Below are 115,343 nucleotides of genomic sequence, written 5' to 3' on the forward strand. Positions count from 1 at the left end.
AAGCGGCGGTTAATATCCTGCGTGTGCGCGCGCTGGTGGGCGTCCTGCCACTCTTCTTCAACCAGTGGATGCCCATGGTCGTGATGATCATGATGGTGGTCATGGTCATGGTCATGGTCATGGTCGTGATGATCATGATGATGGTCATGGTCATGATGATGGTCATGGTGATCGTGATGATCGTGTGGCCGACTCTCCTTCCAGGTTCGCCAGGCCATCCACAGGGCGATCAGCACGATCAGTATCCCCGAGACCAGCTGGAACCAGGGCTCAGACGTATGCGCATCCCAGCCCCGGCCAAACCATAATCCTGCCATGGCAATGATCCAGACCACCGCCGTATGGGAAAGCGTTGCCGCCAGACCAAGCAACACCGCCTGTTTCAGCGTACCGCGAATAGCCACAATAAACGCGGCCATCATCGTTTTGGAGTGGCCCGGCTCCAGGCCATGCAGCGCGCCGAGGAGGATAGCGCTGGGTACAAATAGCCAGGCATTGCCCTGCTGCAGGAGTGAAGCAAAATCGTTCATGGAAAATTCCGGAGTGGAAAGCGTGTTCAGATACTACTCCCCCCCAGTAGTCTAATACTACCCCCCAGTAGAAAAATACTCAGGGGGAGTAGAGCATGATATGCTTTAAAAGCCATACGATAAGGGAGACAGAGATGTCACACACGGTTCGCGACAAGAAGATGTTATTGACTCGCCTGAAGAAAATTCAGGGGCAAAGCGCTGCCCTGGAAAAAATGCTCAATAGCGACCACGAATGCGCCGACGTGTTACAACAGCTGGCGGCGATCCGCGGCGCGGTAAACGGCATGATGATGCAGGTGATCGAAGGTCATCTCACCGATCATGTGGTGAAAGAGCCTGAAGAAGCTCAGCGCGAAGCCGATCTTGGCGTCGTGTTACAGGTGATCAAATCCTATCTTAAGTAGGATGTGTTTTGAGGTTATCTTCCGCCCAAAGAATAAAGTCCGCTTTCGGCAACGCCTTGCTGTAGTACCAACCCTGCCCATACTGCACGCCGTGACGACGTAGCCAGGCGAGTTGCCCTTCGGTCTCCACGCCTTCCGCAACCATCGCCAGCTTCAGCGATTTCGCCATTTCAATAATGTGTGGCGTCACGTTTTTATATTCCAGTGCATCCACAAACGCTTTATCAATTTTTAGCGTGTCGACATCCAGATCCTGCAGGTAGCTCAGGCTGGAATAGCCCGTACCGAAATCATCAATATAGACTGCGTGGCCTGAATGACGAAAGGCGGCGATGGCCGGTGCGCTGATTTTAGGATCGGCAAAGCCGCGCTCGGTTAACTCAAGGGCGATCTGTTGCGGATGGACTTTCCACTTATTCATTAAGTGACTCAACAGTGGCGGAAGTTTTCCCGAGGTCAAATCGGCCGGCGCGAGGTTAATGGAAATATGCTGCCCGGCATGAAGGTGCAGCCAGTAGCCCATATCCTCAAACACCTTTTCAATGACCAAATGCGTCAGCTGCGAGATGAGCCCCGTTTGCTCAGCAAGCGGCACAAAAATATCCGGTGAAAGGCTGCTCCCGTCAGGCTGGGGCCAGCGGGTTAGCGCCTCTGCGCCCACAATCTTCCCGCTAGAGAGTTCAATAATGGGCTGGTAATGCACCACAAATTCCCGGTTGTTAATGGCGTCAAGCAGGCGGTTGCGTGGCGACTGGATGCGACGCAGCAGTCGTAAAACAAAGAGTGCGGCAAGCAGGCTTATCAGTATGCCGAACGGCAGCCAGATGAGAAGTTGCTTGTGCCAGGTTTCAGCCAGCGGTTTTAACGCCGCCCAGGCGACCACCGTAAACCCCAGTTCAGGAACAGGCTTCATAATGTATATCGAGCCGTTGTACTGAATGCGGGTGACGCCCTGAACCTTAACCAGATTGCGGATATGCGGATCGAGCTTGCTGCTGCTGGCAAAAATGAGATGTGATTTGCTGCCCACCAGGGCGGCATCTGTGGCGATCTCACCGAAAGGGATCACATCGACAAGCGAGGCAGGATCGACCAGCACCAGATAGTGGCCCCGACCCAGGACCGCCATGTAGCGGCTAAAACCGAGATCGTTTTGCGTGGTGAGCCATGTGCCATAACCATCTTCCGTGATTCGCATGGGCGGCGGGAAAGGGGCCGACTGACTGGTTTGTTCCAGGGACGAGCAAAGGGGTTCAAGATTGTTGATATAAATAACTTCCTGAACATAACGCCATGAAAAAGCGACCCGCCGCATCTCCCTTAAATGCATAACGCTACAGGGGAGCCCTTTAAAGGTCTGCAGGTTATTGAGCGCTTCCTTTGCATCATCCACCACCCTGGCGGTACGTATCAGCACGCGTGAGGCATAGCTATCCAGCGCATCGACAAACTTATCTTCCGCCTGGCGATGTGCCAGCCAGATGCTCAGGCTAATCGGAACCAGTACCGCAATGATAAGTACGCCGGTCACCAGACTGACCAGATGTCGGGTTTTCATGGTGCTGTTTCCTTCCTCTTATGCCCGCTCCTGGGCGCTGAAAAACCTGCCAGAGGAGAAAGATTTTACCGCTAAATGATAAAGTTATAGCACGCGCAGGTCATGATTTACGGCACAACAGAAAATATCGTCGGGGCAGAGGGGTTGTTTTTTCAGCAGGGGTTAGATATCATTTTGTTATGTTATAACAAAACATAAAGAGTTTACGATGAAACCAGATATCCACCCAGCCTATCGCACCGTGGTGTTCCACGACACCAGTGCTAATGAATACTTTAAAGTCGGCTCAACCATTAAGACCGACCGCGAAATTGAACTCGACGGTGAAACATATCCGTATATCACCATCGAGGTCTCTTCAAAATCGCACCCGTTCTACACCGGCAAGCAGAAAACGTTCTCGACGGATGGCAGTGCGGCGCGCTTCCGTAAGCGTTTCGGCGGCTTTCTTAATGCGAAGCGGGGATAACCATGCAGGTACTTAACTCATTGCGCAGTGCAAAACAGCGTCACCCGGATTGCCAGATAGTCAAACGCAAGGGACGCTTATACGTGATTTGCAAATCCAATCCGCGCTTTAAGGCGGTTCAGGGACGTAAGAAAAGACGCTAGACGCGTGCTTCGCGCCAGCTTTCCAGGGATCTTTTTTGGTTGCCATCGGCAGTAAAATTGCCGGTGGCAAGCCAGCCTTCAAAGGCACTCGCCAGCGCCGGCCACTCTTTGTCGAGAATCGAAAACCAGTCGGTATCCCGGTTATGACCTTTCGTGACCAGTGCCTGACGAAAACGCCCCTCAAACTGAAAGCCAAGACGCAGTGCCGCCTTGCGCGAAGGCGCGTTCAGGCTGTTGCACTTCCACTCGTATCGACGATACCCAAGGGTGTCGAACACGTATCGCATCAGCAGATATTGCGCTTCCGTCGACATCGGCGTGCGGCTGAGCAGCGGGGAGAAATGAACATGTCCCACCTCCACAACGCCGTTGGTTGGATCGATCCGCATCAGAGCCAGCGTGCCGACCGGAGACTGGGTCTGGTTGTCGATAACGCTAAAGTGAATCGGATCGGATAAGTCACGCACGCTCTCTACCCACCCTGCAAACGCCTCTGCGCTGGCATCCGGCTCACGCAACAGCCACGTCCAGCTGCGGGTATCTTCGGCCAGAGAATACGCGCTGAACAACGCCTCAGCGTGCTTCACCCGCAGCGGCTCAAGGCGACAATAGTGGCCCTGAAGCACCACACGTGAAGGGTGCTGGCGGGGTTGCCAGTCGATAAGCGCCTCGCCTACTGGCTGTCCAAACTCGTTGAATGTTTTCATTTTACTGTCCGTGACGTTGATAAGAACGCCAGACTAGTGAATTACTGGTTCCTTAAAAAGTGCCACTCAGCTATGTTTTGGTGGTACCACGGGAGGCGAGATGAACATACCGGGCGATGAATTTTATACTTTGCTGAATGCCGCGTTGAAAGCGCGGGGGGAAGAGACGCTGCAGCGCGCGCTGTATCATGCACTGCGTGAGGCGATACTGTGCGGCAAGCTACACGCCGGGAGCCGGCTTCCCGGTTCGCGAATGCTGGCTCAGCAGCTCTCGCTTTCACGGAATACCGTCAATGCGGCGCTGGAACAGCTGACGCTTGAAGGGTATCTGCTGCGTAACCGCCTGGGGACGCGGGTAGCGCAGCTGGCGCAGCGTACGCTCGTTCAGGCATTGCCGGACTCTGCCATCACGCTCGGCACCCGGGTCGCCTCGCTGCCTGCGCCGGTGCCGCGTGATACCCCGGTTCCGGCATTTACGCCGGGAACACCGGCCATCAACTACTTTCCCCTGCCGCTGTGGCGGCGCTTGTACGACCGGGTTCTGCGTGAAGAGGGCAGCGCGCTCTTAGGGTATGGCGATCCTGCCGGGGAGCCGTCGCTGCGGGCGGCCATTGCCCGCCACCTTGCCCTTTCGCGCGGCATTGACTGCGATGCCAGTCAGATAGTGATGACCGAAGGCGCGCTTGAGGGGGTAAACCTTTGCACGATGCTGCTGAGCGAACCCGGCAGCGTCGCGTGGGTGGAAGATCCTGGCTATGGTGGGGCTAAAAGCGCCTTTGCCAAAGCGGGCTTAGTCATGACGGGGATGCCGGTTGATGACGAAGGCATGTTCTGGGAAGGGCTGGATACGCCGTCCCCTGCGCTTATTTTCACCTCACCTTCGCACCAGTTTCCGTACGGAAGCGTGCTCAGTGCGCGGCGACGCCTGGCGCTGCTGGATCTGGCCCGGCAGCATAACGCCTGGATTATTGAAGATGATTACGACAGCGAGTTTCGTTATTCCGGTGAGCCCGTGCCCGCAATGCTGGGAATGGTCAACAATGCGCCGGTTGTCTATCTTGGTACCTTCAGCAAAACCCTCTTTCCGTCGCTGAGAATGGGGTTCATGGTGTTACCCCCGGCGCTGGCAAAAGCGGCCCGTCCGGCCATTGGCGCGCTGCTGCGTGGCGGGCATCGCGCCGAACAGCGAACCCTGGCGCTGTTTATTGAGGAAGGACATTATGCCCGCCACCTTGCCGCCATGCGCCGGCTCTACCGTAAGCGCTACCGACAGCTGCGTGAGGCGCTGAGTGCTGAGCTTCATACCCCGCATCGCATTCTGGCGGGCGAAGGGGGGATGCATCTGACGCTGGCAATAGACGGCATCGACGACCAAAAAGTGGTCGAGCAGGCGAGGGCGTTTCAGCTGGCACCCGCTGCACTGAGCGGGTATTACCTGGAGCCGAAGCAGGGGCAAACCGGTCTGGTGTTAGGTTACGGCAATACCTCTGCTTCTCAGTTTGTGTCGGGTATCCGACGCATACAGGCTGTAATCACACAGCAGCAGGACGGGAAAGGGTAAAGACATCATAAAAAGAGAGCTGACCTTTGGTGGATACCATCTTCTGCAGCTTCTCTTTTTGCACTGTTTCAACCGCGGGGGAGTGCATGATGCTTTCGATCAGCTCCGGCGGCACGTAACGCGTGTTATACCATTCACCGTTATAGCAAACCCGGAAATCAAGGACGTCGATATCTTCGTAGCGGTAGCGGGGATTAACGTCAAAAAAGAAAAAGGCGTTAAACACCACAAACAGAATGACAAGCAGCCAGACGGAGTCCACCAGAGTTTCGGACTTCAGCATCACAATCAGTGTCGCCAGCCAGGCGGCATACATTGCGACAAACAGTCCAGGATGTTTGCGAATAAAGCTGATGCTAAAGCGCGGGCGATTGTCGCGCTTTTCGCGGTGATTAAGATCGTCGATGGTGGCAGTAAGCAGGCGCTGTATCTCGGTCATTTTTTGCCTTTATGAGAATTGACAATACAGGATGTCTGCCAATTTTAGGGGAGCCATTTGGCTGAAAAAAGTAACAGTCAGGCGCTAAAAGACCATAACAGTTGACTCCCCGTCACTTTACAGCCGTTTAATGATTGTTGCCGGATTGCCGCCGACGACGACATTCGCCGGGACGTCTTTCGTTACGATAGCGCCAGAGGCCACCACCACATTATCACCCAACGTAACGCCCGGGTTAATAACCGCACGTCCGCCAATCCAGACGTTGTTGCCGATGGTCACCGGCTTGCCAAACTCCACGCCGCTATTACGCGCGTCGGCGTCCAGCGGATGGGTTGCCGTGTAAATATGCACCCCTGGCGCGAGCATGCAGTTGTCGCCAATATGTATCGGGCAGACATCCAGCATCACGCAATCGAAATTGGCGTAAAATTCTTTGCCCAGATAAATGTTATATCCATAGTCACAGCGGAAGCTCGGCTCAATATAGGCCCCTTCGCTTTGCCCGAGGAGTTCCGCCAGAATGTTCTGGCGTTCGAGTTTCTCATCAGGTGCAGTGTGGTTATAACGGTGAACCAGGTGTCGGGCGCGTAATCGGTCGGCCCGTAATGTTTCATCACCAGGGCGGTAATGTTCACCTGCAATCATCTTCTGCTTTTCTATGCTCATTGGGAACCTTACTGGTCGTCTTTACCGTAGGGTAATCGGAACAGGATAACAGGGGAACGTTCCCGGAAAACCACTGTGACTATAATCACAATAATATTGCGGATGAGCACGTTTTACACGGAGACCTGCACTGGGGCAGGAGGGTATAGCCAGAAAGTTGAATACAGCTGAGAAAGTGGCGTAGAACCTCTACAGACACACTTCAAAGATTAACGGACAAATCTCCACACGGACGTTGGGATTTTGTCATACAGCTTATTCATGGTCAGTTCAGCAAGACGGTGGTCAGCCGCTGAATAAAATACCGCCAGTTCATTATCAGAAAGCTCGTATTTATTCTTTTCAATTACACGTTCAAGCGTGTCTATTGACTGACAGCGTCGCAAACGCATCAAATAATCGATTTTTGTGAGTGGTTTTTCAGACATAAATTTACCTTACTAATTGTAATAATTTTAACAGGAAAGACTAACGGGGTTAGCTCTGCTCACGTTGATGAAGCAACGAAATAGTCGGTTGCCCGATTTACGCCATTTCTGCAAATCTTGCGCATTAATGCCGTAGCTGCTGAACAACATAAAGGTGTCATCCAGGTATTCATCAATTTGCTCAATCAGCTTATTATCTTCATTGTACTTAATTTTATAATTAAGTGCGAAGGTTGCAATATGCTCGATCAACTCGTTTAACTGTAAATTGATGGCAGACGTTGGGTCGTTTACCCAGCCATGGTTACTTTCATCAAGATTGGCAAGGCAGTCATGGTACAAGGATTCGCAGAGAAATTTCAACTGCGCGATATCATGCCTTTTTGGCGAGTACTCGTCCATAGCGCATCCCCTTCTGAGTGATTTCTTACTCACCGAACATCATGTCGGGATGGATACAACATACTTAGCCGCACGGGTGCTGTGTTCCTGATAACTCTAACTATAATCCACTCTGATCAAGATTTCACCGCGCTATTACGAAAAATTACAAATAAAAGCACTGACTGCGAGCCTTTACGCAAATGTGCCTTCAGAACTAAACATTTTTATCCAGATTAACGCGGAACTTTTTTCGCTCCCTTACGTTTCATTGGCTTAGCGTAAACAATCCTAAGATGTCCAAATCCGGAGTTCTCTTTGTCTGAAGATATAGTTAGGAATATTCCTAATCACTTAAGCAGGGAAATGAAATTAAAAAAATCCTGAATTCAGCGATTACGTTATCACTTAATTATGATATGTCATTGTAGGCGGCAGGAAATAAATAGAAGCACAATAAGCCTATTTTATGATTTTTTTCTGAAAAAGAAAAAGGCCGCAAATGCGGCCTTTTATCATGTGAAACCGGTATCAGTGCGGTTCTACCGAATGACTGTGCTCAATATCTTCATTCTTGCGGCTAAAGCGGCGGCGAACCACCACGAAGAATACCGGAACGAAGAAGATAGCAAGTACGGTTGCGGTAACCATACCCCCCATAACGCCTGTACCGACGGCGTTCTGTGCACCGGAACCCGCACCGGTACTGATAACCAGCGGCATTACCCCGAGGATAAATGCCAGTGATGTCATCAGGATTGGGCGCAGACGCATACGCACCGCGTCAAGGGTCGCCTCAATCAGGCCTTTACCTTCTTTCTCCATCAGATCTTTGGCGAATTCAACGATAAGTATCGCGTTCTTCGCCGACAAGCCAATGGTTGTCAGCAGGCCCACCTGGAAGTACACGTCGTTGGTTAATCCACGGAACGTTGCCGCAAGCAGCGCACCGATAACCCCCAGTGGCACCACCAGCATAACGGAGAACGGAATCGACCAGCTCTCATACAGTGCCGCCAGACACAGGAAGACTACAATGAGTGAAATGGCGTACAGGGCAGGGGCCTGGTTACCGGACAGACGTTCCTGGTAGGACATACCGGTCCAGTCATAGCCGATACCCGCAGGCAGTTTACCTGCCAGCTCTTCCATCAGGTTCATGGCTTCACCGGTGCTTCGGCCTGGTGCGGCCTGACCCAGGATCTCCATGGATGGCAGCCCGTTATAACGTTCCAGACGCGGCGAACCGTATTCCCAATGCGACGTAGAGAAGGATGAGAATGGCACCATCTGACCGTTGTTGCCGCGAACGTACCAGTTGTTGATATCGTTCGGTAACATACGGTATTGCGCTTCTGACATCACGTACACTTTCTTCACACGACCACGGTCGATGAAGTCGTTGACGTAGCTACCGCCCCAGGCCGCGCCCAGCGTGGTATTGATGTCACTGATGGAAACGCCCAGTGCCTGCGCTTTCTCCTGATCGATGTCGATTTTGTACTGAGGCGTATCTTCCAGACCGTTAGGACGCACGCCGACCAGAAGGTCAGGGTGTTTCGCCACTTCACCGAACAGCTGGTTACGTGCCTGTGTCAGTTTTTCATGACCCAGACCACCCTGGTCAATCAGCTGGAAGTCGAAACCTGTCGCTGTCCCCAGTTCAACAATCGCTGGCAGGTTAAAGGCGAAGACCATCGCATCTTTAATCTGTGAGAACGTGCCCATTGCACGGCCAGTAATCGCCTCAACTTTGTTCTCTTCGCCCGGACGTTCTGACCAGTCTTTCAGAGAAACGAAGGCAATACCGGTGTTCTGACCACGACCCGCAAAGCCAAAGCCGTTAACCGCAAACACGGATTCAACGTTAGCTTTCTCTTTGGTGAGGTAGTAATCCGTTACTTCATCCAGCACCTTCTGGGTACGTTCTTGCGAGGCACCCGCCGGCAGCTGTGCCATCGTCAGGAACACGCCCTGGTCTTCATCTGGCAGGAACGAGCTTGGCAGACGAACGAACAGATAGGCCATACCCACCACGATGATGATATAGAGCAGCAGGTAACGACCGGTGCTGCGCAGGATGTTACCCACGCTGTCGGTGTAGTGATGCGTGCTCTTATCAAACATGCGGTTAAACCAGCCGAAGAACCCTTTATGCTCGCCGTGACCGCCTTTCTGAACAGGTTTCAGCATGGTGGCACACAGTGCAGGCGTCAGGATCAATGCAACCAGTACCGACAGCGCCATCGCCGAGACAATGGTGATGGAGAACTGACGATAAATTGCACCGGTTGAGCCGCCGAAGAAGGCCATCGGGATAAATACCGCAGACAGTACCATCGCGATACCGACCAGCGCGCCCTGGATCTGGCCCATGGATTTACGGGTTGCTTCCTTCGGCGGTAGACCTTCTTCCGCCATGACACGCTCGACGTTTTCTACCACCACGATGGCGTCATCCACAAGCAAGCCGATGGCGAGCACCATCCCGAACATTGTCAGGGTGTTTATCGAGTAGCCAAAGATGGCCAGTATGGCGAAGGTGCCGAGCAATACGACCGGTACGGCGATGGTTGGGATCAGCGTCGCGCGGAAGTTTTGCAGGAACAGATACATGACCAGGAATACCAGGATGATCGCTTCTGCCAGGGTTTTAACCACTTCGTGAATCGAGATTTTGACGAACGGCGTGGTGTCATACGGATAAACGATCTTCAGGCCGGACGGGAAGAACGGTTCCATCTTCTTCAGTTCCGCACGGATAGCCGTCGCGGTGTCCAGGGCGTTAGCACCTGTCGCCAGTTTGATCCCGAGACCGGAAGCCGGCTTGCCGTTAAACTTCGCAATGATGTCGTAGTTTTCGCCACCCAGTTCCACTTTCGCCACGTCGCGCAGACGAACCTGCGAACCGTCCTGATTCACCTTCAGCAGAATTTTGCTGAACTCATCGGCGGAGGTCAGACGGGTCTGTGCGATGATCGAGGCGTTAAGCTGCTGGCCTTTCACCGGCGGGGTACCGCCTAACTGACCGGCGGCAACCTGGGCGTTCTGCGCTTTGATGGCGTTGATCACGTCCACCGGCGTCAGCTGGAAGTTGTTCAGTTTGTTCGGATCCATCCAGATACGCATCGCGTACTGAGAACCGAACAGCTGAACGTCACCCACACCAGACGTACGGCTGATGGCGTCCTTCATGTTGGCGCCCACGTAGTCGGAAATATCCTCCTGCGTCATGGTGCCGTTGGTGTTGATCACGCCAACAACCATCAGGAAGCTACTGGACGATTTCTCGACGCTCACACCCTGCTGTTGTACTTCCTGTGGCAGCAACGGCATGGCGAGCTGCAGTTTGTTCTGGACCTGAACCTGCGCGATGTCAGCATCAGTACCTGACTGGAAGGTCAGGGTGATCTGTACCGTACCGGTTGAGTCACTGTTTGAGGACATGTACATCAGGTTATCGATACCGTTCATGTTCTGTTCGATAACCTGTGTCACGGTGTCCTGCACCGTTTTTGCATCAGCCCCGGGGTAGGTTGCGGAAATTGTTACCGCCGGTGGCGCAATCGTTGGATATTGCGCGACAGGCAGCTTCAGGATCGCAAGTCCCCCAGCCAGCATGATGATTATGGCGATCACCCATGCAAATATGGGGCGATCGATAAAGAAATTAGGCATGTCTTAACGGCTCCTGTTTAAGTTAAGACTTGGTTTGTTCTGACTGGCCAGCGGCCGAAGCTTGTTGTTTATCGTCAGATTTCACTTCCTGTGCTTTGACCTGCGCGCCAGGACGAACTTTTTGCAAACCAGTAATAATCACGCGATCGCCATCTTTCAGACCTTCCGTCACCAGCCATTTATCGCCAATCGCCTGCGTGGCAGTGATGTTGCGCGTTTCGACTTTGTCATCAGCCCCGACAACCAGTGCACTCGCGTCGCCACGTGGCGTACGGGTGACACCCTGCTGAGGCACCAGAAGTGCGGTTGGGTTGGTGCCTTCTTCCAGACGCGCGCGAACGAACATACCAGGTAAGAGTGTCTTATCCGGGTTCGGGAAAATCGCACGTAAGGTGATGGAACCGGTGGTTTGGTCGACCGTCACATCGGAGAATTCCAGTGTGCCTGCCTGCGGGAACTTGATACCGTCATTGGTCACGAGCTCCACTTTGGCTTTACCGTTTTCCTGCTTCAGCGTGCCATTTGCCAGCTCTTGTTTCAGGCGCAGGAAATCGTTGCTGGACTGGGTCACGTCAACGTAAATCGGATCAAGCTGCTGCACGGTAGCCAACGCGTTGGTCTGACCGTTCTGCACCAGCGCCCCTTCCGTGACGGAAGATTTACCAATGCGACCGCTGATTGGGGAGGTCACTTTGGTATAGGCGAGGTTGATACGCGCTGTTTCCACTGCAGCTTTCGCGGCAATCACGGCGGCGTTGGTCTGCTGTGCATCAGACAGGGCAGTGTCATAATCCTGTTGACTGATGTACTTGGTACCGAGCAGTTTTTTATAACGGTTCAGCGTCAGTTGGGAGATTTTGGCTGCAGCTTCTGCTTTCGCCAGATCGCCTTTCGCGCTCTCATAGGAGGCCTGGTAGGTTGCCGGATCAATCTGATACAGAGACTCGCCAGCTTTCACTTCACCACCCTCGGTGAAGTTACGTTTCAGGATGATACCACTCACCTGAGGACGCACTTCTGCGATGCGGTATGCGCTGGTACGGCCCGGTAATTCTGTCGTTATCTGGAGAGGTTCGGACTTGAGCGTCACCACGCCAACTTCTGGCACCTGCTGAGCTCCTTGTTGAGCCTGTTTGTCGTCACATCCTGTTAGCGCTAAGCTGCCTGAGAGCATCAGAACGACCGCCAGAGGCGTTAACCCTCTGTTTTTGTTCATATGTAAACCTCGAGTGTCCGATTTCAAATTGATCAATGGTCCTGAGTCCAAAAACCCATTGCTGCGTTTATATTATCGTCATGCTATGGTACATACATTCACAAATGTATGTAAATCTGACTCCTGTAAATTCACTAACGTATGGCACGAAAAACCAAACAACAAGCGCTTGAAACCCGACAACACATTCTGGATGTGGCTATGCGTTTGTTTTCTCAGCAGGGTGTTTCGTCAACCTCGCTGGCGCAGATTGCTCAGGCCGCGGGCGTCACGCGGGGAGCGATTTACTGGCATTTTAAAGACAAGACAGATCTGTTCAGTGAAATCTGGCAACTCTCAGAGTCCAGCATTAGCGATCTTGAGACTGAGTATCGGGCAAAATTCCCCGAGGATCCACTCTCAGTATTAAGAGAAATATTAGTATATATCCTTGAAGCAACGGTAGTTGAAGAACGTCGCAGGTTAATGATGGAAATCATCTACCATAAATGCGAGTTGGTCGGAGAGATGGCGGTCGTCCAGCAGGCGCAGCGCAGCCTGTGTCTGGAAAGCTACGATCGCATTGAACAGGTCCTCACCCAGTGCATGCAGGCGAACCAGCTGCCGGCGACGTTAATGACCCGACGGGCGGCTGTCCTGATGCGCAGTTATATTTCCGGCCTGATGGAAAACTGGCTTTTCGCCCCGGACTCCTTTGACCTGAAGAACGAAGCCCGCAGCTATGTCGCTATTTTCCTGGAGATGTGCCAGCTCTCCCCGACGCTGCATGGCAAGTCAGGCTCGCTAACAGCCTGACGCGATTCCAGGATTTCTCTTAGAGGCTCACGTTCGCGCTATTCTGCTTCAGGCGAGCGTGATATCCTGCACGCCGGACTATTTTCGGTCATCTTCTGACATCATTCACAACTATGCTGCACACCAATCGCTCGCAACATCCTGTTCTTGTATTTTTATTGGCGACGCTGTTTTTCTTCGCAACGGCACCGCTTTCCTGGGCCCGCGCCGATAACAACAATGACATCCCTTCACGCAGTGATGTTCAGTCGCAACTCGACACCCTGAATAAACAAAAAGATCTCTCTGCTCTGGATAAGCTCGTTCAGCAGGATCTGACGGAGACGCTGGAAACGCTTGATAAAATTGAGCGTGTTAAAGCGGAAACCACACAGCTTCGGCAGAAAGTGGCGCAGGCGCCTGAAAACATGCGTAAGGCCACGGAATCGCTGAATGCCCTGAGCGATGTGGATAATGACGACGAAACCCGTAAAACGCTCGCGACCCTGTCATTGCGTCAGCTGGAATCGCGCGTCGCACAGCTGCTCGACGATCTGCAAACGGCGCAGTCCGATCTCGGTACGTACAACAGCCAGCTTGTCTCCCTGCAAACCCAGCCCGAGCGCGTGCAAAATGCGATGTACGCCGCCTCTCAGCAGCTGCAGCAGATCCGCAACCGTCTGAACGGTACGTCGGTTGGCGAAGGCACCCTGCGCCCAACGCAGCAAACGCTGCTGCTGGTGCAGCAGGCCTTACTGAATGCACAAATCGAACAGCAGCGTAAAAGCCTGGAAGGGAATACGGTGCTGCAGGATACGCTCCAGAAGCAGCGCGACTACGTAACGGCGAACATTAATCGTCTGGAACATCAGCTTCAGCTGTTGCAGGAGGCGGTTAACAGTAAGCGCCTTACGCTGACGGAGAAAACGGCTCAGGAAGCCGTCTCACCGGACGAAACTGCCCGCATTCAGGCGAACCCGCTGGTGAAACAGGAGCTCGAGGCTAACCATCAGCTGAGCCAGCGCCTGATACTGGCAACAGAAAGCGGTAACTCGCTGGTTCAGCAAAATATCAGAGTGAAAAACTGGCTGGACCGCGCGCTGCAGGCTGAACGCAACATTAAAGAGCAGATTGCGGTTCTGAAAGGCAGCCTGCTGCTGTCGCGTATTCTCTACCAGCAACAGCAGACGCTGCCGTCCGCCGATGAGCTCGAGGACATGACCAACCGCATTGCGGATTTGCGTCTGGAACAATTCGATGTGAACCAGCAGCGCGACGCCCTTTTCCAGAGCGATACGTTTGTCGCCAAATTGGAAGAAGGCCATTCCAGTGAAGTGAACCCGGAAGTTCACGACGCTCTGCTGCAGGTTGTGGATATGCGCCGCGAGCTGCTCGACCAGCTCAACAAACAGCTCGGCAACCAGCTGATGATGGCGATTAACCTGCAGATCAACCAGCAACAGCTGGTGAGCGTGTCGAAAAGTCTGCAGGAGATCCTGACCCAGCAGATTTTCTGGGTTAACAGCAATAAGCCGATGGACTGGGACTGGATTAAATCCTTCCCTGAAACGCTGAAGGCGCAGATTAAGAGCATGAAAATCACCGTAAACTGGGAGAAAGCCTGGCCTGCGGTGATGATTGCCTTCCTGGCGGGGCTCCCGCTGCTGCTGATTGCTGGCCTGATCCGCTGGCGTCTGGGCTGGCTGAAGAAATACCAGGATAAGCTGGCGTCTGAAGTGGGGCAACTGCGTAACGACAGCCAGCTGCACACGCCAAAAGCGATTCTGATCGATCTGATCCGCGCGCTGCCGGTCTGCCTGATTATTCTGGCGGTGGGGCTTATCCTGCTGACGATGCAGCTCAACATCAGCGACCTGCTGTGGGCGTTCAGTAAAAAACTGGCCCTGTTCTGGCTGGTGTTTGGCGTGTGCTGGAAAGTGCTGGAAAAAGACGGCGTTGCGGTGCGTCATTTCAACATGCCTGCGCAACTGACCAGCCACTGGCGTCGTCAGATTGTACGCGTCAGCCTGGCGCTGTTGCCGCTGCACTTCTGGTCCGTCGTCGCTGAGCTGTCTCCGCTGCACCTGATGGACGATGTCATGGGCCAGCTGGTTATTTTGCTGAACCTGCTGCTCATTGCCATCCTGATGTGGCCGATGTGCCGCGACAGCTGGCGGGATAAAGAGTCTCACAACATTCGTCTGGCCACCGTGACGGTACTGGCGATTATTCCACTGGCACTGATGGTGCTCACGGCGACGGGGTACTTCTATACCACGTTGCGCCTGTCCGGACGCTGGATTGAAACCGTCTATCTGGTGATCGTCTGGAACCTGCTCTATCAGACCGTACTGCGTGGCCTGAGCGTGGCGGCTCGCCGCATCGCTTATCGTCGTGCCATCGCGCGTCGCCAGCATCAGGTGAAGGAGGGGGCCGAAGGCGCGGAGCCACAGGAAGAGCCAACCATCGCGCTGGAGCAGGTTAACCAGCAGACACTGCGTATCACCATGCTGGTGATGATCGCGCTGTTTGCGGTGATGTTCTGGGCGATCTGGTCTGATTTAATCACCGTCTTTGCCTACCTCGACAGTATCACCCTCTGGCAATACAACGGCACCGAAGCGGGCGCCGCGGTAATGAAAAGCGTGACCATGGGCAGCTTGCTCTTTGCTCTGGTGTCGTCAGTGGTAGCCTGGGCGTTGATTCGAAACCTGCCAGGCCTGCTTGAAGTGCTGGTGCTGTCGCGTCTGAACCTGCGTCAGGGGGCGTCGTATGCCATCACCACCATCCTCAACTACGTCATTATTATTGTCGGGGCGATGACGGTCTTTGGATCGCTTGGCGTCTCGTGGGATAAACTGCAGTGGCTGGCGGCCGCGCTCTCTGTCGGTCTCGGTTTTGGCTTGCAGGAGATCTTCGGTAACTTTGTTTCCGGTCTGATCATCCTGTTCGAACGTCCGGTGCGTATCGGTGATACCGTCACCATCGGCACCTTCTCGGGAACGGTCAGCAAGATCCGTATTCGTGCCACCACCATCACCGACTTCGATCGCAAAGAGGTGATCATCCCGAACAAAGCGTTCGTCACCGAGCGACTGATCAACTGGTCGCTCTCTGACACCACAACGCGCGTCGTCATTCGACTGGGTGTTGCCTACGGCTCCGATCTGGATAAAGTGAAAGAGGTGTTGTTAAAAGCCGCGAAATCGCATCCTAAGGTGATGCACGAGCCCGCCCCAGATGTGTTCTTCACCACCTTCGGGCCGAGCACGCTGGATCACGAGCTGCGGTTATACGTGCGTGAGCTGCGCGATCGCAGCTACACCGTGGATGAGCTGAACCGCACTATCGATCGTCTGTGCCGTGAAAATAACATTAACATCGCCTTCAACCAGCTTGAAGTTCACCTGCGTAACGAGAAAGGTGATGAGCATACGGAAGTGAAGCGCGAGATTCAGGGTGACGATCCTACCCCGGCGTAATTCAGGTTCCCTCTCCCGGTGGGAGAGGGGCAGGGTGAAGGCGACTGGCCTTCACCTTGCCTTCAAAATCCGTCTTCACTATCTCAAGTGCTTTCAGCACCGTCTGGGCGGGGATGTCATGATTCTCCAGCAGCATAATCAAATCGACGGCCAGCTTGACCTCATCGGGTGCATTTTCCAGTGACATTTACGGATCCTGTTAACGGGTCAGACGTTCAATGACGCGTTCAATTTCATCCAGTGCCTGACGGCAACGAACGATGCGGCCCTCGAGGGCGCTAATCTCTCGCATTAATAACTGCTGCTCTTCCAGCGTCTCGCTTGCGTTCAGGCGCGTTTCCCGCTCCTGCTTCATCTCAAACAGACGGCGTGCAAACTCCTGGTTCTCCAGCCGCTTGCGTTGCCATTTACCGAGACCCGGCGACGCGCTGTCCCAGACGCGTAGCGGCCAGGCGGTCATTTCACGGTGCAGGGCGGTGATCTGCTCGGTGAGATGTTCCGCAAGCCAGGCGACCTGTTGCTGTTGGTTGTTCTCAACCGCATGGCGCAACTCATCAAGATTTGTCTGCGCCTCAGCAACATAATCCTGGATGCGCGTGCTGCGGGTACGAAAAAGCTGCCGGTCAAAGCGCGGCTTCAGCGTAGCATGCCCCATTAACGGCGTAGCCTGCGCGCGCAGGGTGGACAGCTGATTTTGCAGCGTCTCCAGAAGCTGGGCTGTTTTCAATACGCTCTCCAGTGGTAAAGTAGCCGTTCAGTTTGATAACGATTCGCATTATGCAGCGTACTATTTTAATCATCATTGGCTGGCTCGCGGTAGTGTTAGGCACGCTGGGCGTGGTTTTGCCCTTATTGCCCACCACGCCTTTTATCCTGCTGGCAGCCTGGTGCTTCGCCCGTTCATCGCCGCGCTTTCACCACTGGCTGCTGTACCGCTCCTGGTTTGGCGGCTATTTGCGCCACTGGCAAAAACATCGGGCAATGCCGCCCGGTGCGAAGCCGCGTGCAATCGCGGTGATCCTGATTACCTTTGCCATTTCATTATGGCTGGTGAAAATGATGTGGGTGCGCATTCTGTTGCTGACGATCCTCGCCTGTCTGCTTTTCTTTATGTGGCGGATCCCCGTGGTTGATGAAAAGCAACAAAAGCACTGAAGCCTTATAATGGCTGTTGCAATTATTGCGCGCAGCCAGTAAATTCGACCGTTTTCGAGCACAGCTGCGCCTGGTCAAAGGTTAAACAATTGTTACCCTGGCCGACTCGTTGCGCGCTGTGAGTAACACTGTTTCATTTAGGCACAAACCGATGACCGCAACTGCACAGCAGCTTGAATATCTGAAAAACAGCATCAAAAGTATCCAGGACTATCCAAAGCCTGGCATTCTTTTCCGTGATGTCACCAGCTTGCTGGAAGACCCGAAAGCGTACGCGCTCAGCATTGAACTGCTGGTCGAGCGTTATAAAAACGCCGGGATCACCAAAGTAGTGGGTACCGAAGCCCGTGGATTCCTGTTTGGCGCGCCGGTCGCGCTGGCAATGGGTGTTGGCTTTGTGCCGGTGCGTAAACCGCGCAAACTGCCGCGTGAAACCATCGCAGAGAGCTACGAACTGGAGTACGGCACCGATCAGCTGGAAATCCACGTTGATGCGATCAAGCCTGGCGATAAAGTGCTGGTGGTTGACGATCTGCTGGCGACCGGCGGCACGATTGAAGCGACCGTGAAGCTGATCCGTCGTCTGGGTGGTGAAGTGACCGATGCGGCATTCATTATTAACCTGTTTGACCTGGGTGGCGAACAGCGCCTGGAAAAACAGGGCATTACCAGCTACAGCCTGGTGCCTTTCCCGGGTCATTAATCCCGGTTTTCACAACCTCGCTCAATGGGTGAGGTTGTGATAGCATTCCCCTCCATAAATTCACCTTCCAGCGTTGCAGAGCCTGCCCATGAGTTATCAGGTGTTAGCCCGTAAATGGCGACCACAAACCTTTGCTGACGTTGTCGGTCAGGAGCATGTGCTGACGGCCCTGGCGAACGGCTTGTCGCTAGGTCGCATCCATCACGCTTATCTTTTCTCCGGCACCCGCGGCGTCGGTAAGACCTCTATTGCCCGTTTGCTGGCAAAAGGTCTGAACTGCGAAACCGGGATCACCGCCACGCCGTGCGGCGTGTGTGACAACTGCCGTGAAATTGAGCAGGGGCGCTTTGTCGATCTGATTGAGATCGACGCCGCCTCGCGCACGAAAGTGGAAGATACCCGCGATCTGCTCGACAACGTGCAGTACGCGCCGGCGCGTGGCCGCTTCAAGGTCTATCTGATCGATGAAGTGCACATGCTGTCACGCCACAGTTTCAACGCCCTGCTGAAAACGCTGGAAGAGCCGCCCGCGCATGTGAAATTCCTGCTGGCGACCACCGATCCGCAAAAGCTGCCGGTCACTATTTTGTCGCGCTGCCTGCAGTTCCATCTGAAGGCGCTGGACGTCGAGCAGATCCGCGCTCAGCTTGAACATATTCTTGATGAAGAGAAGATTGTCCACGAACCGCGCGCCCTGCAGCTGCTGGCCCGCGCGGCAGACGGCAGCCTTCGTGATGCCTTAAGTCTCACCGACCAGGCGATTGCCAGCGGTGACGGTAAACTCTCGACCGATGCGGTCAGCACCATGCTCGGCACGCTGGATGACGATCAGGCGCTTTCTCTCATCGAAGCGATGATTGCCGCCAACGGTGAACGCGTCATGTCGCTGGTGAACGCCGCGGCTGCCCGGGGCATTGAATGGGAAGCGCTGCTGGTTGAGATGCTGAGTCTGCTGCACCGCGTGGCGATGCTGCAGCTTTCTCCGTCAGCCATCGGTGCCGATATGGCGGTTATTGAACACCGGATGCGTGAACTTGCGCGCACCGTCCCACCGGCTGACGTGCAGCTTTATTACCAGACGCTGCTGATTGGCCGCAAAGAGCTGCCGTTTGCGCCGGATCCCCGGATGGGCGTTGAAATGACCCTGCTGCGTGCGCTGGCGTTCCATCCGCGCATGCCTCTGCCGGAGCCGGAAGTGCCCCGACAGTCTTTTGCTCCGGTCGCCCCCACTGCGGTGATGTCGCCTCAGCAGGTGCCACCGCAGCCGACGGCTCCCCCGCAGCAGAACGTACCGCTGCCGGAGGCCACCAGTTCGGTGCTTGCCGCACGAAGCCAGTTGCAACGTGCTCAGGGAGCAACCAAACCAAAAAAGAGTGAACCGGCAGCGCCAGGAAGAGCGCGGCCGGTGAACAACGCCGCGCTTGAACGACTGGCTTCGGTTACGGAGCGCGTTCAGTCGCGCCCTGCACCGTCCGCGCTCGAGCAAAAAGCCCCGGTGAAAGAAGAGGCTTACCGCTGGAAGGCAACAACCCTCGTTGAAGAGGTGAAAGAAGAAGTTGCCACACCGAAAGCGCTAAAAAAGGCGCTGGAGCATGAAAAAACACCTGAGCTTTCCGCGAAACTTGCCGAAGAGTCTATTGAGCGTGACGCGTGGGCCGCAGAGGTCAGTAAACTGCAGTTGCCGAAGCTGGTTGAGCAGGTCGCGCTGAATGCCTGGAAAGAGCAGGACGGTCATCAGGTACGTTTACACCTGCGACCGGGTCAGCGGCATCTGAATTCCCCTGGCGCGCAAAAAGCGCTGGCCGAGGCGCTCACCGCATTACACGGTGCTCCGGTTGAATTGACTATCATTGAAGATGATAATCCGGCGGTGCGAACGCCACTGGAATGGCGTCAGGCGATTTATGAAGAGAAGCTCGCGCAAGCGCGCGAGTCGATTATCGCGGATAACAATATCCAGACTCTGCGCCGGTTCTTCGACGCCGATCTGGATGAAGAGAGTATTCGCCCCATTTGATCGTGAGTCTGACTTACGGTTGTAATCCTTAAACGTGAAAGAAGAGAGAAGCCTATGTTTGGTGGAAAAGGCGGTCTGGGTGGCCTGATGAAGCAGGCTCAGCAGATGCAGGAAAAAATGCAGAAGATGCAGGAAGAGATCGCTCAGCTGGAAGTCACGGGTGAATCCGGTGCCGGTCTGGTCAAGGTGACCATCAACGGTGCGCATAACTGCCGTCGCGTTGAAATCGACCCAAGCCTGCTCGAAGACGACAAAGACATGCTGGAAGATCTGGTTGCAGCCGCGTTTAACGATGCTGCGCGCCGTATCGATGAAACTCAGAAAGAGAAAATGGCCTCTGTTTCCAGCGGTATGCAACTGCCGCCTGGCTTCAAGATGCCATTCTGATGCAAACCAGTCCGCTGCTCACGCAGTTAATGGAAGCACTGCGCTGTCTGCCGGGTGTCGGCCCGAAGTCGGCGCAGCGCATGGCGTTTACGCTATTGCAGCGCGACCGCAGCGGCGGGATGCGCCTGGCGCAGGCTTTGACCCGTGCCATGTCAGAAATTGGTCACTGTGCGGATTGCCGTACCTTTACCGAGCAGGACGTGTGTAACATCTGCACTAATCCGCGTCGTCAGGAAAACGGTCAGATTTGCGTGGTGGAGAGTCCGGCGGACATCTATGCCATCGAACAGACCGGGCAGTTTTCTGGCCGCTATTTTGTGCTGATGGGGCATCTCTCCCCGCTGGACGGTATTGGCCCGGACGATATCGGTCTCGATCGCCTTGAACAGCGTCTTGAGTCCGAAACGATCAAAGAGGTGATCCTCGCCACCAACCCAACGGTGGAAGGGGAAGCTACGGCCAACTACATCGCCGAATTGTGCGCACAGTATGGCGTTGACGCCAGCCGCATCGCTCACGGCGTGCCAGTGGGCGGTGAGCTGGAGATGGTGGACGGCACCACGCTGTCCCACTCTCTGGCTGGACGTCACAAGATTATTTTCTGACCAAACGGAGGCTGCAATCGCGGCCTCCGCTTGAAATTCTCCCCTCGTATCCCCATCTCTCCCTCAACGTTTTAAAACCCCATTAAATGGCATTGTTGAGGTCGACATAGATGAAAGGACAAGAAACCCGTGGTTTCCAGTCAGAAGTAAAACAGCTTCTGCACCTGATGATCCATTCCCTGTATTCCAACAAAGAAATCTTCCTGCGTGAGCTGATTTCCAACGCCTCCGATGCGGCGGACAAGCTGCGCTTCCGCGCCCTGTCTAACCCGGATCTGTACGAAGGCGACGGAGAGCTGCGCGTGCGCGTCTCTTTCGATAAAGAGAACCGTACCCTGACTATCGCCGATAACGGTATTGGTATGAACCGCGACGAGGTCATCGACCATCTCGGGACCATTGCTAAATCCGGTACCAAAGCGTTCCTCGAATCAATGGGCTCCGATCAGGCGAAAGACAGCCAGCTGATCGGCCAGTTCGGTGTGGGCTTCTACTCGGCGTTCATCGTTGCGGACAAAGTCACCGTACGTACCCGCGCAGCAGGCGACAGTGCGGATCACGGCGTCTTCTGGGAATCTAAAGGCGAAGGCGAATACACCGTTGATGACATCACCAAAGCGGACCGCGGTACCGAAATCACCCTTCACCTGCGTGAAGGCGAAGATGATTTCCTGAATGACTGGCGCGTGCGCTCCATCATCAGCAAATACTCCGACCATATTGCCCTGCCGGTTGAGATTGAAAAACAGGAAGAGAAAGACGGTGAAACCGTGGTGTCCTGGGAGAAAATCAACAAGGCGCAGGCGCTGTGGACGCGCAATAAGTCTGAAATTAAAGACGACGAATACAACGAATTCTACAAACACATCGCCCACGACTTTACCGATCCGCTCACCTGGAGCCACAACCGTGTGGAAGGTAAGCAGGAGTACACCAGCCTGCTGTATATCCCGTCTCAGGCGCCGTGGGATATGTGGAACCGCGATCACAAGCACGGTCTGAAGCTGTACGTCCAGCGCGTGTTTATCATGGATGACGCCGAGCAGTTCATGCCGAACTACCTGCGCTTTGTGCGTGGCCTGATTGACTCCAACGATCTGCCGCTGAACGTCTCCCGTGAAATTCTGCAGGACAGCACCGTCACCCGTAACCTGCGTAATGCACTGACCAAACGTGCGCTGCAGATGCTGGAAAAACTGGCGAAAGACGATGCAGAAAAATACCAGACCTTCTGGAAACAGTTCGGTCTGGTGCTGAAAGAGGGCCCTGCGGAAGATACATCCAACGTAGAAGCCATTGCTAAACTGCTGCGTTTCGCTTCCACTCACACCGATTCCTCTGCGCAGACCGTGTCGCTGGAAGAGTACGTCTCCCGCATGAAAGAAGGGCAGGAGAAGATCTACTACATCACCGCCGACAGCTACGCCGCGGCGAAGAGCAGCCCACATCTCGAGCTGCTGCGTAAGAAAGGCATCGAAGTACTGCTGCTGTCTGACCGCATCGACGAGTGGATGATGAACTACCTGACCGAGTTCGACGGTAAGGCGTTCCAGTCCGTCGCCAAAGCCGATGAGTCGATCGATAAGCTGGCCGATGAAGTGGACGAAAGCGCGAAAGAAGCGGAGAAGGCGCTGGAGCCTTTCGTTGAGCGCGTGAAAACGCTGCTGGGCGATCGCGTGAAAGAGGTGCGTTTCACTCACCGTCTGACCGATACCCCGGCCATTGTCACCACGGATGCGGATGAAATGAGCACCCAGATGGCGAAACTGTTCGCCGCGGCGGGCCAGGCGATGCCAGAAGTGAAATATATCTTCGAGCTGAACCCGGATCATCCGCTGGTGAAACGCGCGGCGGATACGCAGGACGAAGCACGCTTTGCCGAGTGGGTTGAGCTTCTGCTGGATCAGTCTCTGCTGGCCGAGCGTGGCACGCTGGAAGATCCTAACCTGTTCATTAAACGTGTGAATGCGCTGCTGCTGGCGTAATTGACCCGCCTCCCCCTGGTCTTCTCCCTCTCCTGTGGGAGAGGGCCGGGGGAGGGCACCAGACCACTCCTTCCCGTTAATCTCCCTTCATTAACCGTTTCAGCCCGCCTGCCTTCCTTGAGCCATATCCGTTCTGGTGGTATTGTTTAGCGCTTTTGAAAAATTGAATCGACTTTTGAGGGGATTTTCGCAATGCGTATTATTCTGCTTGGCGCTCCGGGCGCGGGTAAAGGAACTCAGGCTCAGTTCATCATGGAGAAATACGGTATTCCGCAAATCTCCACCGGTGATATGCTGCGCGCCGCTGTTAAATCTGGCTCCGAGCTGGGTAAACAAGCGAAAGACATCATGGACGCAGGCAAGCTGGTGACCGACGAGCTGGTTATCGCTCTGGTCAAAGAGCGCATTGCTCAGGAAGACTGCCGTAACGGTTTCCTGTTGGACGGCTTCCCACGCACCATTCCTCAGGCTGATGCCATGAAAGAAGCGGGCATCAACGTGGACTACGTGCTCGAGTTCGACGTGCCGGACGAGCTGATCGTTGACCGTATTGTTGGTCGTCGCGTACACGCTGCCTCTGGCCGCGTTTACCACATCAAATTCAACCCGCCTAAGGTTGAAGGTAAAGATGACGTTACCGGTGAAGAGTTGACCACCCGTAAAGACGATCAGGAAGAGACCGTGCGTAAACGTCTGGTGGAATACCATCAGATGACCGCTCCGCTGATCGGTTATTACACCAAAGAAGCGCAGGCGGGTAACACCAAATACGCGAAAGTTGATGGCACCAAAGCCGTTGCTGACGTTCGTGCAGAGCTGGAAAAAATCCTCGGCTAATTGCACCTCTCTCACCCGGGCTCTCCGGGTGAGAAAAATTCTCATCTTACCTATTGCAGCAATGGGTTTCGTTTAAACGCTTTTCCGCTACAATTGAAAACCATTCAAATGGTTAAGAGGCGTGAATGAGTCAGGCGAAAACCGGCATCCTGCTTGCCAATCTGGGTACACCAGATGCACCGACATCAGAAGCGGTAAAACGCTACCTGCGACAATTTTTAAGCGACACGCGCGTCGTGGATACCCCAAGACTGTTGTGGTGGCCGCTGCTGCGTGGCGTCATTCTGCCGATTCGTGCCCCACGTGTAGCAAAGCTTTATCAGTCCGTCTGGATGGAAGAGGGCTCACCGCTGATGGTGTATAGCCGTCGGCAGGAAAAAGCGCTGGCCGCCCGCCTGCCGGATATGCCCGTCGCGCTGGGCATGAGCTACGGTAAACCGTCACTGGAAAGCGCGGTCGACTCGCTGCTGGCGCAGGGCGTCGACCACATTGTGGTGCTCGCCCTTTATCCGCAATACTCCTGCTCGACGGTTGCCGCCGTCTGGGATGAGCTGGCTCGTATTCTGGCGACCCGCCGCCGTATTCCTGGCGTGACCTTTATTCGTGATTACGCCGATAACGATCGCTATATTAAAGCGCTTGCCAGTAGCGCGCGCGCGTCGTTTGAAAAACATGGCGAGCCGGATCTGCTGTTGCTTTCCTATCACGGGATCCCGCAGCGCTTCGCCAATGAAGGGGATGATTACCCGCAGCGCTGCCGCGACACCACCCGTGAGCTGGTCTCAGCCCTCGGCCTGCCGCCAGAGAAAGTGATGATGACCTTCCAGTCGCGTTTTGGTCGCGAGCCGTGGTTAACGCCTTACACCGACGAAACCCTCAAAATGCTCGGTGAGAAGGGCGTGAAACATATTCAGGTGATGTCACCCGGTTTCTCCGCCGACTGTCTGGAAACGCTGGAAGAGATTGCCGTGCAGAATAGAGAGTTCTTCCTCGAGGCGGGCGGGACGAAATACGAATACATTCCGGCCCTTAACGACTCGCCTGAGCATATCGAGATGATGGTGTCGCTGGTGACAAACAGCCGCTGATCGCACTATGGGCCGGGTTTGTGCTACCATTCCCGGCCCATAATCCTTGCACAGTTCAGACCCATGAAATTTCCCGGTAAACGCAAATCTAAACACTACTTTCCCGTTGATGCCCGCGATCCGCTCCTGCAGCAAATCCAGCCGGAAAATGAAACCAGCGCCGCATGGGTCGTCGGTATCGATCAGACGCTGGTGGACATTGAAGCTAAAGTGGATGATGCGTTTGTCGCTCGTTACGGTCTGAGCGCCGGTCACTCGCTGGTGATTGAGGACGATGTTGCCGAAGCCCTGTATCAGGAGCTGACGCGCGAAAACCTGATCACCCATCAGTTTGCTGGTGGCACTATCGGCAACACCATGCACAACTACTCGGTGCTTGCCGACGACCGCTCTGTGTTATTGGGCGTCATGTGCAGCAACATCGAAATTGGTGGCTACGCCTACCGTTATTTGTGCAATACCTCCAGCCGCACCGATCTGAACTATCTTCAGGGCGTTGACGGGCCGATTGGCCGCTGCTTCACGCTGATCAGCGATTCCGGCGAACGTACCTTTGCCATCAGCCCCGGCCACATGAATAAGCTGCGTGCAGAGAGCATTCCGGAAGCGGTGATAGCGGGTGCGTCTGCACTGGTGCTGACGTCGTATCTGGTGCGCTGTAAACCCGGCGAGCCGATGCCGGAAGCTACCATGAAAGCGATTGAGTACGCGAAGAAATACAATGTGCCGGTCGTTCTGACGCTGGGTACCAAATTCGTGATAGCCGACAACCCCGAGTGGTGGCAGGCCTTCCTGAAGGAACACGTCTCGATTCTGGCGATGAACGAAGAAGAGGCTGAAGCGTTGACCGGCGAGAGCGATCCGCTGCTGGCCTCCGATAAAGCGCTCGACTGGGTCGATCTGGTGCTCTGCACTGCCGGACCGGTAGGGCTGTATATGGCAGGCTTCACGGAAGAAGAGAGCAAACGCAAAACGCAGCATCCACTGCTGCCAGGCGCCATTGCCGAGTTTAACCAGTACGAGTTCAGCCGTGCGATTCGCCATAAAGATTGCGAAAACCCGCTGCGTATTTACTCCCACATCGCACCGTATATGGGCGGGCCAGAAAAGATCATGAACACCAATGGCGCGGGAGATGGCGCACTGGCGGCGCTGCTGCATGACATCACTGCGAATGCCTACCATAAAACCAACGTCCCGAATTCCAGCAAGCACAAATTCAACTGGCTGACCTATTCGTCGCTGGCGCAGGTGTGTAAGTACGCGAACCGCGTGAGTTATCAGGTGCTGAACCAGCACTCGCCGCGCTTAACCCGCGGTCTGCCGGAAAGGGAAGATAGCCTCGAAGAAGCCTACTGGGACCGATAAAGGCAAAACGGCAACCTTGCGGTTGCCGTATTCGTGTTTGTACCCTCTCCCCGTGGGAGAGGGATATGGAAAATCAAAAAAATTAACCTATTAAATTAAAATGTTACATTGGTTTTGTTAAGGTCAATTTTTTTAAAGTTCAACTTTGGTTCAACTAACAAATGACCCCAAAATCACCTCATCCCGTTTATGCATTGATTATGCATAAGCGTACTAAGGAAGTGTAACAGCAAAGAGGCTAATGTTGGGAGGGTACATCCCTGTACTCAATGTTCCTTTTTCCTGGACACTCCCCCCTTATAAGGTGCGTGGGATTCATCTTTCTTTTTAACCCATTCTTTAAAATCATTCTCCAGCCAGCCTAAGAAAGTTCCACCACTTTTACGTGGAGCAGGTCAACATACGGCTGGATTGTTAAACAGATATACGGGCCTTTGAAGTAAAATAAAAAAGGGACTCATTAGAGTCCCTTTTTTTATGCTACCGCTCTTTCATTCCAGGTATCTTTAAAAATTATGTTCCCATCACAATATTTCCATTCGATAGATTCATAGCGGATTTCAACTTCCTCCATATGTTTACTTGCAACGCCTAGAGGGAATAAAACTGGAGAGATTCTTGTTATTTTCACATTTTGCAATGTTATATTAAAATATTCTATCTCTATTCCTGCTTCATTAATTCTATACATTTTTATTAAAGCTTCTTTAAATATTCTACCAGTACATACACCTCTGAATAAAAATGGGGTGATGCGATCAATTTCTTTTTCAAATGTGATAGGAACATGTAGGCGCGTTCCTGTTAGCTTTCCTGTATTATAATCTGCAGGAATCCATACAGAATGATTGAAAGATTTAAGCTCAGTTGAACCCAATCGTGTTGGCATTACACATTCACCCATTAGAGGTGAATTATTATCATCGGTAAGCCAAATATGTGCTGGTATTGTCATTTTTTTAATCCTTTGTCTTTGAAACGGAAAGCAATTACGAATGTGATTATAAGGATGCCAAGGATTATTTTCCCTGCTATTTTTAAATCATCTATATTGGATGCTACTATGCCAGCAAAGAAAGCAGCAAATATAAATACGCCGTACCAATAAATATCATTCAAACAATCCTGTTTAAAACTATTGAAGAATTGTTTTAAAAATCTCTTGATTGGTTCTAACATAATCACATCATTCTCTTTAAAGCATTAGTAATTTCATTATCAGTCGCCGTGCTTATATTTAAATACCCAGCCTTCATAATGATTGGCTCAATAAAGAAATACATCATTTCAAGTGTTTCTACATAAAGTGCATGATAAAATTGTGGCATAAAACTTTTTAATCTATTTGCACTTTCAGAAGATTTGTAAACAATCCCATATAAATTTAATGCTGTAATGGGAATGCCAACCCGTCCACCTAATTTCTTCACAAAAGCAGCCTCTACTGATACGCTCATTTTATTCCCATAACAGATGTAAGATACAACAGAATAAATTAAGGCGCTTTTTGAGGTGTTTTTTATGGCAAGGTTTTTTGTTACTGGAACTAATTTTTCAAGAAGTGTTTTTTTCTGTGTTTCATTTTTGTTTTTGAGGATGGTTTCTATATAAAGCGTCATCATCCTGAAAATCAAGTCCCGGTGCTTTATTAGTTGGCCTAAACCCAAAACAAATCTAACATCTTCATCCCTTAATCTTAAGCATACATCATGATAATTTTCAGTTAAACATGATGAGTAATATAAAAGGCGAGTGGCTGCATCACCAAGATTATCCACATAATCAACAAAGCCATCTTTGACACCAGCCATGGCCTTATCTAATCTCACGGCTAATTCTTTGTCGGTTCCTAGTTCTTTAATAATATTTTCACTGTAATACATAATATGTCCCTGTGATTTGATTCGTTGATCATCTTATACGTTTCGCTTTGTTCAAAGTGATCATGCTCTCAATTCTTGTAAATAGTAAAAAAAAAGCCACCTTCATATTATCTAGATAGATGGGTGGCTTTAAATAATTAAGCTAGTGAATGCAATGTGTAATTAATTGTTGTTCATTATTTCTTTCAGCTTACTTTCCCATGTCAAAAGGGCTTCCAGCTTTTCATCTTTGTAATCATATCTGTCATAAAGTATGCTCGAAACATCGTTCATTGCATGATTCTGGATTCTGTCACGAATATCTTTGCTGATCTTCAATTGTCCAGCAAGGGTCTTAAATGTTCTTCTGAAGTCACGGGCGGAGAAGCTCTCAATACAATAGTTTTCGCAAAAGCGTTCAATATTACATGCAAGTGTCTTGGCATTCATAAATGCAGTTAGCGCTTTCGGGAGTTTACCAGTTGATTTTGTTTTTGTTTTTTTCTCCCCACTTTCTTAACTTCGTTTCATAATCCTGATTTGGAAAAGGATATTCGTTATCGGCATAACGTGAAATCATCAAATCAATCAAATGGACCGCGCTATCGCAAAGAGGCAGATAATACCGTTTTTTAGTTTTTGAAATTGAGGGTGGAATCGAAAGAGTTCGGCTTTTCTTATCAAAGTTATTTTTTGCTAAAGACATTATCTCATAAGGTCGCTGGCCCCCGCAGAAAAATACTAACTGAATGAGAACTGCAACATCGGGATTAAAAAATTCCTTTTCTGTTGTTTTAAGGAGCAAAGCAATTTTATCAAAATCAAGAAATCTTTCCCCAACATATCCCTCATGCTCTAAAGCAGGAATAGGAGTAACCGGGTTAAAAGGCACGTCGAACATGATTTCGGGCTTATCAAGAAGAAGGGATTTGTCACACTTAACTGCCCATGAAAAGTGGTTATGCAAGCGTTTACGGATCTCATTAACCCAACCACGCTTTGAGTACGCTGATATACTTTGTTAAGAACTGCTCGGATATCGTTAGTAGTGATTTTTTTACGATGGTACTTTCAGGAAGCAAGCCAGTTTCTAACAGTGTTGAGCTGAGGGCTATGTAATGAAGATATGCACGCTTACCGGATGCGATGAAATCAGCTTTATGTGTTTCAAACAGATCAGCAAGTGTACCGCTTTTCCTGGCTACCTTTATCACATCCGGGCAAGCAGCTAATGACTCAAATTTCTCCAGAGCGCTGCTGATAGTCATATCAGGATAGACACCCAACTTCTCGAATTTTGCGCTTTTTCCTACAAAGTGACGATACATAAAGGTTTTGCGTCCAGATGGATAAACGCGAATTCCCACACGTCCAGTGCCTCGTTCACCGCTGGCATGATACGCTATGTAGGACTTATCTTTTGGAGCAAGATTTTCGATTGCCTTGTTAGTAAAGTTGATTTGCATTATTCATTTCCTTTGCATAATGAGTGTATTTTTATCCACGGTTCAAGTTCAATAACTGGTTCAAAAAAATGTTTCTTGAACTAGAGCCTCGTGGCGAAAACTTACTCAGGCAATGCAATGAAACTCAATTAAATCAACGTGTTTTAACTTAGATTACTCCGTTGTTTGTTCAATTATTTTGAAATCTCCCCCACTCAGAGTGGGCGAGGGTCAGTCAGGGGCTGCAGGAGGCACACTTACCCCATCACCACCTCGTCAACCGGCGGTTTCGTTAACAGCGTCAGCATCGCTTTTGCAATTTCGCGTTCACCCATCACCACCTGATCCGCACCCCGTTCGGTAATGTACTCCACCTCATCGTCATAATGGGCGCGGGCAATGATCTCAATATTCGGGCACTTCTCACGTGCGGACGCTACAATTTCACCCGCTTCATAGCCGTTTGGAATGGTCAGCAGCAACCAGCGCGCGCAGTCCAGATGCGCGAGATTCATGATCTCTTCGTTTGCCGCATTGCCCAACACCGCGCGAACGCCGCGCTCGCGCAGCTCGTCGACGCGGGTACGTGATGTTTCAATCACTACCAGCGGGATCCCCTGCGCCATCAGCTTCTCACCGAGCAGGCTTCCTACGCGGCCAAAGCCGACCAGCAGGGCATGATTGCAAATATCCACCGGGATCTGCTTCTCTTCTTCGATAGCTTCTTCCAGCGTCTGCTCTTCCAGCGTTTCGGTTTTATCGAGGTATTTTTCCAGCAATGCAAACAGGACCGGGTTCAGCATGATGGAGAGGATCGCTCCGGCGAGGACCAGGTTTTGCCCGGTCTGCGGCAGCAGATTCAGCGCCATACCCAGGCCCGCCAGAATAAAGGCGAACTCACCAATCTGCGCCAGGCTGGCGGCGATGGTAAGAGCGGTACGCGGCGAGTGGCCAAACATCCGTACCAGGAAGAAGGCGGCAACCGACTTACCAAAGATAATAATTGCCAGGGTGCCCATCACGGCCAGCGGTTGCTGAACCAGAACCATCGGATCAAACAGCATCCCGACGGAGACAAAGAACAGGACGGCGAAGGCGTCGCGCAGCGGCAGCGTATCGTGCGCCGCACGGTGGCTCAGCTCGGATTCGTTCAGCACCATCCCGGCGAAGAACGCGCCCAGTGCAAAGGAGACGTCGAACAGTTCAACGGCACCAAAGGCAATCCCCAGCGCCAGGGCAAGGACAGACAGGGTAAACAACTCACGGGAGCCGGTGGCCGCGCTGCGGGACAGGATCCACGGCACCAGACGGCGGCCCACCAGCATCATAATGGTGATAAACGCCACCACTTTCCCGATGGTGATGCTCATGTCCAGCGCCAGCGTCGCAAAGCCGACGCTCTCTTTTTCCATCATACCGGCGACGGCAGGCAGCAACACCAGCGTCAGCACCATCACCAGGTCTTCCACAATCAGCCAGCCTATCGCGATTTGTCCGCGCTGGCTGTCGATAAGCTGCCTCTCCTCAAGCGCGCGCAGCAGTACGACGGTACTGGCGGTTGAAAGACACAGCCCAAAGACGATACCGGTCATCAGCGACCAGCCAAGCACTGTCGAAAGCGCCATTCCCAGCAGCGTCGCTACGGCTATCTGTGCGATCGCTCCCGGTATGGCGATCGACTTTACCGCCATCAGATCCTTGAGTGAGAAATGCAGACCCACGCCAAACATCAGCAGAATCACGCCTAATTCCGCCAGTTCGGGCGCCAGTTTGGTATCCGCCACGAAACCTGGCGTAAAGGGACCCGCCAGCACACCCGCTAACAAATAGCCCACCAGAGGCGAAATACGCAGTTTATTGGCAATCATGCCGAGGATAAAAGCGAGCACAAGTCCACCAACAATGGTGGTGATAAGCGGTGTGGCGTGATGCATTCCGTCTCCTTTCGTTGTGGGTGTTCCATTTGGTTAAAAAACCAAAAACCGAGTAATAGTTTATGACAATTTTTGCCGTTATGTTTATGAATAATTGTTGAAGTTTGAATAAAACAGCAATATGCGTGTAAAAAAAGCGCATTTTGATAAATTAGGCGGGGGATGCAGAAGAAACCCTTATGGCATCAGGGGGTCAGGTCGCCAAAGTAAAACTTTAGCGACCGTTATATTACGCTTTATGGCGGTTATCAGGCAGGAATATGGTCAACATCCCCAGAAGTGGCAGGAAAGCACAGATTTTATAGACCAGGAAGATACTGGTGTGGTCGGCAATCATGCCCAGCACTGCCGCACCAAGGCCGCCCATGCCGAAAGCAAAACCGAAAAAGAGCCCAGAAACCATACCGATACGGCCTGGCAACAGCTCCTGCGCGTAAACAAGGATGGCGGAAAACGCCGAGGCGAGGATAAACCCAATAATCACGGTCAAAATCCCCGTCCACTCCAGGCTTGCATACGGCAAAATAAGGGTAAACGGGGCCACGCCGAGGATAGAGCCCCAAATGACGTATTTGCGCCCGATTTTATCGCCCACAGGCCCGCCGATAACCGTCCCTGCAGCCACCGCAAACAGGAAGGCAAACAGGTGAAGCTGGGCGTTTTGGACCGATAATCCGAATTTTTGCATCAGGTAAAAGGTGTAATAGCTGCTGATGCTCGCCATATAGAAGTATTTCGAGAAAATCAGCACGAGAAGCACGGAGACGGCCAGAATGACCTTATCGCGAGGAAGGGGATTGATAACCTTCGCTTTAGGTTTACCTTTGTTCACGCGATGCTGCGCGGCATACCAGCGGCTGATCTGAATCAGTACGATAATCGCCAGCAAGGCTGCCAGCACAAACCACGCCACGTTACCCTTGCCGTACGGAGCGATGATCACCGCTGCCAGCAGTGGGCCGAGGGAGCTGCCAAAGTTACCGCCCACCTGAAACAGCGATTGCGCCAGCCCGTGACGGCCCCCGGAGGCCATGCGCGCCACGCGTGAGGACTCCGGGTGAAAGACCGACGACCCCGTGCCCACCAGCGCGGCGGCAATCAGCACTGCTTCAAAGCTGCCTGCCATTGCCAGCAGCACCAGCCCGCTCAAGGTAAAACACATGCCAATCGGTAGCGACCACGGCATGGGATATTTATCTGTCCAGTAGCCCACGACCGGTTGCAGAAGCGAGGAGGCCAGCTGGAAGGTCAGAGTGATCATCCCGATCTGCACGAACGTTAACGAAAACTCGGACTGCAGTAGCGGGTAGATCGCGAGAATCAACGACTGGATCATGTCGTTGAGCAGATGTGAAAGACTGATTGCGCCTAACACTTTAAACGAGGTGCGCGACGCCGGAGCGCCAGACACGGGCTGGGTTGATTCACTGATTGCCATAGAGATGAATACCACGTCTTTTGTTATTAGAAATGCAGGGTGTAATTATTATCCAACTAACATACCCGGCAGTGACATTTGAATAAAGTCGCAATTCTGAAAACTTATTTGTCTATTCTTATTAGTCACTGTAATTTTTGCCTTTGTCTATTGGTCAGGGAGAGAGAAGATGAAGTTAATGAAGCGGAGCGTCGCGCTGGCGCTGATCGCCGCCTGGGGTCTGGTTAGCCTGCCCGTGCAGGCCTATGAAAAAGATAAAACCTATAAAATCACCATTCTGCATACCAACGATCACCACGGCCATTTCTGGCGCAGTGAATACGGCGAATACGGTCTGTCGGCACAAAAAACGCTGGTGGATGGCATTCGTAAAGAGGTGGCAGCCCAGGGGGGCAGCGTACTGCTGCTCTCGGGGGGCGATATCAATACCGGTGTGCCGGAATCTGATTTACAGGATGCGGAGCCTGATTTCCGCGGCATGAATCTTATTGGCTACGATGCGATGGCCGTCGGTAACCATGAATTCGATAACCCGCTGACGGTGCTGCGCCAGCAGGAAAAATGGGCCAAATTCCCGTTCCTCTCTGCCAACATCTACCAGAAAAGCACCGGTGAGCGACTGTTCAAACCCTGGGCGCTGTTTAAGCGTCAGGATCTGAAAATTGCGGTCATCGGGTTAACCACCGACGATACGGCGAAAATCGGCAACCCTGAGTTCTTTACCGATATCGAATTCCGTAAACCGGCAGACGAAGCGAAGCTGGTCATCCAGGAATTGCAGCAGAACGAAAAGCCGGATGTCATTATTGCCACCACCCATATGGGCCACTATGACAACGGTGAGCACGGCTCGAATGCGCCGGGTGACGTGGAGATGGCTCGCAGCCTGCCTGCGGGCTCGCTGGCGATGATTGTGGGCGGTCATTCACAAGACCCGGTCTGCATGGCGTCAGAGAATAAAAAGCAGGTCGACTACGTGCCAGGCACGCCGTGTGCTCCGGACCGTCAGAACGGTATCTGGATTGTGCAGGCGCACGAGTGGGGTAAATACGTGGGGCGTGCGGACTTTGAGTTCCGTAACGGCGAGATGAAGCTGGTGCACTATCAGCTCATTCCGGTCAACCTGAAGAAGAAAGTGACTTACCCTGACGGGAAAAGTGAGCGCGTACTCTACACCCCAGAAATTGCTGAGAACGCGCAGATGCTCTCCCTACTGACGCCCTTCCAGAATAAAGGCAAGGCGCAGCTGGACGTGAAGATTGGTACGCTGAATGGTCGTCTGGAAGGGGACCGCAGCAAAGTTCGCTTTGTGCAGACCAATATGGGGCATCTGGTGCTGGCGGCACAAATGGCGCGCACAAATGCCGATTTTGGTGTGATGAGCGGCGGCGGCATCCGTGACTCCATCGAAGGCGGAAACATCACCTATAAAGATGTGCTGAAGGTTCAGCCGTTCGGTAACATCGTGGTGTATGTCGACATGAGCGGTAAAGAGGTGATTGACTATCTCACCGCCGTGGCGCAGATGAAGCCGGACTCCGGCGCTTATCCGCAGTTTGCTAACGTCAGCTTTGTGGCAAAGGGCGGCAAGCTCAACGACCTCAAAATCAAAGGCGAGCCGGTCGACCCTGCCAAAACCTACCGCATGGCAACATTAAGCTTTAACGCCACCGGTGGTGACGGTTACCCGCATATCGACAATAAACCGGGCTATGTGAATACCGGGTTTATCGATGCGGAAGTGCTGAAGCAGTTCATCGAGCAGAATTCACCGATCGACGTGAATACCTATGAGCCGAAAGGCGAGGTGAGCTGGCAGTAGTGCGGTTTTGTGCCGGGGGGCGGCTACGCCTGACCCGGCCTGTATGAGAATCGTCGGCCCGGTAAGCACAGTGCCTCCGGGCCACTTCCTCAATCCCGTCGCGCAATATCCGCAAATGTCGCGTCCAGTATTTTCGCCAGATCGCCTGCGGACAGTTCAATATCCAGCCCGCGTTTGCCGCCGGAAATATAAATGGTGTCGAAGGTCTGCGAAGGGGCATCAATCAGCGTCGGCAGGCGTTTTTTCTGCCCGAGCGGGCTGATACCGCCGACAAGGTAGCCGGTAGTGCGTTGCGCAACCATCGGATCGGCCATATCCACCTTCTTTGCCCCCAGCGCTTTGGCCACTTTCTTGAGATCCAGCTGCCCGGCAACGGGCGTTACCGCAACGGCGAGGTGTTTCATATCACCGTTCACCGCCACCAGCAGCGTCTTATAAACCCGATCGGCGTTCAGCCCCAGTTTGCGCACCACTTCATCACCAAAATTCGTTTCGCTGGGATCGTGATCGTAGGTGTGGATCCGAAAGGGAATGTTGTTTTTTTCGAGTAATTTAACGGCGGGAGTCATAGCTATCCTTCTTACGACAGACAATTCATGCTGACAGCATACGCCTGACGTTTGTCTAAAAAATAGCACCATCTTGCGCAATAGTATTGGCAGTGATGGTCACTTTGAGCGACAATCGGCTCAACCGAAGGTCTCCTTCGGCATAATAAAAACGATGAAATTCCTCTTTGACGGGCCAATAGAAATATTGGCCATTTTTTTATTTCAGCAGTGACGGCAAATTCCCTTCTCCGTACAAATGTAACGCCCCGACAGCGACCACGTAACGTCCCGCAGGTAACGCAAGCAGCGTCTGCTGCCAGGCTTTGTTGCGCTCGTTCATCAGCACATCATACAACGATTCACTGAACGTCGACGGCAGCGCCAGTTTACCGTCCGTGGGCGGCGCATTCAGCCACCAGCCGATCATCGTTTGCAACAGACGCGCGTTGGTGTGCCAGTGGGTTAGAGTATCATCCAGCAGCATCAGCCCATCATCAGGAAGCTGGCGCAGCAGGGCTATCTGGCTGTCCGTGCCTTCGAGCTCAATGACTGACAAATGGCGTGCTCTCGCGGCATTCAACAGCTGGTAATCAATACCGTAATCCCCGCGTAGCCCCAGACGCTGCGCCTGGGTCGCCTGCAGGACCATCGCGATTTGCCACAGCGGCAGTGTGTCCAGCATGGAGAGCGACACGCCCGTCTCATCTGCGACGCGCGTCAGTTCAGCGAACTGCGTGTCGTTCAGACGTTCAGCCAGGGGGAGATCGCTTTCGAGGCCGGCAAACGGCGACGTCTGGCCCGAAATATCCGCTTCAACGACCAGCGCATCTGCGCTCTTCAGCAGTTTCATCAGACCGGTTGGCAGTGGGGACATATCCTGCGTGCCCATATGGATGCTGCCCACCAGGTGAAGGTGCTGCCCGCCGGGAAGCGAGATATCCATGCCGGGCCAGGCATAACGGCGGGGGAAGAGGGCGCGAAACGATGTTTTTATACGATTAAACAGACTCATACGCGCTCCATAAACGGAAAGGTTCATGCTAGCGCGTAGGAGAAGAAGGTTCAATCTTTCGGTTTAAACCGCAACAACCGGTTTGCGTTGCTCACCACGGTAATGGACGAGAGTGCCATCGCCGCACCCGCGACAACCGGGTTCAGCAGCGTGCCGGTCAGCGGCCACAAAATACCGGCGGCAATCGGGATACCGAGCGAGTTGTAGACGAAGGCACCCAGCAGGTTCTGCTTCATGTTGCGCAAGGTGGCTTTTGAAATCGCCAGCGCGTCCGCAACGCCCATCAGGCTGTGACGCATCAGGGTGATGGCGGCCGTCTCAATGGCGACATCGCTACCGCCCCCCATCGCAATACCCACTTCTGCCTGTGCCAGCGCCGGCGCATCGTTAATCCCGTCACCGACCATCGCCACCTGGCGACCCTGGCTTTGCAGCGTCTTGATGGCATCTGCTTTGCCGTCAGGTAACACCCCGGCAATGACCTCGTCAATCCCTGCTTCCCGGGCGATGGCGTTCGCCGTCACAGGATTATCCCCGGTCAACATCACCAGGCGATAGCCCGCGCGGTGCAGGCGTTGCAACGCCTGCACGCTGTCCTGGCGTAGCGGATCGCGAATTGCCAGCAGCGCCGCGGCCTTGCCATCAACGGCAAGCAGAACCGGGGTTGCGCCCTGAGAGGCCTGAGCTTTCAGGTCTTGTTCCAGGGCAGTGGTCTCAACGCCATGCTCCTTCAGCAGTGCCTGATTCCCCAGCAGCAGCGTGTGCCCTTCGGCGGTACCGCTGACGCCTAAACCGCGCAGGGTGCGGAAATTGCTCACCTGCGGCAGGCCGGCATTCCCGGCTTTCTCAATAATGGCGTGGGCCAGCGGGTGGCTGGAGCCTTGTTCAAGCGCCGCGGCGAGACGCAGTGCGTCATCCTGCGTGATGCCTGCGGTTATCACGGCCACTACCTGCGGTTTCCCTTCCGTCAGCGTGCCGGTTTTATCAAACACCAGCGTGTCCAGCGTGCTCGCCCGCTGCAGCGCATCGGCATCCCGTACCAGCACACCAAATTCAGCGGCACGGCCTACGCCTGAGATGATCGACATTGGCGTGGCAAGACCGAGCGCGCAAGGACAGGCAATGATCAGCACCGTGGTGGCAATCACCAGGGTATAAACAATTTGCGGTGCCGGGCCGAAGACATACCAGATAGCCGCGCTCAGCAGCGCGATACCGACCACGACCGGCACAAAAATGGCGGAGATTTTATCGGCCAGCTGACCAATTTCCGGCTTACTGCTCTGTGCCTGACGCACCATGCGAATGATGCGTGACAGCGTGGTATGGCTGCCGACCGCACTGGCGGTGAAAAGCACGCTACCGTCCTGCACCACCGTACCGGCATGAATGGCATCGCCCTGGGCTTTCTGTTGCGGGACGGGTTCTCCGGTCAGCATCGCTTCGTCAAACCAGGCTTCGCCCTGAGTGATTTCACCGTCGACGGGAACGCGGTCGCCGGTGGTCAGGCGCAGCGTCATGCCGGGTTGAACTTCAGCCAATGGGACATTTTTTTCACCCGCATCCGTCACGACGCGCGCGGTCGGTGGGGTTAAATCCAGCAGGCGCTCCAGCGCTTTGGAGGAGCGCTGACGGGCGCGCGCTTCAAGCATATGGCCGAGGTTAATCAGGCCGATAATCATCGCGCTCGCTTCATAATAGAGATGACGCGCTTCCATCGGGAACCACTGGGGCCAGACGTTGACGCTCATGGAGTACAGCCACGCCGCACCCGTGCCGAGTGCGACAAGGGTGTCCATCGTCGCGGTGCGATTTTTCAGGCTTTTCCAGGCGCTGGAGTAGAAGTGACCGCCTGCGAAGACCATCACGGCAAGCGTAATCAACCCAATGACCAGCCACAGCGTGCGGTTATCGTCGGTGACCATCATATTGTCACCGATCATACCCCACACCATGACCGGCACCCCAACCAGCAGCGCGACGATGGCCTGCCAGCGGAAGCGTTTCATGGTGGCGACGGCCGTTTCCTGCTGGCGTTCACGACGTTTGAGGTCATCTTCGATGGCCTCTGCGCCGTAGCCCGCTTTTTCAACGGCCTGCACTAAATCTGCGGCGGAGGCACTGCCCATCACCAGCGCGGTACGCTCCGCAAGATTGACCCGTGCCTGCGCGACACCCGGTACAGCCTGCAAGGCATTTTGTACCCGGGAGACGCAGCTGGCGCAGCTCATGCCGTTGATCAGCAGCTGTTGGCTGTCATCAATATCATCAGCTACCGGAAGCTCAGGAGTGGCCGCTGTCAGTGCTTCCGACGGGGATGATGACTCTGCCAGCGGTTTAGCCTTTGGGTGGCTCAGCTCCGCCCCATAACCAGCCTGTTTGATCGTATCAATCAGCGCATCCGCACTGGCGCTACCGGTGACGGCGGCGTGATCAAGGGTCACTTCAGCGCTGTCTACATCAGGACGCTGTTCCAGACTTTCTTTAACGCGTTTGACACAGTGGCCGCAGGAGAGGCCGTCCAGTGTCAGGTCAATAGTGTGAGACATAACAAAACTCCCGTATAATGATCTGGTCAGATGTTGACCGGCATAACGCTTTTCGCTAACTGTTATGAAGGTTAAACCTTCCATCAAGGGGAAGGTCAAGGGGGAAATGTGAATATCAGTGATGTTGCGAAAAAAACCGGATTGACCAGCAAAGCGATCCGTTTTTATGAAGAGAAGGGGCTGGTGACACCGCCGCTGCGCAGTGAAAATGGCTACCGCAGTTATACGCAACTGCATCTTGATGAACTGACGCTGCTGCGCCAGGCGCGGCAGGTGGGATTTAACCTTGAAGAGTGCGGCGAGCTGGTCACCTTATTCAACGATCCGGCACGCCATAGCGCAGACGTGAAAAAACGTACGCTGGAGAAAGTGGCTGAGATTGAACGCCACATTACCGAGTTACAGGCGATGCGTCAGCAGCTTCTGGCGCTGGCGGAATCCTGTCCGGGGGATGACAGCGCCGACTGCCCGATTATCGATAATCTGTCCGGCTGCTGTCATCGTAAGGCTCATGCCTGACAGGCTTTAACCCGCAGGGTTATCCCTTCCACCGCAATGACCTCAACCTGCGTGCCGGCGCTGAGGTCATCGTCGGCCACCACGGGCCATGAACTGTCGCCTACGCGCATATGTCCGCGCCCGTTAACCAGCGCCGTGTCAAGCGTAAAACGTTTGCCGACAATCTGCTGCCCGCGCTGATTGAGGTGGGCGTCGAGCGGTTTCTGCTCTGTCACCTGGCGGTTAAGCCAGCGCCACCACAGCCAGGCGGCCAACAGCGTCAGCACGGCAAATAATGCCCCCTGCCACGCCCAGTCCAGGGGCAGTAGCCAGACCACTAACCCGGTAATGACAGCGGCAACACCGCTCCAGAGCAGGTAACCGTTGCCGCCAAGCATCTCCGCGGCCAGCAATAAGCCACCGAGGCTTAGCCAGAATGCATGAGGATGTGCGACGATTAGCTCAATCATTTTTTGCGCTCGTTTCCGCTGTCTTTGATAAGTTCTGTGATCCCGGCGATGGAGCCCATCAGGCTGCTGGCATCCAGCGGCATCATCACCACTTTGCTGTTGTTCGCGGAGCCAATCTCTTTCAGCGCGTCAGTGTATTTTTGCGCAACGAAGTAGTTCACCGCCTGGATATCACCTGCCGCAATTGCTTCAGAGACCATCTGGGTGGCGCGGGCTTCCGCTTCTGCAGAACGTTCACGGGCTTCCGCCTGTAAGAAGGCAGACTGGCGTTCACCTTCCGCTTTCAGGATCTGCGACTGTTTTTCCCCTTCGGCTTTCAGGATCTCTGCCTGACGCACCCCTTCAGCTTCCAGAATGTAGGCGCGTTTGGTCCGTTCAGCTTTCATCTGCGCGTTCATGGAGGCGATCAGCTCTGCCGGCGGGCGCACGTCACGGATCTCAATACGGGTGACTTTGATCCCCCACGGGTTGGTGGCCTCGTCGACAATGTGCAGCAAGCGGGTGTTAATGCTGTCGCGCTGAGAGAGCATCTCGTCCAGCTCCATTGAACCGAGCACGGTACGAATGTTGGTCATCGTCAGATTTACGATAGCCAGCTCCAGATTGCTGACTTCATAGGCCGCTTTTGGGGCATCAATAACCTGAATAAAACAGACCGCATCAATGGTGACGTTGGCGTTATCCTTGGAGATCACTTCCTGGGAAGGAATATCCAGCACCTGTTCCATCATATTGATTTTACGTCCAATCCTGTCCATGAAAGGGACAATCAGGCTTAAACCCGGCTGGAGCGTATTGGTGTAGCGGCCAAAGCGTTCAACGGTCCACTGATACCCCTGTGGGACAATTTTGACGCCAGCGCCGACAATAACCAGCGCAACGAAAATAAGGACAGGTATAACGATAAGCAAAAAAACCTCCTGTTTTGCATGCTGTGACGAAGGGAACTGCGTGTGTGTTATGAGTCAGTATATCGGCTATCGGGCTGAAATTCGCCCCTGTAAAGAAGGGGGCGCGACGAATACCGGTAAAACCTTTACTCCAGCCATCGACACACCCTATTCGCGCTGCGTTCGTGAAAGGATTATTCTACGCGTGGTTGCAATAAAGGTGGTTACAGGATGCATGATGAACAATAAAAATACGCTCTTGCAGGTCAGGGATGTCGGTTTTCGTGTGGCAAATACCACGATCCTTCAGCATGTCGATTTTTGTCTTTCCCCGGGTGAGTTCAAACTGATAACAGGGCCGTCAGGCTGTGGTAAAAGCACGTTATTAAAGATTGTCGCTTCACTGCTCAGCCCTACTGAGGGCGCTATTCTGTTTGAAGGGCAGGATATCGCGACACTGTCGCCAGAAAGCTATCGCCAGCAGGTCTCTTACTGCGTGCAAACCCCTTCGCTGTTTGGGGAAACGGTTTATGACAACCTGGTCTTTCCGTGGCAAATCCGTCATAAAACGCCGGAGCCAGAAAAATTTATCGCCGATCTGGCCCGCTTTGGCCTGTCGAAAGAGACGCTGACTAAATCCATCAATGAATTATCGGGCGGCGAAAAGCAGCGCGTTTCGCTGATTCGCAATCTGCAGTTTTTGCCGAAGATATTGTTACTGGACGAGATCACCAGCGCGCTGGATGAGGTGAACAAACGCAACGTTAACGAGATTATTCATCGTTACGCAAGCGAGCAGAATATTGCCGTGCTGTGGGTTACGCACGATTCAAACGAAATTACCCATGCGGATGACGTCATTACGCTAGAGCCGCAGGGCGGGAAAATGCAGGAGGCAAACCGTGGGTGAGCATAATATTACGAATACGTCGCTGGCGTTTTCGATGGTACTGGTACTGATCGCTATTGTGGTGAGCTACCGGGAAAAGCTGGGTCTGGAGAAAGATATTATCTGGAGTATCTGCCGCGCGGTTATCCAGCTCATTATTGTCGGCTATGTGCTGAAGTATATTTTTAACGTCAACCACGCGGTGCTGACGCTCCTGATGGTGTTGTTTATCTGCTTTAACGCGGCGTGGAACGCGCAGAAACGCAGTAAGTATATCGATAAGGCGTTTGTCTCATCGTTTATCGCCATTACAACCGGGACGGCGCTGACGCTGGCGGTGCTGGTGGTGTCCGGCTCAATCGAGTTTACGCCGATGCAGGTTATCCCTATTTCCGGGATGATTGCGGGGAACGCGATGGTGGCTGTAGGACTGTGTTACAACAACCTCGGCCAGCGATTTAGCAGTGAACAACAGAAGCTGCAGGAGAAATTAAGCCTGGGGGCGACACCGAAAATGGCCTCGGCGGTACTGATCCGCGACAGCATCCGCTCGTCGCTGATCCCAACGGTGGATTCCGCAAAAACGGTTGGGCTGGTTAGCCTGCCGGGAATGATGTCGGGGCTGATTTTTGCCGGTATCGATCCGGTCAAAGCCATTAAATATCAGATCATGGTGACCTTTATGCTGCTCTCTACGGCCAGCCTGTCGACCATCATTGCCTGCTATTTAACCTATCGGAAGTTCTACAACGCGCGCCATCAGCTGGTGGTGACGCAGTTGAAAAAGGCGGGGTGACCGCCTCTTGTGCAGGCCCGGTGAGCGCTAGCAGCACCGGGCCAGTTTATCAGTAGAGCAGGGCGTACAGCTGACGGCGGTACGTTGACGCCAGCGCATCGCCGGTGCCCAGCGCGGCCAGGATCTCCTGGAACATTTTCCGCGCCTGACCGTCGGCGGCACCCAGATCGTTTTGCAGATGGCTGAACAGCAGTGCCAGCGCTTCTTCGTTACGTCCCACCTGATGCAGCTGCAGCGCCAGCTGGCTTGCCAGCGCGGCATCGGTCGGGTTATCGGCAACCTGCTGTTGAAGCTGCTGGATCTCCGGCGTATCCGCCGCCTGTTTCAGCAGATCGATCTGCGCGACCAGACCCTGATAACGGGTATCCTGATCCTGCAGTGGAATGGTCTTCAGCACAGCTTCTGCATCGTCGGAACGGTGCAGGGCAATCTGCGTTTCCGCAAGGAGCAGGCCAATCTGGCTGTCCTGTTTCGACAGCTGCCACGCCTCTTTGAGCAGCGGCAGCGCTTCGTCGTATTTGCCTTCCTGCATCAGTCTCATGGCTTCCTGCGCCTTCAGCTCTTCCTCGCGCGGCAGGACTTTATCCAGCAGGGCGCGGATCGCTTCTTCAGGCTGTGGCCCCTGGAAGCCATCAACAGGTTGCCCATTCTGGAACAGATAGACGGTTGGAATCGCGCGCAGGCCAAACTGAGACGCCACCATAGGCTCAGCGTCACAATCCAGTTTGGCGAGAATGAACTGGCCATTGTATTGCGCGGCAAGGCTTTCGAGTACCGGCGTCAGCTGCAGACAGTGTTGACTACGCTCAGACCAGAAGTAGAACAGCACCGGTTTGGTCATGGACTGTTCGAGGGTCTGTTGCAGGTTTGCTTCAGTAATATTGACGATATTCTGTACGGACATGCGGCCTTCTCTTTTATCGGTTTGTTATTTACATGGGGGTTAGCGACGACGCTTCAACTCAACCGTGTAAAATTTTGTCCATCATCCGGCCCGGCAGCAGGCGTTTTAACCAGCCTACCGCATGGGTTACCAGCGTCACCGGATAGCGCATTTTTGGGTTTTCGCTCTCAAAAGCATGGCGCACTTTAGCGACGACTGCTTCCGGTCCGAGCGTAAAGCGTGCGGCGATACCGGGATTTTCGACCGGTTTATCCGCCTGGGTCTGGTTAACGTTTTCCGTAAAGCGGGTGCGGATAGGGCCCGGCTCGATCAGGCTGACCTTAATGCCGCTGTGACGCAACTCCATGCGCAGGGCATCGGACCAGGCCTCCAGCGCATATTTGCTGGCGGCATAGGCCCCGCGGCCCGGCGTTGAAATCAGCCCCATCACGGAGGAGGTCATCACAATGCGTCCTTCACCGTGCGGCAGCATGGCGGGGAGCAGGCGCATGGTGAGCTGATGGACGCCAAAGAAATTGGTGGAAAACTGTTTTTCCAGCTGCTCGCGGGTGAGCGTGTCCAGGGGACCATACACGCCGTAACCGGCATTGTTAAAAAGGCCGTACAGACGGTTGTCGGTCAGGGCCAGCACCTCATCGGCTGCGCGTTCCACGCTTTCCGGTGAGTCTAAATCCAGTAACACACCGGTAAAGCCCAGCCCGTTCATGCGTTCGACGTCGTCGGGTTTACGGCAGGCCGCCAGTACCCAATATCCCTGACGCTTCAATTCGAGTGCACTTTCAAGACCGATTCCGCTGGAACATCCTGTAATTAAGACCGATTTTTGCATAACTTTACCTGTCAGGATCTCCGCTGAATTAGGAGTCATGTTTAACTAAAGGGGCCAGCCGTGTTGCCATCCAGTCGGCAATAAACGGCTGCGCATCGCGATTGGGGTGGATCCCATCGTCTTGCATCCACTGGGGTTTGAGATAGACCTCTTCCATAAAAAATGGCAGCAGCGGAATATCAAACTCGTTGGCAAGCTTTGGGTAGATCGCGCTAAAGGCTTCATTATACCGACGTCCATAGTTGGCGGGCAGGCGAATTTGCATCAGCAGCGGTTGCGCATTCGCGGCCTTAATATCCTTAAGGATCGTGCGCAGGGTCTGTTCCGTTTGCTGAGGCTGGAAACCACGCAAGCCATCATTACCGCCCAGCTCAACCAGCACCCATCGCGGTTGATGCTGTTTGAGTAAGGCTGGCAGGCGCGACAAGCCTTGCTGCGAGGTATCACCGCTGATGCTGCCATTAATAACCGTTGTCTTACTCTGCCATTTGTCATTGAGCAGAGCTGGCCAGGCCGCGTTGGCCGCCATGCGATAGCCTGCACTCAGGCTGTCACCGAGAACCAGTAACGTGTCCGCTGCCGCCGCGCGGAAGGTCATCAGGATTAAAAACAGGAAGGGCAAATGCCAGCGGAAAACATTGTTGAAGTTCATCGTCTTAAGAAGTCCGTCGGTCAGGGGGAACACGAGCTTTCCATCCTCACCGGAGTTGAACTCGTTGTCAAACGCGCCGAAACCATTGCGCTGATTGGCGAGTCCGGCTCCGGGAAGTCCACGCTCCTGGCCATTTTAGCCGGTCTGGACGACGGCAGCAGTGGAGAGGTCAACCTGGTCGGGCAACCGCTGCATCAGCTTGATGAAGAGGCGCGTGCCGCGCTCCGTGCACGTCATATCGGGTTTGTCTTTCAGTCCTTCATGCTGATCCCGACGCTCAATGCGCTGGAAAACGTTGAACTGCCGGCACTGCTGCGCGGCGGTAACAGCCGTGAAAGCCGCGCCCACGCCAAGGCATTGCTGGAGCAACTAGGGCTTGGCAAACGCCTCGACCATCTTCCGGCACAGCTTTCCGGCGGGGAGCAACAGCGTGTGGCCCTGGCCCGGGCGTTTAACGGCCGCCCGGACGTGCTGTTTGCGGATGAGCCTACCGGAAACCTCGACCGAAAGACCGGGGATAAAATTGCCGACCTGCTTTTTTCGCTCAACCGCGAACACGGGACCACGCTGATTCTGGTGACCCACGATCCGCAACTGGCTGCCCGCTGCGACCGTCGCCTGCGGCTGGTTAACGGTGAACTGCAGGAGGAAGCATGATTGCCCGCTGGTTCTGGCGCGAATGGCGCTCGCCCACGCTGTTGATTGTCTGGATGGCGTTAAGCCTGGCGGTAGCCTGCGTGCTGGCGCTGGGCAGCGTCAGCGATCGCATGGAGAAAGGATTAAGCCAGCAAAGCCGCGAGTTTATGGCCGGAGACAGGGCGCTGCAAAGCTCGCGTCCCGTCCCGCCGGGCTGGCTTGACGAGGCGCGTAAGCGTGGGCTGAAGGTGGGGGAACAGCTGAGCTTTCAGACCATGACCTTTGCCGGCGATACGCCGCAGCTGGCGAGCGTCAAAGCCGTCGACGACCTTTACCCGCTGTACGGTGAACTGCAGACCAGCCCGCCTGGGTTAAAGCCGAAACCGGGCACGGTGCTGCTGGCGCCACGTTTAATGGCGCTGCTGAACCTGAAAACGGGTGACAGCATCGACGTGGGTGACGCCACGCTCAGCATCGCCGGGGAGGTGGTTCAGGAACCTGACTCCGGCTTTAACCCGTTCCAGCTTGCCCCGCGCTTGCTGATGAATACCGCTGATGTGGCGAATACCCATGCCGTGCAGCCGGGAAGCCGCGTTACCTGGCGCTATAAGTTTGCGGGAACGCCCGCCCAGCTTGACGCGTATGAAAAATGGCTGCTGCCGCAGTTAAAACCAGAGCACCGCTGGTACGGACTGGAGCAGGACGAAGGGGCGCTTGGTAAATCTCTTGAACGTTCTCAGCAGTTCCTGCTGCTTTCAGCGCTGTTAACCCTGCTGTTGGCCGTGGCGGCGGTGGCGGTGGCCATGGGGCACTACTGCCGCAGCCGATACGATCTGGTGGCGATCCTCAAAACCCTCGGCGCGGGCAGCGCCCAGCTGCGTAAGCTGATTGTCGGCCAGTGGCTGATGCTGCTGGTGTTGTCAGCACTCACCGGTGGGGCGATGGGGCTGCTGTTTGAAAAGCTGCTGATGGTCATGCTGAAACCGGTACTGCCTGCCGCACTTCCACCGGCCAGCCTTTGGCCATGGCTGTGGGCGATTGGCGCGATGATGGTGATCTCGGTGCTGGTGGGGCTTCGCCCGTATCGGCTGTTGCTCGCGACGCAGCCGCTGCGCGTGCTGCGCCGTGACGTGGTGGCCAACGTCTGGCCGCTGAAGTTCTATCTTCCTGTCATTGTTGCGGTGTCGGTTGGGTTGTTGGCCTGGCTGATGGGCGGCAGCACGCTGCTGTGGGCCGTACTGGCCGGGGCGGTGGTGCTGGCGCTGCTGTGTGGTGTGGTCGGCTGGGTGCTCCTAAATGTGCTTAAAAAGCTGACGGTGAAGTCGCTTCCCGTGCGGCTGGCGGTGAACCGTCTGCTGCACCAGCCCTGGTCTACGCTGAGTCAGCTGTCTGCCTTTTCGCTGTCGTTTATGCTGCTGGCACTGCTGCTGGTGCTGCGCGGCGATCTGCTGGATCGCTGGCAACAGCAGCTTCCGCCGGAAAGCCCGAACTATTTCCTGATCAATATCGCCCCTGAGCAGGTGACACCGCTGAAGACGTTCCTGGCGGAACACCAGATTGTGCCGGAGTCGTTCTACCCCATCGTCCGTGCGCGTCTGACGCAGATCAACGGCCAGTCCACGGAGGGAAACAAGGATGAATCGCTTAACCGCGAACTGAACCTGACCTGGCAGGAGAAACGTCCAGATCACAACCCGATTACCGCCGGCAGCTGGCCGCCGAAAGCGGGTGAAGTGTCGATGGAAGAGGGGCTGGCGACGCGCCTGAACGTCAGGCTGGGCGACAGCGTGACCTTTACCGGCGATACGCAGGACTTTAGCGCTAAGGTCACCAGCCTGCGTAAGGTGGACTGGGAAAGCCTGCGGCCGAACTTCTTCTTTATTTTCCCCGCAGGCGCACTGGACGGACAGCCGCAAAGCTGGCTCACCAGTTTCCGCTGGGAAAACGGCAACGGTATGCTGACCCGGCTGAACCGCGAATTTCCGACGGTCAGCCTGCTGGATATTGGCGCGATCCTTAAACAGGTCGGGCAGGTGCTGGAGCAGGTCAGCCGGGCTCTGGAGGTCATGGTGGTGCTGGTGACGATCTGCGGCGTACTGTTGCTGCTGGCCCAGGTGCAGGTCGGGATGCGGCAGCGTCATCAGGAGCTGGTGGTCTATCGCACGCTCGGGGCGAGTAAGCGACTGCTGCGCACCACGCTGTGGAGCGAGTTCGCCCTGCTGGGGCTGGTCTCGGGTCTGGTGGCGGCGATGGGTGCTGAGACGGCGTTAGCCGTGCTGCAGACCCGCGTCTTCGATTTCCCGTGGGAGCCTGACTGGCGACTGTGGTTCACGCTGCCGGTCTGCGGTGCGGTGCTGCTGTCGCTGTGCGGCGGCTGGCTCGGCACGCGATTGCTAAAAGGCAAAGCGCTGTTCCGTCAGTTTGCCAGTTAGTTCAAATCCGTGATAATTACGCACCGGTTTATCTGCTGGTACGTAATAATTTAGCAGCACAAATCGGTAATACCCATGCGTTTAGTAGCACAAAACATTAAAAACCCGCGCACACAGCAAGATTATTTCCAGTTAATATTCACCTGCTAAATATTTAGCAGCGTGTCTATAAAGGAAAAATAATGACTATAAAAAAATCAGCGCTGGCAGTAACAATTGGCGCAGCAGTGGCATTGACCTCCTTCGCATCTCAGGCGGAAATCACGGTTCTTAAACAAGACCCTCAGGCAGGTAACCCGCTGAGCCGTCTTAACTTTACCGTTGGCGGCAGTATTCGTCCTCAGTTCAACATGATGACGGGCGACGGCGATAAAGGCTCCTACAAACGTAATGGCTTCGACGGCGGCACCCGTTTCCGTTTCGCAGCAGATTACTATCTGTTTGATGACATCAGCTGGATCAGCTACTACGAGCTGGGTGTGAACATTCCGGCGCTGTTCAACTGGGATAACCACTACGCTGAAGGTGCTAACGACACCTCTCGCCGTATGCTGTACACCGGTCTGAAGAGCGACACCTGGGGTACGCTGACCTTCGGTCAACAGAACAGCGTTTACTATGATGTGGTTGGCGTGAAAACCGATATCTGGGACTACGACATGATTGGTCAGGCTCCAGGTAACGGGATCAACGGTGACTACGACGGCTCTTATCGTTCACGCAAAATGCTGAAATATAAGAAAACCGTAGGCGATGCGGATATCTATGCATCCTACCTGTTTGAAGACAGCGAATACCTGCCGGGCAATGGCCTGCGTTACAAACGTAAAGGCGGCGGTTCACTGGGTCTGGATTACCACCTGACCACCGATCTGACCTGGGGCGCAGCGTGGAACTACACCCGCGCGGACATGCGTAACCCGGACAACGGCGACAGCAAATCTTACGACCAGAATATCCTCGGTACCGCGCTGAGCTGGACGCCGGATAACTGGACCTTCTCGGCTGGCGGCGGCTGGTACCAGAACTTCCTGACCACCAAAAAAGTGTCTACTGACAACTACTTTGCCGGTGATGCATGGGGTATTGAATACTTCGCAGGGTACAAATTCCCAATCGATCAGTATGCGGTGAAATCCATCCAGCCTTACTTCATGGGTGACCGTATTGAGTACGTGAATGGTCGTAACTACCAGCGTATCGATAACGGTGTGGGTGTTAGCGTCCAGCTGGACTACGGTTTCCGTGTTGATTACGAACACGTGTTCACCTCCAGCACGGATAACCTGGGCGACATGAACCTGGTGCGTCTGCGTTACGACTTCTAAGTTCAGTCCGCAGGGGAGTCACCCCGATATGAAAACGGCAACCCTGGGTTGCCGTTTTTTTGCGCGTGATTCAGCGATTGAGCCAGTCAGCCACGTCCTCAAACGTTCCGCGATACACAATCTTCTCCGCCTTTTTTGCCAGCTGCCAGGTGTACATCGGGTCGTAATAGTCGTTCAGCAGCGGGGCAAGCCAGCGCAAATGCGCGTCGGTGCTGCCAGAACGTTGTTGCTCCTGCAGGGCGGAATCCAGCAGCGCCGTAAAGTCTGCAAAGCGCTGCAGCCCCAGACGGCGGCGAATGGCAAACAGGCCGTGGTGCAGGTATTCGCTGTACGCTTTCCAGCCCGCCTCTTCGCCAAAGGCAGCAGAAAAATCCGCCCACATATGGTCGAAATACTCTTCACGCAGGCGTTCAAGACGGACATCAAACGGGTCTTCTACCACCACAACAGGTGACTGGACCATGCGGTCGCGCAGGCATTCCGGCAGGTGGTTGGAACCAATCATCCGCCCTTCATCCTCCAGCACCCAGCGTGCGGCCTCTTTTTTCAACAGCACGACGGCGAGCTGATTTTCGAAGCTCGCCTGCGAAAGCTGTGGTGTAAGCGTGCGGCCAAACGACGAGCCGCGATGGTGTGCCAGCCCTTCCAGATCCACGCCCTGCGCGTGCTGTTTCACCAGCAACGTTTTGCCGCTCCCAGTACAGCCGCCGATCAGCACCATCGGTTTTTGCACCTGCTCAGCGGTTACCTCAATCGCGGTCTGACGCAGCGCTTTATAGCCGCCTGCGATCAGCGGGTAATCCACGCCACGCGCTTTCAACCAGGCCTGAGTGATATGCGAGCGTTGACCGCCACGCGCGCAGCAGAGGTAGCCGGTGGGGTGGGAGAGACAGGCTTCGCGCCAGGCGTTAATGCGCATCTCACGGGTACTGCCTGCGACCAGGCTATGGCCGAGAGCAAGCGCAGCGTCCGGCCCCTGGCGTTTATAGCAGGTACCGACGGCGGCGCGTTCATCATCGTTCATCAGAGGCAGGTTGATTGCCGCAGGCATCGCGCCCTGGGCGAATTCGATCGGCGCGCGAACGTCGATTAAAGGGGTATCGGATGCGAGGATCGCGCGATAGTCCGTTCCATCGTTCATGGTTTTTCCAGAAGAAAACTAAGCTGCAATGGGCGGGGATTGTACGCCGGGGAGGGGGAAGGTCAACTCCCCGGCAGAGGAGTATTACTTAAGCTTTGATTGCGCCCAGATAATTCCGCTCGCGTATTCCGGCGGCAGGAGAGGAATAATCGCTTCCAGTGTGGCGCTCAGACGATCGGTGTCGGTATCGTTCAGGTTCAGGTGACCGACCTTACGACCCGGACGCACCTCTTTGTCATACCAGTGCAGATGCACCAGCGGCAGCTTGAGCCAGTCGTAGTTCAGATCGGTACCGATCAGGTTGATCATCACCGACGGGCTGTTCACCACCGGCTGCGGCAGCGGCAGGTCAGTGATGGCGCGCAGGTGCAGCTCGAACTGGCTGATGGACGCCCCGTTTTGGGTCCAGTGACCGCTGTTGTGAACGCGCGGTGCCAGTTCGTTAATCAGCAGACCGGACGGCGTGACAAAACACTCCATCGCCATGACGCCGACGTAACCGAGTTCGTGCATGATGGCAGAGAGCATCTCTTCTGCCTGCGCCTGCTGTTCAGCACTGGCCTGCGGGAATGCAACGCTGGTACGCAGGATCCCGTCCTGATGCAGGTTATGCGTCAGCGGATAAAAAACGGTATGACCGTCCTGCCCGCGAGCGCCCACCAGCGAGACTTCACCGCTGAAGTTAATGCCCTGCTCAACGATGCACTCCCCGTAGCAATCGTCCGGCAGCTCGTGAGTGTCATCGGCGCGCAGACGCCACTGTCCACGACCGTCGTACCCGCCGACGCGACGCTTCACAATTGCCAGCTCGCCCAGCATTGCGAATACATCCTTCCACTCGCTTTTATCGGACAACAGCTGCCACGGCGCAGTCGGCAGCCCGAGCTTATCGAACAGCTGCTTTTGCGTCAGACGGTCAGCAATAATGGGAAAGACGTCGCGGTTAACGAAGGCATTGTGACGCGCCAGCTCGCGCGTCAGGGCCGTTTGTGGCCAGCGTTCAATCTCCGCGGTGATCACACTCTGGTGAAACGGCACGGCTTCCGGTTCGTCATCCAGCCCGACGGGCCAGACGGCAATACCCAGCGGCTCGCCGGCCTGACGCAGCATACGGCCTAACTGACCATTACCGAGGACGCATACCTGCTTCATGCCGCACCCCGCGGGTCCGGATTGTCCAGCACCTCGTCGGTCTGGGCTTTACGCCAGTCCGCCAGACGCTGATGTAACGCTTTATCGTGAGTCGCCAGGATCTGCGCGGCGAGCAGGGCAGCGTTGGCAGCGCCCGCTTTACCAATGGCCAGCGTGCCGACCGGAATGCCACGCGGCATCTGAACGATGGAATAGAGGCTATCGACACCACTTAACGCAGCGCTTTGCACCGGAACACCCAGAACCGGTACCAGCGTTTTGGCGGCAATCATGCCTGGCAGATGTGCTGCGCCGCCCGCACCGGCAATGATCACCTCATAACCCTTCTCTTCGGCGCTTTCGGCGAAGCTGAACAGTTTGTCTGGTGTACGGTGTGCGGAGACCACTTCAACGTGGTGCGGAACATTCAGGATTTCAAAGATTTCGGCGGTGAACTGCATGGTAGCCCAGTCGCTTTTGGACCCCATCACGATGGCGACACGCGCCGGATTATTGCGGGAAGACATGCGTCTTAAAACTCCTGTGGTGCGAAACACACTGCTTTCGAGGGCACAGAGAATAGCATGTAATAGGGGCAAGGAAAACGGTTGCGCGGTTAAAAACTGAGCCGTTGTGGCTCTCAGGAGATAACAAAACAGACCGCGTTCTGGCGGTCTGTTTTATCAGGCATCGATGTGCTTTGATGTGCTTTTGACGGACGGCACGGTCAGCAGACGTCTTATTTGGTCAGTTCTGCCGTCATGTGAACGCGGTTGTTAAACTGAGCGCTGGTGATTTTGTAAGACGCGCCCTGTTCAGCAGCCTGAGCGGCAATTTTCGCTTCTGCGCGGTCAAGGGTAGAGGCCGTGGCGCTGACGCTCTGGGCGAAAGAACCGAAAGAGATCAGAGAGAGTGCGGCAACTGCAACGAAAGTTTTGATGGATTTCATGGTCGTATTCCTTAAATGTTTTATCTGGGATAGGGCGTGTTGCCCTGATGTGATAAATAATAGGCCGACCACGGGCTGATTAAAATCGAAACAATTTGCCGATATTGTTCAAAAAAATAGAATGATTTTTTGGCGGATTAAAACGGGAAAGCGATCAGTTCCACACCGTCAGGCGTGACGCTGACCATTGAACCTTCGCTGTGCCAGGCCCCCAGGACGACGCGGTGGGCCGCTTCGCCGTTGGCGGTAAGGGTATGCACATCGGGACGATGAGTATGACCGTGGATCAACCACTGAACGCGGTGTTTTTCCATGACCCTGACTACCGCCTGGGGATTAACGTCCATAATGGCCATGGATTTGCCGCTGTTGGCGGCCTTACTGTCGGCACGCATTCTGGCTGCGATCCGCTTGCGGATAAACAGCGGCAGAGCCAGGAATAGTTTTTGGATCCACGGGGTATGAACCTTAGCGCGAAACGCCTGATAGCCGGTGTCGTCAGTGCAAAGTGTGTCACCGTGCATGATTAACACCTTTCGGCCATAAAGGTCGAGCACCCGCTCTTCCGGCAGCAGCGTCATGCCGCTTTCGCGGGCGTAGCGCTTGCCGAGCAGGAAATCACGATTGCCGTGGATAAAGAAGCAGGGGACGCCGGAATCGACCAGCGCTTTAATGGCTGCCGCCATCTCACGGTGCAGCGGGTTGGGATCGTCGTCGCCAATCCAGGCTTCAAACAGGTCACCCAGAATGTAAAGTGCATCGGCACTTTTCGCTTCACCGCGTAAAAAACGCAGAAAACCGGCGGTGATCGCCGGTTCTTCTGTTTGCAGGTGCAAATCTGCAATAAAGAGTGTCGCCACGAATTACTCGCTGACGGTCACGCTGTTAATCACGACGTCTTCTTTTGGAACGTCCTGATGCATGCCGCTGCGGCCGGTCGCCACGGCTTTGATTTTGTCGACTACGTCCATCCCTTCAACCACTTCTGCAAAGACGCAGTAGCCCCAACCCTGCAGGCTTTCGCCGGAGAAGTTCAGGAAGTCGTTGTCAGCAACGTTGATGAAGAACTGGGCTGTTGCAGAGTGAGGAGCCTGCGTACGCGCCATCGCCAGCGTACCACGGGTGTTTTTCAGACCGTTGTTCGCTTCGTTTTTGATCGCTTCTTTCGTCGCTTTCTGGTTCATGCCAGGTTCGAAACCGCCGCCCTGGATCATAAAGCCGTTGATCACGCGGTGGAAAATAGTGTTGTTGTAGAAACCTTCGCGGCAGTAGTCCAGGAAGTTTTTAACTGTTTCAGGCGCTTTGTCATCAAAGGTTTTGATTACGATATCGCCATGATTAGTGTGGAAAGTAACCATTTTTGCATCCTGTTCCGTTATTGTGGTACGTCGACCCGCGTTTGGGTCATCTATAGGGGCTTGTTATAGCATAACCACAGGATGCGATCACCTTGCATTGTGTGCTGCTTCAGGTTTGAATTACAGGTAGAATAACCGGTTTTCAACCACACACGTGTTTACATGGAATCTTCGATGTTAAAAATCTTTAATACAATGACGCGCCAAAAAGAGGAATTTAAACCTATCCATGCCGGGGAAGTCGGCATGTACGTGTGTGGTATTACGGTTTACGATCTCTGTCATATCGGCCATGGCCGTACCTTTGTGGCATTCGACGTTGTCTCGCGCTACCTGCGTTTTCTGGGCTACAACCTGAAATACGTGCGTAACATCACCGACATTGACGACAAAATCATCAAGCGCGCGAACGAAAATGGCGAAAGCTTTGTTGCGCTGGTGGATCGTATGATCGCGGAAATGCACAAAGATTTCGACGCCCTGAATATTCAGCGTCCGGACAGCGAGCCGCGTGCCACCCACCATATCCACGAAATTATCGACATCACCGAAAAGCTGATCGAACGTGGTCACGCCTATGTGGCCGATAACGGTGACGTGATGTTCTCCGTGCCGACTGACCCTACCTACGGTCAGCTTTCCCGTCAGGATCTGGATCAGCTGCAGGCCGGTGCTCGCGTTGATGTGGTGGACGTGAAGCGTAACCCGATGGACTTCGTGCTGTGGAAGATGTCCAAAGAGGGCGAACCAAGCTGGCCTTCCCCGTGGGGCGAAGGGCGTCCTGGCTGGCACATTGAGTGCTCGGCGATGAACTGCAAACAGCTGGGCAAACATTTCGATATTCACGGTGGCGGTTCGGATCTGATGTTCCCGCACCATGAAAACGAAATTGCACAGTCAACCTGTGCGCATGGCGGCGAGTACGTGAACTACTGGATGCACTCCGGGATGGTGATGGTTGACCGTGAGAAGATGTCTAAATCTCTGGGCAACTTCTTCACCGTGCGCGACGTGCTGAAATATTACGATGCGGAAACCGTGCGCTACTTCCTGATGTCTGGTCACTATCGCAGCCAGCTGAACTACAGCGAAGAGAACCTGAAACAGGCGCGTGCGGCGCTGGAGCGTCTGTACACTGCCCTGCGCGGTACCGATAAATCTGTACCCGCGGCAGGCGGTGAGGCGTTTGAAGCGCGCTTTATTGACGTGATGAACGATGACTTCAACACGCCGGAAGCCTACTCCGTGCTGTTTGATATGGCGCGTGAAGTTAACCGTCTGAAGTCAGAAGATATGGCGGCGGCGAATGCATTGGCCTCCCATCTGCGTAAGCTCTCTTCGGTACTGGGTCTGCTGGAGCAGGAACCGGATCTGTTCCTGCAAAGCGGTGCGCAGGCGGACGATAGCGAAGTGGCGGAGATTGAGCAACTTATCAACGCGCGTCTGGAAGCGCGTCAGGCGAAAGACTGGGCGGCAGCAGATGCCGCGCGTAACCGTCTGACGGAAATGGGCATCATTCTGGAAGATGGCCCGCAGGGAACCACCTGGCGTCGAAAATAATTCTGGTGCGCGCTGATGCCCTCTCCCACCGGGAGAGGGTGCAAACACTAAAACGGCAACTGGGTTGCCGTTTTGCTTTTACCTCCGCTTCCACCACAACAGCCCCATCAGCACAACCCCTGGCAGCCACACCCACAGCAGCTCCGACATAATCACCTGATGCCCGTAGGGCGTGGTATAGCGTGACAGCGCAAACGGCGCGACCTTAATGACCTGCCACGGTGCAAAAAACCGTTCATCTGACCACGGCCACAGCCAGCCGACGCCTTTTCCCCCGGTGGTGATGGAATCCAGCAAGCTGTGCGACAGCAGAGACACGGTTAAGAACAGCCAGCAGCGGGTCAGACTTGCCCGAAACCATCGTCGGCCCATCAGTACGCAAAGTATCGGCACCACAAAGGCAAACAGCAGGGAGTGGGTAAAGCCGCGGTGGCCGAACACATTGCCGTAGGCAACGCCGAACTTAAACGCCAGCACGTCGGCGTCCGGCAGCATGGCGAGGACGACGCCGGCAAACAGCAGGCGGGGAGGGATGATTTTACTTCCCAGGCCTAAACCCAGACACAAAGGCACTGCAGCGTGGGTGATAACGGTAGGCATTGCAATTATCCATGGCAAAGCAGGGAAATATAGCAGCGAATGGGCGCAATGAGGATGGTGTTAGCGTCTTATTTACGCCGATTCCCGGGCAATAAGCTGCCCGGAAAGGGTGATACGCTGTGTTTGCAGATCCGGCTCTTTTAACTTGCGGATGATCAACCCCGCCGCCTGACGCCCCGTCTCCTCACTGGCGGAGGAAACGTAGGTAAACGAGGGAGACGTCAGGTTCACGTGCAGCATATCTTCAAAACCGACCAGCGCGACCTGCTGGGTGAGAAACACATCTTTCCCCACGGTGCGCCCCACCTGATGAATGCCGGAGATGGAGCCGATCATCGCATCCGGCGAGTGGCAGAGCAGGGCGGTAATGGTGTTGTTTTTTTCCAGCAGCTGGCGGGTGGCGAAACCTGCGGCCAGCGTGTCATCGCTACACGCAGGCGAGTATTCCTCACGCCAGACCAGGCCGTTCTGGGTCATCGCGCTGCGAAAGCCGAGCAGACGTTGCTCGCGGATAAGGCAGCCTTCACGACCCCCAATGTAGGCAATGTTGCGGTGCCCGCGCTCGATAAGATAACGCGCGGCAAGGTTCGCCGCCTGGCGGTTGTCGCGCATCACCAGATTACATTTTTCATCCAGCAGGGACTGAGAGACCACCACCAGCGGCAGCGGGCACTGGCGGATGTGTTCCGGCAGCGAGGATGCCCGGGTGTCAGAGGCCAGATAGATAACGCCGGCGACCCCCTGCTGTTTAAACGACAGCAGGCAGCGCTCAAGATGTTCATGGTCGTTCAGCGGCTGGCCGAGGAAAACCATATACCCCTGTCTCTCCAGCTCCTGGACGATGCTCGCCATCACCTTAATGGAAAAGCTGTCGCTAAAGTCGCGCAGGATCAGGCCAATCAGGTTGGAGGTGTTGGCGCGGAGGTTGGCAGCGGCGACGTTGTGAACATAGCCCAGCGTAGTGATGGCAGCATTGACCTTCGCGATCGTTGCGTCTGAAATCTTCCCTTTCTGGCGCAGCACCAGCGACACGGTGGAGACCGAAACGCCCGCATGCTTTGCGACATCAATGATGCTGACTTTCTTCAAAACCGCTCCCTGAAATTTACCGATTATCAGCCAGATAAGACAACGTCCCCCAGCGTACAGGAGACGTGTCGTTCAGGCATCTTATTATTTGCCAATCATGGTGGACATGGTCTGGGCGATAAACTGTGCTCTGGCACCGAAAATCACCTGAATACCGTTATCACCGACGAACACTACGCCGCGGGCGCCAAGGCCGTTCAGACCGTCCTTATCAACCGCTTCACTTTTTGCCACTTCCAGGCGCAGACGGGTGATGCAGGAGCCGACGGAGTCGATGTTGTGCGCGCCGCCCAGCAGGTTGATGATCTCTGTAGCGAGTTCTGAATCTGACTTATCGTCCGCACTGGCGGTCACTTCTGTACGGCCCGGCGTTTTCACGTCGAAACGACGGATCACAAAGCGGAACGTGAAGTAGTAAATCAGGCCCATCGGAATGCCGATAATAATGGCGTTCAGGAAGTTGGTTTTGTAGCCGTTAAATGACGGCAGGATCCCGAACGACAGGTAGTCGATAAAGCCCGCAGAGAACGACTTGGCGATATGCGCATGCAGCAGATACATGGTCATGTACGCCAGACCGGCCATGATGGCGTTAAAGATGTACAGAATAGGGGCGACGAAGATAAAGGTAAATTCAACCGGCTCGGTGATCCCCGTCAGGAAGCAGGTGAGCGCCGCAGAGAACAAAATACCGGCCGCGATTTTCTTATTTTTGGTGTGCGCTTCGTGGTACATCGCCAGACACGCCGCAGGCAGCGCGAACAGCATCAGCGGGAATTCACCCTGCATGAACTTACCGGCGTTCTGGTAGCTGTCACTGCTGAAGGATTTGACCCCTTCTTCGAGCATCTTAAACCAGATGGTCTGGTCGCCGTGAATCACCTGACCGGCCTGGGTGGTGTAATCCCCAAACGAATACCAGAAAGAGGGATACCAGATGTGGTGCAGGCCGAGCGGGATCAGCGCACGTTCCACCAGACCGAAGATAAAGGTCGAGGCTGCCTGATTATCGCCATTAACCACCACGGAGAGCGCATCGATGCCCGCCTGGATATGCTGCCAGACATACGGCAACAGCAGGCCGAGCAGGAAAGAGAGAAACGCTGTCGCAATCGCTACAAAGCGTTTTCCGGAGAAGAACCCGAGGAACTCTGGCAGCTGCAGGGTGTGGAAACGGTTATAGCACCAGGCGGCGAGAATCCCGCAGATCAGGCCGCCGAAGACGCCCATCTGCAACGTCGGGATGCCGACCACCATCGCGTATTTGCCGCCCTGAGACGCCATTTCCGGCGTGATGCTCAAGACGGTGCTGATGGTGATGTTGGTGACAAACACCGAGACCGCCGCCGAGAGCGCGGCAATGCCGGACTCGGATGCCAGCCCCACGGCGGAACCAATGGCAAACAGCATCGGCAGGTTATCAAAGATAACCCCGCCCGCGTTCATCATCAGCGGCAGGTGAAACTTATCGCCAAAGGCCAGCAGCAGGCCCGCAGCGGGAAGCAGTGAAATTGGCAGCATTAACGCGCGACCAATCATCGATAATTTAGAGAGCGATTTAACAAACCCTGATATCAGACTCATGCTGATTTCCCCCGAGTAGCGCTTTTTTTGCGCTGTTATTGTAAGTAGAACGTTTTAGTAGAACGTTCTACTTATCGTGGGGAAAGAGTGAAAAACGCGCAACAGAATTTTCACTTTTCAACAGATGAAATAGTGATTATTTGAAGTCGATCGATAATTAACCGTGATGGGTGTGGGGGAATGTGGGTTCCCTCTCCCGACGGGAGAGGGGGAGAGCATCAGGCGGTCACCGTCACGGTTTGCCCTTCAAAGCTCACGGTCTGACCCGCGACAATTTTGCAGCGCTTGCGGGTTTCCACTGCGCCGTCCACCTTAACAAGCCCGTCGGCAATGGCGATTTTGGCCTGTGCGCCGCTTTCGGTCCAGCCTTCCAGCTTCAGCAGATCGCACAGCTCAACGTGCGGGTGTTTACCTAATGAAAATGTGGCCATCTTACGCGTCCTCTACGTCGTGGTACTCTTCGCATGCCTGCAAAGTATTCTGAATCAGTGTGGCAACGGTCATCGGGCCTACGCCGCCCGGTACTGGGGTAATGTAAGAGGCGCGAGCCGCAGCATCTTCGTAAACCACGTCACCGACCACTTTCCCGTTTTCCAGACGGTTAATACCGACGTCCACAACGATCGCGCCTTCTTTAATCCATTCACCCGGAATAAAGCCCGGCTTCCCGACCGCCACGATCAGCAGATCGGCGTTTTCTACGTGATGACGCAGATTTTTGGTGAAGCGGTGGGTCACGGTGGTGGTGCAGCCAGCGAGCAGCAGCTCCATGCTCATCGGACGGCCGACAATGTTTGATGCGCCAATGACCACGGCGTTCAGACCGTAGGTATCGATGTTATAACGCTCCAGCAGCGTAACGATACCGCGCGGCGTGCACGGACGCAGACGCGGGGCGCGCTGGCACAGACGGCCCACGTTGTACGGGTGGAAACCATCAACGTCTTTGTCGGGGGCGATACGTTCCAGCACCTTCACGTTGTCGATGCCGGCTGGCAGCGGCAGCTGAACCAGAATACCGTCGATCGCGTTGTCGGCATTCAGAGTATCAATAAGTTCCAGCAGTTCTGCTTCGCTGGTGGTTTCCGGCAAATCGTAAGAGCGGGAGACGAACCCCACCTCTTCACACGCTTTGCGTTTGCTGCCGACATAAATCTGCGATGCCGGGTTGCTGCCGACCAGCACAACGGCCAGCCCGGGGGCGCGTTTTCCGGCAGCTTTACGCGCCTTCACTTTTTCCGCGACCTCAGAGCGCACCTGCTGCGCAATCGTTTTACCGTCAATAATCTTTGCTGCCATCAGAGAGAAGATTCCGTCTGTAACGTTTGAAAGGGGGGATTGCCTGTATTTTGTCAGAAGCGAGCGCCGCTGTCAGTCACCCTTTGCGAGTTTTCATCAGGAGGCCGTAAAAACCCTTCTGAGGGGATGGTCAATTTCTTAGGCAGGATTAGGATGTGACCTGGCGAAATGACAGCGTTTTGACATATTTTAAAATACATTCATGAGCTACTTTGTCTCCTCCGAAATAAGCTTTCAATTAATCAATTGAACGTATTTCTTATTCCCGATTATTCGCGGGAAGGGTTATTTACATTTTAAAGGAATAGACATGAAACTCAGCAACATTGCTTCTACTGTTATTGCTACTCTGGCCCTGGTTGCGGGTGCCGCAAATGCAGAAGATCCAGTCACTCCGGTTACCGTAAATGGCGGTACCGTACACTTTAAAGGTGAACTGGTTAATGCTGCATGTTCAGTAAATACTGATTCTTCCGAGCAGACGGTTAACCTGGGCCAATACCGTACCGCGAAGTTCACGAAAGTGGGTGACACCACCTCTAATATTCCGTTCACCATTGAACTGAATGATTGTGACCCGCTGGTTGCGAAAACGGCCGCAGTTGCGTTCACCGGTCAGATCGACGCGACCGACAAAACCCTGCTGGCGGTAACCTCTGGTAACAACGACAACTCCGCGAAGGGCGTGGGCATCGAGATCCTCGACAGCAAATCCACCACCCTGACTCCAGATGGTTCAACCTTCTCTGCCGCGCAGAACCTGATCGAAGGGACTAACACCCTGAACTTCACCGCGCGTTACAAATCAACGGCTGCGACCACCGAGCCAGGCCAGGCAAACGCTGACGCCACTTTCGTAATGAAATACGAGTAATTCCTCCGCACAGGGATGTTCAGGCCTCAGGGAAGAGGCCGTCATACGCAAAGGCCAGGAACGAAGGATGACAAGGACCGGAACACTACTGCTGTTAACCCTTGCGATGGCCTGCCAGGCCTCAGCACATACCGTGGTAATCGACGGCGGCAAAGTTCATCTCAGAGGTGAGCTGGTGAACGGCGGCTGCGCCGTGGCACCCGACAGCCAGAACATGCGCATCGAAATGGGGCAGTACCGAACCAATTCATTTTCCGGTGTGGGCAGTTTTTCCACGGTCAATGTGCCCTTCACCGTGCGGCTGCTGGACTGCAGCGTGGATGTCTCGCGCACCGTGGGGATCCAGTTTCAGGGCGTTACGCCAGCAGAAGATCCGCAGGTTTTTCTGGCGACATCGCGGCCAGGTGAATCACCGATAAGCAGCGGCGTCGGGCTGGCTCTTTTTGACGAACAACAACGTCAGATTATCCCGAACGCAACGGCCGTCAGCTGGTTGCCGGTGAATACCAGTGAGCTTGCGTTTCATTTTAGCGCCCGCTATCGGGCTATTTCCGAACACCTCGTGCCAGGCAATATTCAGTCGGATGTCTGGTTTACGTTGATTTATCCATAACACCTGCGAACACATTATTAAAGGTACGGTTGTGATGAATACCCTAATTAAACCAGGACTGTTTTTATCGTTAATTTTAATGATGGTTTCTGCATGCGCAAATGCTTCCGGCGGTATTGCGCTGGGGGCCACCCGCGTTATTTATCCGGCAGATGCAAAGCAAACTTCGCTGGCGATCACCAACAGCAATAAACAAGAGCGCTATTTAATCAACGCGTGGATCGAAAATGCGAACGGGCAAAAAGAAAAAACCTTTGCCGTGACCCCGCCGCTGTTTGTCAGCGAGCCGGACAGCGAAAATACGCTGCGCATTATTTATGCCGGGCCCGCGCTGCCTGCCGATCGTGAATCGCTCTTCTACATGAACGTGAAAGCGATCCCGTCCGTGAACAAAGCGAAAACGGAAAACAATAACGTGCTGCAGCTGGCTATCCTGTCGCGGATCAAGCTGTTTGTCCGCCCGACAAATCTGCCGATGCAGCCGGAAGAGGCGCTCTCGCAGCTGCGTTTTGAGCGCGTCGGCAACCACCTCAAAGTCAGTAACGCTTCGCCGTATTACATCACGCTGGTCAATATGAAGCTGGGCGGACAGACGCTGGATAACCTGATGGTTGCGCCTAAAAACTCGGCGCAGCAGGTACTGCCAGCCGCCGCAAGCGGTACGCTCTCCTGGCAGAGCGTGAATGACTACGGTGCCATTACGCCGGCGCGTAGCGTCAACCTGTGAGCAGAGTCAGCGCGATGAATAATCACCAGGGACGTTACTGCCCGGTCGCACTGGCGCTGATGGCAGCGCTCTGGCCACAGGCTGGCTGGAGCGAAAGCTACTTTAACCCGGCCTTCTTGTCCGATGACACCGCCAACGTGGCGGATTTATCGCGTTTTGAACAAGGTCACCAGCAGGCGCCTGGCGTTTATCGCGTGGATATCTGGCGTAACGATGAGTTTATCGCGACGCAGGATGTGCGCTTCGAGCAGGCCGACAATACACCGCCGGTTGCCGGTGGGCTGTCGCCGTGCATTACGCGCGTGATGCTGGAGCGTTTTGGCGTCAATATCGCAGCCTTTCCTGAGCTGGTTAACGTGAAAGGGGAGACCTGTATACCCCTGGCGAAGGCGATTCCCGGCAGTGAGATCGCGTTCAACTTTGCCTCGTTGCGCCTGAATATCAGCCTGCCACAGGTGGCGATGCAGAACAGCGCACGCGGTTATATTCCGCCCGATCAATGGGATGAAGGGATCCCTGCCGCGCTGGTGAACTACAGCTTTACCGGCAACCGCGGGAGCGAGGACGACAGCTATTATCTGAACCTGCAGAGCGGGCTGAACTATGGCGCGTGGCGTTTACGCAATAATGGCGCATGGCGTTACACGCAGAATAACGGGCAGCGGCACAGCAACTGGCAGAATATTGGCACCTGGGCGCAGCGCACCGTGATCCCGCTGAAAAGCGAGCTGGTGCTGGGCGACAGCAATACCGGTAATGACGTTTTCGACAGCGTGGGCTTTCGCGGCGGGCGGCTCTTCTCGTCTGACAGCATGTACCCGGACAGCCTGCAGGGCTACGCGCCAACCGTTCGCGGCATCGCCCGAACGCCCGCCAAAGTGGTCGTTCGACAAAACGGCTACGTTATCTATCAAAGCTATGTACAGCCTGGCGCCTTTGCCATCACCGATCTTAACCCAACCTCGTCAAGCGGTGACCTTGAGGTGACGGTTGAAGAAAAGGATGGCAGCCAGCAGCGCTATACCGTGCCGTATTCCACCGTGCCCCTCCTGCAGCGCGAAGGGCGCTGGAAGTATGACCTGGTGGCCGGGGATTACCGCAGCGGCAACAGCGAACAGGATACGCCATTCTTCACGCAGGGTACGTTAATTACCGGGCTTGGCGACGGCTACACGCTGTACGGCGGTACCCAGCTGGCGTCACGTTATACCGCGGTGGCCATCGGGGCCGGGAAAAACCTCGGTGACTGGGGGGCGGTGTCGCTCGATATCACCCATGCCCGCAGCCAGCTCGCGGATGACAGCCGCCATGAAGGGCAGTCGCTGCGTTTCCTCTATGCAAAATCGCTTAACGGATTCGGAACCAACTTCCAGCTGCTGGGCTACCGCTACTCCACAAAAGGGTTCTACACCCTGGACGATGTCGCGTGGCGTTCGATGGAAGGCTACCAGTATGCCGACAACCAGGATGATGACGGTGTGCCGGATGTGGAGAGTTATCACAACCTGACGTGGAATAAAAAAGGGCGCTTCCAGCTCAATATTTCCCAGTCGCTGGGGGATTACGGCTCGGTCTATATCTCCGGTAGCGAACAGACGTACTGGGGCACCGATGAGTCCAACCTCTGGTATCAGCTGGGGTACGCGGGTGGCGTGAAGGGCGTCAACTACTCCGTGTCCTGGTCATGGAACAAATCGGTCGGGATAGACGGCACGGACCGAATCGCGTCGTTTAACGTCTCCGTACCGTTCAGCCTCTTTACCCGCCAGGGTTTTCGTCGGGACAGCGCCATTGACCGCGCCTATGCCACGGCGTCAGCCAGCCGTAATAGTGATGGCGACACAAGCTGGCAAACCGGGGTCAGTGGGACGTTGCTGGAAGATCGCAACCTGAACTACAGCGTGACCCAGGGCCACACCAGCAATAACGGCTCAAGCGGAAGCGCCAGCGCGAACTGGCAGGCAACCTACGGCACGCTGGGTGTTGGCTACAACTACGCACGCGACCAGCACGATCTCAACTGGCAGCTCTCCGGCGGCGTGGTCGGCCATGCGGATGGCGTAACCTTCAGCCAGCCGCTGGGTGATACCAACGTTCTGATCAAAGCGCCGGGAGCATCGGGCGTGAGCGTGGAAAACCAGACCGGTGTGAAAACCGACTGGCGTGGCTATGCGGTGATGCCGTATGCCACCGTCTACCGCTATAACCGCGTAGCGCTGGATACCAACACCATGAGCAATAACACCGATATCGAAAATAACGTGAGCAGCGTGGTGCCGACAAAAGGGGCGCTGGTGCGCGCCAGCTTTGATACCCGTATTGGCGTGCGCGCCCTGCTGACCGTCACGCGCGGCAACCAGCCTGTGCCATTCGGTGCCGTGGTGCGTGAAACCCAGAGCGGCGTCACCAGTATGGTGGGCGATGACGGACAGATTTACCTGAGCGGCCTGCCGCTGGAAGGTGAACTGCTGATCCAGTGGGGCAACGGGATGCAATCCCAGTGTCGTGCGCACTACAGCTTGCCAGAAAAGAGCCTGCAACAGGCAATCACACTTAAGGGGATTCGCTGTGAGTAAAATCCATTGCCTGGCTTTATCACTTCTCTCTATTTTGCCCGTGGGGAATGCCTTAGCCACCGTGTGTGTGAATGAAAAGGGCGTCCCTACGGAGGTGCATTACGACCTGACGGATAAATTTAACAGTTCGAATAACCAGATCGGACAGGTGGTGACGCTCAGCGAGAAATCGCAGTGGGTGGGGGTGAATGCCGTCTGCCCGAAGGGCACCACCGGGAACACGACCAAACGTAGTTATGTTACCGATTACCCGGTAACGGGAACGAGTGATGGCTATCAGTACCTGAAGCTCAACGACTATCTGGATGGGGCAATGAAAATTACGGACAGCTTTGCTGGCGTATTTTATCCGCCCAAAAGTTACATCCAGATGGGGAGTCACCCGAATGTCTCTAAAAACAAACCGTTTGGCGTTCAGGATTCCAGCCTCGTCTTTCGCCTCAAAGTGACCCGACGGTTTATAAATATGGTGGTGATCCCGCGGGCGACCATGTTCCGCGTCTATGTCACCACTACCTCTTCTGATCCGTTAACCTCGCCGGTCTACACCATCAGCTACAGCGGGACCATTCAGGTGCCACAAAGCTGCGCCATCAATGCGGGGAATATCGTGGAGTTTGACTTCGGCGATATCGGTGCCTCCCTGTTCAGCAAGGCCGGGGCGGGTAACAAACCGGAGGGGGTAACCGCACAAAGCAAAACCATCGCCATCAAATGCACCAACGTGGAAGCGAACGCAATGCTGACGATGCGCGTTGAGGCAGAAAAGGTCTCCAGCAACGCGGTGGTGTCGGATAACCCCGATGTGGGGTTTGTGATTGCCAACGAAAGCGGTACCCCGCTAACGCCCAACAACCTGACCAGCAAAATTCCGTTCCGGCTCGACGACAGTGCGCAGGCGCAGGTGGGGATCCGGGTCTGGCCGGTCAGCGTGACGGGGAATAAGCCTGCGGAAGGCCGTTTTACGTCGCGGGGTTATCTGCGTGTGGATTACGATTAAGGGGAAGAGATGCGGAACCGGAACTGGCATTTCGCCGCGATGACACTGATGATGCTTCACGCCAGCGCGCAGGCAGCCACTGCGCTGGGGGAGATCAATATTCAGATGTACGGCAACATTGTTGATTTTACCTGTGTGGCCGAGGGCAGCGATAGCGACAAGACCGTCACGCTGGGAACCTGGCCCACGAAACAGCTCAGCACCACGGGAAGCCGCACGCAGCCCATGCCGTTTACGCTGAAGCTGACCGGCTGTCCGCCTGGTGCAGCGTCCATCACGTTTTCGGGTAAAGCCGACGGAAGCAATAATGGGTTACTGGCGCTCAATGACGCCAGTACGGCAAGCAACGTTGCCGTCGAGATCAGGGATGCGGATAAAACGCGTCTGGCACTTCAGCAGGCCAGCCAGCCGGTAGCGGTTGATGCGCAGGGAAATGCGACATTGTCATTTTATGCCAATTATATTGCCACTGCTGATAACCCTCAGCCCGGACGGGCTGATGCTGATGCCACCTTCATGATTAATTATAATTAGCGCTGACCGCACTCCCTGCAGCTCGGATAAGCTGCAGGGAGTGAATTCAGGTTATAGCAGTTCGTGTGCTTTGGCATAATCAATTAATTCAACGATGCTTTGCACACCCAGCTTGGAATAAATATTGGATTTATGTGCGCTGATGGTTTTGTTGCTTAATAGCAACTGCTCTGCAATCTCCTTATTGGATAAACCATTTGCCAGGTAACGTAATACCGTCACCTCACGATTCGATAATGGCATATCCGCGACCATCCCTTTCCCCGAACCCAAATGGTTTATAAAATTCAACGTTTCCGACGGGAAAAAAGAATAGCCCATCAGGATCATTTCAACGGCGTTGTAGATCTCGCCCAAATCTTTTCGTTTACTGACAAAACCATTTGCCCCGGCGCGAATGGCGCGTCCCGCGTAAAAAGACTCGGATTTTGAAGAGAGGAACAGGACCTTGATGTCTTTATTTAAGTTTCTGATTCTCTTCAGTAAAGCGAAGCCATCTGTGCCCGTAAGTTCGATGTCCAGGATCACCAGATCGATAGGGTGGTTACGGATACAGTCAAGGACTTCATGGCTGTCGCCAGACTTGAGTTTGACTGTGATGTTTTTATTTTTCTGTAGCAGGACTTCTATCGACATTCTGACGATAGGGTGTTCGTCCATAATGATAACGGATGCCGGTTTCATTTTTAATGCCTCAGACTGTTAAAAGCGTTATGCCGAGTTTGGTTAAAACTCTCGAAATGCCGGAAGGATAAATGTGCAGATCCTTATACCGTAGTATTTCCCTGGAAAGAGCGAAAGCATCCTTGTTAACGTAGTGAAGAAATCTATGCCTCAGCGCGGTCATCTCATTTGGCTGGTGTTGGCAAAAAGGTTTTTCTTATTCATATTTGATACGCGTCTTATTATACCGTGTAAGTTTTTTCCGAAAACCCTGTAAATTACCCCTCGCTTATTACTTTGTATTATCTTCTGGATCCGAATAGCTATTTTTTTAAAATTAGCTTAAATATCCTGTTATCCCATTTACCGCATCTTTTGATCTTTATGTAATAACAAAAAATGACATATCACACTGTATGTTGATCAAATGTTAACAAATCGACGGCCGTTTTCAGGGGCTGAAAGCGGGATCGGATGGCGAAAAAGTGTTCACAGAGGGCACCAGACCTTCGTTTGAAAGTGATCGGGTCGTCGCCGGAAAGGGCACCCGTCGTACAGCAGAACATACTACAGACTTCGCTTTTGACTGCCAGGCAGTCTCGCCGAGCCGCTTGTTTTTACATCATTATCGTCTTATTAACTCCTTTATCAAACACTTAACGCACGGAGGAAAGTGCTGCAGATTATTCATTCTGTGACATTTCACATGGTTTAAGCCCGTAAATTAGGAATAGTTATAAAATTGAAATTATTGTTAAAATTTAACAAATAAGTAACATGATTGATAAGTAAATTCCTAAAGGTCTTTAGGAAATAAGGGCTTAGTGGGTGGGTTAGAAGGTGCAGTCTGAGAGGTTATTGAGAAGGTGCAGCAGTTCCTGGCGATGGGTCAGACCCAGTTTCAACAGAATGCAGCTGAGACGATAGATAATGCGGCTATAGGGGCGATTCTGCATCAACGCTATCTGGCGAAGGGTCTTCCCCCGCGATAACTCCTGCAAAATAGGCCATTCGGTGCGGGAGAACCAGTCTTTATCGCAGCCCTGGGGAGGGCTGGTATCCATCAGGCTGTGCTGGAAAGCAGACGGCGTCAGCTGACGTTCGAGTACGTGAAAAGGGCCCGCCGCTTTGCAGAACAGGCGAGTATCGTAATTATCCGCCCTGACTAACAGATAGGGCGTCAGAAAAGGGGGATAGAGGCTATGCCTTCTGAGCTGATCCAGCTTGTCGATCAGCGCAGTGGAGCGGCTTTCAATATCCACCACCAGACGGGCGGATGGCCACTGGGCCAGGGCGCTAAACGCATCCTCCAGCGTGGGGTAGTCGCAACAGCTGCTCAGGGGAAATTGGCCGTTGAGAAAACCGGTGCGCAGAAAATGATCCTCCGTCACCAGAATGATAAACGGAGCGTCTGTTTTGCGGGGCTGGCTGATGGACTGACTCAAAAATTCGAGCCGGTCGAAGAAGGGGGGAGCAAAAGGCGAGCGCGTAAATCCCAGTGCATCACTTCCTGTACGCCGCCGCCGGTAACGGCGCACTGTCATTCGCATGGCCTCCCCCCTGGAAATGGCTTTTTAATCCTCCGGCCATGTCCAGGACGGCCAGTAATAGCCCTGGCCGAGTTCTGCGCCTGCCTGCAGTGCCCAGGTACAATCTTGCTCAGTCTCAATACCTTCAATAAGCACTTTCCCGGCAAGCTGAAAGCACCGGGACACCAGTTGCCGTAGCGCGGGTGTGGCGCGTAAACGCCAGAAAGCATCCTTATCGATTTTTACGCCGCTTAACGGTAACCGGCAGGATAAAAAGGGCGGGATGAGTGTTTCATCAATGTCATCCAGCCAGATACCGTGACCTTGTCTTATGAGCTGCAACAGGCTCCGGGTAACGGCCTGCCTCTGCGCGGCTGACAGCGTTAAAAAAGCACTGGGGTCGACAAGTTCAATATTCAGCGGCGGACATTTTATCCGGCTAAGCCGCTGAAAAGCGTCGGGCTCTGTCAGGACGGTTATCGGCAGATTAATGAAAAAATTATTACAGTGCGGGGTATTTTTTAACGCGGTGAGCTGTGCTTCAAGCAGCGTTATCGACCAGTCTGCAGACTGATGGCGGAAAAAGGCTTCGCTATGCTGCGTTTCAGACAGGACGCTAAGGACCTCCACGCCGACCCTGCGTAAAGAGGAGAGGGCGACGATGGGCTCAAGTTTGATGCCGACGATGTCCTGAGAAAGGTACTGTAACCGGGGGGGCGTATAGGTCAGGTTTTGCGCTGTCACTCCATGGTCCTGTTGTCTGTCAGCCTCCAGGCGGCCGGGATACCTCACACTAGTGTGACGAGCTGACGCTCAGGAAAACAGCAGGCGTTACTTAAATGCAACTAAGCCTTTTCGCAGCGCGAAATTCTACGACGGAAAAGCGATGAATGTTGAAAAAACAGCCGTATTTACAATCGGCTAGCGGTAATTGCCCCTGAAAGCCGAAAAGGCATTGACTCACCTGTCATTGACCGTATAATTCCAGGCGTTTCACCACCGCGAAGTTCACTCTTCTCAGTGCGCCCTTAGCTCAGTTGGATAGAGCAACGGCCTTCTAAGCCGTAGGTCGTAGGTTCGAATCCTACAGGGCGTGCCATTTACTGCCTTCACCCTTTTTCGCATCCACTCTCCCGTTTTACGCTAAATACACGTTTATGCCGATCTCATTCTGTCGATTAAATAATCGGGAAATAAATAGAACGCTAATGAATATTTGTTATTTTTCCAGCCTAAGGTTTTCTTAATCTTTATTTCATCCATTTTTATAATCTGGATTTTTATCATATTTATCCGCTGTATAAGAATATTTTACACTTTTACGACTAAACTTGATTGATACTAATTATCATTAGCGTTTTTGTATGCTTTAATCCTGTCCCACAACGCTATGCGTGGTAAATCACCCTGGTCTATAAAGGATATGTTCATGAATTCTCGCCTGTTGTCATGCTTCTCGCTTGCCTTGTTGTCTTCATCTCTTTTCCTTTCCACACAAGCACTTGCCGCTGATAACAACGAAGGTATCGTTGTTTATAACGCGCAGCATGAAAATCTGGTGAAGGCGTGGGTAGACGGTTTTACCAAAGAAACGGGTATTAAGGTGACGCTGCGTAATGGCGATGACAGCGAGCTGGGTAACCAGCTGGTTCAGGAAGGCACGGCATCACCTGCAGACGTGTTTCTGACGGAAAACTCGCCTTCAATGGTTCTGGTGGATAATGCCAAACTGTTCGCGCCACTGGATGCAGAGACCCTGAAGCAGGTGCCTGCGGAATTTCGTCCTGCGCACGGCCGCTGGATCGGGATTGCTGCGCGTAGCACGGTGTTTGTCTATAACCCGGAAAAATTAAGCGAAAAGCAATTGCCAACATCGCTGATGGATCTGGCGAAACCTGAGTGGAAAGGCCGCTGGGCGGCATCGCCGTCAGGCGCGGATTTCCAGGCGATCGTAAGTGCGATGCTGGCCCTGAAAGGCGAGCAGGCCACCCTTGAGTGGCTGAAGGCGATGAAAACCAATTTTGTGGCCTACAAAGGTAACAGCACCGTGATGAAAGCCGTTAACGCCGGCCAGATTGATGGCGGTGTGATTTATCACTACTACCGTTTTGTCGATCAGTCCAAAACGGGTGAAAACAGCAAAAACACCCAACTCTACTACTTCAAACATCAGGATCCGGGTGCCTTTGTCAGCCTTTCCGGCGGTGGCGTACTGGCGTCCAGCAAACACAAAGAACAGGCTCAGGCATTCATCAAGTGGATCACCGGCAAAGAAGGTCAGGAGAGCCTGCGCACCAATAACGCGTTTGAATATGCGGTTGGCGTGAACGCGGCCTCTAACCCGAAACTGGTTCCGCTGAAAGATCTGGATGCGCCGAAAGTGGAACCTTCAACGCTTAACAGCAAAAAAGTTATCGAGCTGATGACGCAAGCCGGCCTGCTGTGATCCTGAGAGTTAAGTGAACGCCTTATGTCTGGTCTGAGTCTCGACATCGGAAAAAACAGGATGCAGGAGCCTGCCCGCAGGCGACCTGCGCTGCCGATGGTTGCGTTAGCTGTCTTATTTTCATTAATGGCGCTTCTGCCTCTGGGTTTTATCATTGCCATTGGCATTGAGACGGGCTGGGAGACCATTAAGACGCTGGTGTTCCGCCCGCGTGTTGCTGAACTGCTCAGCAACACGCTGTGGCTGACGGCCTTAGCGGTTCCGCTTTGTATTGTGACCGGCGTGGCGATAGCCTGGCTCACGGAGCGTACCCGGCTGGCCGGGCGGGGAATATGGTCTGCGCTGGCGGTCGCCCCGCTGGCAATCCCCGCGTTTGTACAAAGCTATGCCTGGGTGAGCGTCGTCCCCTCCCTGCACGGTCTTTCCGCGGGAGTATTTCTCTCTGTTTTAGCCTACTACCCGTTTATCTACATGCCGGTTGCCGCGGTACTGCGCCGCCTCGACCCGACGCTTGAAGATGTGGCCGCGTCGCTCGGCACGCCGCCGTGGCGGGTCTTTTTCCGCGTAGTGCTGCCGCAGCTCAAGCTTGCTATCTGCGGCGGGGCGCTGCTGGTCGCGCTGCACCTGCTGGCGGAATACGGCCTGTACGTGATGATCCGCTTTGATACGTTCACCACCGCGATTTATGACCAGTTTCAGTCTACCTTCAGCGGCCCGGCAGCCAATATGCTGGCGGGCGTGCTGGCCTTATGCTGTCTGGCCATCTTAATGCTGGAAGGGGTGACGCGCGGAAAAGCACGCTATGCGCGCATCGGCGGCGGGGCCGCACGTGAACAGAAACGCTGGCCGCTGAAGCCGGTCGCGGCCACGCTGGGCCAGCTGTTTTTCCTCACGCTGATCGTGCTGGCGCTGGGCGTACCGTTAATTGTGCTGTGTCGCTGGGTCTGGCTGGGCGGTATTGAGAACTGGATGAGCGCGGACCTCTGGCACTCCCTGCGCCAGACGCTCATGCTCGGCGTGGGTGGTGCACTGCTGACCACGGCCTGCGTGATCCCCATTGCGTGGCTTGGTATCCGTTATCCGCACCGCGTCTTCCGGATGCTGGAAGGGTGTATCTACATCACCAGCTCGCTGCCGGGGATTGTGACCGCTCTCGCGCTGGTAACGGTGACGATTCATTACGCCCGCCCCATTTATCAGACGGAAATTACGCTCTTCCTCGCCTATCTGCTGATGTTTATGCCCCGCGCGCTCATCAACCTGCGGGCCGGGATTGCACAGGCGCCGGTAGAGCTGGAAAACGTGGCGCGTAGCCTTGGCAGCACGCCTGCGAAGGCGCTGTGGAGCGTCACCATGCGGCTGGCCGCGCCGGGTGCCGCCGCGGGGGCTGCGCTTGTTTTTCTCGGCGTCAGCAACGAACTGACCGCCACGCTGCTGCTCTCCCCGCTGGGAACACGCACGCTTTCCACCGGTTTCTGGGCGCTGACCAGTGAGATCGATTATGTTGCCGCCGCACCGTACGCGATGCTGATGATCCTGATTTCACTCCCGCTGACCGCCATCCTCTACGTGCAGTCGAAAAAAATTGCAGGACTATGACATGCTTGAATTAACGTCTATTTCTAAATCCTTTTCCGGTGTGCAGGTGCTCGACAGCTTAAACCTGAGCGTTGCGCCGGGGAGCCGGACGGCGATAGTCGGGCCGTCCGGGTCAGGGAAAACGACGCTGCTGCGCATTCTTGCCGGCTTTGAAACGCCGGACGCCGGGCGGATAGTGATGCAGGGCCGAACGCTGTTTGACGAAAACAGCTTCGTTCCCGCCCATCTGCGCGGCATCGGCTTTGTTCCCCAGGAGGGCGCGTTATTCCCGCATCTCAGCGTTGCAGACAACATTGCCTGGGGGCTGGACGGCACGCGCCACGAAAAGCGCCAGCGCGTAGAGGCACTGATGGAGATGGTGTCGCTGGACAGGCAGCTCGCGACCCACTGGCCGCATGAGATTTCTGGCGGACAGCAGCAGCGTGTGGCGCTCGCCCGCGCGCTGGCTCAGCGTCCTTCATTGATGCTGCTGGATGAGCCGTTCTCGGCGCTCGATACCGGTCTTCGCGCCATGACCCGCAAAGCGACCGCTGACCTGCTGGCGGAAGCGGGCGTTGCCTCGATTCTGGTGACGCACGATCAAAACGAAGCGTTATCTTTTGCCACCCAGGTGGCGGTAATGCGTTCCGGGCGCTTCACCCAGGTGGGTACCCCGTATGACGTCTACACTCAGCCCGTTGATGAAGAGACCGCGCTGTTTCTGGGCGACGCGGTGATCCTGCCCGCTCAGCTTACCGCCGGCCATGCGGTGTGCGCGCTGGGTGAGATACCCACCAACAATACGCATGCCACCGGGCAGGGCCTCGTCATGATGCGCCCAGAACAACTGCGCGTGACGGCGTGCGCGCCGCATGAAAGCCCGGTGTCGATAATTGATGTCGATTTTACCGGTCATTTGTCCACGCTCACCCTGGCGTTTGCCGGGCATCAGGAGCCTGTTGTTCTGAAGACCGTAAGCCAGCCTGGCTGGAATCCGGGTACGGCTGTGCGTATTGATGTTGCGGGAACCGCCCGCGTTTTATCGTTCTCCCGCAGCGCCTGAAAGACCGTCCCGGAAACGGGGCGGTTATGCCATGCTATCCCGTCCATACGTCCTCCTGCTTTCCCACGCCTGTTAACCGATTTTCTCACGTAGTGACGTGCGTTTACGCTTGCTAACAATCATGTAATGCGTATAGTTCTCATTTGCATTGCACTTGATTACATTCTAAGGCCCGACAACGGGCCCTTTTTGCGCGCACGTTTAATGAGTTAATTATGAACAACACGAAAAGGCATAAAACGCTGCTGGCTCTCGCCATTGGCGCGGTCACGCACTCCGCCCTGGCGGCGGATGAAAAGAAAGAAGACACCCTGATTGTCCAGTCTGCGCCTGCCAGCGATTTTAAACCCGGCGGCGACCAGCTTGTACCAGCGTTCCTTGACGGGCAGGTGGCAAACGGCGGACGCATGGGGATGCTGGGGCAGCAAAACGCCATGGACGTGCCGTTTAATATCATCAGCTACACCTCGAAGCTGGTAGAAGATCAGCAGGCGAAAACCATTGCTGATGTGGTCGCTAACGACGCGGGGGTGCAGTACGTGCAGGGCTACGGCAACAGCGCCGAAACCTTCCGTATCCGTGGCCTGAAGTTTGACGGAGATGACATGACCTTCGGCGGCCTGTCCGGCGTTCTGCCGCGTCAGGTGGTGGATGCGCAGATGGTCGACCGCATTGAGATTTTTAAAGGGGCAAACGCCCTGATGAACGGCGCGGCAAGTTCAGGCGTGGGGGGAATGATTAACCTTGAGCCGAAACACGCGGATGAAACGCCGCAGGCAAAAGTGGGCGTCGATTACACCTCCGATTCCCAGTTTGGCACCACGCTGGATGCGGGCCGTCGCTATGGGGACAACGACCAGTTTGGCGCGCGCGTGAACCTCGTCCATCGCGAAGGGGAAAGCGGGGTGCCCAACGATCGCCGCCGCACTACGCTGCTCTCCACCGGCCTCGACTACAAAGGCGACAATTTCCGCACCTCTCTGGATGTGGGGTATCAGAAGAAAACCTTCCATGGCAGCCCGACCAGCGTCAATATCTCCGCCGTGGATTTCGTGCCTGAACCGCCGAAAAACGATCGCAACTTCTCGCAGAAATGGGCCTACAGCAACATCGAAAATGAATTCGGGATGTGGCGCAGCGAGTACGACATTACCGATAACTGGACGGCCTATACCGGCCTCGGTGCGCAGCACGCTCACGAAGAAGGGATTTACAGCGCGCCGAAGCTGCTGGATAAAAGCGGTAAGGCGACGGTCAGCCGTCTTGATACCAACCGCATCAGCGATTCCGTCAGCGGGATGGCGGGTATTCGCGGTAACTTTGCTACCGGCTTCGTAACGCATAAAGTCAACGTCGGTTACTCCGCGATGACCAAAAACGAAAAAATCGGCTGGAAAATGTCGTCGGCGGCGGATAACCCAACCACCAATATCTATCACAATACCGGTGTGGATATGCCGGACAGTTCCAGTTTCAACGGCTTAGGCGGAAAATACAGCGATCCGCTCACCAGCGGGCGTACCCGGACGCAGGGCTGGCTGTTGAGTGATACGCTGGGCGTGCTGGACGACAAACTGCTGTTTACCGCCGGGGCGCGTCATCAGAAGGTGGTCATTCGCGGATACAACAAAATTACCGGGCAGGAAAATAAAGCAGACGGCTTCGACGGCAGCCGCTGGATGCCTACCTACGGCGTGGTTTACAAGCCGTGGGGGGCGATCTCCCTGTATGCCAACCACACCGAAGCGCTGCAGCCGGGTCAAACAGCCCCCAACACCGCCACCAACTACGGGCAGAGCACCGGCATCGTTCACTCTAAGCAGAACGAAGTGGGCGTGAAGGCGGATTTTGGTCGCGTGGGCGGCTCCCTGGCGCTGTTTGAGATCAAAATGCCGTCGGCGATCCTCAACAGCAACGGTCATTATGGTCTTGATGCCGAGCAGCGTAACCGCGGCGTGGAGCTGAATGTGTTCGGTGAGCCCCTGCTGGGCGTCCGTCTGAACGCCAGCGCTACCTGGCTGCAGGCGGAGCTGACCAAAACCAACAACGGCCTCAACCAGGGCAATGATGCGATTGGCGTTCCGAATTTCTATGCCGTTCTGGGCGCAGAGTATGACATCAAACCGATTGATGGCCTGACCGCTACCGCGCGCGTGAACCACTCCGGCACGCAATACGCGGACCTGGCGAACACCAAAAAGCTGGACAGCTACACCACGCTGGATCTGGGTATGCGTTATCGCTTCGCCGTTAACCACAATCAAAATCAGATGACGGTGCGTGCGGGTATCGACAACGTGACTAATGAAAACTACTGGTCCAGCGTGGATGATTCAGGTACCTACATCACCCAGGGCGAACCGCGTACCTTTAAAGTCTCGGTGGGCTACGCATTCTGAGAACGCCGCTCGTTATCCGGGGCAGGGATGCCCCATTCCCTTGCTACCACCAGCCTGAAGTGTTAAAACGTGCCCCTTCTAAAAAAGAGACAGGGGTAGGGCGTGAAAGACGCGTCATCCGCTTCAGGCACCGGTAGCGCTGAAGCTTCGTCGGAACAGAATCCGACGCTGCAACGTGGTTTGCAAAATCGACATATACAGTTAATTGCCCTCGGTGGGGCTATCGGTACCGGGCTGTTTCTCGGCATCGGCCCGGCCATTCAGATGGCGGGGCCGGCGGTATTGCTGGGTTATGCCCTCGCCGGGATTATCGCCTTCCTGATCATGCGCCAGCTTGGCGAGATGGTCGTCGAAGAGCCAGTGTCAGGCTCGTTCGCGCACTTTGCGTATAAATACTGGGGCCCGTTTGCGGGGTTCCTCTCCGGCTGGAACTACTGGGTGATGTTTGTGCTGGTGGGGATGGCAGAGCTGACCGCCGCTGGCATCTACATGCAGTACTGGCTCCCGGATGTGCCCACCTGGATTTGGGCGGCGGCCTTCTTCATTATCATCAATGCCATCAACCTTGTGAACGTCCGTTTGTACGGTGAAACCGAGTTCTGGTTTGCGCTCATCAAGGTGCTGGCGATTATCGGCATGATTGGTTTTGGCCTGTGGTTGCTGTTCTCGGGTCACGGCGGTGAGCGTGCCACGATCGACAACCTGTGGCAGCACGGGGGGTTCCTGGCGACCGGCTGGAAGGGGCTTATCCTTTCGCTGGCGGTGATCATGTTCTCTTTCGGCGGGCTGGAGCTGATTGGTATCACCGCCGCTGAAGCGCGCGACCCGCATAAAAGCATTCCGAAAGCGGTCAACCAGGTGGTGTACCGTATTCTGCTGTTCTACATCGGTTCGCTGGTGGTATTGCTCGCGCTCTATCCCTGGGTTGAGGTGAAATCAAACAGCAGTCCGTTTGTGATGATTTTCCACGATCTCAACAGCAATGTGGTGGCCTCAGCGTTGAACTTCGTTATTCTGGTGGCGTCACTTTCGGTCTATAACAGCGGCGTTTACTCCAACAGCCGGATGCTGTTTGGCCTCTCCGTTCAGGGGAATGCGCCGAAGTTCTTAACCCGCGTCAGCCGTCGCGGCGTGCCGGTGAATTCTCTGCTGTTGTCCGGTGCGATCACCTCTTTGGTGGTGGTGATCAACTATCTGCTGCCAAAAGAGGCGTTTGGCCTGCTGATGGCGCTGGTGGTTGCCACCCTGCTGCTGAACTGGATCATGATCTGCCTGGCGCACCTGCGTTTTCGTGCCGCGATGCGTCGTAAGGGACGTGAGACGCAGTTTAAAGCGCTGCTTTATCCGGCAGGAAACTATCTCTGCATTGCTTTCCTCGGGTTGATCCTTGTGCTGATGTGCAGCATGGACGACATGCGGCTTTCCGCGATGCTGCTCCCGGTGTGGGTCATCTTCCTGTTTCTGGCGTTTAAACTTTCCCGCAAGCAATAATGCATGCCGTCCTCTCCCGGTGGGAGAGGGCGAGCTATCCGGTTTCTCATCCCAACGCGATTAACCTCTTTATCGTGACCCCTCTCCCAAATCTCTCCTGATCCACAGGATCTTTATTTTGTAATCGATTACTTTTCATTTGAGGGTATTTGTAATCGATTACTTTTCTAGGGTGAGGCTCATTATGGTGTCAACAACTGAAAGTAGTGGAAAGGTGATAGCGCAGCACCGGCTGCTGGTTCCGCGTCTGTCGCTGATGATGTTTCTGCAGTTTTTTATCTGGGGTAGCTGGTCGGTCACGCTGGGTCTGGTGATGACCCAGCACAACATGTCGCTGCTGATTGGTGATGCGTTCTCCGCCGGGCCCATCGCCTCTATTTTGTCGCCGTTCGTGCTCGGGATGCTGGTGGATCGCTTCTTCGCCTCGCAGAAGGTGATGGCGGTAATGCACCTGGCGGGCGCGGCTATCCTGTGGTTCGTTCCGGGGGCGCTGATCGCTGAAAATGGTGCGCTGCTGATTGGCCTGCTGTTTGGCTACACGCTTTGTTATATGCCGACGCTGGCGTTAACGAACAACATCGCGTTTCACAGCCTGGCAAACGTCGATAAAACCTTCCCGGTGGTGCGCGTGTTCGGCACTATCGGCTGGATTGTCGCGGGGATCTTTATCGGCGTTACCGGCGTGGCCTCCAGCGTCACGATCTTCCAGGTTGCGGCGGCGAGCTCCGTGCTGCTGGCGCTCTACAGCCTGACGCTGCCGCACACGCCCGCCCCGGCTAAAGGGCTGCCGGTCCAGATTCGCGATCTGTTCTGCGCTGATGCGTTTGCCCTGCTGAAAACCCGCCACTTCCTGGTCTTTTCCGTCTGCGCAATGCTGATTTCCGTGCCGCTTGGCACCTACTACGCTTACACCGCCTCATATCTGGCGGATGCCGGGATTGCTGATGTCAGCACCGCGATGTCGTTCGGCCAGATGTCAGAGATTGTCTTCATGCTGGTGATCCCGCTGCTTTTCCGTCGTCTGGGCGTGAAAGTCATGCTGCTGGTCGGCATGCTGGCGTGGTTTGTCCGTTACGCGATGTTTGCCATGGGGGTGAGTGAGGAGGGACGTTTCCTGCTCTATCTCGGCATCCTGTTGCACGGTGTGTGCTATGACTTCTTCTTTGTGGTGGGCTTTATCTATACCGACCGCGTGGCGGGCGAAAAGGTGAAAGGCCAGGCGCAGAGCATGATCGTGATGTTCACCTATGGCATCGGCATGCTGCTTGGTTCGCAGATTTCTGGCGCGCTGTATAACCGTCTGGTGGCGGGACAGGCCGTGCCGCAGGCGTGGGTCACCTTCTGGTGGATCCCGGCGGTGGCGGCAGCGGTGATTGCGCTGATTTTCCTTCTCACGTTCAAATATGACGATGACAAGGCGTAACGTTCAGGAGGTGGTATGAGAACGATTAAGGGACCCGGTATTTTCCTGTCGCAGTTTATCAGCGCAGAAGCGCCGTTTAACTCGCTGGATGGGCTGGCAGGCTGGGCAGCAGGTAAGGGCTACAAAGCCGTGCAGATCCCCTGCAATCATCCGCACATTTTTGACGTGGAGAAAGCGGCTGAGAGCCAGACCTACTGTGACGACATTACCGGCACGTTGGCGGAGCACGGGCTGGCGATCAGCGAGCTGTCGACCCATCTGGAAGGGCAGCTTATTGCGGTGAACCCGGTCTACGGCGACGCGTTTGACCATTTCGCGCCGGCAGGCGTGCGGGGTAACGACGCGGCCCGTCGGGCGTGGGCGACCAGCAAATTGAATCAGGCGGCGGCGGCCTCCGCAAAATTAGGCCTGACAGCGCACGCCACTTTTTCTGGATCGCTGGCGTGGCCATTTTTCTACCCGTGGCCGCCGCACAACGCGCAGCGTTTTCAGGACGCTTTCCAGACGCTGGCAACCCGCTGGCGGCCCATTCTGGACACTTTTGATGAGCATGGCGTCGATGTCTGTTATGAGTTGCATCCGGGGGAAGACCTGCATGACGGCGTGACGTTTGAGCGTTTTCTGGCGCTTGTGGACAACCACCCGCGCTGCAATATTCTCTACGATCCCAGCCATATGCTGCTTCAGCAGATGGACTACCTGACGTTTATCGATCTCTACCATGCGCGCATTAAAGCGTTTCACGTCAAAGATGCGGAGTTTCGTCCCAACGGGCGCAGCGGTGCATACGGTGGCTACCAGCCGTGGATCCATCGCGCGGGTCGCTTCCGGTCGCCGGGCGACGGGCAGATCGACTTCACCGGTATTTTCAGCAAACTGACCCAGTACGACTACGAGGGCTGGGCAGTGCTGGAGTGGGAGTGCTGTCTTAAGGATGGCGATACCGGTGCCCGCGAAGGCAGCGAATTTATCCGTCGTCATATCATTCCGGTATCCGGGCGCGCGTTTGACGATTTCGCCGCGGGAGGCAGCCATGATTAACGTCGGGATTGTCGGCAGTGGCTTTATCGGCCCGGCGCACATTGAGGCGCTGCGGCGTCTCGGCAGTGTGCAGGTGGTCGCCCTGTGCGACAGCTCGCTTTCACAAGCGCAGGAAAAGGCGCGCCAGCTGAATGTGCCCCATGCTTACGGGAACGTTGAGGCGCTGCTCGCCCATCCGGATCTGCACGTGGTGCATAACTGCACGCCAAACCATCTGCACGCAGAGATTAACCGACAGATTTTGCGGGCGGGTAAGCATGTTTTTTCCGAAAAGCCGCTGTGTATGACCCCGGAGGAGGCCCGCGAGCTGGTGGCACTGGCTGAGCAGGCGGGCGTGGTACACGGCGTCAGCTTTGTCTATCGCCAGTTTGCGATGGTGCGCCAGGCGGCCAGCATGAGGCGCGAGGGCAGTCTCGGTCGGCTGTTTGCCACGCATGGCAGCTACCTGCAGGACTGGATGCTGCTGGAAACCGACTACAACTGGCGGGTGGATGCCACGCTGGGCGGTGCATCGCGCGCGGTGGCGGATATCGGCTCCCACTGGTGCGACACGGTGCAGTTTGTGACCGGGCGGCGGATCACCGACGTGATGGCCGACCTCGCCATCGTCTGGCCAACGCGCAAGGCCAGTGCGGCGGGAAACCGGACCTTCACGGATGATCGCAGCGCGAACGATGAAGACAGACCGGTCACCACCGAAGATTTTGGCTCGGTGCTGGTGCGCTTCGACGATGGCAGCAAAGGCAGTTTTAACGTCTCGCAGGTCAGCGCCGGACGCAAAAATCGGCTGACGTTTGAAATTAACGGCAGCGAACGGTCCGTGGCGTGGGATCAGGAGGTGCCGCAGCAACTCTGGATCGGCCATCGCGCGCAGGCAAACCAGACCCTCTCCGACGATCCAAACCTGATGAACCGTGACGTGGCCGAAAGCGCCCATTTTCCTGGCGGACATATCGAAGGCTGGCCTGATGCCTTTAAAAATATGATGGTGCAGTTTTACCGCGCCGTGATGCAGGGGGAGATGCCGGCACAGCCGCTGTTTGCGACGTTCCATGACGGCGCGAACGTCATGTATATCATTGATGCGATAGTGAAAAGCCATCAGCAACAGCGCTGGGTGCGCGTTGCGTATTGACGCGTTGCCCGGTTCGCCGGGCAACGAATTTATGGTAGCCTGCATAAAACGTTAACCGCAGGAAATGCCGTCGCTATGTCCATTCAGAAAATCGCTCAGCTTGCCGGGGTGTCCGTGGCAACGGTCTCTCGCGTGCTTAACAACAGCGATACCGTGAAAGCGAAAAACCGCGAACGCGTCCTGCAGGCGATCAAAGAGAGTAATTACCAGCCCAACCTGCTGGCGCGCCAGCTGCGAACTGCCCGCAGCTATATGATTCTGGTAATGGTGTCGAACATCGCTAACCCGTTCTGCGCCGAAGTGGTGAAAGGCATTGAAGAGGAAGCCGAAAAGAACGGCTACCGCATTCTGCTGTGCAACTCCGGCTCTGACATTGAACGCTCGCGTTCGGGGCTGAGTTTGCTGTCCGGTAAAATTGTCGACGGCATTATCACCATGGATGCCTTCTCAAAGCTTCCTGAACTGGCCGCCCTGATTGGCGCTGCGCCGTGGGTGCAGTGCGCCGAATACGCCGATGCCGGTGCGGTCTCCTGCGTCGGGATTAACGATGTGGACGCCTCGCAGCATGCGGTCAGCCAGCTTGCCGACGGTGGGCGCGGGCGGATCGCGATGATTAACCACGACCTGAGTTATAAATATGCCCGCCTGCGCGAGCGTGGCTATAAGAGCGTTATCCACCTGAAAGATCTGGCTTACCAGGCGGTGGAATACGCCAGCGATCTCAGCTTCGGCGCCGGAATGGCGGCGATGCAAAACCTGCTGAAGGAAAACCCGCCTGACGCGGTCTTTGCCGTTTCCGATACCCTGGCGGCAGGTGCATTGCATGCGATCCAGCAGGCGGGATTACGCGTGCCGGAAGACATTGCGGTAGTCGGGTTTGACGGTACGGAACTGGCGGAGATGATTTCGCTCACCACCATCGAACAGCCGTCGCGGGATATTGGGCGCAAGGCGGTCGATTTGTTGTTGAATAAAATCGATAACCCGGATGCGCCCACAGAAAGAGTGATGATGGACTGGCGCTTTATCTCCCGCGCCAGCGCCTGATTATTTCGCTATTACGCCAGCCAGCGAGCGAATATCGTTTCCGGTCGGAGACTGATGAATACGCAGACCAAATTCATCCACCACGGCGAATATATGGTCGAAAATATCGGCCTGAATCGCCTCATATTCCGCCCAGACGACTGTGTTAGTGAACGCGTATATTTCAACTGGCAGCCCGTTAGCTTCTGGCGCTAACTGGCGAACCATCAGCGTCATATCTTTACGGATCCGCGGGTGATTACGCAGATATTCATTTAAATAGGCGCGGAAGGTTCCAATATTGGTCATTTTGCGCAGGTTCAGCACCGATTCGCCTTCACCGTTTTCCTGATTCCAGAGCGAAATTTCTTCGTGACGCGCCGCCATGTACGGCTTAAGCAGCTTCGCCTGAATCAGCTGCTGTTGCTCCTGCTCGTCGAGGAAGTGGATGCTGGTGGTGTCTATATTCAGGCTACGCTTGATGCGTCGCCCGCCGGAGGCCGACATGCCGCTCCAGTTGATAAAGGCATCAGAGACCAGCGCCCAGGTCGGAATGGTGGTGATGGTGTTGTCGAAGTTGCGCACCTTGACGGTGGTCAGGCCGATGTCCGTGACCGTGCCGTTGGCTCCGTATTTTGGCATCTCCAGCCAGTCACCGAGTTTAAGCATGTCATTGGCGGAGAGCTGGATCCCGGCGACAAGCCCGAGGATCGGGTCTTTAAACACCAGCATTAACACCGCAGCCATGGCGCCCAGGCCGCTAATCAGAATGGCTGGCGACTGACCAATCAGCAGCGAGATAATTAAAATCCCCACCAGAATAGCGCTCACCAGTTTTATTCCCTGGAAGATGCCCTTCAGCGGGAGCTGCGAGGCTGTCGCCATCTTTTGCGAAAGATTGAAAATGACGTCCAGCAGCGAGAAGAACGAGAGCAGGGCATACACCATCACCCACAGCCTGGCGCAGGTGGTGAGCATTTCCGCGGCTTCGCTGCCTTTTTGCAGCCACAGTACCGCCTGAACGTTGACAATAATCCCCTGCAGGGTAAAGGCGACACGGTGAAATAACTTGTTCTGGGTAATGATTTGCAACCATAAATGGCTGCTGGCCTGCGCGCGCTTCTCAAAGGCCCGCAGGACCACTTTGTGCAGAATAAAATGAACGATGAGTGCGGTAAGAAAAATAATACCAAAGATAATCACTAAAGAGGTGGTGTGATTAATTTCAATGCCTAACTCTTCAACCTGAGCAATTAATTCCTGCATAACGTCTCCTGTATTGATGCAGCCCCATAATGGCGGCTGCGGATCTATTATGCAAATTCGTCAGGGTTATTTGACGGCGTGGCAGGTCGTCACCACCGGCAGGCACAGCCGATGGCGAACCCGCAGCGTCGCCAGCGCGAGGATCACCATCAGGCCAGTTTCTACCGCGAGGAAGAGGGTGATCGCCTGGGTGTAATCTCCGTGATGATTCTGCAGACCGTGCAGCAAAATCGCGCCAAAGATGGCCGGGCCGAGTCCAAGCGCCGCCTGCTGCAGCGTGCTCAAAATGGCGCTCGCCGCCCCGGCGTCATCAGGCTGAATATCGCGCATGCCAATACGATAAAAACTGTTCACGATCAGCGCCTGACCGTAGCCGACCAGCCCGGTCGCGGGTGCCAGCGTCAGCGCGGTATTGTGCATTCCCCAGAGGCGGAAGGTGACAATCAGTGCCAGCAGGCCCGCTATCTGGATCGCCAGACCGGTCAGCAGAATGGTACTGGTGCTGTAGCGGGCAATCAGACGCGGGGCAAACCACGCTGAAATAAAGTAGGTGACACCCAGGGCGATAAAACTGTTGCCAGACTGCCACGGCGCCATCCCCAGACCGGTTTGCATGGTTAACGCCATGCAGAACATAAAGCCGGACCAGACGCTAAAAAAGAGCAACGCAATCAGCACGCCAAAGCGGATACTGCGCAACTGCAGCAGGCGCGGCGGGATCAGCGGATGCGCATCGTCCCGCTCTTTTTTACGGGCGTTGAGGGCCATCAACCCGGCAAGCGGAATAATGGCGATAAGCGCGACCTTGAGCGGCCAGGACCAGTGCCACTGCGGGCCAAGCGCCATCGGGAACAGCAGGCAGCAGAGGATGATCGCCAGCAGGACGGTGCCCGTCCAGTCAATGCTTGATGGCGTGTCGCGGCGGGTTTCCGGCACGTAGCGGCGGCTCATGGCCAGCACCACCAGACAAATCGGCACGTTGATAAAGAAGGCGTTACGCCAGCCGAGGCCGGCAATGTCCGCCGATACCAGCCAGCCTCCGCCCATCTGGCCGACGATAAACGCGATGCCGCCGATGCCGCCAAAGAGGCTGATGGCCTTCGCGTGGGCCGTACCTTTCAGCGTTACGTGCAGGGTGGCGAGAATTTGCGGCATGATCAGCGCCGCGCCAGCCCCCTGAAGAATACGGGCGACCAGCAGTTGTTCAATGTTGCCTGCCATTCCGCACAGCAGCGAGGCCAGGCCAAAGCTCGCCACGCCCCACATGAAAAGACGACGGCGGCCAAGGTTATCCCCCAGCTTGCTGCCGAGGGCAAGGCAGACGGCAAAGGCCACACCGTAGAGGGCCACAATTAATTCCAGCTCGGTGGCCGTAGCGTGCAGCGAATGGGTGATAGCATCCAGCGCCACGTTGGTGATTGAGGTATCAATCAGTGGCAGCATCTGGCCGGTTAACAGCAATATCAGGCCTGCGCGGCCCGGTGAAACGACTGACGTATTCATGGTAACTCCATTGCGTCATTCAACAGATGGTCGTAGCATCAACGATCTGATAAACGGGTACCAGTTCTTGCTTATACTGGTACTGGCACTACCATGCAGGGGGATTTATGGCGCTGATGTCTGAACCCGTCGTCTCGCTCAAGGATGACACCCGAAAACAACTTGGTGCGTTTTTACGCGCCCGACGCGAAAGCCTCGATCCGCAGCGGCTCGGCCTGCCGCGCAGCGGTCGACGCCGCACGCCCGGGCTGCGCCGTGAAGAGGTGGCCCTGCTGGCGGACGTCGGGGTGACCTGGTACACCTGGCTTGAGCAGGGCAGGGACGTCAATCCGTCCAGCGCGGTGATGACCGCCGTGGCAAAAGCGCTGCAATGTACCCCGACCGAAGCGCGCCATCTTTTTGTGCTGGCCGGGCTACCGCCGGGTGAAGCACCGCAGGCCACCTGCTGTGAAGGGATCAGCGAAGGCACGCGCCGCCTGCTTGATACGTTAATGCCGAAACCGGCCAGCATTCAGAAACCCAATTTCGACATCGTGGCGTGGAACGACAGCTTTGGTCATCTGATGGGTGTCGATTTCAATACGATCCCCCCGGAAGACCGCAACTGTATTTATCTGTTCCTCACCCACCCGGCATGGCGCGCCCGTCTCGGCAGACGTGACGATGTGCTGCCCGTCTTTGTCTCCTATTTCCGGGCGGCGATGGCCGAGCACCGGGGTGACCCGCTGTGGGAAGCCAAACTGGCGCGCTTCTTTGCGGTGTCTGAGGAGTTTAAAAATCTGTGGCATCAGCGCAATGACGTGCGCGGTGTGGAAAACCAGCTCAAGTTGTTTACCCATCCTGAGCTTGGGGAATTTACCCTGCAGCAGATGTACTGGTACTCTGCTCCACGAAACGGTTCCCGGTTGCTGGTGTATCTGCCAGTAGATGAAGCCGGGGAGAGAGCAATGGAATGGCTGACGGAGCAGGCAAAATGAAGGTTACCGGCAAACAGGAGCGGCTGCTACGCCGCGCACTCAACGAGTGGCAACAGGAAGGCACATTAACCGCTGACGACCATCAGCGGCTGGCCGGTACGCTTCAACGCGTGACCATGGACTGGCAGCGGCTGAGCCGCTATGCCTTCTGGACGGCACTTGCCTGCGTCATTATCGCCATCGGCAGCCTGTTTTCGGACAGCGAACTGATGGCGCGCATTATCGAATTCTTCGCTTTTTCCTCCCTTGCCCGCATCGGGCTGCCGGCACTGCTGGCCGTGCTGTTTTATTTGTGGGGCTTCAGCCGCCAGCGGCGGGAGACGCAGTGGCATTACAGTACCGAAGCGATTTTGTTCCTCGGAGTCTTGTTTACCGCCATCGCGCTCTGGCAGCTGGGTGAACGGCTGGATAACGGCAGCGGCCACATCGCGCCCCTGTTCCTGGCCGGCTGTGCCGTCTATGGCCTGGTAGGCTTTTTCGGCCGCTCCGGGCTGGTCTGGCTGTTTTTCTTGCTCTCGCTTGGCAATTGGTTTGGCGCGGAGACGGGCTATATGTCCGGCTGGGGCGCTTACTGGCTGGGGATGAACTATCCGGTGCGCTTTATCTTTTTCGGCGGCGCGCTGCTGGCCCTGTGCTGGATCCTGCGCGCTGTGCTGCAGTCCCGTCATCTCTACACCACCAGTAAAGCGATGGGGCTGACGTATCTCTTTGTCGCCCTGTGGATCATGTCGATATTTGGTAATTACGATATCGATAACTGGTACAGCGTGACCCAGGCCTCGTTGCTGCCGTGGGCGCTGCTGTTTGCGGTGGCGGCGGTTCTCTGTATTTACATCAGTCTGAAAACCGACGACGGCATGCTGCGCGGGTTTGGCCTGACGTTCCTCGCCATTAACCTCTATACCCGCTACTTCGAATACTTCTGGGATGGGATGAACAAGGTGGTGTTCTTCCTGATTCTGGCGGCGTCGCTGGCGGTGATAGGGCGGTATGCGGAGCGGATCTGGCATGCCGGGCGTGCGGAGAAGTAAGTTTTGCGCGTGTTGATCGGGAAGACGCAGAAAACGCCGTCTGCGTGAGATGCTGACTCAATGGCGAAACCAGGCAGATGACGCGTGATTGAAAACGGGCCGCAGTTGCGGCCCGTTTGTCTTAGCACTCGGTCACAATCGTGCTCAGCGGCAGGCGAGATTTTGGCAGCGTGGCGTTGAAATCTTCCACGCTGTGGTGTCCAACCGGGACCACCACCAGGCTGGTGAAGCCTTTCTCTTTCAGGCCAAACTCTTCGTCGAGGATGGCGGCGTCAAAACCTTCAATGGGTACGGCATCCAGGCCCAGCGCGGCCACGCCTAACAGGAAGTTACCGACGTTGAGGTAAACCTGTTTCGCCATCCACTGGTCGTCATCTTTCAGATCCACGCGGTGCATGTCGGCGAAATAGCAGCGACCTTTGTGATTCGCCGCTTTTGCTTCTGGGGTGTTGAAGCGACCGTCGGCCTCTTCCTGATCCACGACGCGCTCAAGCCACGCATCGTCCATGGCGGTTTTCGCGCAGAACACCACCACATGAGAGGCGTCCATCATTTTGCGTTCGTTGAACACGTAAGTGCCTGCCGCAGATTTGGCCACGCGCGCTTTACCTTCCTCAGTGCTGGCAATAATAAAATGCCATGGCTGGGAGTTCGTGCTGGACGGGCTGTACTGCAGCAGGGTTTTGATCTTCTCCGCTTCTTCAGCGGTCAGTTTCTTGCTTGGGTCAAACGCCTTGGTGGAGTGGCGTTTCAGGGCAACGGAAAGGATATCCATAACAACTCCTGGTGATAAAATTCGCCCGCGTGCGGGCGCGAAAAGGAGTGCAGATTACCGTGCGAAGCGGGAAAAGATAAGTGCATTTTGAGCGCTTAATCTGTTCGTCACAGACGAACAATCAGCGCGGCCTGATCCATTTCTGGTCTTTTTTCGGCAGCTTATCGACGACCAGATTCCAGGAATCGTTGATGAGATCGGCCACCAGTTCCGGCGTAACATCGTCGGTGCCGTAGAGTGAAATCCAGTGCTTTTTATTGAGATGATACCCCGGCTCAACGCCGCGGTAGATCTGCTGGTTTAACAGGGATTTTTCCGGATCGGATTTCAGGCTGACATGCGGTCGTCCGTGAGCAACCGCAACAATCATGAAAATTTTGCCACCCACTTTAAACACATCAAATTCCGGCCCGAACGGCCAGCAGTGTTCGGTGAACGGCAGTTCCAGCGCCACGCGTTTGGCGTGTTCCTGCAGCGATTTACTGTCCATCAATATCCTCGGAGGCGAGTCCACGCCACATGGCTTCAAAGCCCAGCGCTTTAAAATCGACGGCGCGGGACGGATCGCGGGTGGCAAATTCCATGGTGGTTTCGGCAAGCGATAAGAACATGGCATCACCAAAGGTACGAAACTCATCGGACATAAATACCGGCCGCACTGCGCGACGGCACAGTTCATGCAGCTCCGGGAACATCTCCTGCACGGCCTGCTCCGTTTCGGCGCTGATCTTCTCGCTGACGCCAAGCTGGCGAATGGCGGCGTGAGCGACAGGATTACGGATGCCCCAGTCCACGTAGCTGTTCCAGATATTGCGGGTATGTTCTTTGGGAAGGGTGAGCGTGCGATCAAGCTCCGCCAGCATCGTCTGGCAGAGATCCTGCTTCAGGTGCAGATAGAGGGCATTCAGCAGATCGTCTTTGGTAGCAAAGTAGCGGAACAGTGTGCCTTCAGCGACGCCCGCATTCCGGGCAATTAAGGCCGTTGAGGCGGCAATACCTGACTGTGCAAATGCAGCGGTTGCTGCGTCCAGTAAGGCCTGTTTTTTATCTTCACTCTTCGGACGTGCCACTAAATTGTTCCTCCTGTCAATTGTAAAAACCTTGATTGAAACACGTGCTTTGACAGGCTGCAACGCGCAATGTCAAAGATCGAAAACGTCTTGACGACTTTATCATCATATCTATAATGAGTGCTTACTCACTCATAATCAAGTTCAACCCGCGTAAACCATCGGATGGGGCGCGTTTTCGGGTCAGGATATGAAAAAGCCTCTATTCATCTGCGTGGTGTTCGTCATGATTATTGCTTCAGCTGCGAGTTTACCTTTTGTCCTGAATCCTGGATTTGGCCAGCCACCGCAGGGTGCGCAGCTTACCGAAGTGGAGGCCTCCCCGCAGTATCGCGACGGGAAATTCCACAATACGTTGCCGACACCGGGCTTCACCGGCGAGCAAAATATGCTGGTAGCGTGGTGGCAATTTCTGACCCGCAAAACCGAAAATGCCCGTCCCGCGCAGCCGCTGCCGCTGGTGAAAACCGATCTCGCCAGTCTGCCGCTGGAGCAGGACACGCTGGTCTGGCTCGGTCACTCGTCGTGGTATATGCAGCTGGCGGGTAAACGTATTCTGATTGACCCGGTGCTCAGCAACTATGCCGCGCCGTTCTCGTTCCTCAATAAAGCTTTTGCGGGCGAGTATCCCTGGCATGCGCAGAACATGCCGGAGATCGACCTGCTGATCATCTCCCACGATCACTACGATCATCTGGATTACGCCACCATCAGGGCGTTACTGCCGAAGGTGAAACGTGTGGTTACTCCGCTGGGCGTTGGATCTCATTTGCGCTACTGGGGCATGAAGCCGGAAATTATCGACGAGCGCGACTGGAACCAGTCGGTGCGCATCAGTGATGACTTAACGGTGCACGTCCTGCCGGCACGTCACTTCTCCGGACGCGGGATTAAACGCGATCAAACCCTGTGGGGGAGCTTTATGTTCGTCACGCCGGCACAGAAAGTTTATTACAGCGGAGACTCCGGTTACGGTCCGCACTTCAGGGCCATCGGTGAGCAGTTCGGCGAGGTGGATTTAGCCATCATGGAAAATGGCCAGTACGATCGGGACTGGAAGTACATTCACATGATGCCGGCGGAAACGGCGCAGGCGTCGGCTGACCTTAACGCGAAAGCTGTCGTGCCCGGTCATAACGGACGCTTTGTGCTGGCGAAACACACCTGGAACGATCCGCTGATCCAGCTGGCGCAGGCCAGCAAAGATAAAAATTATCGGCTACTGACGCCGGAGCTGGGTGAACCTGTTCACGTGAGTGATACCACGCAAACCTTTCGTGAGTGGTGGGAATAATGTTTAAGCGAGAAGCAGAGGGGGAGAGCAGTATGACCATTTCCGCTCAAGTCATCGACACCATCGTCGAGTGGATCGACGACAACCTGCACCAGCCATTACGTATCGAAGAGATCGCCCGCCACGCGGGTTACTCGAAATGGCATCTGCAGCGTTTGTTTATGCAGTACAAGGGAGAAAGTCTCGGGCGTTACATTCGCGAACGCAAGCTGCTGCTGGCAGCGCGTGACCTGCGTGAATCGGACGAGCGTGTCTACGATATCTGTTTGCGCTACGGCTTTGATTCGCAGCAGACGTTTACGCGTATCTTTACCCGTACCTTCAACCAGCCGCCTGGCGCGTACCGCAAAGAGAACCACAGCCGGACACACTGAACGTGGCGTTATGCAGAAATCCGACCGGGTAAGGCGCAGCCGCACCCGGTTTTTTTTTACTTACGATGCCAGTGAAAACCAGCGACGCCAGACGAAACGCAGGATGAAGAATTCGAGGGCGCCAAGCAGTAAAAACCACACGCAGAACAAAATGGTGTACAGCTGGTTAAGATCGACCATGTGGAAGATCGTCATCAGCTTTTTCGCCAGCACCAGCCCAAGCGACGGCGCAGGTAACAGCAGGCAGGAGAGCAGGGCCATCAACAAAATGCCCCCCGCTGTGAGCAGCGATTCTAACGGGTGTTTCATCTTAATGTTAATCGTCAGTTAAAAATGTCATTGTCCGGCATCGCGGAACGTAAAGCAATATAAACCCGGCAGACGTTTTTTGTTAAATCAAATGCGCTTTTCTGCGAATAAATAACAGAAAGAGAATAATCTCTCAGAAGCGATTAAATTATTATCGCGTTATGTAAATAAATGTCCTTGTCATGCAAATAATTTTACAAACATATAAGTGCTATATCCAATTAACGTGGCAATAACAATGGCTGCGACAATGTATAACGCCAGGCGGCGTGCGCGATAAATACCAAACATGGTTCCTCCTCGTTTAGCGTTGGTTTAGAAATATTTTGTAAAAATCATCGTATTCGAATAATATTTATTAGTTTTGAATATCCCGGCAGTAATTATATTGCGGTAGATCAATTTTACCCGCAAGCCTTAAAAATGAATTTATTAAAGCCAGAAAGGAATTCAGGCTTCCGTCCACCGTATATTGAAGGAAAAATACGATGACCAAAAAAAATCTCTCTCAGAACATGCCGCCTGCTGGTGGGCAGGCGTATCAGCAGACCGTTGAGCAAGTGCTTGCTAACAAGCAGAGCCAGGCAAGCGGCCTCGACCGTGCTGAAGCGCAGGCACGTCTGCATCAGTATGGCCCTAACGCGTTGCCGGAGAAAAAAGGCAAGCCCGCCTGGCTACGTTTTCTCGCCCATTTTAATGATGTACTGATTTACGTTCTGCTTGCCGCGGCGGTATTAACTGCGGTTATGGGCCACTGGGTCGATACGCTGGTTATCCTCGGTGTGGCGGTAATCAACGCGTTAATTGGCCATATTCAGGAAAGCAATGCGGAAAAATCCCTGAAGAGTATTCGCAATATGCTCTCCAGCGAAGCGCGCGTCATTCGCAATGGCAATCATGAAACGCTACCGACAACTGAAATAGTCCCGGGCGATATTATTGTATTACGCGCGGGGGATCGTATTCCGGCGGATATGCGTTTAATCGAAGCGCATAATTTACGCGTGGAAGAGGCTATTCTGACCGGCGAATCTACCGTGGTGGATAAACACATTAATCCGCTGACCGGTGAATTACCGCTGGGCGACCGCACTAACCTGGTCTTTTCCGGTACGACCGTGAGTGCAGGGGGCGGCATTGGCGTGGTCATTGCCACCGGGCAAGAGACTGAACTTGGCCACATTAACCAGATGATGGCGGGTATTGAAAAGCATCGTACGCCGCTGCTGGTGCAGATGGACAAGCTGGGGAAAGCGATCTTCGCCATTATTCTGGCGATGATGGCGGCTCTATTTGTCTTCAGCCTGGTGTTCCGCGAAATCCCCATGGGCGAGCTGCTGCTCTCTCTGATTAGCCTGGCGGTCGCCTCCGTGCCGGAAGGTCTGCCAGCCATTATTTCTATCATCCTTTCTCTTGGCGTACAGGCGATGGCACGCAAGCGGGCGATTATCCGCAAGCTGCCAACGGTTGAAACCCTGGGGGCGATGACCGTGGTCTGCTCGGATAAAACCGGCACCCTGACCATGAACGAGATGACGGTGAAAGCCATCATTACTGCCGACAGTTGCTACCGCGTGGACGGTAACAGCTACGAGCCGGTGGGGAACATTTACCTGGAAGGCAGCGACGAGCCGATGCAGATCCAGCCGGGCACCGTGCTGGAGCAGTACCTGCGCACTGTCGATCTCTGTAATGACAGCCAGCTGATTCAGGACGAACGCGGTCTGTGGGGCATCACCGGTGGGCCGACCGAAGGGGCGCTGAAGGTGCTGGCGGCGAAGGCGCATCTTGAGCCGGTGATGACCACCCTGATTAACAAGATCCCGTTCGATTCGCAGTACAAGTACATGAGCACCCACTATCAGATTGGTCACGAGGAGCACATCCTGATTACCGGCGCGCCGGACGTGATTTTCGCGCTGTGTAAACAGCAGCAGGCCCGTAACGGCGCTGAAGCGTTCGACCGCGCTTACTGGGAAACCGAGATGGAGCGCTATGCACGTCAGGGGCTGCGTATGGTTGCCGCGGCGTTCAAACCGGCGAACGGTGAGCAGGCGCTGACGCATGACGATCTGAATCACGGGCTGATCTTCCTCGGTATTGCCGCAATGATGGATCCACCGCGTCCTGAAGCGATTGATGCGATTCATGCCTGCCAGCAGGCCGGGATCCGCGTGAAGATGATCACTGGGGATCACCCGCAAACGGCAATGAGCATCGGTCAGATGCTCGGGATCACCAACAGCGAGCAGGCGGTGACGGGCTACCAGCTGGAGAAAATGGACGACGCTGAGCTTGCAGACGCCGCGGTGAAATATGACATTTTCGCCCGTACCAGCCCGGAGCATAAGCTGCGCCTGGTGAAAGCCCTGCAGGACAAGGGTGAGATCGTGGGCATGACCGGCGACGGTGTGAATGACGCTCCGGCGTTGCGCCAGGCGGACGTGGGCATCGCAATGGGCATTAAAGGCACCGAAGTGACCAAAGAGGCGGCGGATATGGTCCTGACCGACGATAACTTCGCCACCATCGCCAGCGCGGTAAAAGAGGGGCGTCGCGTTTACGACAACCTGAAGAAAACCATTCTGTTCATTATGCCGACCAACCTGGCGCAGGGGTTGCTGATTGTTATTGCGCTGCTGGCAGGAAACATTATCCCGCTGACGCCGGTACTGATTTTGTGGATGAACATGGCAACCTCCGCCACGCTCTCCTTTGGCCTGGCCTTTGAAGCCGCTGAGCGCAACATCATGAAGCGTCCGCCGCGTCAGACCGGACAGCACGTGATGGATGCGTACGCCGTATGGCGCGTGGCCTTCGTCGGGACCATGATTGCAATCGCCGCTTTTGCGCTGGAAGCCTGGCTGGCACCGCGTGGCCACAGCGCGGAGTTCATCCGCACCGTGCTGCTGCAGATGCTGGTCTGCGCCCAGTGGGTATACATGATTAACTGCCGCAACACTGAAGGGTTCTCCCTGAACCGTGGCCTGCTGGCGAACAAAGGGATTTGGCTGGTCACAGGAGTGTTGTTCCTGCTCCAGGCGGCAATCATCTACCTGCCGTTTATGCAGATGCTTTTCGGTACGGAAGCGCTGCCTCTGCGCTACTGGTTCGTCACGCTGGCGGTAGCCGCGGTGATGTTCTTCGTTGTTGAAATCGAGAAGCGACTGACCCGCAGGTTCCGTAAGGCTGCATAACCTTTTGCCCTCACCTTAACCCTCTCCCGCCGGGAGAGGGGATGCTGACCTCCCTTTCATTGGGCAGAGGGCCGGGGTGAGGGAAACACATCAGAGGTACATCCCCATGAAATTCCCGCTCCTGTTCGTCCTCCTCGCCCTCTTTCAACCCGCGTTTGCTGCTGCCATTCCGGTTCGCGTGGCGGTTGTGGAGCAAACGACCCACGCAGCTGAACGGCACGTGCCTGGCCGCATTGAAGCCATTCATACCGTCCAGATAAGAGCGCGCACGGAAGGCGTGATTACCCAGGTTCATTTTCGCGACGGACAATACGTGAAAAAAGGTGACGTGCTGTTTGAACTGGACGATGCCGAGCCACGCGCCGCCGTGCGTCTGGCACAGGCTGAGGTAAAGAGCGCGGAAGCCACGCTGCGTCAGGCGCAGCAGCAGCTTTCACGCTTTGAAAGCCTGGGCAACAGCAATGCCATCAGCCGTCACGACGTGGATAACGCGCGCATGCAGCGCGATGTCGCCAGCGCTGCGCTGGAGCAGGCGAAAGCTCGCCTCGAAACCCGTAACGTGACGCTGGCGTACACGCGCATCACATCGCCGATTGATGGCCGCGTGGGGCACAGCCAGTTCCATGCCGGCAGCCTGGTGAACCCGTCAAGCGGCGTGCTGGTGGATGTCGTGCAGCTTGATCCGATCCGTATCGCCTTTGCGCTGGAAGAGGGGGCGTTTGCCACCAAAGCCGGACAACATGCGGATATCAGCGCCCTGAAGCGCGCCTGGCAGGCGCGGATTGACAGCAATGGTCAGCGCCTGAGCGGTGAACTGACCTCCGTGGATAATCGTATCGACCCGCGTACCGCCAGCGTGATGCTGCGCGCCGAATTCGCCAACCCGCGCCATCAGCTGCTGCCGGGCGGCAATGTGAATGTCTACCTGCGTCCGGCAAGCGCGCAGCCGGTGCTGACAGTGCCCGCTGCGGCAGTACAGCAAAACGGCGAGGGATTCTTTGCCTGGGTGGTTAACGCAGAAGGCAAAGCCGAAAAACGCCCGCTGAAGATTGCCGGACAGATTGGCCAGCAGTTTGAGATTTCATCCGGCTTACATCCCGGTGAGCGAGCGATCACCGACGGTGCCCAGCGCGTACAGCCTGGCGCAGCCGTCCAGATACTGAATTAAGGAGCCATCATGCTGACGTTTTTCATCAAACGCCCGCGCTTCGCGATGGTGATTGCGCTGGTGATAACCCTGTTGGGTGCCATCGCGCTGAAGATTATCCCGGTGGAGCAGTACCCGCAGATCACCCCACCGGTAGTGAATGTCTCCGCCAGCTGGCCCGGTGCCAGTTCGGCTGACGTGGCGGAAGCCATTGCCACGCCGCTGGAGACTCAGCTTAACGGCGTGGATCACATGCTCTATATGGAATCCACCAGTTCCGATGAAGGTGCCTACAGCCTGAACATCACATTTGCGGCAGGGACCGATCCGGATCTGGCCGCCATCGACGTGCAAAACCGCGTGGCGCAGGCTGTGGCGCAATTGCCCACCGAAGCGCAGCAAAACGGCGTGCAGGTGCGTAAACGCGCCACCAATCTGATGATGGGGGTAAGCCTTTACTCACCGTACAATACCCACACGCCGCTTTTCGTCAGTAACTACGCCAGCACGCAGGTACGTGAAGCGCTGGCGCGTTTGCCGGGCGTCGGGCAGGTGCAGATGTTTGGCGCGCGCGACTACAGCATGCGTATCTGGCTGCGTCCGGATCGCATGAACGCCCTGAACGTGACCACCGATGACGTGGCTCAGGCGTTACGCGAGCAGAACGTCCAGGGGGCGGCAGGCCAGGTCGGAACGCCGCCGGTGTTTAACGGCCAGCAGCAAACCCTGACGATTAACGGGCTGGGGCGTTTAAATCAGGCTGAGGACTTTGCAGACATCATTATCCGTGTGGGGGAGATGGGCCAGCTGGTGCGGCTGAAAGATGTCGCCACGATTGAACTGGGGTCGCGCAGCTACAGCTCCGGCGCCCAGCTGAACGGGCATGACTCGGCCTATCTTGGCATCTACCCTACGCCGTCCGCCAACGCGCTGCGCGTAGCCGATGCGGTTCGCGCGGAGCTGGCGCGACTCTCTGCACGCTTCCCGGACGATCTGACCTATGAAGTAAAATTCGATACCACCACCTTTGTCGCCGCGACCATCAAGGAGATTGGTGTCTCGCTGGCGCTGACCCTGCTCGCCGTCGTGGTGGTGGTTTCCTTATTTCTGCAGAGCTGGCGTGCGACGCTGATTGTGGCGCTCGCCATTCCAGTGTCGCTGGTCGGCACCTTTGCGGTGCTCTATACCCTCGGTTATTCGGCCAACACGCTCAGCCTGTTCGCCATTATTCTGGCACTTACCATGGTGGTGGATGACGCCATTGTGGTGGTGGAGAGCGTTGAAACGCTGATGGCGGAAGGGCAAAGCCGCACCGCGGCTACCGCACAGGCGCTGCGCCAGATTGCCGGGCCGGTGATTGCCACCACCCTGGTGCTGCTGGCGGTGTTTGTGCCGGTGGCGCTGCTGCCGGGGATCGTGGGGGAGTTGTATCGCCAGTTCGCGGTCACGCTCTCCACCGCCGTCACGCTCTCAAGCCTGGTGGCGCTGACCCTGACGCCAGCGCTCTGTGCGCTGTTGCTGCGCCCGCGCCCGAAGAAGCCAGCCGCGGTTTACCGCGTTTTCAACCGCGGACTGGATACCACACGCACCGTTTATACCCGCATCGTTAACTGTATTAACCTCCGTCCGTGGCTGGTGCTGCTGGCAACGGCCGGCGCGGCGGGCGTGGTGGTGTTCAGCTTTATGTCGATGCCAAAGGGCTTCCTGCCGCAGGAAGATCAGGGCTACTTCTTCGCCAGCGTGCAACTGCCGGAAGCGGCGTCGCTGGAGCGTACAGAAGTGGTGATGACCACTGCGCGGGAGCTTATCGCCAGACACCCTGCGGTCGAGGATGTGATTCAGGTCTCCGGTTTTAACATTCTCAACGGTACCAGCGCGTCTAACGGCGGGTTTATCTCCATCATGCTGAAGACATGGAGTGAGCGTCCGCCGCTTGATGAGGTGATGGGAACGCTGCAGCGTCAGCTGCTGGCGCTGCCGGAAGCGACCATCATGACCTTCGCCCCGCCGACGTTGCCGGGGCTGGGCAACGCCTCCGGCTTCGACCTGCGTATTCAGGCTCAGGCGGGGCAAAGCCCGGCGGAGCTGGAACGCGTTACCCGCAACGTTCTGATAAAAGCTAACCAGCATCCGCAGCTTAACCGGGTGTTTACCACCTGGAGCAGCAACGTGCCGCAGCTGACGCTGACCGTTGATCGCGAGCGCGCTGCCCGCCTCGACGTGCCGGTCTCGCGCATCTTCAGCAGCCTGCAAACCGCCTTTGGCGGCACGCGTGCCGGGGATTTTAGCGTTAACAACCGCGTCTACCACGTGGTGGTACAGAACGAAATGCAGTGGCGCGAGCGTGCCGGGCAAATCAGCGAATTGTTCGTGCGTAGCAATAACGGTGAGCGGGTGCGTCTGAGTAATCTTGTCACGATTACCCCGACCGTTGGCGCACCGTTCCTGCAGCAGTATAACCAGTTCCCGTCAGTGTCAGTGAGCGGGTCGGCGGCAGACGGCGTGAGCAGCAGCACGGCGATGGCCGTGATGAGCGAGCTTCTGGCGGAAAACCTGCCTGCCGGGTACGACTATGCCTGGAGCGGGATGTCTTATCAGGAGCAGCAGACCGGGAATCAGGCCATCTGGATTGTCCTGGCCGCGGTGGTTATGGCGTGGTTGTTCCTTGTCGCGCAGTATGAGAGCTGGACGCTGCCCGCGAGCGTGATGCTCTCAGTCCTGTTCGCCATCGGGGGCGCGCTGGTGTGGCTGTGGATCGCGGGATACGCCAACGATGTGTATGTGCAGATTGGCCTGGTGCTGTTAATCGCGCTGGCGGCCAAGAACGCGATCCTGATCGTCGAGTTTGCCCGCGCACGGCGTAATGAGGGGATGGCGATTGTCGATGCGGCCCGTGAAGGCGCCTCACGCCGCTTCCGGGCGGTGATGATGACGGCGGTGTCATTTATTATCGGTGTGCTGCCGATGATGCTGGCGTCCGGGGCAGGGGCCCAGAGCCGCCGCATCATTGGCACCACGGTGTTCAGCGGGATGTTGATGGCCACCGTGGTCGGCATTCTGTTTATCCCGGCGCTGTTTGTGCTGTTCCAGCGCCTGCGTGAGTGGGGACATCGCCTTACGGACTCGTCGCCCACAGCTCGCAATGTTTCTGAACCAGAGAAATAAGCGAACCGCCGTCTGCGATAAAATCGCGCATGCGCTGCGCCTCGCTCTTGCCCTGTTTTAACATCAGGGCTATTTCCTTAATCGCGCTCGTCGCGCCGAGCTTCTCGGCCGACGGCGCAACCTGCTCCAGCAGCCACGCAATATCTTCCGCCACGGTTTTGTGCTCGCCAGTCTGCACGTCCGTCAGAATGCCCTCTAACCCGTAACGACATGCCTGAAAACGGTTAAAGCGGTACAGCAGAAAATCCTTTTCCTGATGCTTATAGGGCCGCGTGGTCAGCAGCCAGTGAGACGTCGCCTGAATCAACCCGGCGATGTTGATCGCGTGGCCGAGCGTCAGCGGTGTATCCATCACCCGCACCTCGACCGTGCCAAAATGCGGGCTGGGGCGAATATCCCAGTGCAAATCTTTAATGCTGTCGATCATGCTGGTGGCGCTCAGACGACGAAACAACCCTTCGAACTCCTGCCAGTTGTTCACCCACGGCATCTGTCCATTATCCGGAAATCCCGAGAAGATATTGAGTCGCGACGAGGCGAACTTCGTGTCCGTACCCTGCATATAGGGTGAGGACGCCGCCAGAGCAATAAAGTGGGGGACAAAGCGCGACAAACCATGCAGCAGATAAATAGCGTCGTCGCCGGTCCGACACCCGACATGCACGTGCTGGCCGAATACCGTCGCCTGCAAAATCAGATAGCCAAACCGTTCGAGCGTGACGTTATAGCGCTCGTCATCGCACACCTCCTGACGCTGCCACTTCTGAAAAGGGTGCGTCCCACCGCCGCAGATCTGAATATGCTGCTCCGCAGCGGCGCGCAGAATACTTTGCTGCATCACCGAGATTTGTGCGGCGGCCTGATCAATGTTCTGACACACGCCGGTGGCGATTTCGAGCATGCTCTCGGTGATATCGTGCTTCACTTCCCCGCCTTTGATGTCGTCTTTGACGGCAGCGATAAGGGCGGAGGAGTCCTGGCTCAGATCGTACCCCGGCGGGTTAACCACCTGCAGTTCAAGTTCAATACCAAGGGTATAAGGTTCAGAGGAATGGAAATCGGGTAATGGCATGGTGCACTCCGTTGTCGTAGATGAAATGAGTATAGACAACGGGTATGGCTCCCACTTCAGGCGGTGGTATAAAGGGACGTGTGGCGGCTATGCTGAACGCCACGGCACACTGATTAGGGCTTTAGCGACCAGGGGAGTTAACAATGTCTGACTATCCAACCATTGCACTGATTGGACCCGGTGCAATCGGAACCACTATCGCTGCGGTGCTGCATGAGGCTGGCCGCACGCCGCAACTGTGTGGACGTACCGCACATGCGCAATTACGTTTGCGGCACGATGAGGGTGAAATCGTGGTACCCGGTCCGGTATTAACCGATCCGACGGTCATCGATCGTCCGTACGATCTGGTTTTTATCGCAGTGAAAACGACCCAGAACGCCGACAGCGCGGGATGGCTGAACGCGCTGTGCGATGAAAACACGGTGGTTTGCGCGCTGCAAAACGGCGTCGAGCAAAAAGCCCAGCTGGCACCGTGGGTCAATGGCGCGACGGTACTGCCGTCGGTGGTCTGGTTCCCGGCGCAGCGTGAGCCGGATGCGTCAGTCTGGCTGCGGGCCAGTCCGCGGTTGACGCTGCCGGATGTGCCGCAGGCAAAACGGGTGGCTGATGCGCTGAATGGCACGCGCTGCGCGGTAGACTTGTCGGCAGATTTTCTTACCGTCGCATGGCGCAAGCTGCTGCAAAATGCGGTTGCAGGCCTGATGGTGCTTGCGAATCGTCGTGCCGGGATGTTCTCCCGTGAGGATATCAGCGAGCTGGCGCTGGCGTATTTGCGCGAAGGGCTTGCCGTGGCCCGAGCAGAAGGCGCGGTGCTGCACGATGACGTTGCGCAGGAGATCCTGGCGAATTTCCAGCGCGCACCTGCCGATTTAGGCACGTCTATCCTCGCCGATCGTCAGGCCAACCGTCCCATGGAGTGGGATATCCGCAACGGCGTGATCCAGCGCTATGGTCGTGCTCACGGTATTCCCGTTCCGATTAGCGATGTGCTGGTTCCCCTGCTTGCTGCAGGCAGCGAAGGGCCGGGTTAACGGCCGCTGACTTTTCGTTCGGCAAAATAGTGCGCGGGCGTGGTGCCCATGGCTTTCCTGAACATGGTGATAAACGCATTCACGGATTCATACCCAAGCGTTGTCGCCACGTTCTGGACCGGGACACCGCTTGCCAGCTCCTGCAGGGCAATAATCAACTGCAGCTGCTGACGCCAGCGGCCAAAGCTCAGCCCGGTCTCGCGCTCCATCAAACGCGCAAAGGAGCGCTCGCTCAGCGCCAGCCGTTTCGCCCATGCTTTCAGGGTGCTTCTGTCGTCAGGATGGCTGACCAGCGCGTCGGCCATGGCGCGAATTTTGGGATGGGCTGAAACGGGCAGGCTCAGCTTCTGCTGCGGCATGCTGGCGAGCTCATCAAGCGTCACTCTGGTCAGCCGCGCGGCATGGCTCTCTGGCGGATAATCAACGCGTTCATGCGTCAAACGGTCAACCAGCGCTTTGATTAACGGGGAAATGGCCAGTGTGCAGCATTTCTCCGGCAGCGCGGCGGCACCGGGCTCAATAAACAGATAGTTGAGATGAGCATTCCAGGTCGCTTTGGCGCTGTGTGCGATCCCGCCAGGGATCCAGACGGCACAGTCTGGCGGCACGATCCAGATATCATTTTCCGCATGACAAATCACCGCGCCATACAAAGCAATAATCAGCTGCCCCTTACGGTGGGTGTGCACCGGCACTTCCGCGGCGTACTCCACGAAATCCAGATGTCGGGCTACGGCCGGGCATGCGGTGGCGTCAGGGTCGAAGAGCGTATTGGCAAGTTGAGGTTTCACGTTTCTGGCAATATTTAGGTATTTTTTGACAGAATAGAGTATTTAAGCGGGTTCGCAAGCCAGTAATAATTCTGGCATGAACACATTAAACGCTTTTCATTTTCATTCGTGGCGCGGCATGCGTGAGCGCTTATCTCCCGTGCTGCGTAACGATGCCAGCGCGCTGCTCTATTCCGCGAGAAGTTTTGCAGCGGCGATGCTCGCTTACTCCATTGCGCTGTCGATAGGCCTCGAACGTCCATCATGGGCCATTATTACCGTCTATATCGTTTCGCAGACCTCGGTGGGGGCCTCGCTGAGCAGAAGTCTCTATCGTCTGGCCGGCACCGTTGTGGGGGCCTGCGCCACCGTTGCCATCGTACCTGTCTTCGTCAATATGCCGATCCTCTGCAGCGTGATGCTGTCGGGCTGGATCACGTTCTGCCTCTATTTATCTCTGCTGGAGCGCACCCCGCGGGCGTATGCCTTTGTGCTGGCCGGGTACACTGCGAGCCTGATTGGTTTTCCTGCGGTATCCGACCCCGGCGGGATTTTTAATATCGCCATTATCCGTGTGCAGGAGATTGTCATTGGGATCTTCTGCGCGGCGCTGATACATCGCTATGTGTTACCCGCGCGTATCTCCGGCCTGTTCAACAGTAAGTTATCGCAAACCCTGCACGCCGCGCGTGAGCGGGTGGCTGACACCCTCGCAGGCAAACCCGTCGCGGTTTCAGACCCGCTGCATCTGGCGCTGGCGCTGCAGTTTCTGCAGGGTATAAGCCACCATATTCCGTATGATTTTGCCCTGTCTGCTCCGGTGCGGCAGGGCAGAAAGGCTATCCATGACCGACTGGCGCGGCTGGTCATCGTCAACTGTGAATTACGCGATCGCTTACCGGCGACGGTGCCTGCCGGGTTGCAGGTATTGCTCGACGACGTTCAGGCCTGGCTGGGGGATGAAGATGCTGCACGCCACAGCACGGCAGATGCGTTAATGGCACGCAGTGAACAGCTCGCAGAGCGCTACGCTGCACAGGCCCGGACGATGAACGACGCGCTGCTGGCCAGTTTTGTCCGTTATCTGACGCAGGCCATTACGCTGTTGCAGCAGTGCGAACGTCTTTCTGATGCCATCCACCATGCGAAGCCCGCCCACGGACTGACGGCGGGCAGGGCAGTTAAAGGGTATGTTTTTCACCGCGATCCTCTTACTGCCGCCCGCACCGCGCTGGGCGCGTTCGCCATCATCCTGAGCGGCTGCCTGGTCTGGATCTTCTCCGCCTGGCCCGATGGCAGCACGGCGGTCTCTATCCTTGGGGTCTGCTGCACGCTGTTTGGCAGTTTCGACACCCCGGCTCCGCACATTGTGAAATACATTATTGGCTCGTTCTGGGGCGTATTGATTAGCCTGCTGTACAGCTTTGCGCTGCTTCCGCAGGTGAGCGATTTCCCCGTGCTGGTGGCCGTGCTGGCGCCGGTATATCTGCTGGCCGGGTCGCTTCAGGCACGTCCTCCCACCACGTTTATGGCGATGGGGATCACCCTGACGCTGCCGGTATTGTGCGAGCTGGGTGCCCACTACAGCGGAGATTTTGCCACGGCGGCCAATACCGCCATTGCGCTGTTTGCCGCAACTGGCTTTGCTGTTATCAGCATGAGCCTGCTGCAAACCGTGCAGGCCGACGCGGCCATCGCACGTCTGCACACGCTGTGCCAGCGCGATATTCGTCGCAGCGTGAAGGGCAAGCTTCTGCTGGATGAGACGCACTGGACCAATCTGATGATTGACCGCGCTGCCCTGTTACTGCCGCGCCTGCAGCGCAGCGGACGTGCCTCAGAGCAGGTGCTTAACCCGCTGCTGCGCGCGCTGCGCATCGGCCTTTCAGTGATGCATTTACGCCGCTGCGGTATGCCCGCGAGCAGGGAGATTAGCGCGCGCCTGTATCACCTGAACGACACCGACGCCTTGCGTGAACACATCGCCGACCACATCCGCCTCAGTTTGCCTGCCACAGATGCACAAACGCGCCAGTTTGTCGGCCATCTGGTGGATTTACATTGCGCATTACGGAGGGCAGACGATGGTCAATGATCTGAATATCGGGGGCGTTTTTATCCCGGGACTGCTTGTCACCGCGCTCGCGGCGCTGGCGTGCACGCTGGCACTCATCGCGCTTTTATCGCTCAGCAGGCTCTACCGTCGTTTGCCTTTTCGCCCGCTGCTGGACGTTTCAACTTATCTGGTCACCTTTTTCCTGCTGATGCAGGGCCTGACCGCGCTGGGGTTATTTAGATGAAATCACTACTCTCTCTGGTCGGTCGCTATGCGCTGACGTTATGTGCCGTCGCGGCGGCCACGCTTCTGGCTTTTATGATGTGGAAACATTATGCGCAAACGCCCTGGACCCGCGACGGCCGGGTACGGGCGGATGTGGTACAGATTGCGCCGGACGTATCCGGGCCGGTAATCCGCGTGGCCGTCCGGGATAACCAGTGGGTTAACCGGGGCGATGTGCTCTACGCTATCGACCCGCACTGGCTCACGCTGGCGGTGGCCAGCGCGCAGGCTGAGGTGGAGTCCAGACGGCATGAGATGGTGATGCGACAGGATGCCGCCAGGCGACGCGCACAGATTAAAGCCGCGATTTCCAGCGAGGATTTACAGCAAACGGGCAGCGCCGCGAACGTCGCGGTGGCGAATTATCACGGTGCGCTGGCCGCGCTGGAGCTGGCCGAGCTTAATTTGTCCCACGCCACCGTACGGGCTCCCGTCTCGGGTTATATCACCCATCTGCGGCTTCGCCCGGGGGACTATGCCACCGCGGGGGAGACTAAGGTCGCCATCGTCGATGCGCACAGTTTCTGGGTGGTGGGGTATTTCGAGGAGACCAAACTTCGACATATTCGCGTTGGGGACACGGCGCATATCGTGTTGATGGGCTATGACCCGGTGATTGCCGGACATGTCGAGAGCATCGGCCATGGGATCGGTGATAACAACGATGAGACGGGCGGGCTTGGGCTTCCCGACGTCGAGCCGACATTTAGCTGGGTGCGGCTGGCGCAACGCGTCCCGGTGCGCATACATATTGATGCATTGCCGAAGGGGATTGAGCTGGTAGCCGGGTTGTCGGCGAGCGTGGAGGTGGTGCCGGAATGAGGGGCGTCAGCGTACTGAAGTGAAATCCGATAGTGAGCGCTTTTGAGCAAAAAAAACCTTACCGCCCGGCAGACAGGCGGTAAGGACAGGCAAAGTGGCATAAAAGAGAGGAAAAATACCTGAAATGAGGGTGATGAAACTGTCTGTCAACGTGCCTTACAGGACGTAGCGCACGCCGAATACAAATTCATTGTTCACCAGGCGTCCACGCAGGTTTTCATCCTGCTGATCACGGGCGTTGACAAAGGTGTTACGGCCGCTTTCGATATTGCCCATATCGACATAACGATAAGTGGCGTACAGGGTCAGATCGTCAATAACTTCATAAGACGCACCTGCACCCACGGAGTAGGTAAAGTTGGTTTGCGTGTTGCCAGCAAACTCGCGGGTGTCATTACCCTGCCAGCCACCCACTTTCACTTTCGCCACACCGGCACCCGCCGTTGCGTACAGGGCGAATTTGTCGGTGATCATAAAGTCACGATAAACGTTGAGCATTGCACGTTCAGAATCAACTTTCATGTGGTTGAAACTGGTTGCAAACGTGGAAGAGCCGCTGGTGAATTCTGTTTTTTCTTTAAACACATATTCCGCTTCGGTACGCCAGTTATTGCCGAACTGATAGCCGGCGGCCACGGAACCGTTCAGCTTGTGCTCTTTTTCGTCCCCGGCCACAAATGAACCGATCCCCGGGCGTTCGCTCAGGTTCATGCTCTTGGCCTTCTGATGGGTGTCAATCAGGTTCAGGGCACCGTAATAGCCTTCTTTAACGTTTTCGGCAGCCAGTACCGGGCCGGAAGCGCACAGTGAAATCACAGAGGCGAATAAAACACGTGGCGTTACTTTCATAATAAGTTCCTTTTTTATCTTTCCGATAAATGACAGATAGCTTTACTTATTTCAGCTTTTTAATAGCGTCGAGTGCACAGGCTTCATCAATATCACCGCTCGGCGCGCCGCCAATACCAATGGCACCGATGGTGGCGTTATTTTCTTTAACCGGTACGCCGCCAGCCAGTAATAAGAAACCGGGGATATCGCCGAGGTTTTTCGCCGCCGGGTACTTATTTGAATTTTCCAGAAGCTGGCTGGTCGCCGCTCCGCTGGACGCAGAGGTAAACGCTTTCTGATAGCTGGCTGTCAGGGTATGTGGCCCGGCGTTATCCATACGCTGTACCGCACGGGTGAGGCCTGCAGCATCGACAACCGTCACGCTGACGTTATAGCCTTTAGCGCTGCACGATTTAACGGCTTCGCTGGCGAGTACAGATGCCTGTTCCAGAGACAGGGTGGACTGCGTCAATGATTTAGCGTGCGCAGTCATGGTTAATGCTGTGAGCACAGGCAGAATAAGAAATGTCTTTTTCACAAGGAATACCTTTTAATTAATGAGGCGTAAATAATAAAAATAAAACGCCCGTGAGGTTGATCAGCAAGAGCATCAGAATAAGAAAACGCAGTTCTGTTGTAGTGGTCTCAAATAAATTATTTAACATGGCAACCTTCTTTATTTCAAAAACGTTGCCATGGTGACAACGGGGTCACTATATAAATTCCAGGTCAGTGAGATACATGAGGGCAGGATGATAGGCGTGTAAGGGAAGGACTATAGGCGTGTAGTCCTTGTCGGTGAAAAACAGGCCAGGCGCAGGCGCCCGCTCGACAGCGTGTGAGGAAAAGTAAACCTGAGGTTAGCGTGGTGTGGTGAAGGCTGTAATCGCCTGATTCAGCGCCGCGATGTCCCTGAGCAGGGCCTGGAGGCGGGGCACAATGTCAGACTCGACGGGCAACGTTGTCCCTTCGCATGCCTTTTCAAGACTGCGACACTGCTGCGCTATCGCAGTTGCGCCAATGATATCGGCGGCACCGGCCAGGCGATGTACGTGATACGCCAGCGCTGGCCAGTCGCCCTGACGGGCCAGCGTAAGGCAGGGTTGCATGTCGCGTTGGTTTTCATCCCGCGTGGCATTCAGCAGGGTGAACAATAAGGTATTGTCATCGCCGGTTAACGACCGAAGATTGTCCACACGGATAAACTGGCCGAGGCCTTCCGGGTCAGCAGGTTTTGTGGTCGCCTCTTTTGGGGACACCCGCTGTAGACCCGCCTCCAGTTGCTTCAGATTGAGCGGTTTGAAAAGGCAGTCGTCCATACCTGCGGCAATACAGCGGCTACGCTCTTCGGGCTGAGCATTCGCGGTGAGACCAAGGATAATTAACGGTTTTTGCTGCCGTTCCCGTAACAGCCGGGTGAGGGTTAGCCCGTCCATCACCGGCATATTACAATCGGTGATGACCATATCAACCTGCTGTTCGCTCCAGCGCATAAGGGCTTGTTCGCCGTTTTCTGCCTCGACAACCTCATACCCCAGGCGGATCAATTGCTGCCTGAGCAGGAGTCGGCTTGCCGGGTGATCGTCTACAGTCAGTATGCGTAGCGGGCGTGCCGCCGAAGGGGATTCCGTCACATTTTTCCCTTTAAGACCCGGTGTTGGCTCATTCTATTTTGTTGCGCAGGGCAAAATCATAAATGTCTTTCGGGCTTTTAAGATCGAGCTTTTTCATCAGGCGGCGTTTATAGGTGCTGACCGTTTTATCACTGATCATCATTTCCCCGGCGATATCGACAATCCGGCTTCCTTTTGCCAGAAAATGCAGAACCTGCAGTTCCTTATCCGACAGACTGGCAATATTCCCTTTGTCATCCAGCGGAATATCCTCTGCGGCAATCTGGCGGGCGCGATTAATCGGGAAAAAACCATAGCCACTTTTGATTGCACGGATAGCGTCATGAAGTTCCGTCAGATTATTGCGCTTGCTAATAAACCCATCGGCGCCCGCACCGGCACAACGCTTAATATAATGATCGTCATCTTTACCCGTCAGAACCAGGATCCCGCCTTTAAAATCATTCGCACGGAGTCGCTGAACAACGTTAATCCCATTAATTGTAGGAATATCGATATCGACAATAACCAAATCCGGAAGTAATTGACGTGCCTGTTGTAATGCCTTAAGGCCATCATCAGTCTCGCCGATCACCGTCATCCCGTCTTTTTCCAGCAACATTCTCACCGCCAGACGGGCAACCGGGTGGTCATCCACGATTAATACGCTATTCATTTTATCATCCTGGTTCAAAGGGCTTTGCCTGATGAACACAGGCATGAATATTATGCATAACTATACCATATCTGCAACGATATTACCCGCCGGTCAATAAGCGGGAAATAGCGCTATTTCAATGACATGAAAATTAGAGTGGTGGGTTTTTCTGGCATATTTGCTCGGCAGGAACGACAGGGTAATCCTTTTTATATTGGCCCAAAAGTACCGTTTTTCGTTCTTCAGGTGACTCCTGTCTTTTACGTCAATACGAAATAATGCCTCCCGAACACAACACAGAGGGAGTTCTTGTTATGAAAACGATTTTCCGTACCGCACTGTTGGTGAGCATGATGAGCGCATTTTCCAGCCAGGCCACCGCACAGGAGACAAATCAGGTGAATACAAAAACAATTCGCGCGATGTCAGGCGCTGTTGCTACGACGTCTTTATCCGCATCTGAAACCGCGTTAATCGTGGTGGATATTCAGAATGAATATTACGCGGGTCAGGACTTCCGTGGTCGGATGGTTATCCCGGATGGCGCGGATGTGCTGTTGAAAAACAAAAAGCTGGTCGAGTATGCACACCAAAAAGGGATGCCGGTCTACTTTGTGCGCCACATAACAAAAAATAGCCCGCAGCAAAACGGTACGCCGCTGTTCGCTGAGAATTCCGTATTTGCCCAGTTCCATAAGGATCTGCAGCCGACTGCGCAGGACACCATTATTACCAAGGAGACCCCGAGCGCTTTCGTGGGCACCGATCTGGATGCCCGCTTAAAGAAACAGGGAATTAAAAAGGTCATCGTGGCGGGCCTGATGACGCATATGTGTATCTCATCGACTGCACGTGATGCTGTACCGCTGGGTTATAGCGTGATTATTCCGGAAGATGCGACAGCCACGCGCGATCTGGATGACGGGAAGGGGGGCGTGGTGGATCACGACACGCTGCAGCGTGCAGCGCTGGCAGGCGTCGCGGATGTCTTTGCTGAAATCATGACCACGGATCAGGTGATGGCGCTGGCGGTGGAAAAATAAGACCGAACTGAAATCCCTGTGGCCAGCCAGCCCTCTATACTGGCTGGCTTACGGAGGCGGTCATGACATTGAAAATTGGTATCGTAGTCTTTGAAGGCATTATTCCTTTTCACCTTTCGGTGCCTTATGCCGTGTTTGAGAAAGCACTGACGCCGCAGGGTGACGCCCTGTGTCAGCTCGTGGTTTGTGCCACTACACCCGGTGCGCTTAAAACCAATGCCGGTTTTTCCATCGTGGTCGACCGAGGTCTGGATGCGTTAGCCGGGATGGATATGGTGATTGTGCCGGGCTGGGATGTGCCCGAGCATGCACCGGAGCCTGAACTGTTAACGGCGTTACAAAACGCGCATGCAGCCGGGTCCCGCATTGTTGGGTTGTGTATGGGCACGTTCGTGGTGGCCGCCGCAGGCCTGCTGGAAAACCGTCCGGCAACGACACACTGGCGATGGGCGGCGGACTTTCAGCGTCTTTATCCTTCAGTGCAGATGGATAAAGATGTGCTTTACATTGATGATGGCGATGTTGTGACGTCAGCAGGAACGGCAGCCAGTATCGACTGCTGTTTGCACCTGGTCCGACAGGCGTGGGGCGCGGATGTCGCCAACCGCGTGGCGCGCTTGCTGGTGGTGCCGCCTCATCGTCAGGGCGGGCAGCGGCAGTTTGTGGAGCTGCCGGTGCAGAATACGCGTCGTGGAGATAACTTCACCGACGCGCTGGCCTGGGCAACAGAGAATTTACAGCTGGCCATCACGCTGGACTGCGTGGCAGAGAAAGCCTGCATGAGCCGCCGGAGCTTTACCCGCCGCTTTCAGCAAACGACGGGGGAATGTTTTTCAAACTGGCTTTTGAACCAGCGCATTCTCGTTGCCCAGCGCTTTCTTGAAAAAACCGATCGGCCAGTGGAAGATATTGCCGAACGCGTCGGCTTCCCTTCCACGACCTCTTTACGGCGCCACTTTCAAAAGCAGCTTAATACCTCACCTTCCCGCTATCGTCGCGAGTTTCGTGGTCGTTAGTCATTTCCCGGCGTCATTACTGTTCAATAGAGATAATTACGTTTTGCCAGATCCACCAGTTCAGTCAATTTGGATATTTTAAATTTCAGCATGATGCGCTTTTTATAAGCGCTGACGCGTTTATTATTTATATTCATTATGCCGGCAATGACCTGATTGCTGTAGCCGGCAGAAATGTAGCGCAAGATACAGATGTCAGTATGGGATAGCGATAACAACAACGAGGCGTCTCGCGGGTATTTTGTCCGGTGCAGCCTCAGTTCATTGCCATAACAGAACTGGCCGGATGCGACTTTATTGACAGTCCGGACGAGGTTGTCCAGCGTACTGCTTTTATTAAGATAGCCGGCAGCCCCCGCCTTCCTGCTAAGCTGAATGTGAAAATCACTGGATGATGAGGATAAAATCATTACCTGTGTATCAGGGATATTTTTTATTAACTGAGCCAGAGAAGAAAACACGTCTGGCTGTTGTTGCAGATGCTCCATTATTATCAAGTCGGCGTTGAACAACGAATGTTTATCCAGCAATTCTTCCATTGTGCCAAACTGCGCAACAATCTGATGACCATGTTCTGATAATAAGCCCTGGAGTCCAGCGCGAAGCAGTGGGCTGGCGTCCATGACAATGACTTTTTTGCCTGACATTCCTGGTTGTCCTGAATCGGGAAAGGAAAAATTTATTCTCTATCCCGTCAATGCAAATTTGGCTAAGACTTGTCTTTAACTGAGACTTTATTTTCCTCCTCAGCGCTGCCCTGCCTGGCCTGCCAGGTAACGGATCCTTCCTTTTATTATGTCTCCTTGCAACCTTAACCTGGTCGTTTGCGACAGGTCTTATTAAGACTCCGTCGCTCTGACAGGAAGATAGCGTCAGCCAGGGAAAGAATCCCGTATGGAAGTGCGTCTGGCGCGTTGCGCAGACACAGATCGATTATTTACACGAGAATTTAGCGAATGAATCTCAAGCCAGTAAATATTGCAGTCGTTGATAAAAATACGATTGTCAAAGCCGACGTTCTGCGCAGTGAAAAAATAGGCAGTGCCGTCAAAATTAAAGCCATCCCGAATGCAAAATACATTCTTGCTGAAGGGGAAAACGGCGTTGCGCCAGAAAACATTACCCTGAAACGTGTCGGTAAAGACCTGTTCATCATGCTGGAAGGCACTGATGAAGATCAGCCGCAGCTGATTATCGAAGACTACTTTGATAATCCGGGTGAACTGGTCGGTAAAGGGGAAGATGGTCAGTGGCATGAATACATCGCCACCGACGGTGATGATGACCACGAAGCTGCTTTCCTGCTGGACGGTGAATCCTCTGCGCAAGCGCTGGGCGCAGGCGCGATTGCCAGCCTTGACGGTCTGGCGGTTGCGGGTACCGCGTTTTCCCCTGCCTTGCTGGCACTGGGTGCATTAGCGGCGATTGGTGCGGCGATTGGCATCGGCTCCATTATCCGCCATAACCGTGGCGGCAATGACGGTAGTGATAACGGCGACGTTATTCCCCCTCCACCGACAGGTCCTGGCAAACCAACGATCGGCGAAGTTGAGGATGACGTTGGCCCGATCACTGGCCCTATCCACAACGGCGATGCCACTGACGACGCCCAGCCTGTTTTCCGTGGCGGTGGTGCGAACCCTGGCGATACCGTTGAGCTGATTGTCGACGATGAAGTCGTAGGCACCGCGATCGTGGGTGAAGACGGCAACTGGGAAGTGACGCCAGAAAAACCGCTGCCGGAAGGCGAACATGAAGCGGTGGTGGTCATCACCGATCCTGAGGGTAACGCCAGCGAACCGTCCGACCCTATTGATTTCGTGGTCGATCTCACCCCGCCGGAAAAACCGGTGATTGGTGAGGTGGAAGATGATGTCGGTCCGGTGGTTGGCCCAATCAATGACGGTGACACCACTGATGACGCCCTGCCTGTATTCCGCGGTGAAAACGGCACGCCGGGCGACACCGTTGAGCTGATCATCGACGATAAAGTCGTGGGTACCGCGGTAGTGGGGGCAGACGGTAAATGGGCAGTGACGCCGGAAAACCCACTGGCTGAAGGCCAGCACGAGGCGGTGGTGGTCATCACCGATCCGGCAGGCAACGCCAGCGAGCCGTCCGATCCGATTGGCTTTATCGTTGACCTGACTGCACCAGCGAAACCGGTGATCGGTGACGTGGAAGATGACGTCGGCCCAATCACTGGCCCGATTAACAATGGCGATATTACCGATGATACCCAGCCGGTATTCAGCGGCGGCGGTGCCGTACCTGGCGAAACCGTTGAGCTGATTATCGACGATGAAGTCGTGGGCACCGCGATTGTGGGTGAAGACGGCAACTGGGAAGTGACGCCAGAAAAACCGCTGCCGGAAGGCGAACATGAAGCGGTGGTGGTCATTACCGATCCGGCAGGCAACGCCAGCGAACCGTCCGATCCTATTGATTTCGTGGTCGATCTCACCCCGCCGGAAAAACCGGTGATTGGTGAGGTGGAAGATGACGTCGGTCCGGTGGTTGGCCCAATCAATGACGGTGACACCACTGACGACACGCTGCCTGTATTCCGCGGTGAAAACGGCACGCCGGGCGACACCGTTGAGCTGATCATCGACGATAAAGTCGTGGGTACCGCGGTGGTGGGTGCAGACGGTAAATGGGCAGTGACGCCGGAAAATCCACTGGCTGAAGGCCAGCACAACGCGGTGGTGGTGATCACCGATCCGGCAGGCAACGCCAGCGAGCCGTCCGATCCGATCGGCTTTATTGTCGACCTGACTGCGCCGGAAAAACCGGTGATCGGTGACGTGGAAGATGACGTCGGCCCGATCACTGGCCCGATTAACGATGGCGATGTCACCGATGATACTCAGCCGGTATTCAGCGGCGGCGGTGCCGTGCCTGGCGAAACCGTTGAACTGATTATCGACGACGAAGTGGTGGGCACTGCGATTGTGGGTGAAGACGGCAACTGGGAAGTGACGCCAGAAAAACCGCTGCCGGAAGGCGAACATGAAGCGGTGGTGGTCATTACCGATCCGGCAGGCAACGCCAGCGAACCGTCGGATCCTATCGGCTTTATCGTTGACACCACGCCACCGGCACAACCGACCATCGATACCGTTTTCGATAACGTTGGCGACAGAACCGGCAACCTGGCGGCAGGTGAAACCACCGATGACAACACGCCAACCTTCAGCGGTACGGCTGAAGAAAATAGCCTCGTTTACATCATCGTCAACGAGAAAGTGGTGGATTCCGTGCGTGCCACCGAAACCGGCTCCTGGACCTGGGAACCGTCTCCGGGGTTGGCTAACGGTCCGTATAACGTCCGCGTTGTTGCGGAGGATCAGGCTGGCCTGCGCTCTGAGTCGTCTGAAGACTTTAACTTTAACGTGCAGGTGGGCGGTGTCCCTACAGCGCCGGCAATTACCGATGTGATTGACGATGTTGAGTCTCACACCGGCACCGTACAGCAAAACGGTACCACCAACGACGACCGCCCAACCCTCGTGGGGACCGGTCAGGACGGTACCACCGTTTACCTGTACGACGGCGCGAACCCGGACCCGATCGGCAGTGCCGTGGTAACGGGTGGACAGTGGAAAATTGAATTTAATACGCCGCTGGCGCAGGGCGAGCACCGCTTCCGTGCGGTAGCGGAAGATGCCACCGGCAACCGCAGCCCGGAAACGGGCGAGTGGGTCATCAACATTGATTCCATCGCGCCGGGCGAGGCGACAGACGTTGAACTGTGGGACGACTTCGGTACGCCGGGGATTATTGCCGACAACGGTACGACCGATGACAACACCCCGACCTACCGGGGTAAGGGCGAAGCGGGCGGTACGGCGATTATCGACCTGGGCGATGGCACCACCGTGCGTGTACCGGTTGATGCCAGCGGCAACTGGAGCTACACCCCGGCACCTGCACTGGCGGACGGCGACTACACCTGGAAAGTCTCGATTGAAGACAAGGCGGGCAACGTCGGACCTGCATCCGACCCTATCCACTTCATCGTGGATACCAGCGGAAACGGAATTTCGATTAGCCACGTTGTGGATGATGAAGGTGGCATTCAGGGCAACCTGGCCAGCGGCAGCCACACTGATGACACGACGCCAACCGTTGTGGGCCGCGCTACGCCTGGTGCCATCGTGAAAGTCTACGTTGACGGAAACCTGGTTGACAGCGTGGTGGCCGATCCGACCACGGGTCAATGGCAGTACACCATCAGCCCGGCGCTGTCGGCCGACGGCACATATCAGATCACCGCCAGTGAAAACACCGGCACCGGTGACGGTCCACAAACCGCACCGTTTGAACTGACGCTCGATACCCGCATACCGACCGGCACCCTGGACGGTATAGCGGATGATGTCGGCCTGGTTCAGGGCGACCTGGCGAACCCGTCTGTGACCGACGATACCACCCCGACCCTGCGCGGTACCGGTGTGGCGGGCGACCGGGTGTTTATTTACGACGGTACGACCCTGATCGACTCCGTCATCGTCGGGCCTGACGGCAGCTGGAACTACACGTTACCGCCGCAGAATAACGGTACAGAGCTGGATATGAACGTGGTGTTCCAGAGCCCGACGGGCGTAAGAAGCGCACCGAGCGATTCCTGGAAAATCACCATTGATACCGAAGCGCCAACGGCCAGTGCGGTGGCTGACGGCCTGAGCAAAGACTCCGGCGTGAGCGATGCGGACTTCATCACCAATAACAGCGGCCCTGGCAGCCTGGTCACCGGCCATCTCTCGGCTGCGCTGGACGCGGGCGACAAAGTCCTTGTCTCCGTTGATGGCGGCGCGACCTGGCAGGAAGCGCTGGTCGACGGCGATAAGTGGGCCTATGTGGACACGCAGGGCCACAGCGCTGACTGGACCATTTTGACCCGTGTTGTTGATGCGGCAGGTAACTACACCGAGTCGTCGCAGAACGTGGTGGTGGATCAGGTTGCACCGGACGCTCCGACCGACGTGGTGCGGAGCGGTAACGATGTCACCGTCACGCTGCCGGGCAGCAACGTGACGGCGGGTGATTCGGTTCTGGTGAAGGTCGGAGATGTCTCTGTCACGCACACGCTGACGGCAGCGGATATCGCGAACGGTAATGTGACGCTGAGCCTGCCACCGGGCGGTTATACCGATATTCCGGTCGGGGCAGCCATTGTGGACGCGGCGGGTAACAGCTCGGACTACCGTACCAGCGACTTCACCAGCACCAACAACTTTGAATCAGCTGATGAGTTTACGGCGATCAATGCGGGCCAGTGGGTGCACGGAATGCGTTTCTCACACACGACGGATACCAGTACGGCTGACTACGAATTCGACAGACAGCCCATCGGGGTGGGAAGCACAAACAGCCTGTATCTGTTCAGTTCGTCAACAGATGGCGGGATGGAAGCCAGCATGTTTGTCGACTTCCAGTATGGCGCCAGAACCGTCGATTTCGATTTCAACCCGAGATTTGCGGGTCCGTCTACGGTGGTGACGTTCTATGACATCAACGGCAATGTGATTGGTTCTCAGCCTGTGAACGCGCCGATCAGCAACCGTAACGTCCATGTGTCGTTCAACAATCCGGAGGATACGCCGGTTTACCGGATGGAAATCCACCATCAGGAGCAGCCGGGCAGCACCGGATTTGGTTTCAGTATCGATAACCTGG

105 protein-coding genes, 1 tRNA gene, 1 pseudogene and 1 other annotated feature (2 of these 108 cut by a window edge) are annotated in these 115,343 nt (G+C 55.3%); of the genes and pseudogenes, 53 read left to right on the forward strand and 54 right to left on the reverse strand.

What is annotated here, in order from left to right; genetic code table 11:
• On the reverse strand, window positions 1-530 hold the 5' portion of the coding sequence (locus tag QRN24_RS00825) for a nickel/cobalt efflux protein RcnA (protein ID WP_284942216.1). Its footprint begins 331 nt before the window's first position; the window shows 530 of its 861 coding nt (coding positions 1-530); it begins with the start codon at window positions 528-530; the stop codon falls past the left edge of the window.
• 134 nt (window positions 531-664) lie between these two features.
• Between QRN24_RS00825 and QRN24_RS00830 the strand changes: the two genes are divergently transcribed.
• Window positions 665-937, forward strand: a complete 273-nt coding sequence (locus tag QRN24_RS00830) for a metal/formaldehyde-sensitive transcriptional repressor (protein WP_020885193.1) — start codon at window positions 665-667, stop codon at window positions 935-937.
• Here QRN24_RS00830 and pdeB read toward each other — a convergent pair.
• On the reverse strand, window positions 930-2,495 hold the full coding sequence (gene pdeB, locus QRN24_RS00835) for a cyclic di-3',5'-guanosine monophosphate phosphodiesterase PdeB (protein ID WP_284942217.1): 1,566 nt from the start codon (window positions 2,493-2,495) through the stop codon (window positions 930-932). The two genes, QRN24_RS00830 and pdeB, sit on opposite strands and share 8 nt — an antisense overlap.
• 208 nt (window positions 2,496-2,703) lie before the next feature.
• On the opposite strand from pdeB, the gene QRN24_RS00840 reads away from it, so the two are divergent.
• Window positions 2,704-2,964, forward strand: a complete 261-nt coding sequence (locus QRN24_RS00840; protein ID WP_010428154.1) for a type B 50S ribosomal protein L31 — start codon at window positions 2,704-2,706, stop codon at window positions 2,962-2,964.
• Between the two features lie 2 nt (window positions 2,965-2,966).
• Window positions 2,967-3,107, forward strand: a complete 141-nt coding sequence (gene ykgO, locus QRN24_RS00845; RefSeq protein WP_003859006.1) for a type B 50S ribosomal protein L36 — start codon at window positions 2,967-2,969, stop codon at window positions 3,105-3,107.
• On the opposite strand, the gene QRN24_RS00850 is transcribed toward ykgO, so the two are convergent.
• On the reverse strand, window positions 3,104-3,814 hold the full coding sequence (locus tag QRN24_RS00850) for a GNAT family N-acetyltransferase (RefSeq protein WP_284942218.1): 711 nt from the start codon (window positions 3,812-3,814) through the stop codon (window positions 3,104-3,106). The genes ykgO and QRN24_RS00850 overlap by 4 nt on opposite strands.
• A 100-nt stretch (window positions 3,815-3,914) precedes the next feature.
• Here QRN24_RS00850 and pdxR point away from each other — a divergent pair, with 100 nt between their 5' ends.
• Window positions 3,915-5,375: a MocR-like pyridoxine biosynthesis transcription factor PdxR gene (gene pdxR / locus QRN24_RS00855; RefSeq protein WP_284942219.1), complete on the forward strand. Its 1,461-nt coding sequence runs from the start codon at window positions 3,915-3,917 to the stop codon at window positions 5,373-5,375.
• Here pdxR and QRN24_RS00860 read toward each other — a convergent pair.
• The 6 genes from QRN24_RS00860 to acrA all read right to left on the reverse strand — a co-directional run bounded on the left by QRN24_RS00860 (window position 5,347) and on the right by acrA (window position 12,186).
• The gene (locus QRN24_RS00860; RefSeq protein WP_020885189.1) at window positions 5,347-5,814 is read right to left on the reverse strand and encodes a YlaC family protein; all 468 of its coding nucleotides are present in this window, start codon (window positions 5,812-5,814) and stop codon (window positions 5,347-5,349) included. The two genes, pdxR and QRN24_RS00860, sit on opposite strands and share 29 nt — an antisense overlap.
• Window positions 5,815-5,931: 117 nt before the next feature.
• On the reverse strand, window positions 5,932-6,483 hold the full coding sequence (gene maa / locus QRN24_RS00865) for a maltose O-acetyltransferase (protein ID WP_020885188.1): 552 nt from the start codon (window positions 6,481-6,483) through the stop codon (window positions 5,932-5,934).
• Between the two features lie 209 nt (window positions 6,484-6,692).
• Window positions 6,693-6,911: a hemolysin expression-modulating protein Hha gene (hha, locus tag QRN24_RS00870; protein ID WP_014168902.1), complete on the reverse strand. Its 219-nt coding sequence runs from the start codon at window positions 6,909-6,911 to the stop codon at window positions 6,693-6,695.
• A gap of 27 nt (window positions 6,912-6,938) precedes the next feature.
• Window positions 6,939-7,313 carry an Hha toxicity modulator TomB gene (gene tomB / locus QRN24_RS00875; protein ID WP_020885187.1) on the reverse strand — a complete coding sequence of 125 codons (375 nt, stop codon included), beginning with the start codon at window positions 7,311-7,313 and terminating at the stop codon, window positions 6,939-6,941.
• A 510-nt stretch (window positions 7,314-7,823) separates the two neighbouring features.
• Window positions 7,824-10,970, reverse strand: coding sequence for a multidrug efflux RND transporter permease subunit AcrB (gene acrB / locus QRN24_RS00880; RefSeq protein WP_014168904.1), 3,147 nt, complete (start codon window positions 10,968-10,970; stop codon window positions 7,824-7,826).
• Window positions 10,971-10,992: 22 nt separating this feature from the next.
• Complete coding sequence (gene acrA / locus QRN24_RS00885; RefSeq protein WP_020885186.1) at window positions 10,993-12,186, reverse strand: multidrug efflux RND transporter periplasmic adaptor subunit AcrA; 1,194 nt, start codon at window positions 12,184-12,186, stop codon at window positions 10,993-10,995.
• 141 nt (window positions 12,187-12,327) lie between these two features.
• On the opposite strand from acrA, the gene acrR reads away from it, so the two are divergent.
• Together acrR and mscK are read left to right on the forward strand one after the other, a co-directional pair.
• Window positions 12,328-12,981 (forward strand): multidrug efflux transporter transcriptional repressor AcrR, encoded by a 654-nt coding sequence (gene acrR / locus QRN24_RS00890; RefSeq protein WP_014168906.1) that lies wholly within the window; start codon window positions 12,328-12,330, stop codon window positions 12,979-12,981.
• Between the two features lie 113 nt (window positions 12,982-13,094).
• Complete coding sequence (mscK, locus tag QRN24_RS00895) at window positions 13,095-16,442, forward strand: mechanosensitive channel MscK (RefSeq protein ID WP_014168907.1); 3,348 nt, start codon at window positions 13,095-13,097, stop codon at window positions 16,440-16,442.
• Window position 16,443: 1 nt separating this feature from the next.
• Here mscK and rsmS read toward each other — a convergent pair whose 3' ends face one another.
• Window positions 16,444-16,629 carry a pleiotropic regulatory protein RsmS gene (gene rsmS, locus QRN24_RS00900; protein ID WP_020885184.1) on the reverse strand — a complete coding sequence of 62 codons (186 nt, stop codon included), beginning with the start codon at window positions 16,627-16,629 and terminating at the stop codon, window positions 16,444-16,446.
• Between the two features lie 12 nt (window positions 16,630-16,641).
• Complete coding sequence (gene priC, locus QRN24_RS00905; RefSeq protein WP_086463099.1) at window positions 16,642-17,169, reverse strand: primosomal replication protein N''; 528 nt, start codon at window positions 17,167-17,169, stop codon at window positions 16,642-16,644.
• Window positions 17,170-17,219: 50 nt separating this feature from the next.
• On the opposite strand from priC, the gene QRN24_RS00910 reads away from it, so the two are divergent.
• The 9 genes from QRN24_RS00910 (at window position 17,220) to QRN24_RS00950 (ending at window position 26,587) form a co-directional block, all read left to right on the forward strand.
• A complete protein-coding gene (locus QRN24_RS00910; protein ID WP_020885182.1) occupies window positions 17,220-17,597 on the forward strand; it encodes a DUF454 family protein in 378 nt (125 codons plus the stop codon).
• A gap of 151 nt (window positions 17,598-17,748) precedes the next feature.
• On the forward strand, window positions 17,749-18,300 hold the full coding sequence (apt, locus tag QRN24_RS00915) for an adenine phosphoribosyltransferase (protein WP_000127359.1): 552 nt from the start codon (window positions 17,749-17,751) through the stop codon (window positions 18,298-18,300).
• A gap of 88 nt (window positions 18,301-18,388) precedes the next feature.
• A complete protein-coding gene (dnaX, locus tag QRN24_RS00920) occupies window positions 18,389-20,317 on the forward strand; it encodes a DNA polymerase III subunit gamma/tau (RefSeq protein WP_020885181.1) in 1,929 nt (642 codons plus the stop codon).
• Window positions 19,647-19,711 (forward strand) — a sequence feature (DnaX frameshifting element). It overlaps the preceding gene by 65 nt.
• A gap of 54 nt (window positions 20,318-20,371) precedes the next feature.
• Window positions 20,372-20,704 carry a YbaB/EbfC family nucleoid-associated protein gene (locus tag QRN24_RS00925; RefSeq protein ID WP_010428194.1) on the forward strand — a complete coding sequence of 111 codons (333 nt, stop codon included), beginning with the start codon at window positions 20,372-20,374 and terminating at the stop codon, window positions 20,702-20,704.
• A complete protein-coding gene (gene recR / locus QRN24_RS00930) occupies window positions 20,704-21,309 on the forward strand; it encodes a recombination mediator RecR (protein ID WP_006809843.1) in 606 nt (201 codons plus the stop codon). The genes QRN24_RS00925 and recR overlap by 1 nt, the downstream gene beginning before the upstream one ends.
• A 110-nt stretch (window positions 21,310-21,419) precedes the next feature.
• Window positions 21,420-23,294, forward strand: coding sequence for a molecular chaperone HtpG (gene htpG / locus QRN24_RS00935; protein WP_014168914.1), 1,875 nt, complete (start codon window positions 21,420-21,422; stop codon window positions 23,292-23,294).
• 192 nt (window positions 23,295-23,486) lie between these two features.
• Complete coding sequence (gene adk / locus QRN24_RS00940; RefSeq protein ID WP_006809841.1) at window positions 23,487-24,131, forward strand: adenylate kinase; 645 nt, start codon at window positions 23,487-23,489, stop codon at window positions 24,129-24,131.
• Between the two features lie 125 nt (window positions 24,132-24,256).
• A complete protein-coding gene (hemH, locus tag QRN24_RS00945; RefSeq protein ID WP_040016800.1) occupies window positions 24,257-25,219 on the forward strand; it encodes a ferrochelatase in 963 nt (320 codons plus the stop codon).
• Between the two features lie 63 nt (window positions 25,220-25,282).
• Window positions 25,283-26,587 (forward strand): inosine/guanosine kinase, encoded by a 1,305-nt coding sequence (locus tag QRN24_RS00950; RefSeq protein WP_020885178.1) that lies wholly within the window; start codon window positions 25,283-25,285, stop codon window positions 26,585-26,587.
• A gap of 475 nt (window positions 26,588-27,062) precedes the next feature.
• On the opposite strand, the gene QRN24_RS00955 is transcribed toward QRN24_RS00950, so the two are convergent.
• The 8 genes and pseudogenes from QRN24_RS00955 to QRN24_RS00985 form a co-directional block, all read right to left on the reverse strand.
• Entirely contained in the window at window positions 27,063-27,542 is a 480-nt protein-coding gene (locus tag QRN24_RS00955; RefSeq protein ID WP_284942220.1) for an Hcp family type VI secretion system effector, read from the reverse strand.
• Window positions 27,539-27,766: a hypothetical protein gene (locus QRN24_RS00960; RefSeq protein WP_193163182.1), complete on the reverse strand. Its 228-nt coding sequence runs from the start codon at window positions 27,764-27,766 to the stop codon at window positions 27,539-27,541. The genes QRN24_RS00955 and QRN24_RS00960 overlap by 4 nt, the downstream gene beginning before the upstream one ends.
• Window positions 27,767-27,768: 2 nt before the next feature.
• Window positions 27,769-28,470 carry a hypothetical protein gene (locus QRN24_RS00965; protein ID WP_284942221.1) on the reverse strand — a complete coding sequence of 234 codons (702 nt, stop codon included), beginning with the start codon at window positions 28,468-28,470 and terminating at the stop codon, window positions 27,769-27,771.
• A gap of 162 nt (window positions 28,471-28,632) precedes the next feature.
• A pseudogene (locus QRN24_RS22760) lies at window positions 28,633-28,836 on the reverse strand (tyrosine-type recombinase/integrase); the annotation flags it as partial.
• Between the two features lie 88 nt (window positions 28,837-28,924).
• The gene (locus tag QRN24_RS00970; RefSeq protein WP_284942222.1) at window positions 28,925-29,350 is read right to left on the reverse strand and encodes a site-specific integrase; all 426 of its coding nucleotides are present in this window, start codon (window positions 29,348-29,350) and stop codon (window positions 28,925-28,927) included.
• Window positions 29,351-29,432: 82 nt separating this feature from the next.
• Complete coding sequence (locus tag QRN24_RS00975; protein ID WP_193163176.1) at window positions 29,433-29,915, reverse strand: Arm DNA-binding domain-containing protein; 483 nt, start codon at window positions 29,913-29,915, stop codon at window positions 29,433-29,435.
• Window positions 29,916-30,151: 236 nt separating this feature from the next.
• Window positions 30,152-31,828: a YbaL family putative K(+) efflux transporter gene (ybaL, locus tag QRN24_RS00980; protein WP_284942223.1), complete on the reverse strand. Its 1,677-nt coding sequence runs from the start codon at window positions 31,826-31,828 to the stop codon at window positions 30,152-30,154.
• Between the two features lie 229 nt (window positions 31,829-32,057).
• Window positions 32,058-33,266, reverse strand: a complete 1,209-nt coding sequence (locus QRN24_RS00985) for an MFS transporter (protein WP_032677549.1) — start codon at window positions 33,264-33,266, stop codon at window positions 32,058-32,060.
• Between the two features lie 169 nt (window positions 33,267-33,435).
• On the opposite strand from QRN24_RS00985, the gene ushA reads away from it, so the two are divergent.
• A complete protein-coding gene (gene ushA / locus QRN24_RS00990; RefSeq protein WP_025204836.1) occupies window positions 33,436-35,088 on the forward strand; it encodes a bifunctional UDP-sugar hydrolase/5'-nucleotidase UshA in 1,653 nt (550 codons plus the stop codon).
• Window positions 35,089-35,177: 89 nt separating this feature from the next.
• Here the strand turns inward: ushA and ybaK are convergent, their stop codons facing one another.
• The 3 genes from ybaK to copA all read right to left on the reverse strand — a co-directional run bounded on the left by ybaK (window position 35,178) and on the right by copA (window position 39,200).
• Entirely contained in the window at window positions 35,178-35,657 is a 480-nt protein-coding gene (ybaK, locus tag QRN24_RS00995; protein WP_020885175.1) for a Cys-tRNA(Pro)/Cys-tRNA(Cys) deacylase YbaK, read from the reverse strand.
• Between the two features lie 199 nt (window positions 35,658-35,856).
• Window positions 35,857-36,651 (reverse strand): TraB/GumN family protein, encoded by a 795-nt coding sequence (locus QRN24_RS01000; RefSeq protein WP_047744111.1) that lies wholly within the window; start codon window positions 36,649-36,651, stop codon window positions 35,857-35,859.
• A 50-nt stretch (window positions 36,652-36,701) separates the two neighbouring features.
• Window positions 36,702-39,200, reverse strand: a complete 2,499-nt coding sequence (gene copA / locus QRN24_RS01005; RefSeq protein ID WP_284942224.1) for a copper-exporting P-type ATPase CopA — start codon at window positions 39,198-39,200, stop codon at window positions 36,702-36,704.
• A gap of 108 nt (window positions 39,201-39,308) precedes the next feature.
• On the opposite strand from copA, the gene cueR reads away from it, so the two are divergent.
• Entirely contained in the window at window positions 39,309-39,719 is a 411-nt protein-coding gene (gene cueR, locus QRN24_RS01010) for a Cu(I)-responsive transcriptional regulator (protein ID WP_014168923.1), read from the forward strand.
• On the opposite strand, the gene QRN24_RS01015 is transcribed toward cueR, so the two are convergent.
• Together QRN24_RS01015 and QRN24_RS01020 are read right to left on the reverse strand one after the other, a co-directional pair.
• Window positions 39,710-40,168, reverse strand: coding sequence for an NfeD family protein (locus tag QRN24_RS01015; protein WP_014168924.1), 459 nt, complete (start codon window positions 40,166-40,168; stop codon window positions 39,710-39,712). The two genes, cueR and QRN24_RS01015, sit on opposite strands and share 10 nt — an antisense overlap.
• On the reverse strand, window positions 40,165-41,079 hold the full coding sequence (locus QRN24_RS01020; RefSeq protein ID WP_014168925.1) for an SPFH domain-containing protein: 915 nt from the start codon (window positions 41,077-41,079) through the stop codon (window positions 40,165-40,167). The genes QRN24_RS01015 and QRN24_RS01020 overlap by 4 nt, the downstream gene beginning before the upstream one ends.
• A 217-nt stretch (window positions 41,080-41,296) precedes the next feature.
• Here QRN24_RS01020 and fetA point away from each other — a divergent pair, with 217 nt between their 5' ends.
• A complete protein-coding gene (fetA, locus tag QRN24_RS01025; RefSeq protein ID WP_047744107.1) occupies window positions 41,297-41,968 on the forward strand; it encodes an iron efflux ABC transporter ATP-binding subunit FetA in 672 nt (223 codons plus the stop codon).
• Entirely contained in the window at window positions 41,961-42,743 is a 783-nt protein-coding gene (gene fetB, locus QRN24_RS01030; protein ID WP_020885171.1) for an iron efflux ABC transporter permease subunit FetB, read from the forward strand. Before fetA ends, fetB begins: the two co-directional genes overlap by 8 nt.
• Window positions 42,744-42,792: 49 nt before the next feature.
• Here the strand turns inward: fetB and QRN24_RS01035 are convergent, their stop codons facing one another.
• Genes QRN24_RS01035 through tesA form a run of 3 tightly spaced genes read right to left on the reverse strand, consistent with a single transcriptional unit; the run spans window position 42,793 to window position 45,128 of the window.
• Window positions 42,793-43,647 (reverse strand): co-chaperone YbbN, encoded by an 855-nt coding sequence (locus QRN24_RS01035; protein ID WP_020885170.1) that lies wholly within the window; start codon window positions 43,645-43,647, stop codon window positions 42,793-42,795.
• Window positions 43,648-43,705: 58 nt separating this feature from the next.
• A complete protein-coding gene (locus tag QRN24_RS01040) occupies window positions 43,706-44,515 on the reverse strand; it encodes an SDR family oxidoreductase (RefSeq protein ID WP_014168929.1) in 810 nt (269 codons plus the stop codon).
• Window positions 44,505-45,128: a multifunctional acyl-CoA thioesterase I/protease I/lysophospholipase L1 gene (gene tesA / locus QRN24_RS01045; RefSeq protein WP_025206538.1), complete on the reverse strand. Its 624-nt coding sequence runs from the start codon at window positions 45,126-45,128 to the stop codon at window positions 44,505-44,507. The genes QRN24_RS01040 and tesA overlap by 11 nt, the downstream gene beginning before the upstream one ends.
• On the opposite strand from tesA, the gene ybbA reads away from it, so the two are divergent.
• The 3 genes from ybbA to QRN24_RS01060 all read left to right on the forward strand — a co-directional run bounded on the left by ybbA (window position 45,099) and on the right by QRN24_RS01060 (window position 49,524).
• A complete protein-coding gene (gene ybbA, locus QRN24_RS01050) occupies window positions 45,099-45,785 on the forward strand; it encodes a putative ABC transporter ATP-binding protein YbbA (RefSeq protein WP_014168931.1) in 687 nt (228 codons plus the stop codon). The two genes, tesA and ybbA, sit on opposite strands and share 30 nt — an antisense overlap.
• Window positions 45,782-48,196, forward strand: a complete 2,415-nt coding sequence (gene ybbP / locus QRN24_RS01055; RefSeq protein WP_079231346.1) for a putative ABC transporter permease subunit YbbP — start codon at window positions 45,782-45,784, stop codon at window positions 48,194-48,196. Before ybbA ends, ybbP begins: the two co-directional genes overlap by 4 nt.
• A gap of 182 nt (window positions 48,197-48,378) precedes the next feature.
• A complete protein-coding gene (locus tag QRN24_RS01060) occupies window positions 48,379-49,524 on the forward strand; it encodes a porin (protein WP_014168933.1) in 1,146 nt (381 codons plus the stop codon).
• A 70-nt stretch (window positions 49,525-49,594) separates the two neighbouring features.
• Here the strand turns inward: QRN24_RS01060 and mnmH are convergent, their stop codons facing one another.
• From mnmH to ppiB, 6 genes are all read right to left on the reverse strand, one after another.
• Window positions 49,595-50,665, reverse strand: coding sequence for a tRNA 2-selenouridine(34) synthase MnmH (gene mnmH, locus QRN24_RS01065; RefSeq protein WP_284942225.1), 1,071 nt, complete (start codon window positions 50,663-50,665; stop codon window positions 49,595-49,597).
• Window positions 50,666-50,749: 84 nt separating this feature from the next.
• Window positions 50,750-51,817: a 5-(carboxyamino)imidazole ribonucleotide synthase gene (purK, locus tag QRN24_RS01070; RefSeq protein ID WP_040016808.1), complete on the reverse strand. Its 1,068-nt coding sequence runs from the start codon at window positions 51,815-51,817 to the stop codon at window positions 50,750-50,752.
• The gene (gene purE / locus QRN24_RS01075; RefSeq protein WP_020885164.1) at window positions 51,814-52,323 is read right to left on the reverse strand and encodes a 5-(carboxyamino)imidazole ribonucleotide mutase; all 510 of its coding nucleotides are present in this window, start codon (window positions 52,321-52,323) and stop codon (window positions 51,814-51,816) included. Before purE ends, purK begins: the two co-directional genes overlap by 4 nt.
• 212 nt (window positions 52,324-52,535) lie before the next feature.
• Window positions 52,536-52,745, reverse strand: coding sequence for a YdgH/BhsA/McbA-like domain containing protein (locus QRN24_RS01080; protein WP_013095921.1), 210 nt, complete (start codon window positions 52,743-52,745; stop codon window positions 52,536-52,538).
• Between the two features lie 137 nt (window positions 52,746-52,882).
• On the reverse strand, window positions 52,883-53,605 hold the full coding sequence (gene lpxH, locus QRN24_RS01085) for a UDP-2,3-diacylglucosamine diphosphatase (RefSeq protein WP_221716599.1): 723 nt from the start codon (window positions 53,603-53,605) through the stop codon (window positions 52,883-52,885).
• A 3-nt stretch (window positions 53,606-53,608) separates the two neighbouring features.
• Window positions 53,609-54,103 (reverse strand): peptidylprolyl isomerase B, encoded by a 495-nt coding sequence (ppiB, locus tag QRN24_RS01090; RefSeq protein ID WP_014168939.1) that lies wholly within the window; start codon window positions 54,101-54,103, stop codon window positions 53,609-53,611.
• 174 nt (window positions 54,104-54,277) lie between these two features.
• On the opposite strand from ppiB, the gene cysS reads away from it, so the two are divergent.
• Window positions 54,278-55,663, forward strand: a complete 1,386-nt coding sequence (gene cysS / locus QRN24_RS01095) for a cysteine--tRNA ligase (protein ID WP_020885161.1) — start codon at window positions 54,278-54,280, stop codon at window positions 55,661-55,663.
• Between the two features lie 78 nt (window positions 55,664-55,741).
• Here cysS and QRN24_RS01100 read toward each other — a convergent pair whose 3' ends face one another.
• The 5 genes from QRN24_RS01100 to folD all read right to left on the reverse strand — a co-directional run bounded on the left by QRN24_RS01100 (window position 55,742) and on the right by folD (window position 60,235).
• Complete coding sequence (locus QRN24_RS01100) at window positions 55,742-56,263, reverse strand: metal-dependent hydrolase (protein ID WP_025204825.1); 522 nt, start codon at window positions 56,261-56,263, stop codon at window positions 55,742-55,744.
• A 72-nt stretch (window positions 56,264-56,335) separates the two neighbouring features.
• Window positions 56,336-57,352 carry a Mal regulon transcriptional regulator MalI gene (gene malI, locus QRN24_RS01105; protein WP_014168942.1) on the reverse strand — a complete coding sequence of 339 codons (1,017 nt, stop codon included), beginning with the start codon at window positions 57,350-57,352 and terminating at the stop codon, window positions 56,336-56,338.
• A gap of 84 nt (window positions 57,353-57,436) precedes the next feature.
• Window positions 57,437-58,936: a PTS transporter subunit EIIC gene (locus QRN24_RS01110; RefSeq protein WP_284942226.1), complete on the reverse strand. Its 1,500-nt coding sequence runs from the start codon at window positions 58,934-58,936 to the stop codon at window positions 57,437-57,439.
• A gap of 218 nt (window positions 58,937-59,154) precedes the next feature.
• A complete protein-coding gene (gene ybcJ / locus QRN24_RS01115) occupies window positions 59,155-59,367 on the reverse strand; it encodes a ribosome-associated protein YbcJ (protein ID WP_014168944.1) in 213 nt (70 codons plus the stop codon).
• 1 nt (window position 59,368) lies between these two features.
• A complete protein-coding gene (gene folD, locus QRN24_RS01120) occupies window positions 59,369-60,235 on the reverse strand; it encodes a bifunctional methylenetetrahydrofolate dehydrogenase/methenyltetrahydrofolate cyclohydrolase FolD (protein WP_014168945.1) in 867 nt (288 codons plus the stop codon).
• 310 nt (window positions 60,236-60,545) lie between these two features.
• Here folD and fimA point away from each other — a divergent pair, with 310 nt between their 5' ends.
• From fimA to sfmF, 6 genes are all read left to right on the forward strand, one after another.
• Window positions 60,546-61,109 (forward strand): type 1 fimbrial major subunit FimA, encoded by a 564-nt coding sequence (gene fimA, locus QRN24_RS01125; protein ID WP_196355981.1) that lies wholly within the window; start codon window positions 60,546-60,548, stop codon window positions 61,107-61,109.
• Window positions 61,110-61,176: 67 nt separating this feature from the next.
• Window positions 61,177-61,722, forward strand: coding sequence for a type 1 fimbrial protein subunit FimI (gene fimI, locus QRN24_RS01130; protein WP_020885157.1), 546 nt, complete (start codon window positions 61,177-61,179; stop codon window positions 61,720-61,722).
• A gap of 34 nt (window positions 61,723-61,756) precedes the next feature.
• Window positions 61,757-62,449 carry a type 1 fimbria chaperone FimC gene (gene fimC / locus QRN24_RS01135; protein ID WP_020885156.1) on the forward strand — a complete coding sequence of 231 codons (693 nt, stop codon included), beginning with the start codon at window positions 61,757-61,759 and terminating at the stop codon, window positions 62,447-62,449.
• Between the two features lie 14 nt (window positions 62,450-62,463).
• Window positions 62,464-65,025, forward strand: a complete 2,562-nt coding sequence (locus tag QRN24_RS01140; RefSeq protein ID WP_020885155.1) for a fimbrial biogenesis usher protein — start codon at window positions 62,464-62,466, stop codon at window positions 65,023-65,025.
• Window positions 65,018-66,025: a type 1 fimbria D-mannose specific adhesin FimH gene (fimH, locus tag QRN24_RS01145; protein WP_020885154.1), complete on the forward strand. Its 1,008-nt coding sequence runs from the start codon at window positions 65,018-65,020 to the stop codon at window positions 66,023-66,025. The genes QRN24_RS01140 and fimH overlap by 8 nt, the downstream gene beginning before the upstream one ends.
• A gap of 9 nt (window positions 66,026-66,034) precedes the next feature.
• Entirely contained in the window at window positions 66,035-66,559 is a 525-nt protein-coding gene (sfmF, locus tag QRN24_RS01150; RefSeq protein ID WP_020885153.1) for a fimbria assembly protein, read from the forward strand.
• 51 nt (window positions 66,560-66,610) lie between these two features.
• Here sfmF and fimZ read toward each other — a convergent pair whose 3' ends face one another.
• The 3 genes from fimZ to QRN24_RS01165 form a co-directional block, all read right to left on the reverse strand.
• On the reverse strand, window positions 66,611-67,243 hold the full coding sequence (fimZ, locus tag QRN24_RS01155; RefSeq protein ID WP_014168952.1) for a fimbria biosynthesis transcriptional regulator FimZ: 633 nt from the start codon (window positions 67,241-67,243) through the stop codon (window positions 66,611-66,613).
• Between the two features lie 812 nt (window positions 67,244-68,055).
• The gene (locus QRN24_RS01160; RefSeq protein WP_032677572.1) at window positions 68,056-68,772 is read right to left on the reverse strand and encodes a helix-turn-helix transcriptional regulator; all 717 of its coding nucleotides are present in this window, start codon (window positions 68,770-68,772) and stop codon (window positions 68,056-68,058) included.
• A gap of 24 nt (window positions 68,773-68,796) precedes the next feature.
• Window positions 68,797-69,495, reverse strand: a complete 699-nt coding sequence (locus tag QRN24_RS01165) for an EAL domain-containing protein (protein ID WP_279258967.1) — start codon at window positions 69,493-69,495, stop codon at window positions 68,797-68,799.
• A 278-nt stretch (window positions 69,496-69,773) separates the two neighbouring features.
• Between QRN24_RS01165 and QRN24_RS01170 the strand changes: the two genes are divergently transcribed.
• The 10 genes from QRN24_RS01170 to QRN24_RS01215 all read left to right on the forward strand — a co-directional run bounded on the left by QRN24_RS01170 (window position 69,774) and on the right by QRN24_RS01215 (window position 82,374).
• A tRNA-Arg gene (locus QRN24_RS01170) sits at window positions 69,774-69,850 on the forward strand.
• Between the two features lie 330 nt (window positions 69,851-70,180).
• Window positions 70,181-71,197, forward strand: a complete 1,017-nt coding sequence (locus QRN24_RS01175; protein ID WP_049023169.1) for an iron ABC transporter substrate-binding protein — start codon at window positions 70,181-70,183, stop codon at window positions 71,195-71,197.
• 24 nt (window positions 71,198-71,221) lie between these two features.
• On the forward strand, window positions 71,222-72,796 hold the full coding sequence (locus tag QRN24_RS01180) for an ABC transporter permease (protein ID WP_014168956.1): 1,575 nt from the start codon (window positions 71,222-71,224) through the stop codon (window positions 72,794-72,796).
• A gap of 1 nt (window position 72,797) precedes the next feature.
• Entirely contained in the window at window positions 72,798-73,838 is a 1,041-nt protein-coding gene (locus QRN24_RS01185; RefSeq protein WP_284942227.1) for an ABC transporter ATP-binding protein, read from the forward strand.
• A 215-nt stretch (window positions 73,839-74,053) separates the two neighbouring features.
• Window positions 74,054-76,237: a TonB-dependent receptor gene (locus QRN24_RS01190; protein WP_284942228.1), complete on the forward strand. Its 2,184-nt coding sequence runs from the start codon at window positions 74,054-74,056 to the stop codon at window positions 76,235-76,237.
• A gap of 102 nt (window positions 76,238-76,339) precedes the next feature.
• Window positions 76,340-77,728 (forward strand): phenylalanine transporter, encoded by a 1,389-nt coding sequence (gene pheP, locus QRN24_RS01195; RefSeq protein ID WP_284942229.1) that lies wholly within the window; start codon window positions 76,340-76,342, stop codon window positions 77,726-77,728.
• 184 nt (window positions 77,729-77,912) lie between these two features.
• Window positions 77,913-79,151 carry an MFS transporter gene (locus QRN24_RS01200; RefSeq protein WP_044867815.1) on the forward strand — a complete coding sequence of 413 codons (1,239 nt, stop codon included), beginning with the start codon at window positions 77,913-77,915 and terminating at the stop codon, window positions 79,149-79,151.
• 15 nt (window positions 79,152-79,166) lie between these two features.
• Window positions 79,167-80,192: a sugar phosphate isomerase/epimerase family protein gene (locus QRN24_RS01205; RefSeq protein WP_284942230.1), complete on the forward strand. Its 1,026-nt coding sequence runs from the start codon at window positions 79,167-79,169 to the stop codon at window positions 80,190-80,192.
• On the forward strand, window positions 80,185-81,327 hold the full coding sequence (locus QRN24_RS01210) for a Gfo/Idh/MocA family protein (RefSeq protein WP_221709541.1): 1,143 nt from the start codon (window positions 80,185-80,187) through the stop codon (window positions 81,325-81,327). Before QRN24_RS01205 ends, QRN24_RS01210 begins: the two co-directional genes overlap by 8 nt.
• A gap of 75 nt (window positions 81,328-81,402) precedes the next feature.
• Window positions 81,403-82,374: a LacI family DNA-binding transcriptional regulator gene (locus QRN24_RS01215; protein ID WP_025204778.1), complete on the forward strand. Its 972-nt coding sequence runs from the start codon at window positions 81,403-81,405 to the stop codon at window positions 82,372-82,374.
• Here QRN24_RS01215 and QRN24_RS01220 read toward each other — a convergent pair whose 3' ends face one another.
• Window positions 82,375-83,619: a mechanosensitive ion channel family protein gene (locus tag QRN24_RS01220; protein ID WP_020885139.1), complete on the reverse strand. Its 1,245-nt coding sequence runs from the start codon at window positions 83,617-83,619 to the stop codon at window positions 82,375-82,377.
• 66 nt (window positions 83,620-83,685) lie between these two features.
• A complete protein-coding gene (locus tag QRN24_RS01225) occupies window positions 83,686-85,122 on the reverse strand; it encodes an MFS transporter (RefSeq protein ID WP_284942231.1) in 1,437 nt (478 codons plus the stop codon).
• Window positions 85,123-85,229: 107 nt separating this feature from the next.
• Here QRN24_RS01225 and QRN24_RS01230 point away from each other — a divergent pair, with 107 nt between their 5' ends.
• Window positions 85,230-86,099: a helix-turn-helix transcriptional regulator gene (locus QRN24_RS01230; protein WP_284942232.1), complete on the forward strand. Its 870-nt coding sequence runs from the start codon at window positions 85,230-85,232 to the stop codon at window positions 86,097-86,099.
• Complete coding sequence (locus QRN24_RS01235; RefSeq protein WP_020885137.1) at window positions 86,096-87,130, forward strand: hypothetical protein; 1,035 nt, start codon at window positions 86,096-86,098, stop codon at window positions 87,128-87,130. The genes QRN24_RS01230 and QRN24_RS01235 overlap by 4 nt, the downstream gene beginning before the upstream one ends.
• A gap of 121 nt (window positions 87,131-87,251) precedes the next feature.
• On the opposite strand, the gene nfsB is transcribed toward QRN24_RS01235, so the two are convergent.
• From nfsB to QRN24_RS01250, 3 genes are all read right to left on the reverse strand, one after another.
• Window positions 87,252-87,905: an oxygen-insensitive NAD(P)H nitroreductase gene (nfsB, locus tag QRN24_RS01240; RefSeq protein ID WP_284942233.1), complete on the reverse strand. Its 654-nt coding sequence runs from the start codon at window positions 87,903-87,905 to the stop codon at window positions 87,252-87,254.
• A gap of 121 nt (window positions 87,906-88,026) precedes the next feature.
• Window positions 88,027-88,395, reverse strand: coding sequence for an MmcQ/YjbR family DNA-binding protein (locus QRN24_RS01245; protein WP_020885135.1), 369 nt, complete (start codon window positions 88,393-88,395; stop codon window positions 88,027-88,029).
• Window positions 88,385-88,975: a TetR/AcrR family transcriptional regulator gene (locus QRN24_RS01250; RefSeq protein ID WP_020885134.1), complete on the reverse strand. Its 591-nt coding sequence runs from the start codon at window positions 88,973-88,975 to the stop codon at window positions 88,385-88,387. The genes QRN24_RS01245 and QRN24_RS01250 overlap by 11 nt, the downstream gene beginning before the upstream one ends.
• A 190-nt stretch (window positions 88,976-89,165) precedes the next feature.
• On the opposite strand from QRN24_RS01250, the gene QRN24_RS01255 reads away from it, so the two are divergent.
• Both QRN24_RS01255 and QRN24_RS01260 read left to right on the forward strand, forming a co-directional pair.
• Window positions 89,166-90,269, forward strand: a complete 1,104-nt coding sequence (locus tag QRN24_RS01255; RefSeq protein ID WP_020885133.1) for an MBL fold metallo-hydrolase — start codon at window positions 89,166-89,168, stop codon at window positions 90,267-90,269.
• A 32-nt stretch (window positions 90,270-90,301) separates the two neighbouring features.
• The gene (locus QRN24_RS01260) at window positions 90,302-90,643 is read left to right on the forward strand and encodes a RamA family antibiotic efflux transcriptional regulator (RefSeq protein ID WP_020885132.1); all 342 of its coding nucleotides are present in this window, start codon (window positions 90,302-90,304) and stop codon (window positions 90,641-90,643) included.
• Between the two features lie 60 nt (window positions 90,644-90,703).
• Here the strand turns inward: QRN24_RS01260 and QRN24_RS01265 are convergent, their stop codons facing one another.
• Window positions 90,704-90,952: a DUF1158 domain-containing protein gene (locus QRN24_RS01265; RefSeq protein ID WP_025204775.1), complete on the reverse strand. Its 249-nt coding sequence runs from the start codon at window positions 90,950-90,952 to the stop codon at window positions 90,704-90,706.
• Between the two features lie 488 nt (window positions 90,953-91,440).
• Here QRN24_RS01265 and QRN24_RS01270 point away from each other — a divergent pair, with 488 nt between their 5' ends.
• From QRN24_RS01270 to QRN24_RS01280, 3 genes are all read left to right on the forward strand, one after another.
• Complete coding sequence (locus tag QRN24_RS01270; protein ID WP_047744073.1) at window positions 91,441-94,149, forward strand: cation-transporting P-type ATPase; 2,709 nt, start codon at window positions 91,441-91,443, stop codon at window positions 94,147-94,149.
• Between the two features lie 106 nt (window positions 94,150-94,255).
• Complete coding sequence (locus QRN24_RS01275) at window positions 94,256-95,317, forward strand: efflux RND transporter periplasmic adaptor subunit (protein ID WP_040016831.1); 1,062 nt, start codon at window positions 94,256-94,258, stop codon at window positions 95,315-95,317.
• 9 nt (window positions 95,318-95,326) lie between these two features.
• Entirely contained in the window at window positions 95,327-98,461 is a 3,135-nt protein-coding gene (locus QRN24_RS01280) for an efflux RND transporter permease subunit (protein WP_284942234.1), read from the forward strand.
• Here the strand turns inward: QRN24_RS01280 and QRN24_RS01285 are convergent.
• Entirely contained in the window at window positions 98,412-99,533 is a 1,122-nt protein-coding gene (locus tag QRN24_RS01285) for a YbdK family carboxylate-amine ligase (protein WP_025204771.1), read from the reverse strand. The genes QRN24_RS01280 and QRN24_RS01285 overlap by 50 nt on opposite strands.
• 143 nt (window positions 99,534-99,676) lie before the next feature.
• On the opposite strand from QRN24_RS01285, the gene QRN24_RS01290 reads away from it, so the two are divergent.
• A complete protein-coding gene (locus QRN24_RS01290; RefSeq protein ID WP_047357041.1) occupies window positions 99,677-100,567 on the forward strand; it encodes an oxidoreductase in 891 nt (296 codons plus the stop codon).
• On the opposite strand, the gene QRN24_RS01295 is transcribed toward QRN24_RS01290, so the two are convergent.
• Window positions 100,564-101,358 (reverse strand): AraC family transcriptional regulator, encoded by a 795-nt coding sequence (locus tag QRN24_RS01295; protein WP_047357042.1) that lies wholly within the window; start codon window positions 101,356-101,358, stop codon window positions 100,564-100,566. The genes QRN24_RS01290 and QRN24_RS01295 overlap by 4 nt on opposite strands.
• A gap of 76 nt (window positions 101,359-101,434) precedes the next feature.
• Between QRN24_RS01295 and QRN24_RS01300 the strand changes: the two genes are divergently transcribed.
• Genes QRN24_RS01300 through QRN24_RS01310 form a run of 3 tightly spaced genes read left to right on the forward strand, consistent with a single transcriptional unit; the run spans window position 101,435 to window position 104,500 of the window.
• Window positions 101,435-103,432, forward strand: a complete 1,998-nt coding sequence (locus QRN24_RS01300; protein ID WP_502875258.1) for an FUSC family protein — start codon at window positions 101,435-101,437, stop codon at window positions 103,430-103,432.
• Window positions 103,422-103,637, forward strand: coding sequence for a DUF1656 domain-containing protein (locus QRN24_RS01305; protein WP_020885123.1), 216 nt, complete (start codon window positions 103,422-103,424; stop codon window positions 103,635-103,637). The genes QRN24_RS01300 and QRN24_RS01305 overlap by 11 nt, the downstream gene beginning before the upstream one ends.
• Window positions 103,634-104,500, forward strand: coding sequence for an efflux RND transporter periplasmic adaptor subunit (locus QRN24_RS01310; protein WP_047955167.1), 867 nt, complete (start codon window positions 103,634-103,636; stop codon window positions 104,498-104,500). Before QRN24_RS01305 ends, QRN24_RS01310 begins: the two co-directional genes overlap by 4 nt.
• A gap of 156 nt (window positions 104,501-104,656) precedes the next feature.
• On the opposite strand, the gene QRN24_RS01315 is transcribed toward QRN24_RS01310, so the two are convergent.
• From QRN24_RS01315 to QRN24_RS01330, 4 genes are all read right to left on the reverse strand, one after another.
• Window positions 104,657-105,349, reverse strand: a complete 693-nt coding sequence (locus QRN24_RS01315) for an outer membrane protein (RefSeq protein ID WP_044865911.1) — start codon at window positions 105,347-105,349, stop codon at window positions 104,657-104,659.
• A 46-nt stretch (window positions 105,350-105,395) separates the two neighbouring features.
• Entirely contained in the window at window positions 105,396-105,869 is a 474-nt protein-coding gene (locus tag QRN24_RS01320) for a GlcG/HbpS family heme-binding protein (RefSeq protein ID WP_020885120.1), read from the reverse strand.
• Window positions 105,870-106,191: 322 nt separating this feature from the next.
• Window positions 106,192-106,965, reverse strand: coding sequence for a response regulator (locus QRN24_RS01325; RefSeq protein ID WP_284942236.1), 774 nt, complete (start codon window positions 106,963-106,965; stop codon window positions 106,192-106,194).
• A 28-nt stretch (window positions 106,966-106,993) separates the two neighbouring features.
• Window positions 106,994-107,620 carry a response regulator gene (locus QRN24_RS01330; protein ID WP_020885118.1) on the reverse strand — a complete coding sequence of 209 codons (627 nt, stop codon included), beginning with the start codon at window positions 107,618-107,620 and terminating at the stop codon, window positions 106,994-106,996.
• A 296-nt stretch (window positions 107,621-107,916) separates the two neighbouring features.
• Between QRN24_RS01330 and QRN24_RS01335 the strand changes: the two genes are divergently transcribed.
• A complete protein-coding gene (locus QRN24_RS01335) occupies window positions 107,917-108,645 on the forward strand; it encodes a cysteine hydrolase family protein (RefSeq protein ID WP_025204764.1) in 729 nt (242 codons plus the stop codon).
• A gap of 62 nt (window positions 108,646-108,707) precedes the next feature.
• Window positions 108,708-109,661 carry a GlxA family transcriptional regulator gene (locus tag QRN24_RS01340; RefSeq protein ID WP_032681504.1) on the forward strand — a complete coding sequence of 318 codons (954 nt, stop codon included), beginning with the start codon at window positions 108,708-108,710 and terminating at the stop codon, window positions 109,659-109,661.
• Between the two features lie 23 nt (window positions 109,662-109,684).
• On the opposite strand, the gene QRN24_RS01345 is transcribed toward QRN24_RS01340, so the two are convergent.
• Complete coding sequence (locus QRN24_RS01345; RefSeq protein WP_032681503.1) at window positions 109,685-110,308, reverse strand: response regulator transcription factor; 624 nt, start codon at window positions 110,306-110,308, stop codon at window positions 109,685-109,687.
• Between the two features lie 309 nt (window positions 110,309-110,617).
• On the opposite strand from QRN24_RS01345, the gene QRN24_RS01350 reads away from it, so the two are divergent.
• Window positions 110,618-115,343, forward strand: the 5' portion of a protein-coding gene (locus QRN24_RS01350) for an Ig-like domain-containing protein (RefSeq protein WP_284942237.1). Its footprint extends 527 nt past the window's final position; 4,726 of the gene's 5,253 nt are visible here — the first part of the coding sequence; its start codon is at window positions 110,618-110,620; the stop codon falls past the right edge of the window.

Origin of the sequence: Enterobacter sp. MEB024, assembly GCF_030209635.1 — a bacterium.
Taxonomy (GTDB): domain Bacteria; phylum Pseudomonadota; class Gammaproteobacteria; order Enterobacterales; family Enterobacteriaceae; genus Enterobacter; species Enterobacter ludwigii.

Bases quoted from the DNA above. Each gene is read 5' to 3' on its own strand.
- QRN24_RS00830 (WP_020885193.1), top strand. From the start codon at position 665: ATGTCACACACGGTTCGCGACAAGAAGATGTTATTGACTCGCCTGAAG.
- pdeB (WP_284942217.1), bottom strand. From the start codon at position 2,495: ATGAAAACCCGACATCTGGTCAGTCTGGTGACCGGCGTACTTATCATT.
- QRN24_RS00840 (WP_010428154.1), top strand. From the start codon at position 2,704: ATGAAACCAGATATCCACCCAGCCTATCGCACCGTGGTGTTCCACGAC.
- ykgO (WP_003859006.1), top strand. From the start codon at position 2,967: ATGCAGGTACTTAACTCATTGCGCAGTGCAAAACAGCGTCACCCGGAT.
- QRN24_RS00850 (WP_284942218.1), bottom strand. From the start codon at position 3,814: ATGAAAACATTCAACGAGTTTGGACAGCCAGTAGGCGAGGCGCTTATC.
- pdxR (WP_284942219.1), top strand. From the start codon at position 3,915: ATGAACATACCGGGCGATGAATTTTATACTTTGCTGAATGCCGCGTTG.
- QRN24_RS00860 (WP_020885189.1), bottom strand. From the start codon at position 5,814: ATGACCGAGATACAGCGCCTGCTTACTGCCACCATCGACGATCTTAAT.
- maa (WP_020885188.1), bottom strand. From the start codon at position 6,483: ATGAGCATAGAAAAGCAGAAGATGATTGCAGGTGAACATTACCGCCCT.
- hha (WP_014168902.1), bottom strand. From the start codon at position 6,911: ATGTCTGAAAAACCACTCACAAAAATCGATTATTTGATGCGTTTGCGA.
- tomB (WP_020885187.1), bottom strand. From the start codon at position 7,313: ATGGACGAGTACTCGCCAAAAAGGCATGATATCGCGCAGTTGAAATTT.
- acrB (WP_014168904.1), bottom strand. From the start codon at position 10,970: ATGCCTAATTTCTTTATCGATCGCCCCATATTTGCATGGGTGATCGCC.
- acrA (WP_020885186.1), bottom strand. From the start codon at position 12,186: ATGAACAAAAACAGAGGGTTAACGCCTCTGGCGGTCGTTCTGATGCTC.
- acrR (WP_014168906.1), top strand. From the start codon at position 12,328: ATGGCACGAAAAACCAAACAACAAGCGCTTGAAACCCGACAACACATT.
- mscK (WP_014168907.1), top strand. From the start codon at position 13,095: ATGCTGCACACCAATCGCTCGCAACATCCTGTTCTTGTATTTTTATTG.
- rsmS (WP_020885184.1), bottom strand. From the start codon at position 16,629: ATGTCACTGGAAAATGCACCCGATGAGGTCAAGCTGGCCGTCGATTTG.
- QRN24_RS00910 (WP_020885182.1), top strand. From the start codon at position 17,220: ATGCAGCGTACTATTTTAATCATCATTGGCTGGCTCGCGGTAGTGTTA.
- apt (WP_000127359.1), top strand. From the start codon at position 17,749: ATGACCGCAACTGCACAGCAGCTTGAATATCTGAAAAACAGCATCAAA.
- dnaX (WP_020885181.1), top strand. From the start codon at position 18,389: ATGAGTTATCAGGTGTTAGCCCGTAAATGGCGACCACAAACCTTTGCT.
- QRN24_RS00925 (WP_010428194.1), top strand. From the start codon at position 20,372: ATGTTTGGTGGAAAAGGCGGTCTGGGTGGCCTGATGAAGCAGGCTCAG.
- recR (WP_006809843.1), top strand. From the start codon at position 20,704: ATGCAAACCAGTCCGCTGCTCACGCAGTTAATGGAAGCACTGCGCTGT.
- htpG (WP_014168914.1), top strand. From the start codon at position 21,420: ATGAAAGGACAAGAAACCCGTGGTTTCCAGTCAGAAGTAAAACAGCTT.
- adk (WP_006809841.1), top strand. From the start codon at position 23,487: ATGCGTATTATTCTGCTTGGCGCTCCGGGCGCGGGTAAAGGAACTCAG.
- hemH (WP_040016800.1), top strand. From the start codon at position 24,257: ATGAGTCAGGCGAAAACCGGCATCCTGCTTGCCAATCTGGGTACACCA.
- QRN24_RS00950 (WP_020885178.1), top strand. From the start codon at position 25,283: ATGAAATTTCCCGGTAAACGCAAATCTAAACACTACTTTCCCGTTGAT.
- QRN24_RS00955 (WP_284942220.1), bottom strand. From the start codon at position 27,542: ATGACAATACCAGCACATATTTGGCTTACCGATGATAATAATTCACCT.
- QRN24_RS00960 (WP_193163182.1), bottom strand. From the start codon at position 27,766: ATGTTAGAACCAATCAAGAGATTTTTAAAACAATTCTTCAATAGTTTT.
- QRN24_RS00965 (WP_284942221.1), bottom strand. From the start codon at position 28,470: ATGTATTACAGTGAAAATATTATTAAAGAACTAGGAACCGACAAAGAA.
- QRN24_RS00970 (WP_284942222.1), bottom strand. From the start codon at position 29,350: ATGTTCGACGTGCCTTTTAACCCGGTTACTCCTATTCCTGCTTTAGAG.
- QRN24_RS00975 (WP_193163176.1), bottom strand. From the start codon at position 29,915: ATGCAAATCAACTTTACTAACAAGGCAATCGAAAATCTTGCTCCAAAA.
- ybaL (WP_284942223.1), bottom strand. From the start codon at position 31,828: ATGCATCACGCCACACCGCTTATCACCACCATTGTTGGTGGACTTGTG.
- QRN24_RS00985 (WP_032677549.1), bottom strand. From the start codon at position 33,266: ATGGCAATCAGTGAATCAACCCAGCCCGTGTCTGGCGCTCCGGCGTCG.
- ushA (WP_025204836.1), top strand. From the start codon at position 33,436: ATGAAGTTAATGAAGCGGAGCGTCGCGCTGGCGCTGATCGCCGCCTGG.
- ybaK (WP_020885175.1), bottom strand. From the start codon at position 35,657: ATGACTCCCGCCGTTAAATTACTCGAAAAAAACAACATTCCCTTTCGG.
- QRN24_RS01000 (WP_047744111.1), bottom strand. From the start codon at position 36,651: ATGAGTCTGTTTAATCGTATAAAAACATCGTTTCGCGCCCTCTTCCCC.
- copA (WP_284942224.1), bottom strand. From the start codon at position 39,200: ATGTCTCACACTATTGACCTGACACTGGACGGCCTCTCCTGCGGCCAC.
- QRN24_RS01015 (WP_014168924.1), bottom strand. From the start codon at position 40,168: ATGATTGAGCTAATCGTCGCACATCCTCATGCATTCTGGCTAAGCCTC.
- fetA (WP_047744107.1), top strand. From the start codon at position 41,297: ATGAACAATAAAAATACGCTCTTGCAGGTCAGGGATGTCGGTTTTCGT.
- QRN24_RS01035 (WP_020885170.1), bottom strand. From the start codon at position 43,647: ATGTCCGTACAGAATATCGTCAATATTACTGAAGCAAACCTGCAACAG.
- QRN24_RS01040 (WP_014168929.1), bottom strand. From the start codon at position 44,515: ATGACTCCTAATTCAGCGGAGATCCTGACAGGTAAAGTTATGCAAAAA.
- ybbA (WP_014168931.1), top strand. From the start codon at position 45,099: ATGCCAGCGGAAAACATTGTTGAAGTTCATCGTCTTAAGAAGTCCGTC.
- tesA (WP_025206538.1), bottom strand. From the start codon at position 45,128: ATGAACTTCAACAATGTTTTCCGCTGGCATTTGCCCTTCCTGTTTTTA.
- ybbP (WP_079231346.1), top strand. From the start codon at position 45,782: ATGATTGCCCGCTGGTTCTGGCGCGAATGGCGCTCGCCCACGCTGTTG.
- QRN24_RS01060 (WP_014168933.1), top strand. From the start codon at position 48,379: ATGACTATAAAAAAATCAGCGCTGGCAGTAACAATTGGCGCAGCAGTG.
- mnmH (WP_284942225.1), bottom strand. From the start codon at position 50,665: ATGAACGATGGAACGGACTATCGCGCGATCCTCGCATCCGATACCCCT.
- purK (WP_040016808.1), bottom strand. From the start codon at position 51,817: ATGAAGCAGGTATGCGTCCTCGGTAATGGTCAGTTAGGCCGTATGCTG.
- purE (WP_020885164.1), bottom strand. From the start codon at position 52,323: ATGTCTTCCCGCAATAATCCGGCGCGTGTCGCCATCGTGATGGGGTCC.
- QRN24_RS01080 (WP_013095921.1), bottom strand. From the start codon at position 52,745: ATGAAATCCATCAAAACTTTCGTTGCAGTTGCCGCACTCTCTCTGATC.
- ppiB (WP_014168939.1), bottom strand. From the start codon at position 54,103: ATGGTTACTTTCCACACTAATCATGGCGATATCGTAATCAAAACCTTT.
- cysS (WP_020885161.1), top strand. From the start codon at position 54,278: ATGTTAAAAATCTTTAATACAATGACGCGCCAAAAAGAGGAATTTAAA.
- QRN24_RS01100 (WP_025204825.1), bottom strand. From the start codon at position 56,263: ATGCCTACCGTTATCACCCACGCTGCAGTGCCTTTGTGTCTGGGTTTA.
- QRN24_RS01110 (WP_284942226.1), bottom strand. From the start codon at position 58,936: ATGAGTCTGATATCAGGGTTTGTTAAATCGCTCTCTAAATTATCGATG.
- ybcJ (WP_014168944.1), bottom strand. From the start codon at position 59,367: ATGGCCACATTTTCATTAGGTAAACACCCGCACGTTGAGCTGTGCGAT.
- folD (WP_014168945.1), bottom strand. From the start codon at position 60,235: ATGGCAGCAAAGATTATTGACGGTAAAACGATTGCGCAGCAGGTGCGC.
- fimA (WP_196355981.1), top strand. From the start codon at position 60,546: ATGAAACTCAGCAACATTGCTTCTACTGTTATTGCTACTCTGGCCCTG.
- fimI (WP_020885157.1), top strand. From the start codon at position 61,177: ATGACAAGGACCGGAACACTACTGCTGTTAACCCTTGCGATGGCCTGC.
- fimC (WP_020885156.1), top strand. From the start codon at position 61,757: ATGAATACCCTAATTAAACCAGGACTGTTTTTATCGTTAATTTTAATG.
- QRN24_RS01140 (WP_020885155.1), top strand. From the start codon at position 62,464: ATGAATAATCACCAGGGACGTTACTGCCCGGTCGCACTGGCGCTGATG.
- sfmF (WP_020885153.1), top strand. From the start codon at position 66,035: ATGCGGAACCGGAACTGGCATTTCGCCGCGATGACACTGATGATGCTT.
- fimZ (WP_014168952.1), bottom strand. From the start codon at position 67,243: ATGAAACCGGCATCCGTTATCATTATGGACGAACACCCTATCGTCAGA.
- QRN24_RS01160 (WP_032677572.1), bottom strand. From the start codon at position 68,772: ATGCGAATGACAGTGCGCCGTTACCGGCGGCGGCGTACAGGAAGTGAT.
- QRN24_RS01175 (WP_049023169.1), top strand. From the start codon at position 70,181: ATGAATTCTCGCCTGTTGTCATGCTTCTCGCTTGCCTTGTTGTCTTCA.
- QRN24_RS01180 (WP_014168956.1), top strand. From the start codon at position 71,222: ATGTCTGGTCTGAGTCTCGACATCGGAAAAAACAGGATGCAGGAGCCT.
- QRN24_RS01185 (WP_284942227.1), top strand. From the start codon at position 72,798: ATGCTTGAATTAACGTCTATTTCTAAATCCTTTTCCGGTGTGCAGGTG.
- QRN24_RS01190 (WP_284942228.1), top strand. From the start codon at position 74,054: ATGAACAACACGAAAAGGCATAAAACGCTGCTGGCTCTCGCCATTGGC.
- QRN24_RS01200 (WP_044867815.1), top strand. From the start codon at position 77,913: ATGGTGTCAACAACTGAAAGTAGTGGAAAGGTGATAGCGCAGCACCGG.
- QRN24_RS01205 (WP_284942230.1), top strand. From the start codon at position 79,167: ATGAGAACGATTAAGGGACCCGGTATTTTCCTGTCGCAGTTTATCAGC.
- QRN24_RS01210 (WP_221709541.1), top strand. From the start codon at position 80,185: ATGATTAACGTCGGGATTGTCGGCAGTGGCTTTATCGGCCCGGCGCAC.
- QRN24_RS01215 (WP_025204778.1), top strand. From the start codon at position 81,403: ATGTCCATTCAGAAAATCGCTCAGCTTGCCGGGGTGTCCGTGGCAACG.
- QRN24_RS01220 (WP_020885139.1), bottom strand. From the start codon at position 83,619: ATGCAGGAATTAATTGCTCAGGTTGAAGAGTTAGGCATTGAAATTAAT.
- QRN24_RS01225 (WP_284942231.1), bottom strand. From the start codon at position 85,122: ATGAATACGTCAGTCGTTTCACCGGGCCGCGCAGGCCTGATATTGCTG.
- QRN24_RS01230 (WP_284942232.1), top strand. From the start codon at position 85,230: ATGGCGCTGATGTCTGAACCCGTCGTCTCGCTCAAGGATGACACCCGA.
- QRN24_RS01235 (WP_020885137.1), top strand. From the start codon at position 86,096: ATGAAGGTTACCGGCAAACAGGAGCGGCTGCTACGCCGCGCACTCAAC.
- nfsB (WP_284942233.1), bottom strand. From the start codon at position 87,905: ATGGATATCCTTTCCGTTGCCCTGAAACGCCACTCCACCAAGGCGTTT.
- QRN24_RS01245 (WP_020885135.1), bottom strand. From the start codon at position 88,395: ATGGACAGTAAATCGCTGCAGGAACACGCCAAACGCGTGGCGCTGGAA.
- QRN24_RS01255 (WP_020885133.1), top strand. From the start codon at position 89,166: ATGAAAAAGCCTCTATTCATCTGCGTGGTGTTCGTCATGATTATTGCT.
- QRN24_RS01260 (WP_020885132.1), top strand. From the start codon at position 90,302: ATGACCATTTCCGCTCAAGTCATCGACACCATCGTCGAGTGGATCGAC.
- QRN24_RS01265 (WP_025204775.1), bottom strand. From the start codon at position 90,952: ATGAAACACCCGTTAGAATCGCTGCTCACAGCGGGGGGCATTTTGTTG.
- QRN24_RS01270 (WP_047744073.1), top strand. From the start codon at position 91,441: ATGACCAAAAAAAATCTCTCTCAGAACATGCCGCCTGCTGGTGGGCAG.
- QRN24_RS01275 (WP_040016831.1), top strand. From the start codon at position 94,256: ATGAAATTCCCGCTCCTGTTCGTCCTCCTCGCCCTCTTTCAACCCGCG.
- QRN24_RS01280 (WP_284942234.1), top strand. From the start codon at position 95,327: ATGCTGACGTTTTTCATCAAACGCCCGCGCTTCGCGATGGTGATTGCG.
- QRN24_RS01285 (WP_025204771.1), bottom strand. From the start codon at position 99,533: ATGCCATTACCCGATTTCCATTCCTCTGAACCTTATACCCTTGGTATT.
- QRN24_RS01290 (WP_047357041.1), top strand. From the start codon at position 99,677: ATGTCTGACTATCCAACCATTGCACTGATTGGACCCGGTGCAATCGGA.
- QRN24_RS01300 (WP_502875258.1), top strand. From the start codon at position 101,435: ATGAACACATTAAACGCTTTTCATTTTCATTCGTGGCGCGGCATGCGT.
- QRN24_RS01305 (WP_020885123.1), top strand. From the start codon at position 103,422: ATGGTCAATGATCTGAATATCGGGGGCGTTTTTATCCCGGGACTGCTT.
- QRN24_RS01310 (WP_047955167.1), top strand. From the start codon at position 103,634: ATGAAATCACTACTCTCTCTGGTCGGTCGCTATGCGCTGACGTTATGT.
- QRN24_RS01315 (WP_044865911.1), bottom strand. From the start codon at position 105,349: ATGAAAGTAACGCCACGTGTTTTATTCGCCTCTGTGATTTCACTGTGC.
- QRN24_RS01330 (WP_020885118.1), bottom strand. From the start codon at position 107,620: ATGAATAGCGTATTAATCGTGGATGACCACCCGGTTGCCCGTCTGGCG.
- QRN24_RS01335 (WP_025204764.1), top strand. From the start codon at position 107,917: ATGAAAACGATTTTCCGTACCGCACTGTTGGTGAGCATGATGAGCGCA.
- QRN24_RS01340 (WP_032681504.1), top strand. From the start codon at position 108,708: ATGACATTGAAAATTGGTATCGTAGTCTTTGAAGGCATTATTCCTTTT.
- QRN24_RS01345 (WP_032681503.1), bottom strand. From the start codon at position 110,308: ATGTCAGGCAAAAAAGTCATTGTCATGGACGCCAGCCCACTGCTTCGC.